General features: G+C 56.1%; 109 protein-coding genes and 2 pseudogenes (2 of these 111 cut by a window edge). 52 read left to right on the forward strand and 59 right to left on the reverse strand.

Features of this window, described 5'->3' with window-relative positions:
- Positions 1–1,675 carry the 3' portion of a serine/threonine protein kinase gene (locus SH668x_RS00210; RefSeq protein WP_437186693.1) on the forward strand. Its footprint begins 770 nt before the window's first position, so the window shows 1,675 of its 2,445 coding nt (coding positions 771–2,445); its start codon lies beyond the left edge, outside the window; the stop codon is at positions 1,673–1,675.
- A gap of 95 nt (positions 1,676–1,770) precedes the next feature.
- On the forward strand, positions 1,771–4,044 hold the full coding sequence (locus SH668x_RS00215) for a DUF4339 domain-containing protein (RefSeq protein ID WP_437186694.1): 2,274 nt from the start codon (positions 1,771–1,773) through the stop codon (positions 4,042–4,044).
- A 321-nt stretch (positions 4,045–4,365) separates the two neighbouring features.
- Here SH668x_RS00215 and SH668x_RS00220 read toward each other — a convergent pair whose 3' ends face one another.
- Entirely contained in the window at positions 4,366–5,664 is a 1,299-nt protein-coding gene (locus SH668x_RS00220; RefSeq protein WP_437186695.1) for a hypothetical protein, read from the reverse strand.
- Positions 5,665–6,349: 685 nt separating this feature from the next.
- Here SH668x_RS00220 and SH668x_RS00225 point away from each other — a divergent pair.
- The 8 genes from SH668x_RS00225 (at position 6,350) to SH668x_RS00260 (ending at position 10,139) form a co-directional block, all read left to right on the forward strand.
- Positions 6,350–6,646 (forward strand): hypothetical protein, encoded by a 297-nt coding sequence (locus SH668x_RS00225; RefSeq protein ID WP_437186696.1) that lies wholly within the window; start codon positions 6,350–6,352, stop codon positions 6,644–6,646.
- A 78-nt stretch (positions 6,647–6,724) separates the two neighbouring features.
- Positions 6,725–7,354, forward strand: a complete 630-nt coding sequence (locus SH668x_RS00230; protein ID WP_437186697.1) for a hypothetical protein — start codon at positions 6,725–6,727, stop codon at positions 7,352–7,354.
- Between the two features lie 19 nt (positions 7,355–7,373).
- Entirely contained in the window at positions 7,374–8,105 is a 732-nt protein-coding gene (locus tag SH668x_RS00235) for a hypothetical protein (protein ID WP_437186698.1), read from the forward strand.
- Positions 8,106–8,108: 3 nt separating this feature from the next.
- Positions 8,109–8,432, forward strand: a complete 324-nt coding sequence (locus SH668x_RS00240) for a hypothetical protein (protein ID WP_437186699.1) — start codon at positions 8,109–8,111, stop codon at positions 8,430–8,432.
- Positions 8,433–8,473: 41 nt separating this feature from the next.
- Positions 8,474–8,695 carry a hypothetical protein gene (locus SH668x_RS00245; RefSeq protein ID WP_437186700.1) on the forward strand — a complete coding sequence of 74 codons (222 nt, stop codon included), beginning with the start codon at positions 8,474–8,476 and terminating at the stop codon, positions 8,693–8,695.
- Between the two features lie 50 nt (positions 8,696–8,745).
- On the forward strand, positions 8,746–9,027 hold the full coding sequence (locus tag SH668x_RS00250; RefSeq protein ID WP_437186701.1) for a hypothetical protein: 282 nt from the start codon (positions 8,746–8,748) through the stop codon (positions 9,025–9,027).
- A 279-nt stretch (positions 9,028–9,306) separates the two neighbouring features.
- Positions 9,307–9,663 carry a hypothetical protein gene (locus SH668x_RS00255; protein WP_437186702.1) on the forward strand — a complete coding sequence of 119 codons (357 nt, stop codon included), beginning with the start codon at positions 9,307–9,309 and terminating at the stop codon, positions 9,661–9,663.
- An 89-nt stretch (positions 9,664–9,752) separates the two neighbouring features.
- Positions 9,753–10,139, forward strand: a complete 387-nt coding sequence (locus tag SH668x_RS00260; protein ID WP_437186703.1) for a DUF6876 family protein — start codon at positions 9,753–9,755, stop codon at positions 10,137–10,139.
- An 8-nt stretch (positions 10,140–10,147) separates the two neighbouring features.
- Here SH668x_RS00260 and SH668x_RS00265 read toward each other — a convergent pair whose 3' ends face one another.
- Positions 10,148–10,321 carry a ribbon-helix-helix domain-containing protein gene (locus tag SH668x_RS00265; protein WP_437186704.1) on the reverse strand — a complete coding sequence of 58 codons (174 nt, stop codon included), beginning with the start codon at positions 10,319–10,321 and terminating at the stop codon, positions 10,148–10,150.
- Between the two features lie 91 nt (positions 10,322–10,412).
- Here SH668x_RS00265 and SH668x_RS00270 point away from each other — a divergent pair, with 91 nt between their 5' ends.
- Positions 10,413–10,598, forward strand: a complete 186-nt coding sequence (locus tag SH668x_RS00270) for a hypothetical protein (RefSeq protein ID WP_437186705.1) — start codon at positions 10,413–10,415, stop codon at positions 10,596–10,598.
- Between the two features lie 55 nt (positions 10,599–10,653).
- Here the strand turns inward: SH668x_RS00270 and SH668x_RS00275 are convergent, their stop codons facing one another.
- Positions 10,654–10,977, reverse strand: a complete 324-nt coding sequence (locus tag SH668x_RS00275; RefSeq protein ID WP_437186706.1) for a hypothetical protein — start codon at positions 10,975–10,977, stop codon at positions 10,654–10,656.
- Positions 10,978–11,381: 404 nt separating this feature from the next.
- Between SH668x_RS00275 and SH668x_RS00280 the strand changes: the two genes are divergently transcribed.
- A complete protein-coding gene (locus SH668x_RS00280; RefSeq protein ID WP_437186707.1) occupies positions 11,382–11,774 on the forward strand; it encodes a plasmid mobilization protein in 393 nt (130 codons plus the stop codon).
- On the forward strand, positions 11,764–13,506 hold the full coding sequence (locus SH668x_RS00285) for a relaxase/mobilization nuclease domain-containing protein (protein ID WP_437186708.1): 1,743 nt from the start codon (positions 11,764–11,766) through the stop codon (positions 13,504–13,506). The genes SH668x_RS00280 and SH668x_RS00285 overlap by 11 nt, the downstream gene beginning before the upstream one ends.
- A 26-nt stretch (positions 13,507–13,532) precedes the next feature.
- Here SH668x_RS00285 and SH668x_RS00290 read toward each other — a convergent pair whose 3' ends face one another.
- Positions 13,533–14,606, reverse strand: coding sequence for a replication initiator protein A (locus SH668x_RS00290; RefSeq protein WP_437186709.1), 1,074 nt, complete (start codon positions 14,604–14,606; stop codon positions 13,533–13,535).
- Between the two features lie 431 nt (positions 14,607–15,037).
- Between SH668x_RS00290 and SH668x_RS00295 the strand changes: the two genes are divergently transcribed.
- The 3 genes from SH668x_RS00295 to SH668x_RS00305 all read left to right on the forward strand — a co-directional run bounded on the left by SH668x_RS00295 (position 15,038) and on the right by SH668x_RS00305 (position 16,804).
- A complete protein-coding gene (locus SH668x_RS00295) occupies positions 15,038–16,024 on the forward strand; it encodes a DUF3991 domain-containing protein (RefSeq protein ID WP_437186710.1) in 987 nt (328 codons plus the stop codon).
- A gap of 94 nt (positions 16,025–16,118) precedes the next feature.
- Entirely contained in the window at positions 16,119–16,358 is a 240-nt protein-coding gene (locus SH668x_RS00300; RefSeq protein WP_437186711.1) for a hypothetical protein, read from the forward strand.
- Entirely contained in the window at positions 16,358–16,804 is a 447-nt protein-coding gene (locus SH668x_RS00305; RefSeq protein ID WP_437186712.1) for a type II toxin-antitoxin system VapC family toxin, read from the forward strand. Before SH668x_RS00300 ends, SH668x_RS00305 begins: the two co-directional genes overlap by 1 nt.
- A 64-nt stretch (positions 16,805–16,868) precedes the next feature.
- On the opposite strand, the gene SH668x_RS00310 is transcribed toward SH668x_RS00305, so the two are convergent.
- The 6 genes from SH668x_RS00310 to mobF form a co-directional block, all read right to left on the reverse strand.
- A complete protein-coding gene (locus SH668x_RS00310) occupies positions 16,869–17,144 on the reverse strand; it encodes a DUF1778 domain-containing protein (RefSeq protein WP_437186713.1) in 276 nt (91 codons plus the stop codon).
- Between the two features lie 473 nt (positions 17,145–17,617).
- Entirely contained in the window at positions 17,618–18,055 is a 438-nt protein-coding gene (locus SH668x_RS00315; protein ID WP_437186714.1) for a hypothetical protein, read from the reverse strand.
- A gap of 310 nt (positions 18,056–18,365) precedes the next feature.
- Entirely contained in the window at positions 18,366–18,656 is a 291-nt protein-coding gene (locus SH668x_RS00320) for a type II toxin-antitoxin system RelE/ParE family toxin (RefSeq protein ID WP_437186715.1), read from the reverse strand.
- Positions 18,649–18,912 (reverse strand): type II toxin-antitoxin system ParD family antitoxin, encoded by a 264-nt coding sequence (locus tag SH668x_RS00325; RefSeq protein WP_437188589.1) that lies wholly within the window; start codon positions 18,910–18,912, stop codon positions 18,649–18,651. Before SH668x_RS00325 ends, SH668x_RS00320 begins: the two co-directional genes overlap by 8 nt.
- A 107-nt stretch (positions 18,913–19,019) precedes the next feature.
- Positions 19,020–19,436: a hypothetical protein gene (locus tag SH668x_RS00330; RefSeq protein WP_437186716.1), complete on the reverse strand. Its 417-nt coding sequence runs from the start codon at positions 19,434–19,436 to the stop codon at positions 19,020–19,022.
- 3 nt (positions 19,437–19,439) lie between these two features.
- Positions 19,440–22,316: a MobF family relaxase gene (mobF, locus tag SH668x_RS00335; RefSeq protein WP_437186717.1), complete on the reverse strand. Its 2,877-nt coding sequence runs from the start codon at positions 22,314–22,316 to the stop codon at positions 19,440–19,442.
- A gap of 450 nt (positions 22,317–22,766) precedes the next feature.
- Here mobF and SH668x_RS00340 point away from each other — a divergent pair, with 450 nt between their 5' ends.
- On the forward strand, positions 22,767–22,985 hold the full coding sequence (locus SH668x_RS00340; RefSeq protein ID WP_437186718.1) for a hypothetical protein: 219 nt from the start codon (positions 22,767–22,769) through the stop codon (positions 22,983–22,985).
- 70 nt (positions 22,986–23,055) lie between these two features.
- Here the strand turns inward: SH668x_RS00340 and SH668x_RS00345 are convergent, their stop codons facing one another.
- The 3 genes from SH668x_RS00345 to SH668x_RS00355 form a co-directional block, all read right to left on the reverse strand.
- Positions 23,056–23,283: a hypothetical protein gene (locus tag SH668x_RS00345; RefSeq protein WP_437186719.1), complete on the reverse strand. Its 228-nt coding sequence runs from the start codon at positions 23,281–23,283 to the stop codon at positions 23,056–23,058.
- Positions 23,280–23,951 carry a ParA family partition ATPase gene (gene parA, locus SH668x_RS00350; RefSeq protein WP_437186720.1) on the reverse strand — a complete coding sequence of 224 codons (672 nt, stop codon included), beginning with the start codon at positions 23,949–23,951 and terminating at the stop codon, positions 23,280–23,282. Before parA (SH668x_RS00350) ends, SH668x_RS00345 begins: the two co-directional genes overlap by 4 nt.
- Positions 23,952–24,087: 136 nt before the next feature.
- Positions 24,088–27,900 (reverse strand): tail fiber domain-containing protein, encoded by a 3,813-nt coding sequence (locus SH668x_RS00355; RefSeq protein ID WP_437186721.1) that lies wholly within the window; start codon positions 27,898–27,900, stop codon positions 24,088–24,090.
- On the opposite strand from SH668x_RS00355, the gene SH668x_RS00360 reads away from it, so the two are divergent.
- Entirely contained in the window at positions 27,890–28,165 is a 276-nt protein-coding gene (locus tag SH668x_RS00360) for a hypothetical protein (RefSeq protein ID WP_437186722.1), read from the forward strand. The genes SH668x_RS00355 and SH668x_RS00360 overlap by 11 nt on opposite strands.
- A gap of 462 nt (positions 28,166–28,627) precedes the next feature.
- Here SH668x_RS00360 and SH668x_RS00365 read toward each other — a convergent pair whose 3' ends face one another.
- Entirely contained in the window at positions 28,628–29,113 is a 486-nt protein-coding gene (locus tag SH668x_RS00365) for a hypothetical protein (protein WP_437186723.1), read from the reverse strand.
- 84 nt (positions 29,114–29,197) lie between these two features.
- Here SH668x_RS00365 and SH668x_RS00370 point away from each other — a divergent pair, with 84 nt between their 5' ends.
- Entirely contained in the window at positions 29,198–34,621 is a 5,424-nt protein-coding gene (locus SH668x_RS00370) for a DEAD/DEAH box helicase family protein (RefSeq protein WP_437186724.1), read from the forward strand.
- A 187-nt stretch (positions 34,622–34,808) separates the two neighbouring features.
- Here SH668x_RS00370 and SH668x_RS00375 read toward each other — a convergent pair whose 3' ends face one another.
- The 4 genes from SH668x_RS00375 to SH668x_RS00390 are packed head-to-tail and all read right to left on the reverse strand — an operon-like array spanning position 34,809 to position 36,843.
- Positions 34,809–35,246, reverse strand: coding sequence for an arsenate reductase ArsC (locus SH668x_RS00375; RefSeq protein WP_437186725.1), 438 nt, complete (start codon positions 35,244–35,246; stop codon positions 34,809–34,811).
- Positions 35,247–35,280: 34 nt separating this feature from the next.
- A complete protein-coding gene (locus SH668x_RS00380; protein ID WP_437186726.1) occupies positions 35,281–35,736 on the reverse strand; it encodes a DUF6428 family protein in 456 nt (151 codons plus the stop codon).
- Entirely contained in the window at positions 35,726–36,433 is a 708-nt protein-coding gene (locus tag SH668x_RS00385; protein ID WP_437186727.1) for an MIP/aquaporin family protein, read from the reverse strand. Before SH668x_RS00385 ends, SH668x_RS00380 begins: the two co-directional genes overlap by 11 nt.
- Positions 36,434–36,438: 5 nt before the next feature.
- The gene (locus SH668x_RS00390; RefSeq protein WP_437186728.1) at positions 36,439–36,843 is read right to left on the reverse strand and encodes an ArsR/SmtB family transcription factor; all 405 of its coding nucleotides are present in this window, start codon (positions 36,841–36,843) and stop codon (positions 36,439–36,441) included.
- 224 nt (positions 36,844–37,067) lie between these two features.
- On the opposite strand from SH668x_RS00390, the gene SH668x_RS00395 reads away from it, so the two are divergent.
- The 6 genes and pseudogenes from SH668x_RS00395 to SH668x_RS00420 form a co-directional block, all read left to right on the forward strand.
- Positions 37,068–37,595: an OB-fold nucleic acid binding domain-containing protein gene (locus SH668x_RS00395; protein ID WP_437186729.1), complete on the forward strand. Its 528-nt coding sequence runs from the start codon at positions 37,068–37,070 to the stop codon at positions 37,593–37,595.
- 987 nt (positions 37,596–38,582) lie between these two features.
- The gene (locus SH668x_RS00400; protein WP_437186730.1) at positions 38,583–40,208 is read left to right on the forward strand and encodes an efflux RND transporter periplasmic adaptor subunit; all 1,626 of its coding nucleotides are present in this window, start codon (positions 38,583–38,585) and stop codon (positions 40,206–40,208) included.
- A 21-nt stretch (positions 40,209–40,229) separates the two neighbouring features.
- Positions 40,230–43,391 carry an efflux RND transporter permease subunit gene (locus tag SH668x_RS00405; RefSeq protein ID WP_437186731.1) on the forward strand — a complete coding sequence of 1,054 codons (3,162 nt, stop codon included), beginning with the start codon at positions 40,230–40,232 and terminating at the stop codon, positions 43,389–43,391.
- Positions 43,388–43,756 carry an RND transporter gene (locus SH668x_RS00410; RefSeq protein ID WP_437186732.1) on the forward strand — a complete coding sequence of 123 codons (369 nt, stop codon included), beginning with the start codon at positions 43,388–43,390 and terminating at the stop codon, positions 43,754–43,756. The genes SH668x_RS00405 and SH668x_RS00410 overlap by 4 nt, the downstream gene beginning before the upstream one ends.
- 68 nt (positions 43,757–43,824) lie before the next feature.
- On the forward strand, positions 43,825–45,972 hold the full coding sequence (locus SH668x_RS00415; protein WP_437186733.1) for a heavy metal translocating P-type ATPase: 2,148 nt from the start codon (positions 43,825–43,827) through the stop codon (positions 45,970–45,972).
- A gap of 112 nt (positions 45,973–46,084) precedes the next feature.
- A pseudogene (locus SH668x_RS00420) lies at positions 46,085–46,219 on the forward strand (integrase core domain-containing protein); the annotation flags it as partial.
- Between the two features lie 84 nt (positions 46,220–46,303).
- Here the strand turns inward: SH668x_RS00420 and SH668x_RS00425 are convergent.
- The 20 genes from SH668x_RS00425 to SH668x_RS00520 form a co-directional block, all read right to left on the reverse strand.
- Positions 46,304–48,793, reverse strand: a complete 2,490-nt coding sequence (locus SH668x_RS00425) for a DEAD/DEAH box helicase (RefSeq protein ID WP_437186734.1) — start codon at positions 48,791–48,793, stop codon at positions 46,304–46,306.
- Between the two features lie 67 nt (positions 48,794–48,860).
- On the reverse strand, positions 48,861–49,820 hold the full coding sequence (locus SH668x_RS00430; protein WP_437186735.1) for a HamA C-terminal domain-containing protein: 960 nt from the start codon (positions 49,818–49,820) through the stop codon (positions 48,861–48,863).
- Positions 49,817–50,689 carry an AbiJ-NTD4 domain-containing protein gene (locus SH668x_RS00435; protein WP_437186736.1) on the reverse strand — a complete coding sequence of 291 codons (873 nt, stop codon included), beginning with the start codon at positions 50,687–50,689 and terminating at the stop codon, positions 49,817–49,819. The genes SH668x_RS00430 and SH668x_RS00435 overlap by 4 nt, the downstream gene beginning before the upstream one ends.
- Positions 50,676–51,026 (reverse strand): DUF2513 domain-containing protein, encoded by a 351-nt coding sequence (locus SH668x_RS00440; protein WP_437186737.1) that lies wholly within the window; start codon positions 51,024–51,026, stop codon positions 50,676–50,678. The genes SH668x_RS00435 and SH668x_RS00440 overlap by 14 nt, the downstream gene beginning before the upstream one ends.
- Before the next feature lie 163 nt (positions 51,027–51,189).
- Positions 51,190–51,723 carry an NUDIX hydrolase gene (locus SH668x_RS00445; RefSeq protein WP_437186738.1) on the reverse strand — a complete coding sequence of 178 codons (534 nt, stop codon included), beginning with the start codon at positions 51,721–51,723 and terminating at the stop codon, positions 51,190–51,192.
- Complete coding sequence (locus SH668x_RS00450) at positions 51,716–52,345, reverse strand: GTP pyrophosphokinase (RefSeq protein ID WP_437186739.1); 630 nt, start codon at positions 52,343–52,345, stop codon at positions 51,716–51,718. The genes SH668x_RS00445 and SH668x_RS00450 overlap by 8 nt, the downstream gene beginning before the upstream one ends.
- Positions 52,342–53,364, reverse strand: coding sequence for a hypothetical protein (locus SH668x_RS00455; protein WP_437186740.1), 1,023 nt, complete (start codon positions 53,362–53,364; stop codon positions 52,342–52,344). The genes SH668x_RS00450 and SH668x_RS00455 overlap by 4 nt, the downstream gene beginning before the upstream one ends.
- A 932-nt stretch (positions 53,365–54,296) precedes the next feature.
- Positions 54,297–54,731 carry a type II toxin-antitoxin system VapC family toxin gene (locus SH668x_RS00460; RefSeq protein WP_437186741.1) on the reverse strand — a complete coding sequence of 145 codons (435 nt, stop codon included), beginning with the start codon at positions 54,729–54,731 and terminating at the stop codon, positions 54,297–54,299.
- On the reverse strand, positions 54,728–54,973 hold the full coding sequence (locus tag SH668x_RS00465; RefSeq protein WP_437186742.1) for a type II toxin-antitoxin system Phd/YefM family antitoxin: 246 nt from the start codon (positions 54,971–54,973) through the stop codon (positions 54,728–54,730). The genes SH668x_RS00460 and SH668x_RS00465 overlap by 4 nt, the downstream gene beginning before the upstream one ends.
- Positions 54,974–55,041: 68 nt before the next feature.
- Positions 55,042–55,467, reverse strand: coding sequence for a DUF6876 family protein (locus SH668x_RS00470; RefSeq protein ID WP_437186743.1), 426 nt, complete (start codon positions 55,465–55,467; stop codon positions 55,042–55,044).
- Positions 55,415–55,732 carry a hypothetical protein gene (locus SH668x_RS00475; RefSeq protein WP_437186744.1) on the reverse strand — a complete coding sequence of 106 codons (318 nt, stop codon included), beginning with the start codon at positions 55,730–55,732 and terminating at the stop codon, positions 55,415–55,417. Before SH668x_RS00475 ends, SH668x_RS00470 begins: the two co-directional genes overlap by 53 nt.
- A gap of 87 nt (positions 55,733–55,819) precedes the next feature.
- A complete protein-coding gene (locus SH668x_RS00480) occupies positions 55,820–56,881 on the reverse strand; it encodes an integrase core domain-containing protein (protein WP_437186745.1) in 1,062 nt (353 codons plus the stop codon).
- A gap of 910 nt (positions 56,882–57,791) precedes the next feature.
- Positions 57,792–58,859 (reverse strand): IS110 family transposase, encoded by a 1,068-nt coding sequence (locus SH668x_RS00485; protein WP_437185134.1) that lies wholly within the window; start codon positions 58,857–58,859, stop codon positions 57,792–57,794.
- Between the two features lie 972 nt (positions 58,860–59,831).
- The gene (locus tag SH668x_RS00490) at positions 59,832–60,710 is read right to left on the reverse strand and encodes a hypothetical protein (protein WP_437186746.1); all 879 of its coding nucleotides are present in this window, start codon (positions 60,708–60,710) and stop codon (positions 59,832–59,834) included.
- Positions 60,711–60,758: 48 nt separating this feature from the next.
- The gene (locus tag SH668x_RS00495; RefSeq protein WP_437186747.1) at positions 60,759–61,721 is read right to left on the reverse strand and encodes a hypothetical protein; all 963 of its coding nucleotides are present in this window, start codon (positions 61,719–61,721) and stop codon (positions 60,759–60,761) included.
- A gap of 206 nt (positions 61,722–61,927) precedes the next feature.
- On the reverse strand, positions 61,928–62,839 hold the full coding sequence (locus SH668x_RS00500; RefSeq protein ID WP_437186748.1) for a replication protein RepA: 912 nt from the start codon (positions 62,837–62,839) through the stop codon (positions 61,928–61,930).
- A 30-nt stretch (positions 62,840–62,869) separates the two neighbouring features.
- Positions 62,870–63,103 (reverse strand): hypothetical protein, encoded by a 234-nt coding sequence (locus SH668x_RS00505; protein WP_437186749.1) that lies wholly within the window; start codon positions 63,101–63,103, stop codon positions 62,870–62,872.
- Positions 63,045–63,734, reverse strand: coding sequence for a ParA family partition ATPase (gene parA, locus SH668x_RS00510; RefSeq protein WP_437186750.1), 690 nt, complete (start codon positions 63,732–63,734; stop codon positions 63,045–63,047). Before parA (SH668x_RS00510) ends, SH668x_RS00505 begins: the two co-directional genes overlap by 59 nt.
- 282 nt (positions 63,735–64,016) lie before the next feature.
- Positions 64,017–64,406 (reverse strand): tail fiber domain-containing protein, encoded by a 390-nt coding sequence (locus SH668x_RS00515; RefSeq protein WP_437186751.1) that lies wholly within the window; start codon positions 64,404–64,406, stop codon positions 64,017–64,019.
- Positions 64,330–66,678, reverse strand: a complete 2,349-nt coding sequence (locus SH668x_RS00520; RefSeq protein WP_437186752.1) for a hypothetical protein — start codon at positions 66,676–66,678, stop codon at positions 64,330–64,332. Before SH668x_RS00520 ends, SH668x_RS00515 begins: the two co-directional genes overlap by 77 nt.
- Before the next feature lie 868 nt (positions 66,679–67,546).
- Here SH668x_RS00520 and SH668x_RS00525 point away from each other — a divergent pair.
- On the forward strand, positions 67,547–72,085 hold the full coding sequence (locus SH668x_RS00525; RefSeq protein ID WP_437186753.1) for a DEAD/DEAH box helicase family protein: 4,539 nt from the start codon (positions 67,547–67,549) through the stop codon (positions 72,083–72,085).
- Here the strand turns inward: SH668x_RS00525 and SH668x_RS00530 are convergent.
- Positions 71,996–72,307, reverse strand: a pseudogene (locus SH668x_RS00530) (hypothetical protein); the annotation flags it as partial. The gene SH668x_RS00525 and the pseudogene SH668x_RS00530 sit on opposite strands and share 90 nt — an antisense overlap.
- A 66-nt stretch (positions 72,308–72,373) precedes the next feature.
- On the opposite strand from SH668x_RS00530, the gene SH668x_RS00535 reads away from it, so the two are divergent.
- Entirely contained in the window at positions 72,374–72,667 is a 294-nt protein-coding gene (locus SH668x_RS00535) for a hypothetical protein (protein WP_437188599.1), read from the forward strand.
- 1,104 nt (positions 72,668–73,771) lie between these two features.
- Here the strand turns inward: SH668x_RS00535 and SH668x_RS00540 are convergent.
- On the reverse strand, positions 73,772–74,839 hold the full coding sequence (locus tag SH668x_RS00540) for an IS110 family transposase (protein ID WP_437185134.1): 1,068 nt from the start codon (positions 74,837–74,839) through the stop codon (positions 73,772–73,774).
- A 127-nt stretch (positions 74,840–74,966) separates the two neighbouring features.
- Here SH668x_RS00540 and SH668x_RS00545 point away from each other — a divergent pair, with 127 nt between their 5' ends.
- The gene (locus tag SH668x_RS00545; RefSeq protein WP_437186754.1) at positions 74,967–77,408 is read left to right on the forward strand and encodes a serine/threonine protein kinase; all 2,442 of its coding nucleotides are present in this window, start codon (positions 74,967–74,969) and stop codon (positions 77,406–77,408) included.
- 10 nt (positions 77,409–77,418) lie between these two features.
- Positions 77,419–79,725 carry a DUF4339 domain-containing protein gene (locus SH668x_RS00550; RefSeq protein ID WP_437186755.1) on the forward strand — a complete coding sequence of 769 codons (2,307 nt, stop codon included), beginning with the start codon at positions 77,419–77,421 and terminating at the stop codon, positions 79,723–79,725.
- 30 nt (positions 79,726–79,755) lie between these two features.
- Here SH668x_RS00550 and SH668x_RS00555 read toward each other — a convergent pair whose 3' ends face one another.
- The 4 genes from SH668x_RS00555 to SH668x_RS00570 all read right to left on the reverse strand — a co-directional run bounded on the left by SH668x_RS00555 (position 79,756) and on the right by SH668x_RS00570 (position 82,559).
- Positions 79,756–80,520, reverse strand: a complete 765-nt coding sequence (locus SH668x_RS00555; RefSeq protein ID WP_437186756.1) for an SDR family oxidoreductase — start codon at positions 80,518–80,520, stop codon at positions 79,756–79,758.
- 75 nt (positions 80,521–80,595) lie between these two features.
- Positions 80,596–81,060, reverse strand: coding sequence for a carboxymuconolactone decarboxylase family protein (locus SH668x_RS00560; protein ID WP_437186757.1), 465 nt, complete (start codon positions 81,058–81,060; stop codon positions 80,596–80,598).
- 75 nt (positions 81,061–81,135) lie between these two features.
- Complete coding sequence (gene sigJ / locus SH668x_RS00565) at positions 81,136–81,987, reverse strand: RNA polymerase sigma factor SigJ (protein ID WP_437186758.1); 852 nt, start codon at positions 81,985–81,987, stop codon at positions 81,136–81,138.
- A 68-nt stretch (positions 81,988–82,055) separates the two neighbouring features.
- Complete coding sequence (locus tag SH668x_RS00570; RefSeq protein ID WP_437186759.1) at positions 82,056–82,559, reverse strand: cupin domain-containing protein; 504 nt, start codon at positions 82,557–82,559, stop codon at positions 82,056–82,058.
- Between the two features lie 363 nt (positions 82,560–82,922).
- On the opposite strand from SH668x_RS00570, the gene SH668x_RS00575 reads away from it, so the two are divergent.
- The 6 genes from SH668x_RS00575 to SH668x_RS00600 all read left to right on the forward strand — a co-directional run bounded on the left by SH668x_RS00575 (position 82,923) and on the right by SH668x_RS00600 (position 85,412).
- A complete protein-coding gene (locus SH668x_RS00575; protein WP_437186760.1) occupies positions 82,923–83,219 on the forward strand; it encodes a hypothetical protein in 297 nt (98 codons plus the stop codon).
- A 79-nt stretch (positions 83,220–83,298) separates the two neighbouring features.
- Complete coding sequence (locus tag SH668x_RS00580; protein WP_437186761.1) at positions 83,299–83,931, forward strand: hypothetical protein; 633 nt, start codon at positions 83,299–83,301, stop codon at positions 83,929–83,931.
- Between the two features lie 19 nt (positions 83,932–83,950).
- Complete coding sequence (locus SH668x_RS00585; protein ID WP_437186762.1) at positions 83,951–84,682, forward strand: hypothetical protein; 732 nt, start codon at positions 83,951–83,953, stop codon at positions 84,680–84,682.
- Positions 84,683–84,685: 3 nt separating this feature from the next.
- Positions 84,686–84,865, forward strand: coding sequence for a hypothetical protein (locus SH668x_RS00590; protein WP_437186763.1), 180 nt, complete (start codon positions 84,686–84,688; stop codon positions 84,863–84,865).
- A complete protein-coding gene (locus SH668x_RS00595; protein WP_437186764.1) occupies positions 84,862–85,077 on the forward strand; it encodes a hypothetical protein in 216 nt (71 codons plus the stop codon). The genes SH668x_RS00590 and SH668x_RS00595 overlap by 4 nt, the downstream gene beginning before the upstream one ends.
- Positions 85,078–85,079: 2 nt before the next feature.
- A complete protein-coding gene (locus tag SH668x_RS00600; protein ID WP_437186765.1) occupies positions 85,080–85,412 on the forward strand; it encodes a hypothetical protein in 333 nt (110 codons plus the stop codon).
- A 160-nt stretch (positions 85,413–85,572) separates the two neighbouring features.
- Here the strand turns inward: SH668x_RS00600 and SH668x_RS00605 are convergent, their stop codons facing one another.
- From SH668x_RS00605 to SH668x_RS00615, 3 genes are read right to left on the reverse strand one after another with little or no spacing between them, the layout of a single operon-like run.
- Positions 85,573–86,046, reverse strand: a complete 474-nt coding sequence (locus SH668x_RS00605) for a type II toxin-antitoxin system VapC family toxin (RefSeq protein ID WP_437188591.1) — start codon at positions 86,044–86,046, stop codon at positions 85,573–85,575.
- Positions 86,047–86,072: 26 nt separating this feature from the next.
- Positions 86,073–86,333, reverse strand: coding sequence for a hypothetical protein (locus SH668x_RS00610; protein ID WP_437186766.1), 261 nt, complete (start codon positions 86,331–86,333; stop codon positions 86,073–86,075).
- Positions 86,327–86,584 (reverse strand): hypothetical protein, encoded by a 258-nt coding sequence (locus SH668x_RS00615; RefSeq protein ID WP_437186767.1) that lies wholly within the window; start codon positions 86,582–86,584, stop codon positions 86,327–86,329. The genes SH668x_RS00610 and SH668x_RS00615 overlap by 7 nt, the downstream gene beginning before the upstream one ends.
- 93 nt (positions 86,585–86,677) lie before the next feature.
- Here SH668x_RS00615 and SH668x_RS00620 point away from each other — a divergent pair, with 93 nt between their 5' ends.
- The 7 genes from SH668x_RS00620 to SH668x_RS00650 all read left to right on the forward strand — a co-directional run bounded on the left by SH668x_RS00620 (position 86,678) and on the right by SH668x_RS00650 (position 91,611).
- Positions 86,678–87,037, forward strand: coding sequence for a hypothetical protein (locus SH668x_RS00620; protein WP_437186768.1), 360 nt, complete (start codon positions 86,678–86,680; stop codon positions 87,035–87,037).
- Complete coding sequence (locus SH668x_RS00625; protein ID WP_437186769.1) at positions 87,009–87,410, forward strand: DUF6876 family protein; 402 nt, start codon at positions 87,009–87,011, stop codon at positions 87,408–87,410. Before SH668x_RS00620 ends, SH668x_RS00625 begins: the two co-directional genes overlap by 29 nt.
- A 286-nt stretch (positions 87,411–87,696) precedes the next feature.
- Positions 87,697–87,882, forward strand: a complete 186-nt coding sequence (locus SH668x_RS00630) for a hypothetical protein (RefSeq protein WP_437186770.1) — start codon at positions 87,697–87,699, stop codon at positions 87,880–87,882.
- A gap of 501 nt (positions 87,883–88,383) precedes the next feature.
- Positions 88,384–88,776 carry a plasmid mobilization protein gene (locus SH668x_RS00635; RefSeq protein ID WP_437186771.1) on the forward strand — a complete coding sequence of 131 codons (393 nt, stop codon included), beginning with the start codon at positions 88,384–88,386 and terminating at the stop codon, positions 88,774–88,776.
- Positions 88,766–90,505, forward strand: a complete 1,740-nt coding sequence (locus tag SH668x_RS00640) for a relaxase/mobilization nuclease domain-containing protein (RefSeq protein WP_437186772.1) — start codon at positions 88,766–88,768, stop codon at positions 90,503–90,505. The genes SH668x_RS00635 and SH668x_RS00640 overlap by 11 nt, the downstream gene beginning before the upstream one ends.
- 103 nt (positions 90,506–90,608) lie before the next feature.
- A complete protein-coding gene (locus tag SH668x_RS00645; RefSeq protein ID WP_437186773.1) occupies positions 90,609–91,184 on the forward strand; it encodes a hypothetical protein in 576 nt (191 codons plus the stop codon).
- Between the two features lies 1 nt (position 91,185).
- On the forward strand, positions 91,186–91,611 hold the full coding sequence (locus SH668x_RS00650; protein WP_437186774.1) for a transcriptional regulator: 426 nt from the start codon (positions 91,186–91,188) through the stop codon (positions 91,609–91,611).
- On the opposite strand, the gene SH668x_RS00655 is transcribed toward SH668x_RS00650, so the two are convergent.
- The 4 genes from SH668x_RS00655 to SH668x_RS00670 all read right to left on the reverse strand — a co-directional run bounded on the left by SH668x_RS00655 (position 91,586) and on the right by SH668x_RS00670 (position 93,398).
- On the reverse strand, positions 91,586–92,362 hold the full coding sequence (locus SH668x_RS00655; RefSeq protein WP_437186775.1) for a hypothetical protein: 777 nt from the start codon (positions 92,360–92,362) through the stop codon (positions 91,586–91,588). The genes SH668x_RS00650 and SH668x_RS00655 overlap by 26 nt on opposite strands.
- A gap of 107 nt (positions 92,363–92,469) precedes the next feature.
- The gene (locus SH668x_RS00660) at positions 92,470–92,775 is read right to left on the reverse strand and encodes a helix-turn-helix domain-containing protein (RefSeq protein ID WP_437186776.1); all 306 of its coding nucleotides are present in this window, start codon (positions 92,773–92,775) and stop codon (positions 92,470–92,472) included.
- On the reverse strand, positions 92,772–93,134 hold the full coding sequence (locus SH668x_RS00665; RefSeq protein ID WP_437186777.1) for a type II toxin-antitoxin system RelE/ParE family toxin: 363 nt from the start codon (positions 93,132–93,134) through the stop codon (positions 92,772–92,774). The genes SH668x_RS00660 and SH668x_RS00665 overlap by 4 nt, the downstream gene beginning before the upstream one ends.
- A gap of 132 nt (positions 93,135–93,266) precedes the next feature.
- Positions 93,267–93,398 (reverse strand): hypothetical protein, encoded by a 132-nt coding sequence (locus SH668x_RS00670; protein WP_437186778.1) that lies wholly within the window; start codon positions 93,396–93,398, stop codon positions 93,267–93,269.
- 76 nt (positions 93,399–93,474) lie between these two features.
- On the opposite strand from SH668x_RS00670, the gene SH668x_RS00675 reads away from it, so the two are divergent.
- Positions 93,475–93,729 (forward strand): helix-turn-helix domain-containing protein, encoded by a 255-nt coding sequence (locus SH668x_RS00675; protein ID WP_437186779.1) that lies wholly within the window; start codon positions 93,475–93,477, stop codon positions 93,727–93,729.
- 66 nt (positions 93,730–93,795) lie between these two features.
- Here the strand turns inward: SH668x_RS00675 and SH668x_RS00680 are convergent, their stop codons facing one another.
- From SH668x_RS00680 to SH668x_RS00705, 6 genes are all read right to left on the reverse strand, one after another.
- A complete protein-coding gene (locus SH668x_RS00680) occupies positions 93,796–94,095 on the reverse strand; it encodes a hypothetical protein (RefSeq protein ID WP_437186780.1) in 300 nt (99 codons plus the stop codon).
- Positions 94,088–94,468, reverse strand: coding sequence for a hypothetical protein (locus SH668x_RS00685; protein WP_437186781.1), 381 nt, complete (start codon positions 94,466–94,468; stop codon positions 94,088–94,090). Before SH668x_RS00685 ends, SH668x_RS00680 begins: the two co-directional genes overlap by 8 nt.
- A gap of 30 nt (positions 94,469–94,498) precedes the next feature.
- The gene (locus tag SH668x_RS00690) at positions 94,499–94,732 is read right to left on the reverse strand and encodes a hypothetical protein (RefSeq protein ID WP_437186749.1); all 234 of its coding nucleotides are present in this window, start codon (positions 94,730–94,732) and stop codon (positions 94,499–94,501) included.
- Positions 94,674–95,363 (reverse strand): ParA family partition ATPase, encoded by a 690-nt coding sequence (gene parA, locus SH668x_RS00695; RefSeq protein WP_437186750.1) that lies wholly within the window; start codon positions 95,361–95,363, stop codon positions 94,674–94,676. The genes SH668x_RS00690 and parA (SH668x_RS00695) overlap by 59 nt, the downstream gene beginning before the upstream one ends.
- A 282-nt stretch (positions 95,364–95,645) precedes the next feature.
- Positions 95,646–97,796 (reverse strand): tail fiber domain-containing protein, encoded by a 2,151-nt coding sequence (locus tag SH668x_RS00700; RefSeq protein ID WP_437186782.1) that lies wholly within the window; start codon positions 97,794–97,796, stop codon positions 95,646–95,648.
- Entirely contained in the window at positions 97,789–98,121 is a 333-nt protein-coding gene (locus SH668x_RS00705; protein ID WP_437186783.1) for a hypothetical protein, read from the reverse strand. The genes SH668x_RS00700 and SH668x_RS00705 overlap by 8 nt, the downstream gene beginning before the upstream one ends.
- 240 nt (positions 98,122–98,361) lie before the next feature.
- Between SH668x_RS00705 and SH668x_RS00710 the strand changes: the two genes are divergently transcribed.
- Positions 98,362–103,815: a DEAD/DEAH box helicase family protein gene (locus SH668x_RS00710; protein WP_437186784.1), complete on the forward strand. Its 5,454-nt coding sequence runs from the start codon at positions 98,362–98,364 to the stop codon at positions 103,813–103,815.
- Here the strand turns inward: SH668x_RS00710 and SH668x_RS00715 are convergent.
- Positions 103,810–104,508, reverse strand: a complete 699-nt coding sequence (locus SH668x_RS00715; protein WP_437186785.1) for an SOS response-associated peptidase — start codon at positions 104,506–104,508, stop codon at positions 103,810–103,812. The genes SH668x_RS00710 and SH668x_RS00715 overlap by 6 nt on opposite strands.
- Positions 104,509–104,529: 21 nt before the next feature.
- Complete coding sequence (locus SH668x_RS00720) at positions 104,530–105,300, reverse strand: hypothetical protein (protein ID WP_437186786.1); 771 nt, start codon at positions 105,298–105,300, stop codon at positions 104,530–104,532.
- 96 nt (positions 105,301–105,396) lie between these two features.
- On the opposite strand from SH668x_RS00720, the gene SH668x_RS00725 reads away from it, so the two are divergent.
- From SH668x_RS00725 to SH668x_RS00760, 8 genes are all read left to right on the forward strand, one after another.
- Complete coding sequence (locus SH668x_RS00725) at positions 105,397–106,098, forward strand: ImuA family protein (RefSeq protein WP_437186787.1); 702 nt, start codon at positions 105,397–105,399, stop codon at positions 106,096–106,098.
- 4 nt (positions 106,099–106,102) lie between these two features.
- Entirely contained in the window at positions 106,103–107,572 is a 1,470-nt protein-coding gene (locus tag SH668x_RS00730; protein WP_437186788.1) for a Y-family DNA polymerase, read from the forward strand.
- 103 nt (positions 107,573–107,675) lie between these two features.
- Positions 107,676–110,876, forward strand: a complete 3,201-nt coding sequence (locus tag SH668x_RS00735; RefSeq protein ID WP_437188593.1) for an error-prone DNA polymerase — start codon at positions 107,676–107,678, stop codon at positions 110,874–110,876.
- Positions 110,877–111,020: 144 nt separating this feature from the next.
- Entirely contained in the window at positions 111,021–112,043 is a 1,023-nt protein-coding gene (locus tag SH668x_RS00740) for an IS30 family transposase (RefSeq protein WP_437186789.1), read from the forward strand.
- A gap of 175 nt (positions 112,044–112,218) precedes the next feature.
- Positions 112,219–112,560, forward strand: coding sequence for a type I restriction-modification system subunit M N-terminal domain-containing protein (locus SH668x_RS00745; RefSeq protein WP_437186790.1), 342 nt, complete (start codon positions 112,219–112,221; stop codon positions 112,558–112,560).
- Positions 112,561–112,571: 11 nt separating this feature from the next.
- Positions 112,572–113,816 carry an SAM-dependent methyltransferase gene (locus SH668x_RS00750; RefSeq protein ID WP_437186791.1) on the forward strand — a complete coding sequence of 415 codons (1,245 nt, stop codon included), beginning with the start codon at positions 112,572–112,574 and terminating at the stop codon, positions 113,814–113,816.
- Positions 113,817–113,884: 68 nt separating this feature from the next.
- Entirely contained in the window at positions 113,885–115,024 is a 1,140-nt protein-coding gene (locus SH668x_RS00755) for a PDDEXK nuclease domain-containing protein (RefSeq protein ID WP_437188595.1), read from the forward strand.
- 92 nt (positions 115,025–115,116) lie between these two features.
- Positions 115,117–115,343, forward strand: the start of a protein-coding gene (locus SH668x_RS00760; RefSeq protein ID WP_437186792.1) for a restriction endonuclease subunit S. The gene runs 1,165 nt beyond the window's last position; 227 of the gene's 1,392 nt are visible here — the first part of the coding sequence; it begins with the start codon at positions 115,117–115,119; its stop codon lies off the right edge, out of view.

Here is a 115,343-nt window from a genome sequence, read left to right on the forward strand (position 1 = left end):
AGGCATGTCTACCCGTGCCGATGTGCAGGAGTTCCACGGCACACCGGCATTCATGTCCCCGGAACAGCGTAACTTCGTCGGCAAAATTGACGGCCGTCTGAGCGACATCTACACCCTCGGCCGCCTCCTGCTGTTCATGACCAATGGAGTTCATGCCGTGCTGGAGACGGCTCCCGATGGCCAATCATTACACGATCCCGGCACGCACCGGATCAGGAACCGGCGGCTCGCCAGAATTTACGCAACGGCGACAGATCCCGATCCCGCCCGGCGATATCAATCAGCGGGCAAGCTGGCGGATGACCTGCGGGCGTACCTTCGTTCCCGGCATCGCATCCGGATGGCGTCGAAATCCCTGATTGTCACCGTACTGTTGTGTTTCGGGGTGGTAATTTTCAACTGGGGAACGAGCCGCAAACCTCCGGTTTCCGCCAGTACTGATCCTCCACCGCAGGTCGCCGTTGCCGTTAGCAGCCATACTCCAGCGGGGCCAAGCTGGATCGAATCCCTCGCAGCTGAACAGGGGCTGGATCTCAAGTCCATCAGTGCCGGAGATTTCAGCCTTCGGTTCGTTGCGGGCGACCCGTTTCATGTCTCGCGATCGGCAATCGGCCCGATGGAAGCTCCCCGCTACGGAGGAAAACTGTTCGTCTCGTTCCCCCCGCGTTTGCAGGATTTTGTGGGAGCGATGCGGGTCCGGTTCGGGAAACGTCCCTGGCAACACCTGCTGAAAGGAATCGCGGAAAATGAATGGTATCTGCTTGTCGAGCGGCAGGATGCCGAGAAAAATCTCCCCGTCCAGTTGATGCTTTATGCCGCAGCCACCCTGACCTCCGGTCAGCAGACCATCGGGCCGTTTCAATACGATCTGGGAATGGAAAAAAAACTCGCCAGCGCCGACCGGGCGGAGCTGGATCACATCCGGAACATGGAATGGTTCGACACACGTGGCGGGGCGTGGACGATCTCCGAAACCATGCTCGGCAGTGAAGTCGTTTCCCGTGTTCCGCTGATTCATATTGGGATTTCCCCGCAGTCGCTCACCCAACAGGTGGCATTGCGTCTTCCCCCGGCGTCGCAGACGACCGCCGAACGCATTCTGCCGATTGGTGAACTTTTCAATCAGCCTGCTCCGGAACCGACCAATCAACGGTTGCGTCGTGAAATGCGTGAGCAGATGTCCGTTCTGGGACATCCGGTGCGGATCTATGCCCAGCTGGAATCGTCATCTGGTGGCCGGTCCGATATCCGGGCATTCTCGCTCGAGAATGATCTGCTGAACGAGGCTCTCTCAGTCCATTGGATTGATGGCAGCGGCGAATGGAGGTTTCGGAAGATTCCAAATCCTTTCTGTGAAACTCTGGAATTCGGACGATCTGCGGATCAGCTCACTGAGAGCCTGAAGCTCACCCCTGATCCAGGCGAGACAACGCCGTGGGTACCTGCTGAAAAACGTGTCGATCTGGGTACCGTCAATACCTACAAGCTTGATCCAGTGATCTGGGAAAAGATCGAGCCTCGGATTCAACGCGATTTCGAAGCCGGGGTCGAACGACTGAAAAATCCGGAGATCCTCTATACCCGCATTCGTCTAAAGGGGGGAGTCCAGACAGAAATCCGGAGCTACCGGAAATGGTCAGCGGACGAGATTCCGTATGGGCGACGTCCCGACTGAACTGCAGGCGAGTGTCATCAAAAGGTTCAGTCTGTTCGTTTCCAGCATTCACGATCCACATTCCCAATGACTACGAGGCCATAAAGGAGGGCATCATGGCAACCCGGTGGTATTTCATGCAGGATGGTTCTCCCCAAGGGCCAGTGCCTGCCAATGTCCTGAAAACCCTCGTTGCTTCCGGCATCATCACTGCGGATTCCCTTGTTCGCCCGGAATCCACCACCCGGTTCGTACCTGCCCGGCAGATCAAGGGGTTGATCAACCCGCCCACCCTCGCTGCAACGCCACAGACGGCCGGTTCAGAATCGACTACTCCTCACCAAACATCAACAGACGATGCGGTCCGGCCTGATTTGGTTCCCCGGCGGCGCGGGCTGGGCCGGATCTTTGATTTCCGGCTGCTGGCGACGGTGGTTCTGGCAGCCGTTCTCGTCTGGCTCCCACTGGGAGCATGGGTTTACTGGATGAACCCCGACCTGATTGGCGTTCTCATTCCAGTCGCACCTGCCGTTGTTGATCAGCCGGTTGCCGTAGTACCGGTCGCAGCTGTTCCTGAAAATGATGAGTCACCACAGCACGAACCTCAGCCCGAAGCCCAAATTGTTCCAGCTGCCAGTCAGGAAGTCGTCGCCGAAACGAAGTCTCCCGCATCAGTACCGAGCGTGGAACTTGATTTCAGCCGGTTCCGGGAACCCAGAATGGTGAAATCGCTTCACAACGGTGACTACGCCCTGCTCCGGTCACAGGAACAGCGGACGTTCACTTACCTGAAAAGGTTCGTCACCGCGTTCAACAGCCAGGAAATTGTGATGGTGCTCCCACCTGAGCATCGGGTGACCCTGCGGGAGATCCAGGACCCGGTCCTGAATTCGCGGATCACTCAGTATTTCGTGCGGAGTTCCCGACTGCAGACGGACATTGTCAATACCCAGATGAACGGGCTGCTGGGTGGATTTGTGGCCATGGCTGAGGTTCGTCGCCGAGGTGGAACCGTGATGGACGAAGTGAATGCCATGGTACAGAGATCTTCAGAGCCGGGACTGGAGTTCGAAGAAGCAGGAGCCAGTGGTGAAGCAGATGGGACCATGCTGGCGTTGCTCACCGTCCAGTCCCCGGATGCGGCCCGGCAGATCTTGAAGGGGATCAACGGATTCATGATGGCAGGGGTGGGAGGCCGCGACCGGCCCCGTCAGGATCTGGAAAACTGGGACGGTCCCCAGTCCATTCAGGATCTGTCGCCTGATGTGCTGCGGAATCTGGAATACGATCTGATCGGCTTTGCTCTGCTCGTCACTGAAGGGGCCCATCAGGTCCTTGAAGACCGGATCGACCGTACCAGACTCCTCCAGTCTGCCCCCTCCCGGAGTTCGCTGACGCTCTACTACGGCAGCCTGCGTGAATACATGCAGCGGTTCGATTCCGAAACCTTGTCGAAGGATGTCCGGCTGTTCGGTCGTGAAATGGAAGACTGGGCAGCGAGATGGGAACCGGCCGACGGTGAAGTCCCTTACGGTCCCATCATGGCTGGGTTCTTCGCGGGGGATTCCGGAGGTTCCTATCTCGATGCCTTTGCGGAATACGACCGGATGATGACCTACATCGCCCAGTCTGGCGTATCGCAGGAACATTCTTCCGAACGGAAGGAAGAAATGGCCATCAATCGCGATAAGGCCAGACAGTATATCGTCGCGATGAACCGGTACCGTCCCGATTTCGTGTTCGACGTCGACTTGAAGGTCCAGCCTCACGAAGTGGCTGCGATGAAACTGCCACACAACATCCTCAATGCGGGACCTGCAACAATAGAGCAGCTTTCTCCAGAACTGCTGGTGGAAGCGGAAGTCGGGCTGACAAAATTTGCCTCACTGGTGGTCGAAGGAGGAAATCTGCTCGTCGAGATGAGTTCCAGTCGCCAGCAGACCGTCAGTCCCGGACAGATGATCGCTTACTACCAGAAACTCGAAGATCACATGCGAACATTCCAGAAAGCAGAAATGTCGCAGGATGTGAAGAAATTCGCGAACAGGATCGAACGCTGGGCGGCCGATGCCTCCACATCGAAACCGAACATGCTCGCTGCCCCGATCCTGACGCACTTCTTCACCGGCAAGCAGGCAACACCGTTCTGTCAGGAGATCTTCTCCGACTACGACCGGTTCATGACAGCCATCAATCAGACCAGCCTCGCCAGCCATTACACAACGGAACAGGCAACAGAACTGACACGCCTGCGGGAAGAAATGCAGACCCCACTGAAAGCGATCAACAAGAAACGGTCCGACTTTGTGTTCAACTTGAAACTGGGCGTCCGAGTGGAACCACCGTCGAACCGAAGGTCTGCCGTCGGTCGTGGTCGGGAATCGAATTGAGACCGTTCGGAGGCAATATGTTTAAAGAACGTCAATGTGCAGACCCGGGATATTGCCGGTATGATGTTGTCGGAGCCGTTCACGGACGACTTCATTCTGACGGAACCCGGCTGGAAAAGCCCCACCCTTTCCGCCCATGTCGTTCTGTCTCCCCACGTCATGCTGGGTAATGTTCTCCGGGCGGTTTCGGAGGAGAATGCCGCGAAGAACCGGCCGGGGATGCAATAATAGTAAAGACCGCCGTTGTGAACACCGATGTCAGATTTCCAACCACAAATATAAGGTTATGACCTGTAATCGACCAGTTGATACACTGCTGCTTTAAATCTTCTCATGCTCGAATAGTTTCCTTATTAAACTAGCTAGTTCTGATGACGGAGGAACGAAAAGCCCAAGAGCATCGTCTTGAGTGGAACGGGCGAACATTGCACCGTTTGGAACCAGTGCCGTATACCGGCGTTGCAGCGGCGGGGCACAGTCAACGTGGAGTTTTTTATCCTGAACGAATGTGCGACATCCGGGCATTGATTCGATCTCAGTTGCGTTGTGGAGGATGTAGACTTCAACGTTCTGATCGACGACATTTTCGGATGATGCACCATTTCGGAAGTCCAATACCTGCTCATTGGACTCTGGTTCAGGGTTCCGCAACTCCTCGGGGACTCGCCACCAACTTCCTCTTCGTTTCCGAGAAGTCCGTTTCAGTACCACTGCATCTGGTGGAAGCGCAGTCAATGAGAGATTGCCTCCTGATTCAGCGATCTCGTCAAGCGTGGGAATCTGATTTTGCCAAAAAGCAACCAGCTCCTTCAACTCCTCCCTAGTCCCTTGTGGAGGAAGACACCCCCCACCGTGTTTCTTCCATAACTCCGTTACCAGATTCTCCACATCAAGTGGAGGGCACGGTGCTATTGTGAATAGCGACTGGCAAAGTTTCGATTCCGGAAGTGCTGAATATCGGTCGTTCAAAATCTTGAGCGCCGCCTTCAATTCTGGCCCCCAAACGACGCTTTGGCCGTCACTAATGAACAGTGGTGCGCAATCTCTGTGTACCCAGTCTGTTGACACAAAAACCTGGCAAAATGGCAGGTACATTAAGTATGTTACATCTAACCGGTGTACCTTGCTGATTCTCGATGCATTTACTCCAATATGATAAAAAAGCTCGATTCGTAATGCGAATGCAACATATGGAGCAAACGTGGACAATGGCGGATTCTTTTCTTGTGCGAAACGGGTCAGGATTGTACTTTTGTCTCTCTCCAGCTGGAATAATTGAATCGCCAAATGCACCTGCTGGTCCGGCCGTAATTTCATCAGCACGGAATCGACAGCATCTATCACATCGGTGAGCGTGCTGCACGTACATTCTTCGAATGCATTTACACGTTTTAAGACGTCAATCACACCTTCGGTTTGATAGGCCACTTCAGCATTCCGCCAATCAACAGCTGCTCGCTGCTCATCTTCGCCGAAGTGTCCTTGTGACCAACGAAGAAACGACTTCGCCTCCAATGTTTCAGGGAAAGCAACCATTACATGACCAGAAACTCTTTCCTTCCCGCCACCGGCCATAACGACCTTCCCATTCAGAAAGACATCCTTTCCCAAGAGATTCATCCGACAGATCGTGGCGTGATGAAGATTTGGCAAGCCTGACCAATCGGGGAATTTGTCTGCGATTTGACGTACAAGCTCTTCTGGTGTTTTCTTCTTCGTCGGCTCTTTGGCTAGGTCAGCTAATGTCTCAAGGTAGAAAATTGGGCAGACATTCGGCCGGAAAAAATGGTCGAAAAGCACGGACTCGTCCACACTAAGGGACTGTAGAAAGGATTTGTCGAAGAGTGCTGTCGGTCCCATAGTGGCTCACCCAAAGTGTACTTTCCAACAGGACAGGCCGGCGAACTGTCAGGTTCGTCAGGAAAGTCGGGATTGTGGCTGAATCTGCATCTGTGAAATCGCCTGATGACCGCTGGTTTCAGCTTGATTGCATTTCGCATGGCAATATGGCGATTGATGCCGATGCGATCCTTAGTCGGTTTCGCCAGCCGGGCAATAATATCGCTGAATGTTTGATGCGGCGAGGTAGCGAAAGCAGTCCATTCGCATGAGATCCTTTACTCGCGAAGAGTTTCACCCCTTTTGGCGGTTGTTCTCCGCTTTCCTACTCTTTGCCGTCCACGTTTGAGCTTCTGGCGGTTTGCATCTAACCGCGCGGTTGCTGGATGTCCTTTCTGTGTTTGAGTGTTTGCCTGTCGTGGCGGGGCGAGACAGGTCAAACACTCAAACGAAAGGACAACTTAACATGGCAACCGCTATCTCCAATAAACCCGTTGCAACGCTTCGTGAACGTGGCGGAATCAAAGCGACCATCTGGAAGAACAGTTCCACCAAAGGGAACTACTACTCCATCGACATCAGTCGCACCTACAAGACCGATGACGGTTATCGCGAGACCCGCAGCTTCTCCGACAGCGATCTGCTCATCGTCGCCCGGCTGGCCCAGAAAGCCTACGACAAGGTCGGTGAACTGATTGGCAAGGATGCCGCCGATCGTCGGGCTGCCGCACAGCAACCTGCTCCCGAGCAGGCCACTGCCTGACGCTGCCCCGGTCGCACTGCCGTTGGCTCCGGTCAACGGCAGTCCCGGCCTCCACGATCGCACAGAAAGGATTTCAACATGACACACTTTACCGTCGGTATTCTGATACCACCACAGGAACTGCCTGATGCTGAAACGCACATCGCCCAACTGATGGCTCCCTACGACGAAGGCAGCAACGTCGAGAACTACATCTGCTATGACCTGAATCAGGCCGATGTCGACCTGAAGATCTGCATCCGTGATCTGGAGCAGCTGATTGCCGAACCCAGACCATGGATCAATGTCGAACGCTGCCAGGCTCGCCTGAACGAGCTGCGGGAGATGACCGCTTTCGATTACTACGAGGAATATCTCCAGTTTCACGACAGTTTCGATGATCAGGGACGTCCGGTTTCCACCCGGAACCCAAAAGCCCGCTGGGACTGGTATGTCGTCGGTGGCCGCTGGGACGGCTGGCTGCACGACCGCAAGTCCACCGGAAACCGCGTCGCCGATAACTCGGCTCCGGTTCCTCATGTGCTGACGAACGAAAAGTTCCCGTTTGTCCTGATTACCCCCGACGGCCAATGGCATGAACGGGGCAAAATGGGCTGGTGGGCCATGGCGACCAACGAGAAAGACGAAGCGATCTGGCACGAGGAACTGCGTCGGTTGCTTCAGCAGTATAGCGATCACCATTTGGTGCTTGTTGATGCCCACATCTGATTAGGAAAGGAGATCAACCATGAATGACATCACTGAAAAACAAACCGATCGTCCGGAAAGCCGGTTCCCTTCCATCTATGCCCGGTTGCCGGATGCTCCCCTGAATACCAGTCCGGTGCCGCACCTGACCAGCCTGTATTCCCGAGTTGGTCGCGGGCCGTATGGCGATGCCCGGTATCGCGGGAACTGCAGCGGGTATCTGATCAAGGACCTGATCAGGTACTTCGACTCCCGATCCGTTCTCGATCTGATGCGGGGTTCCGGCACCTGTGGCGACGTCTGCCGGGAACTCGGACTCCCCTACTCCGAGATGGATCTCCGTCTCGGTCAGGATGCTGCCGATCCGGATGCCTATGCCGGTCTGGAACCGGTGGACTTCATCTGGGCCCATCCTCCCTACTGGCGAATGATCCGGTACAACCGCGATCCCCGTTGCCTGTCCGCATTGCCGACGCTGGAAGCGTTCCTGAACCGGATGCAGTTGATCCTGCACTTGTCGAAACGGGTACTCACCCCGTCCGGCAAGATCGCCATCCTGATCGGGAACTATTCCGACCAGGGCCGCTACATGCCGCTCTCGCACCTGCTCGTGGAACGAGCCATCCGTGAAGGGCTGCACATGGCCTGCACGGAGATCATCCGCTTTCAGCACGGAAACACATCATCCCGCAAGCAGTACCAGAGCAGCTTCATCCCCGGGCTGCACGATACCTGCCTGATCTTTGAAACCACCAACCCTGAAAGGGACTGAACCATGAACTTTGTCTGCACCAATTCTGACTGCGATGAGTCAGCACAATCGACCCATTTCTATTACCGGCTGGACGCCGACGGCTGCGACCGCGTCTTTGACATCATCTCGAAGAAAACCGGCGAGATCGTGGCCCGGATGCCGTTCTGGGACCTGTTTCAGGAAACCCGCTTCGACACGCTGCTGATCATGGCCGCTCTGGACCGGTTCGTAGAACGCGGCGGCTTTCTGCAACGAGCCGCCATCAGCAAGGCCCTGGCGGTCGAATACGACGTGACTTCCGGCAGCGGTGAATATCTGAAAACGGTCGTCCGGGAGGACGACTGATTACCCGATTGATCAACGAACTGACAATGAAAGGAAACACCATGACCAGCTTCAACATCGAAATCAACAAAGACATTCCTGACCATATCTTCGTCGAGGTCGACCGACGGTTCGACGTCGCTATTGAACGCACCCCGGTAGGACTTTCCTTCCGGATCTACCCCCGCACAGGTGGCGAACTCTGGGGTGAACCGTTCACGACTTTTGAAGTGCTCGAAGCAGATGTACTCGCTCTGGAAGCTGCCCTACGGGATACATCGTGATGGTTCCGGCCCGAACCTTCACTCAACTTCAACCAGGAAAGGAACCTGATATGACCAACACGACCAACCTCCCTCCCCGCTCCGGCCGAAAGCTGTCCGAGATTTCCGGGACGCTGCTGTCTCTCGCCAGAGAACTGACCGACTTCGCAAACGAATACACCGAACAGATCAACTTCGAGACCTACGATAGCCTGACGGACATGACCGCCCGGATGCTGGCCTACGCCAATCTGCTGGAAAGCCGTGACCGCCGGGCGTTTCTGCAGGAAGAAATCCACGAAGCGGAAGAACTGCTGGCCCACCTGCGGAAACGGATGTATAGGTCGGATTGACCGAGGGAGGCAGGTTTTCACAACCGATCCTTCGTCCCCTCCTCCGTAGAACTTCATCTGTTCATTTCTGCAGAAGCAGATCTCTGTATCGCACGAAATGGAGGACTGGTCATCGGAGCAGATGCGGAAATGTGGATCGTCATTCATGCAGCCTTCCACGAATGACGCGATGAAGAAACCTCCATTTCTACTCACTCCGGCATCCCGGTCTCCAATCTGTGATTGACCGGGCGGGAAAGCCGTGGCAGTGTCGGACTCAAACTGAAAGGGAGGTCCGTCATGGCCAAGTCACAATCAAATTCAAACTCGAACTCACAGCCACAGCGGAGGGAGAGTGCTCCCAGCCAGACCCGCGCTACTGAATCCCACAACAAACCGGCGGCCACGCTCCGGCACGGCAACCTGAAGTGTGTCCTCTGGAGGAATGAAGGGGAGAAAGGACCGTGGTACGTCGCGGACCTGATCCGCACGTTCCGCACGGAAGCGGGGTTTCAGGAAACCAACAAGGTGAACGCCGAAGACCTGCTACGGGTGGCGTTCCTGGCCCAGCAGGCGTACGGCCAGCTACAGGAACTCAAAGCGGCTGACAAAGCCGCCGCTGATCATGATGGCTTCGATGAACACGCTCCGTACTGATGGAGCATGCTGCTCCTGCCGGTGCCCGCGAGGGCCGTCTCATGAGTGGATGACGTCACCATTCCGCGAGGCAGAAAGCGATCCGGCCCATGGATAAGTCACAACTCAGGCAGTTCACCGGTTCGACGCAGTGGTTCCGCCATAGCTTCAACCGGGCAGTGATCTATACCGAAGGCATCCAGTTTCTGATGGAAGAAGGGAAAGCGTACTGGCTGGTGGACGCCATCGCCTCCCACATCGGGAGCAAGGAGTTCAACAAAGCGGCTGCTCAGGATGATCGCATCGGGCTGATGCACTTCTGGAAGCTGGCTGTCCGGCCAGATCAGACCGCCACGCTCAAAGCGGTGGCGGACAGCGGCGAACAGCCGTTCATCGAACAACAGATCCCGTTCACCGACTTCCCGCTGGAAGAGATCGACATTTGGGCTCAACACAACGGAAACAGCTTTACTCTGATGCTGCCGAGCGAATACTGACAAAGAGATCACGGTTTCCCGGGTACCGCAGCAGATGCTTCCTCATTTGAATGAAGCGGAGTCACCGTGTGGTGAAGGATTTCATGGACAAGTTCATCCAACGTCTGCCCCCGTTTCCGGGCCATTTCCTGCAACCGGTCAATAAGTTCGTCGTCTATTTCAATGGTAATCTCACCCGTCATGAGTGCATGCCTCCATATGTCTGCTCTTCATTTTTCTTGCCATCCCGCTGAAATCGTATTTATGGTGAAAGCATGACACAGGCTTCCATGCATGGCTGATCGCACCTGCAACATTGTGCCCTTTCCAGTTCGGAAAAAGTTTCGCAGCTATGAACCATCTGCGAAAGCAGTCGCGTTGGCTATGAAGGAGGCTCTGCGTCTGGGTGAGCCGATTGACGAACAGACCGCCCGCCGCTTGCTGATCGAACTCTACATCTACGGGTTCGAACCGGAATAGCCGTCGTGAGAAACTCTATCAATCGATTTGCAGAAGTACGATGATACAGAATTCTTCATCGCTGCGCGAAGTTATCATCCTTCTCATCCCCGGCAGGCGTGCTTCCAATTAAACCGAATGGTGGGCCAGACTCTGATGGCATCCACCCCGCCAACCTAGCCTCTTTAATCCAGGCAGCGACATAGCGAGGAGTCAATTGGTCATGGCACCAAAGCCAGCTGATCGTCACAACCAGGGGGGCGCCGTGATTCTCTGCCAATTCAACGATGACGCGATCGCCCATGCCGAGGCCGTTCTGGTAGCGTCGCTTTCCCAGGCACCAACGATAAGTGATGCCATCAACAATGATCTGATGGGAATGCTTTCTTGGAAGTGTCATCTCAAAAGTCCGGTTTCGAGTGTCCGATTGTACCCGCGAGAGAAGATCAGTTTCAATTACGGATATGAGTGATGGATAGCTGATGCCGGATGAGATTGAGTCAAATTGTATGTCATCGGAAAAAGATAATCAGCTTCAATTGTCACAGTCTGGCAAAGGCTGTCTTCGGGAGACATATGGAAGAGGTGAGGCGGAAAAAACAGGGCGTTGACGGCAACCGGGGATGAGCGTTTACTTCAGAGGCTGGGAGTAGCCAGATGTTTTTTCCCGCCGGGAAAAACCGCTGACCAACCTTGCGGTTTGGTTCAGCGGCATCTGGTCAGGAGAGCACTTCGTAGCTCCCCCGACACCCCCATCGAATGACCATTCTTCACACTGCGATGCCATTCTGTCGAGGAGCCCTGATGAACTCCCCCGAAAGTCAATCCCCTGCCCGCTTCCAACGGCATGGCCGGCCTCGGAAGCCTCTTGATGAATTGCGAAACATCGAACTGCGACTGTACCTGACGCTTTCCGAGAAAGAACGGCTCGATACCGAGGCTCATGCTGTTGGTTTGCGTCCTTCCGAGTATGTCCGTCGAGTCGTGCTCGAACAGCGTCTCACCACAATCGAACGCTGTTCCACCGGCAATCCCCGGCTCCTGCTGGAGCTGAACGCCATCGGCAACAACCTCAACCAGGCAGTACGTGATGTTCATGCTGGTTCCACCCGTCAGCATGACTGGGAAGAGCTGCACGGACTGCTGGAGATCGCGCTACAGCGTGTGGCGTACGGAGATGACGACGATGTTCGTTGAGATTACCCGGGGCCGGTCGTTCAAGGGGCTGGCACAATACTGCCTGCATGATGTCGACCGGAAGGGGGACAGCCGGGTGGCGTTCATCGAGACGCAGAACCTCGGCACCGATGATCCCCAGCTGGCATGGCGGATTATGTCGGCCCGGCATTACCTGCAGGACGAACTCAAGGAGAAGGCGGGGATTGGTCGGGGCGGAACAAAGGATGGCAAACCGGTCGGCCATGTCGTCATCAGCTGGAAGAAAGAGGAAGCGGAGGCAGAACAGCTCAACCATCAAGGGATGCTCCATGCTGCTCACGGAGCTTTGCAAGCGATCGGGGCCAGTGACCGGCAGGCGCTCATCATCGGGCATACCGACACTCCCCACCCCCATTGCCATATTATTGTGAACCTGATCGGTGACGACGGTCGTCTGAAGAAAAACTGGAAGGAGCGGGAGAAGCTCAGCAAGTTCGCCCTGCAGCGCGAACGCGAGATCCACGGAGAGGCGCTCGTTCAGCAACGGGAAAAGAACTGGCGCGACCGGGAAGCGGGCGAGAAGCCGGTTCCGGTGAAGAAACAACCCCGGAATCTCTACGAACTGGAAAAGGTCGCCAAACACTGCCCTGACACACAGAAGTTCGCTCGCGACCATAAAAAGCAGTTGGCGGACCTTGCTCAGTCAAAGGAATCCCAGACGGACCGCCACAAACGCCATCAGGAAAGGCTGCGGCAATGCCACGCGGAACGGAAACGTCGCATCATACATCAAGCCGACCAGCAGACCCGCCAGAGTCAATGCGACATCCGCAAAACCTACCAGCAGCCCTGGAAGGAACTTCTCAACAAACAGGAAGCGGCCCGCTTGGCGTTCCAGCAAAACGAACAGACGCTGAAAGGTTCGCTCGCCAATGCGATGCAGCTGATTGACTGGAAGCAGGTGCTCCGCCGAAAACGGGAACCAGACCAGCTTAGACTGGTGGATGCGTTCCAGTTGCTGACGAATGAATCCGTCCGGAAAGAGAAGTTACGGAAACAGCAGCAGGTCGAGCAGGAGAAGCTCCGCGCCCGACAGCGGAAGGAAGAACAGGCCAAGGCCCAGTCCCTCCAGCAGGAGCGGGCGGTCAAGCTTCGCGAAGAACGCAAATCCTACCTGCTCAAAGCGGAAGCCATGAAACAGCGACAGCGAAAAAGCCAGGAGCGTCTGAAAGAACAGCAGCAGGTGCTCACCAAGCGTCGGAACGATGTGATCAAGTCCCACCAGAACCGGGAACGCCAGCGGAAACTCGACTGGGCCCGGAAGATGCTGCTGCGGGAGGAAGAGGAACAGCAACAGGCCAACGACAACCGGGCGAAATCTCCGCAGAAACCCCCAGCACCGCAGAAACCGAAGGTCATCGCTACAGAACAGCATCCGCAACGCGAACCTGAAGCTGTGAAGCAACCTGTTCAGGAGAAAGCTAAGCAGGAACCGGTCGCCAGCCACGACCAGAAACCGACCCGCATCCGCCGCGAACGCAAGGAACGTCAGCCTCGGCAACCCAGAGAACCACGTCGCCCACGCGAAATCGAACAGTCAGCCCCACCGCAGGAGCAGCAGATCCCCAGAACCAACCCCGCAGATCTGCTGCCACAGAATGAAAAGACGGCCGATGCCGCCAAACAGATCGATGATTTCCGGGAACGAATGATGAAAGAATTGAACGAACGGTTTGAACAGGATCATGATCGGGACCACGACCGGAGATAACACCAGATGTCCTGAGACATGACCTTCTATTTGCCAGTTTGTCGTCGTGCGGCCCATTTGCGGCAGAACCCGAGGAATGCGGCGTCGGCGTTGCGGGGTGGTTCGGCTCCGGACATGCTCAGCCAGCTCCGCCACTCCCGTTCCAGCTCGTAAATATCCCAGCCGGGAGCGTCCAGACGGGCTGCATGGTAGGTGTCGGGGTTGAGCGGCGGGATGATGACTTCGGATTCAGGGGCAGTCAGTGAAGGAATAGTTCCCCGGTTTTCGAAGATGACGATGTCTCGTCTCACTCCGTTCTCTTCAGCAAACCGGACGCGGTAGTCAGGCATATGGCTGGTGAGCTGGTCGTCGTGGATCACCTTCCCCACCAGCCTGCGGAACTCCTTGAGCGTGGAACCTGAACCGCACTTCTTGCGAAGCAGATCGAGCGAGATTCGCCATTCGGACTGATGGCCGCAATGTTTACGAGCCAGTTCGTACATCCGGCGTTCAATCGGCTTTCGCAAGCGAAAGTAATCTCTGTGAAGCGTGAGCACTTCCTTGGACTTAATGGCGCTGAACACCCAATCTGAAAGCTTGACTTCAACTTCTTGCATTCGACCGTCCCGGGTTTCCCTGACGATTTTCGCCCGTTCGATGATCCCGAACGTCTCGAATTCCTCCTTTCCGCCGGTCACGATGTTTGTGCTGATGCGGGTTCCCGAAAGGCGTTCCATCGCGGCTTTCAAAGCGGCATACGCCTGCCCGGTTGTCTCCCGGTTGGTGGCTTTCAGCAGATCGTGGGCTTTGAACCGGATCACCTGAGAGTACGGCTTTCCGTCATTGATCGCAGACATCAGGTGCGAGATGCAGTAGATCAGGACGTCGCGGTCATGCACTGTCGCCAGCCCGTCCGAGGATGGTTTGATCTCGATGAATTTTCCGCTGTGCTCGTACCGGCGGACACGGTGATCCGGCTTGGTGGAGAGGCTGAAGATCGGGTGTTCCATGGACGCCACGTCCCCCTTGGGCGTTGCGTCGAACACATCAACGACGAACAGGTCCAACGTCGGGTGACGTTCTGGCAGCAGTGGAGAGCGAAATTCAGCAAGCGTTGACATGGCCCGACCAGTGAGCCAGATTCCGCAGGCCGGGTCAAGCAGTTTCGATGCATCACACACCCGACACGGAAATTCGAAGTTTCAAACACCATGAGTGAATTTCGATGGATCACACACAGGGGCAGGACTTCGTGGGTTTACACACACTCTTTCGATGCTTTGCACACCCGGTATCGAAGGTTTACACACCGACTCCCGAAAAATCATCAGGAAAGCTGCTACGTTCAGAGCCGTTCTGAAAACGTAACACAGATTCTAAACACTGATTTAACACCAGTCGCCTGGCGATCGTGTTGCTGTGGTTCCGTAACGTCGTGTCGGCAGAAGCACAGAAAGCATACGGGCAGTAGGAAAAGGAATGATGGGCAGGCGGCGGCCCCCTGCTCCCGGTGATCCACAAACTTCCTTTCCCATCGCCCCGGTTCTGCTTGGTGAACGGCAGCAAATCGCGCTACGTTGTCGGGATGATGTCCCGGGAACAGGAACTGGAAGAATTCAAGAAGCTGGATCTGTGCCAGTATGCCGCCTCGCGCGGGTTTGTGCTGGATCGTCGGCAAAGTTCCCGATCGTCTGCTGTCCTGAAACATTCCAATGGGGACAAGCTGATCGTGGCCAAGAACCGCAACGGTCAGTTCATGTACTTCAATGCCAAAGGAAACGACAACGGCACGATCATCGATTTCGTGCAGTCCCGGGAACGGTGTTCTCTGGGGGAAGTTCGCAAACTGCTTCGGCCGTGGCTGAATGGAACCGCCTCCCCTCCTCCGACATCCCAGACATTGCCGATTGACCTGCAACCCTCCGAACATGATGCTGCTTTGGTGCTGGGACGCTGGCTGCAGGCCAAGCCGATCGGACAAACGCATCCCTATCTCGAAACAGTCCGTCACATTCCGCGAGCGGTCCTGAAGCATCCGATCTTTGAAGACCGCATCCGGATCGATGCCCGGGGAAATGCCCTTTTTCCGCATTACAATCAGGCGGGACTGTGTGGGTTTGAGACGAAGAACATCGGTTGGACGGGGTTTTCTCCGGGGGGAATTAAGGGGCTCGCGTGTTCCCGACCTCGTTCGGATGACCGGGAAATGGTGATCTGTGAGACGTTCATCGATTTACTGAGCTATGCGACGCTCAGAGGGATCGACGGGAAGCGACTGTTCAGCACCGCTGGTCAGATCAGCCCGCTCCAGGCGGAATGTCTGCGATCGGCAGTCCTGAACATGCCCGCTGGTTCCCGTGTCGTACTGGCACTCGACCACGACGACGGAGGAAAGACCCTCGCCGAGCAGATCCGCGACGCACTGGCCCAGACCGGCTGCGACATCATCGAAGATCTCCCGCTGCAACCAGGTGACGATTGGAATGATGTGTTACGGCAATCCGTACCGCCGCAGGATCGTGTTCCCGGATTGTCGTGACATCGTATTGACGATACTGCAGAAACCCTCAGGAAATCAGATTTTGACGTCCGCCGATGGACTGTGGTATGATGAACGAACAGGAGAAATCGCCATGCAACTTGAATTTCCGAAGGATGTGGAAGCATCCATTCAGGCCAAAGCCGCTGCCGCCGGGTTCAAAACCGTCGAGGAGTTTATTCTCGATCGGCTGGATCTCGACGAGGACAAAACGAACATCCCGACACTTCCCCATGACCAATGGGTGAAGAAACTCGATGCCTTTGTCAAAAGGCAGGTCAGCCGTAATCCGCACTTCGACGACAGCCGTGAGAGCATCTACCCGGTCCGCTGATGACAATTCTTATTGACGCCAATCTCCTATTGCGGCTCGTAGAGACGCAGTCTCCTCGCTCTGCCGAAGCGTTTCAGGCGGTCCGTCTGCTGGGACAGCAGCATTCGCTGATCATTGTTCCGCAGGTTGTCTACGAGTTCTGGGCCGTCGCGACCCGCACTCTTCCCGCGAATGGTCTAGGAATGTCAGTCATTGAGGCGGACCAAGCGCTCCAGGAAATGCTGGAGTTCTTCCCCCTCATTCCCGACGAGCAAGGAATCCTGGACCACTGGCGAAGCCTGGTGCGGCATTACGGAGTCAAAGGTGTCAAATCATATGACACCCGGCTGGTGGCCGCGATGAAACAGCACGGCCTCACGCACTTGTTGACGTTCAATGCGGGGGATTTTACCCGCTATTCCGGGATCACAGTTCTCACGCCGGAAGCCGTCATTCAAGGCCAATAAGCCGCAGAATCGTATTCCCACATAGCTGTAACATCGTGTTCACGTTCCATTCAACACGCCTCCATCAAGTCGGCTCAAGCAATCGGCGATGTGCTTTGATAGCCCGCTTCAGTCCGGGCGTGGGAGATTTCGGATTGAGCATTGCATTCACGAATTGCTGCTGATCATCCGTGGTCAGCGTAATGACCTCGTTCTCCATGATCGTTCGTTGAGCTTCTTTCAGCGATGCCATCACCACGAACTCGGGAACGCTTTGTCCCCGTAAAGCTGCGGCATGCTCAATGACCGAGTAGTTCTGCGACGTCAGTCTGATTTCCATTCGTGCGGTTTTGTTGTCCATGATGACTGTCCTCTCCAGATCTCATCGTACAACAATTCACCGTCCAGATAGCAGGATTTCTTGAAGCCCCTCTTTTCCTCTGCGTCTCCGTGAAATCGTATCGTCGTGTTCACGGCAGTCCGCAGTTCCGGATTGTCGCACCAAATGCTCGCCAGGCGGATCGCGTCCGACTTGTCAGCAATGCAGAAGAGTCATGGCAACATCCCTGCCTGGTACTTCAACGCTGGCCGCAGTCATTCCGTATCCCGTTAGCCATGTTTAGCCAATTCGCCTCGTATCAGGTGAAACTGTTTCAGCTTTGTAGAAGCATCCTGGGGCGTGTTGCTGTAACTCCGCATCATCGTAATGCCGGATTTCCGATCTTACGACGGATCGTGTTCACGGAGTGGGGGCCGAACAACGAATTTCGCTTGTCTTTTCTGGAGCGGGTGGCAGCGTTCCATCAGGTCCGGCGAAATGCGGGAGGAGGGGGCTCACACACGATATCCCGTCAGCGAAGTGTTGTTACGTCGGCGACGCTGAGACACTTCTTTCAGGATAAATCGTAATCCGCAGCGTACCTCCTGCTTTGCCCATGCGTTCAAGTGTCTCAGGCGAGATCGCCTGATTGAATTCCCAAGGTTCCAACCCGCAATCGTAACCGATATTGAAATCCCGTTTGGTGCAGCGGTTCCAGATTGCGAGGAGGGGGCATCCAGAGACTCGATTACAGTGAGTATCGCCGCGATGTTCGAATCCGGCTCAGTATGCTGTTCATCTGTTTCGAATGTCGCGATCCAACTGGAATCATCCCTTTGGGTGACGTGCAAAGAATGCACACCACCAGCCTCCAGTGCTGCAGCAATCGGCGACAGGTCATCCGGTGAAGCAAGGTCCAGATCACAATTCAGATAGTGGATGATTCCGTCCATGAAAAACCTCTTGCCACAATCTTCTGGTTGAACAACAGCCACAGGCACCATATCCCGATGATACGACAACACAGAAACCCGGTGGATCGCATTTCTGTGTTGCTGTATCACATTTCACGATCGGACATTTCTTTTCCCACTGCCCCCGCTGAAATGGGCCGTCCCAAATTTGGGACGATCAGACCTGCGCTACCGGCAGGCCAGCTCAGGTCCATTTGCGGATTGTGGGAGGAGGGGGATTTCTGCCCCAGATCACTCTGTCCCAAATTTGGGACGGCACGCCTGTCGGCGTTTTTCGAAGCGAAACGGATTACAGATGACGGTCGAGATCCATCATCTCGTGGAGCACTCGCCGAATTCGCACCTCGATGTCGTTAAACGTATAGAACGCGATGTGATGCTCAATCCGCACTGACCAATAGTGGGGGAGCAGGTCCGCTCGCTGTTGTCCCGCTTCAGGATGCTGCGAGAGCTTTCGGATTCCTTCTTCCAGTAGATCCAGATAGCGGTCTGTCTGCCGGGAACCCCAAGTCTTGTAGGTATACGTGGCGATCCCGATCAGGTCGCGTTCGGCTGCCCGGTCCTGAACGAGTTTACGCATCGGTCGCGGAGATCCCTGCCTGCTGACGGGCTGCCTGGCGGATCTTGGCGAAGTCCACTTCACCGGCGTCGCCGCTGCGTTCTCCTGCCATCAAGGCCTGAATGAGTGCCTCCCGCTTTTGCTCCTGCTCTTCGAGCAGACGCAATCCTGAGCGGATCAATTCGCTGGCATTACTAAACCGCCCCGAGGCGATCTGCCGATCAATGAAACTCTCAAAATGATCGCCCAAGGTGACGCTGGTGTTTTTGGACATGATGCTCCTCACAGGACTGTAACACCCAACAATACCATTTCTTGGTATCTCTGGGCAATACTTTTATGAGGCAGGGGCTTGTCGAGCCAGCCGTCCCAAATTTGGGACGATTACCTGCCGGTGAGTTTTTCGATTGTGATGGCCGTAATGCAGGGGCTTTCTTCGGGGATGTCGACGTTTCGTTCGTCGGTTTCCTGCAGCCAGCGGAGGAGGCCGCTGCCGATCAGTTCTCCCAGATCGCGAAGATGACGCCCTTCGATTGTGATCAGCAGTTTCGATAACCCCTGAATGCCCAACTGCACCTGACCGGCGTCGCGGACGCGGATTTCGCGGAGGTCGCTGTAGGCGTAGCTGATCGTTTCGCCGGTGCGGAACTGCAGCTGGAACATCAGCGGCGGCATTTCACCAGTGCGGATTGATTGCCAGGGACTGGGAGGAGGGGCAGCAGGCTGCAGCAACGACTGTGGCCGGTTCCCGAAGATCTCTTCACGACGCTGATCCGCAAACGCTCTGGCGGCAGATTTCATGGCTTAACTCCTGCTGAGGCCCATGGACGAGCCATACCCGATGGACCGTCCGATCTCCCGTTCACGCTGTTCGAGAGTGGAAAGACGTTCCCGATGATTCTCCACTCGGTCGCGGAACCACGACACAAACCGTTCTCGCACGGACTGCCGGGAAGTTCGTTCGTACTCCCACGTCCGTTCCGGTTCGTGGGACTGTTCGGTTTCCGGTGCTTTCACCAGTTCCGTGGCGGAAAGCTGTTCGCCGGAGCGTTCGATCGCCCGGCGGATACGGGCTTTGTTGTCGACGTAGATCGCGACGTCTTCGCTTCCGCGTGAGACCGTGACGTAAAACTGTTTGGCATTGATCGCGGGGAGGGAGTCGGAACCCATCGCGGCAATCGCAATGTTGCGGTCTTTCCCCTGACTGGCATGACTGGTGATGACATACCCCAGATCCAGATGCCCATAGTCCCGATGAACCGTCATGCCACTTTTCAGGATCAGATGCCCTTCGGGATCGATTTCCTTGATCTCATCCAGCCGACCGTTCGCAATCCGCCGCTGGCTGTCGTGGGCCGTGCCTCCCAGCGTGAACCGCACCTGATCACCGACGGAGAGGTTCAGTTCTGTTTCGCGGTAGACTTCAAACCGGTCCGCAACATCGGCCGGAAGGAATTTTCGATCCGTGCTGTTGAGTGACGTCAGTTCCACACGGCCATCGAACACCCCAGCCACCCGCCAGCGTTCGCCCCGGTTGAACCCACCGACTACGTTCTGATGAAACTGAACGACGAGATCCTTTTGATCGAGATAGGTGACCGGTTCCCCCTTCTGAGCTTCGGAGAGGTTGAGCGACACCAGTTGCTTCACCGCCTGTTCATCCTCGCTCAACACCCCTCGTTGCCGCAGGCCATCGCGGATCTGGGCGGTCACTTCCCTCCCTTCCTTGTGCGTGGGAGCAACGACCAGCGTCGATTTCCCCTGATCACGGGCGGCCAGAGCCTGTTCAGCAGCCATCGTGGGCAACTGGTCCGGCGATACTTCTTTGATCTTTCCAAGCTGGTCGAGCAGATCGAACCCGGCCAGCAGGCCGGTCTTGCCGGTTTGTTGATCGACTTCATGCCCCTGGCTGATCAGCTTCACCGCCTGCTGATAATCCCCTTTCTGACGCTGAATGGTTTCCACCCGGGCAATGTTCAGTCCCGCTTCTTTCTCCAGCAATCGCAACGCTTCGCCACGACGGGGAGAAGCATGCTGCCGGGTGTCCCCTGAAAGAATCACGCGGGCGTTCTGGTCTTTCGCGATCCGGAACAGCGTACACATCGATCGCAGATCGAGGAGTCCGGCTTCATCGATCCAGAGCACCTGATTTTTCACGAGCTTCTGCAGGTTCTCGTTTCGAAGCAGATGCTCGACCGTCTGGGCATGCTGGAACCCTTTCTCCTGCAGCACGTCCCGGGCGCCTGTGGAGGGAGCGAACACATGCACCACGTTCCCGTTGCTCCAGATCGCATCGACGGCCTCCTGCATCAGGGACGTTTTGCCGGTTCCGGCCCCACCCGTGATCGCGGTGACGGTATCACGGGACGTCAACACATGTCGGACAGCGTCTTTCTGCTGCTCGTTGAGCCAGTCCCGGGAGAACTCGTATTCCCGGTGTCCGATCGCTTTCCGGGTTCCTCTCCCATCCCGAGCAAACCCGATCATCTCCTGCTCAGCGGTGAGAATTTCCTTTGTTGTGACCAGTTCCCGGTCGGCTCCCTCCACGTTCCGCTTCCGCTGGATCACCTGCAACTTGTCGAACGCCTGCTCCATCTGTTCGGGAGAAATGGTCACTCCCTGTTCGAGAGCAGTCCCAATGACCTGATGCCGCTCCACGGTCGATTGCCGGAACAGGTGGTGTTCCAGAGCAAACGTCAACGACTTCTCCGCGAGTTGGTGCTCATTGACCTGCTCTCGGGAAAATCCTTTTCCTACCAGCCCCCCGAATGTCTCCCGCTCCTGATCACTCAGACGGGAGAGCCATTCGTTCCGCAGCTGATCGATCGATGTTCCCGCATCCTTCTTCTCGCGGGTCTTCTTGCCGAGCCGCCCTTTTTCAGCGGCGTTGGTGATCCCGTGCAGCTGGGCATGTTCCTCGATCTGTTCCGTCCGGCGGCTGAACTTTTCGATGGTCTCCCGCGTGATCCCGGAAATCTCCCAGCCCGACTTCAGACGACCACTCTGGCTAAACTGGGTCCGTTCGACGCGATACCCCAGTTCCCGTTCCAGCGTCCGGGCGAGTCTCGCTTCGAACTTCGCCTGTAAACTGGGACGTTGCCGGATGATCTCCTCGAACTCTCCGGCGTAATGTTTGCCATCCTGTTCGGTCCAGTTGATCACGAACGCATGGATATGCAGATGCGGATCGGGTTTCCCTTCGACGGGTCGCGACGTCTTGTGCAGGAAGTCGGCATAGATCAGTTTGCCGGTTTTTGTCCGGTCGCTGGTGTTGGCCCGGCCATTGTCCCGCACCCGCCGCATCATCAGCGGTTCGACGTCGCGCTGCATCGTCTCATGGACGGCCTTCTTCAAAGCACCCACGATCCGTTCATCCTCCAGAATTCCCCAGGCGAGGGAGACCGACTTGGGAACGGAGAACGTCAGATCGACGCCGGGCCTTCGATCGGCCCGGTTGCGTTGTGTCAGATTGACACCAGTGACCGGATGTTTTCCGGCGAGGAGGGAAGCAAACTGTTCCCGCGTGACGGCCGTGCCCTGATCCAGTCCGAGTAGCTTGGCCCCCTGACCATGCCACTGCCCGCCCACTTCCTGACCGAGGTAATAGTCCCCCTGTGTCAGGACGGTTTCGAAGTATTGCCGGGTGGCAGCGACGTTGGTGCCCTGTGTGGCCATCAGCATGAAAGGGGCCTCCCACCGGAAGACGAAGGCGGATACGAATGTCTGATCCGCGATGCAGAAAGAGGAGTCTGAGCAGGCAATCTCATGAACCGTAGGCGCGACCAGGAGTGAGGTCAATTGGGGGTCTGAAAAACAGAAATACTCAGATAGGCTTGTCTCCTATGCAGTGCATAGGCCGGTTCAAGAGTGAACCTATCACAGCCCCCCGGCAACCCGATTCGCAATGGTTGCAACGGTTCATCCACAGGGAATCGGATCGCTGGTTGAGTGCAGGGAATGACGCTCCACGGAGCGAATAACGAGCGTATGCAGCGTCCGTCCCAAATTTGGGACGGTGAAGAATGAAGCCCATCGTGTGGCCACTGAGAGCCACTTTTTTCATTCTTCTTGGCAGCAGGATCGACGCGGTGATATCCTCAAAATGCACGAATAACGATGAGGGAACTGCCCATGATGATCGAATTACAGACCGATCGAGACGTCAAATCCCAGGCCATTGCTGCCGGGTTTGCCACGGTGGAAGACTATTTAATGACGTTACTGGACCGGGACGCTGAGCGCATCGCGATTCAGGCTGGGCTGGATGACATCGCTGCCGGGCGGATGCATCCTTGGGAAGAAGTCAACGCTGAAATCCGCCGCGAATTCGGTTTTGATCCCCGGACGTGAATTTTTGCGTCCTGATCACTCACTCGGAGAAACACGATCTCCCCTGCAGTAAATCGTGGTAATTCGGTTCTCAATTCCTGACAGCTCGCTCAATCAGCTCCCGCAGCAGTTCCGCAATCGGAACATCCTGCTGAAAACAGTGCAGCTTGAGCCGCTTATGCAATTCGGGATCGAGATCGATCGTCAGGCGTTTGAGTCTGACGGGAGGTTGTTCGGCTGGAGGAAGACGGGTTTCGACCCATTGGTCGGCTGCCGGGTTCTGTTTGGGGCGAGCGGTGATGTTGATGCGTTTGCTCATGCGAACCTCTTCTGTGCAGTGCGACGACCGACGGTCCGTCGGCTGGGTGTGCGAATTTTTCGTAATGCAAGCAGTTCATCCACGAAGTTCCGGATCTCCTTGAACCCCTTGCGATCCTGATCGCTCGTCACGGTGTCCCCGGCAGCCAGAGATTCCGCGAACGCCACCCGTTGGGCGATATCGGCTTCCAGCAATGGCACATCCAGTTCCTTGAGCGCCCGCCGCACGTCCCGGCCAATGGCCGTCGCTCCGACCTTCCGGTTCACCATCAGGCAACATGGCAGATCCGGGTTGTACAGCTTCACAAGGTCCACGGTTTCTGCCGCAGCCCAGACATCGAGCGGGCTTGGGAGGAGGGGGATGACGACCATCTCAGCAGCCAGCAGGATCGATCGAGCCAGTTCGGCGATGCGCGGAGGGGCGTCAATGATGATCTCGTCATAATCTCTGGCGAGTAATGGAACTTCCTTGTGGATGGACGCCTTCGGCATCCCGACCACCGTGAAGGTCGGTTCTTCCCGGCAGTTCGCCCAGGCGAGCGCACTCCCCTGCGGATCGGCATCAATCAAGAGCACTCGCTGCCCGCGCCGGGTCAATTCAGCGGCGGTATGGATGGATAACGTGGTCTTACCCACGCCCCCCTTTTGATTGAGAAAAGCTGTAATCATGAATGTCGTGTTTCTGTGTCCCCAGTGATACGGGAACACGACACCACGCTACACCGGTTCGCAGCCGAGCGCAAGCACTGATTTGAGAGGCGATATGGATATCAACGAGGAGCGGAAGTGTGACGAAAGCTGATGGTTATTGTGCGGTCTGCGATTCCAGCTTGCGCAGGCGGGATTCAAGATCCGTATTCTGATCCTGTAATTGATTAATCGTTTTCTGCTGGGACTGGACATCGGTCTCCAGCTGTTCGATGGTCTGCTGCTGTTCCTGCATGGCCCGGATGAGAGGAGGGACCAAGCCGATATAGTTGACAGATTTGGTACGCAACTCATCCGGTGCGGTTTTCACCAGTTCCGGAAAGATCTCTTCAAGTTCCTGCGCCATCACGCCGAACTTCGTCTGGTTGTGCTTGTCGTCGATCATCACGAAGCTGTAGGTCTGCACCCGGCTCAACAGGTCCAGCATGGGACCACGCTCAGACAGGGGATGAATATCCTTCTTCAAACGCCGATCGGAGACGTCGGTGATATCGCCCGTATAAGCAATGTCACCGACCACATCCAGCGCCACGGACGGGGTGGATTTGCCGATGGCCAGAGAACCGGCCGAGGAAAACGCGGCCAGAACGGCTCCGCTGCTGCCCTGCCATTCGGTCAGGTTGGCGGTTTGCGATGCCGCGCCTTTGACGATTTGGCCAATCGGGGCTGCAGAAGTGGCGTTGATTTGCAACATGCCTCCGGGTGTCTCTATTGATCCAATCCCCACTCGTCCTCCATCCGGAGCAAGCTGGATGTGATAGCCTGTATAAGGACGGAGGATCGTGGCCTGATTAAAACCTCCTCTGAACAGTATGGTATTGGCGTTAGAAGACTCCAAAATAATATTCTGTGATCTGCCAATGTTTAACGTGCCTGGCACACTGAGAGAGAGTGACCCTGAAATTCCTTCAATGCGATGGGCAAGCACGGAGTAGCCGGGAAAGAGCACCCGTCCAGAATGAATGTTGAGATCGGCAGGAGTCCCAATGGGATTGGTAAAGTAAAATCTCGTGTGCGCATTGTTTGTTGCATCTCGCAATCTCAGGACGTCATCTCCACCCACCGTGGCATCAATCTGCAGTCTGGCACCAGGCGAAACGGTGTTGATTCCCACTCGTGAAACTGCCGAATTGAAGACAAAACCCGATGCGGCGTTAAGCGATCCGGAATCGTTGAACAGAACTTGTTGATTGCTGCCCGGCGCAGCGAACGCTCCCATTCCACTCGCCGGGTTGAAGCAGTTGTTGCCGTCGCTGTCACAATAGGCCGTCGCGCCAATCGGACCTTCGACATCAAGCTTGAGCACCTGTGCGCCCGTGCTGGCCGGGTTTGCTGTACCGATGCCGACCTGCCCGTAATCGTTGATGATCATTTTCGTGGTCAGGGTCTGCAGCGTCGTGCCGGAAGATTCTGCATCTGAGGTCTGGAAGAAAATCGAACCGCCGCGTGCAATCCCCGTTGCAGCGCCGCCAGCAAACGTGATGCTTCCTCCATTCCGATTACTGTTCGCTGCATTGGGACCTCTGAGGATGCTACCGCCTTTACCCGCGTCAGTTGCTCCTTCATACTCCCCCAGAACGACGCCATGTGTTCCGGGATTCATCTGAATTCTCTGTCCCCAGCCGTTAATAACCATCCCATAGCCGTTTGACGCAAGAAGATTCAATGCAAAGCTGGAGCCGGGCGACAGATAGGTTCGATATTGATCTCCTGCTCCGCCATTGCGGAAATAAAGCGATCCTGTCCCGATCGCCCCCAAGACTTCAAGCTTCACATTCGGCGTCGCTGTTCCAATCCCCACATTTCCCGCGCTCGTGAAAACAAACGTCCCTACGCCCGTCAACGCCGAAGAATTGTTGAACTGAACCGCCCCTTCCGGCCCTGCCGCCGCAACGCCGCTGGCGGGGTTGAAGCAGTGATTTCCATTGACATCACAATAAGCCGCTGCCCCGACTTTGCCATCCTTACCCACACGAGCCAAAGTCGTGCTGTCACTGTCCCACCACTCGGTCAGATGGGCTGATTGGGACGTCGTCCCCTGGATGATCAAGCCTTTTGCTCCGTGACTGGCAGCATTGATGTGCAGCATCCCGTCCGGAGCTGAAGTACGAATTCCCAGCCGACCGCCGTTGGTTAATCGAAGTTTCTCGGTTGCTGGCGTTCCCGTACGAAAAACAATGCTGTAGTCGTCAAATGCACCAATTGTAAACTCGCTGACAGTGGGGGCCGAGTAAAGACGGACGATGTTGTCCCCCGAGCGTCTGAAGGCAATTCCCTGCGTGAAGGCTCCCGAATGGTCGATCAAGATGTTCCCACCGAGATTTGATCCATTATTGCTGATTCTCAAATTTCCTGCACTCACATGCAGCTTTTCAATCGGGGTTGCGGTCCCGATCCCCACCCACCCTGCGCTTGTATAAACAAAACTCGCATTCCCTGCCAGCGCCGACGAATTATTGAACTGGATCGCTCCCTCCGGACCAGCCGCCGCAGCGCCACCGCCCGGAGTGAAGCAGTGATTGCCGTCGCTATCGCAATAGGCCGTCGCGCCAACTGGGCCTTCGACATCGAGCTTGAGCACCTGCGCCCCTGTTGATGACGGGTTGGCTGTGCCAATGCCCACCTGACCATCGGGTGTGATGATCATCTTGGTGCTGAGATCGCGCAGGGTTGTGCCACTAGCGCCAACATCCGATGTCTGAAACACGATCGACCCGCCCCGCGCATTACCAGTGCCGCGCCCACCGGCGATACTCAGGCTGGCTCCGGCGATGTCGGTTCCCTCACCACCAGTCGCGTTGATGATGAAATCTGTCGGCTCCGCCACTGTGACCGGCCCGAAATAGGCGGATCGCAAGCCATGAGGCCTGTGTTTTCCCCCCAGAACCAGCTGATTCGACGCAGTCGCTTCAGCCTGATAGCCAATAACAACTGAACCAGCATAATTAACTTTACTGTTGCGGCCGATTACGATCGCATTATCCGTCAGCGCACTGGTTCCTTGCCCGCCGATCGCAATACTGCCTGTATTCACAGCAGTGCCTTGACCGAGCGCAACCCCACCATAAGCGTTTGCCTTTGCACCGTTACCGATAGCGACATTATTGCCACCGCCTTGATTCAGTGTTAAAGCACCAAAGCCAATCGCGATAGAACTTGATCCTGAAGTCGATGCATTTCGACCAATGGAAACGGAGTTGCCTGAATTCGTAACAGCGCCAATACCCAAGGCGACATTGTTCGACCCGCTGATAAAAAGGAATTTATGCCCACCGACGCGCAAAACATCAGATTCGTTGGCGAAATTGACATGACCGCCGGTATTGATGTTCCCCTCGCTCGTGTAAATGAAATTCGCATCTCCCATCAGCGCCGACGAATTATTGAACTGGATCGCTCCTTCCGGCCCGGCGGCGGCAACGCCGCTGGCGGGGTTGAAACAATTTGAGCCGGAGGTGTCGCAATAGGCGGGAGCCGCAATTCCACCCGACGCATTGACGAACGCCAGGGCTGCGCCGTTGCTGTCCTGCCATTCAGTGAAATTCGCACTCTGCGGCGTTTTCCCCCTGATCACCAGACCGGGCTGCGAACCAGCAGAGGTCATGTTGATCTCCAGTTTTGCTTCCGGTGTCTCCGTCCCGATGCCGACAAAGCCTTCATGATTGATCCGCATCGAAGTCCCACCAGCGCTCTTCACCACAAACGCCAAGCTCCTCGGAGCATGGATGGAAAACGCACCACCTGAAGCGGCCACCAGTGAGGAATAAGACGGATTCGTGCCGACCCGATTAATCTCGACGATCGCATCGGAACTCGAATAGAACTCACTAATCGCTCCTTCCCGACCTTCGACAAATAATGTTTTGGTTGTCGAGTACGGGCCGGCCCTCATCGTAACCGTGCCATTCACTCCAATTGTCACATACTTCACAAACTGGCTGAAGCTGTTTCGGGTGCTGAAAGAGATCTCAGCTCCGTTGCCAGCTCCCGATCGATCGAACGAAATTTCCGCTGCCGGTAACGTTGGATTGTATGCAGTATTTCTGACGGCAATTGAAGCGACCGCAGCCGGTCCTCCCATTAAAATCAGTTTCGCTGCATTCGAAGGAGCTTGGACATGTAAATCACCTTGTGGAGACGCCGTTCCAATTCCGACCCGTCCCATGCTCGAATAGACAAAGCTGGAATTTCCCGATAGTGAACTCGAACTGTTGAACTGGATCGCCCCTTCCGGTCCAGCAGCCACCGCAGAACCAGCAATCCACTTCCATGTGATGCCGTCACACATCTCGATGGTCTGCTGAGTATCGTTCCACCGCAGTCCCCCCTTGCGGTCGGCATCGCAATCCAGACCGGTCGTTTCTCCGACGATCAGCTCACCGCCAACATGCAGTGGGGCTTTGGGGGAATCCTGTTTCACCCCCAGATTGGCGTTGGCGTCGCTTTCATAGATCCGGCTCCAGATGCCGCTCTGACAGGTGAGCAAAAATCCTTTGCCGCCGGTTTCGGTGCCACCGGAACGACCAATTGCATTGTCCGGGGAGCAGGCATCTCCCGGCTGTTCCTGTGCCCATGCTGGCAGGGTGAACGTGAGGGCCGCTGCCAGAACGAGCCATGTCCGCTGGCTGCGTCGTCGATTACTCATCCTGAGGCCCCGAAGAATGAGAAGGATGTTCAAGGCGTGCGCGGGCCAGTTCCTCACCCAGATCAATGCTCAGGCCACCGTACCGGACATTGTTGGCGATGGTGAGACCGTCCCTGTCAATGAGGGCCACTGGCTCGCCGTTGACGATGAACCGGATCGTGCCCGTCTGCGGATCGACATCAATCCGTGTGGTCTCACTTGATCCCGCATTGAATGGTTGTTGTGCGGAGTGTCCGAAGGAGAACAGCCCCCACCCCAATGCGATGCCTCCAATCAAAAAACCTGTCGAGATCAGTAATTGCCGTGTGGTTGCGGTGTTCGCCATGCCATGCCTCTCCTGCCGGATGACCGGCGATTCGCTCCTCTCTGTCTGCCATAGAGCGAGCAGACTGTCAACCGGCATTGGCATCTGAACGATGCGTGGTCCGCAGACTTGCAGGGCTTGCGCCGTGGTGCGGACAGCGGTAACGTGAGCCATGGAGACCGTGCTGGAAATGGGGCGACAGAGAGATGTTGTCGCTGGAGAGCGTCGTTCAGGAACTCTGAACGGACAGTACTGACGATGGCGTCCCGCAAAGGCACATGGTGGGGTCATCCGACACTGTTTTCGCTGTTCGGTGCGGCTGCTGAGCCAGAGCCCGCTTCGAAGCGACTATCGAACGCCGATCAACCAACCCCCAATTCTTCGTCACCGAAGACTTCTGAACGGGTCGCGCATTCCGGTAAGAACAAACAGCTGCGACTGGATTTCACCAGTAGTACGGCTGCCAACCAGAACGGGACGTTACCTCCAAAGCCACTGACCAACGGTACCCCACCGAAATCCCAACTCCCAATATCGAAGCCTCCCCAGCAGCAGAAACGGCTGTTCGACCTGTTCCTGAAACCGCTGATCACTCCGACGCCACACAAACCGGAAGAAGGGGCTTCATCGGGGAATGACACGACGGATTCCGATCAGGTAGCAGAATATTCTTCACCGTCCACCGACCGGAACCAGAAATCACCACCCCTCACAGCAGAGGCCACTCAACCCGGCCTCATCAACCTGCCGCATTCGCCGACCACTTTCACCGGTGAGAAAGGAATCGCCCAGGAACTCATCGCAGCCATTCGGACACTCAAGACCATCGAGACCGAACAGCGCCCGGCCACGGCTGAAGAACAGCAGACCCTTTCGAAATTCTCCGGGTTTGGAATGGTGGCCCTCTCGATCTTCCCCAACCCGGCGACCGGTCAGTACAAGTCTTCCAGCTGGCAGGCACTGGGAGAAGAACTGAAATCGCTGCTCACCCCGGAAGAATACGACAGCGCCAAACGAACGACGTTCAATGCGTTCTATACCTCGCCGGTGGTCATTCAGGCGATGCACCTCGCCCTCGCGCAGCTGGGCATACCGTTGAATGCGACCATTCTCGAACCGGGTTGCGGGATCGGAAGATTTCTGGCATACGGTCAACCGGAGCAGCAGTTCATCGGAATTGAACTCGATTCCATTTCAGGGCGGATGGCTCGTGCGTTGTACCCCCAGCACGACATCCGGATCGAGAGCTTTCGCGACACCAGACTGCCCGAGGGCCAGATTGACGCAGTCATCGGCAACGTCCCGTTCTCTGATCTCAAACTCGATCACCACGGCCAAAAATTCTCCCTACACGATTACTTCTTCGCCAAATCGGTCGATGCCCTCAGACCCGGCGGCGTACTGACACTGGTGACATCCCACTACACGCTCGACAAGCAGAATGCTTCCATCCGGGAGTATCTGGCGGAGCGGGCGGATTTCGTGGGAGCGATCCGATTACCGTCCGATACGTTCCGGCGGGACGGGACAGCGGTGGTCACGGACATCGTGTTCCTCCGCAAACGGCCTGCCGGTGAACCCGCCAACCACATTGATCCCGACTGGCTCGGCGTGGCTCCGCTGTCGATTGAAGGAGCGGAAATCTCGATCAACAACTATTTCCACAACCACCCGGAAATGGTGCTGGGCAACTGGTCCCGCAAAAACCGGCTCTACGGTGACGGCTACAGCATCGTTTGCAACGGGGATCTGCATATCCAGTTGCCCAATGCGCTCAGCCGTCTGCCATCGTTCGTTCCGCTGGCACCGTCCCCGCAATCCGCCCGACCACCACCGGCGTTCATTCCTCCACCGCCGCAGCGGCATATCGATGAAGGGAGTTTCTTTATCGGGGAGGACAAGGTGATTTATCAGTCCCAGGGAGGCGAGGGGGTGCCTGTTGTGTATGGCGGCACCAAGCTCCGCTCCGATGGGACGCTGGTCGGAAGACGGATGGGGGCACTGATCACCCTGCGGGATCATGCCCGACGGGTGCTTCAGTCTCAGAACGAAGACTGGCCTTCCGAACATCGGGATGCAGCCCGGAAGGAACTCAACAAGGTGTACGACCGGTTTGTGATGGTTTACGGACCGATCAACAAGACCACATTCAGCGAGACTTCCAATGGCACCTCCATCCGCAGGATGCCGAACCTCGTCAAGTTCCGGGAAGATCCGGACGCGATGTTGGTGATGTCGCTCGAAGAGTATGATGAACCGACCGGCAAGGCGACGAAGGCGGCCATTCTGCTACGGGACGTCGTCGGTCGCACACCTCCCGTCACCCGGGTACAGACTGCGGAGGAGGGACTGCTGGTGGCTCTCAACCAGCGGGGCAAGGTCGATCTGCCGTTCATTTCCCAGCTCTACGGCAAACCGGAATCCTCCATCATCGACGAACTGGGAGATCTGATCTTTCACGATCCGCAACTAATGGAATGGCAGACATCAGACGTCTATCTCTCCGGCAATGTCCGGGAAAAACTGAAAGCTGCCGAAGCCGCCGGGATGGCTTATTTCCGGAATGTCTCCGCTTTGGCGGACGTTCAGCCACCGGACGTCCTTCCCGGCGACATCGATGCCAACCTCGGTGCTCCCTGGATACCGGAACAGGACATTCAGGCATTTGCTGCCGAGCTGTTCAGTGTCGATCGCTCCGCTGTTCCCATCGCCCATCTGCAGAAAGACGCGGTCTGGTCGCTGGATGCCGGGTATGCTGCCTTACAATCGGTCGCTACCACCATTGATTACGGCACACCCCGGGCCAACGGCACGTGGCTACTCGAACTGGCCCTGAACATGAAATCCCCCACGGTCTACGACACACTCGACCAGGGAGAGCGTGTCATCAACCAGACCGAAACGCTCGCCGCCCGTGAAAAACAGAAGCTCATCAAGGAAAAGTTCCGGAACTGGGTGTTCACTGACCCCGACCGGACCGAACGACTCGTGCGGATCTATAACGATCTCTACAACAACCTGCGGCCGAGAGTGTTCGATGGTTCTCACCTCGATTATCCAGGCATGAATGACACGGTTCAGCTGCGGCCCCATCAGAACGCCGCTGTCTGGCGGGGGATGTCCAGCGGGAACACATTGCTCGCCCACTGCGTGGGAGCGGGGAAGACGTTCACGATGGCCGCGACCGGCATGAAAATGAAACAGGCATCGCTCATCAAGAAGCCGATGTTCGTCGTTCCCAATCACCTGCTGGAACAGTTCTCCCGGGAGTTCCTGCAGCTGTATCCGAATGCGAAACTGCTGATTGCTGCCAAGGAAGATCTCACTCGAGACCGTCGCAAGTTCCTGACGGCGCGGATCGCGTCGGGCGAGTGGGACGGGATCATCGTCACGCATAGCAGCTTCGAGCGGATCGGCATGTCCCGGAGTTATCAGGAACAGTTCCTGCGGGAGCAGATCGCAGAGTATGACACCCTGCTCTGTGAACATGCTGCCGAAAAAGGGAACCGCCGCAACCTGATCAAGACGATCGAGAAGCAGAAAGCGTCCCGTGAGGAGAAACTCAAGCACCTGCTCGCTGAGGAGAAGAAGGATGATGGGCTGGTGTTCGATGAGCTGGGCGTCGATCACCTGTTCATTGATGAGGCGCATTACTTCAAGAACCTCGAAACCCCGACCAAGATGGACCGGGTGGCAGGCATCCAGACGGGCGGGAGCGAACGGGCGTTCGATGTCTACATGAAGGCCCGGTATCTGGACCAGCTGCATGCCGGTCACGGTGTCACGTTTGCGACCGGAACTCCGATCAGCAACACGATGATGGAACTTTATACCCTGCAAAGGTTCCTTGATCCCAGAGGGCTACGCAGCCGGGGGATTGAACATTTCGATGCCTGGGCGGCCACGTTCGGGGAAGTGGTCGATGCCATGGAGATTACACCGGATGGCGCGGGGCTGCGGCCGCGTTCCCGATTTGCGAAGTTCACGAACCTGCCGGAACTCCAGCAGATGTTCCGGGCATTCGCCGATGTCCAGACAGCGGAGATGCTCAATCTGCCACGCCCAACGCTCAAAGGCGACAAACCAGATGTGATCGCCTGCCCGATGTCGGACGAACAGCACGACCTACAGCAGGATCTTGTGAAACGCTACGAACGGATTCGGAATGAGAAGATCGATCCCCGGGAAGACAATGCGCTCGCGATCACGACCGACGGCCGCAAACTGGCGACCGATGCGAGAATGCTTGATCCGGTCGCGGACGACTTCCCGGAATCCAAGATCAATCGGTTGGTCGAAACGGTGACGGAGATCTTCAATCGTTCCGCGTCTCATCGCGGCACACAGATGATCTTCGCCGACATGGGGGTGAACCCGACGGCGTGGGGGTATTCGCCGTATGCCGAGATCATTCGCAAGCTGACGGAATCCGGCATCCCCCGTGATCAGATCGCCTCGATCGGCGATGCCGAAAGCGACGCGAAGAAACAGGCCCTGTTCAAGAAAGTCCGGGAAGGAGCCGTTCGCATTCTGCTGGGCAGTACCCAGAAGATGGGGACCGGGACCAACGTCCAGAAACGTCTGGTGGCCCTGCATCATCTCGATGCCCCCTGGAAACCAGCGGAGGTCGAACAACGGGACGGTCGCATCCTGCGTCAGGGGAACGAGAGCAAGGAAGTGTCGATTTTCCGCTACGTCACTGAAGGTTCGTTCGACGCCTATATGTGGCAGGCTCTGGAGACCAAAGCGAAATTTATCAATCAGGTGATGACCGGTGACAATGCCATCCGGACTGCCGAAGACATCGGTGGACAGGAACTCTCATACGCCGAGGTGAAAGCGATTGCCTCCGGCAACCCGGCAGTCCTCACGCTGGCGGAAGCCGACGCCGAACTGCAACGACTGCACCTGCTGAAGAAAAGCCACATGGATGAACAGTTCCTCGCCCGTCGCAACGTCCGCGACTTGCCCGACCTGATCGACCGCTACGCCGACCGGCTGCAGAAACTGACCGCTGATCAGTCCCGGATGACCCACCACGATGGCGAACCGGTCACGATCGGTGGTAAAGCAGTTCACAGAGACGACCTGATCCCCACGATTACCGACAAACTGGAATCTCTCCCGGCACTGCTCAATCAACCGACCAAGATCCCGTTCGGCACCTACCACGGACTGGAGTTTGGTCTGATCGTTGATCCCGAGTTCTCGCCCGATGTCTACCTACAGGGGCAGCTCATCCGCAAAACACGGCTCTCCAAAGATCATCAGGGACCACGAGCCGTTCTGAATGCCATCGAACGCCTCGCCAGCGGTTACGGAAAAGAATGCGACCAACTCCGACAGGATCTGACCATCGCCCAGACCCAGCTCCGTGACTACCAGTCCCGGCTGGGCAAACCGTTCACGTTGGAAACCTACCTGTCCGAACTGACCACGCTCCGCGACCAGCTGAAAATCAGCCTCTCCGCCACGAACCCGGCTGCCAACGACAACGATGGTCCCAGCACAGGCGATCTCGCTCGACAGATCAATTCCTTGAAGAACTCGTTCCAGACCGAAGCCGCACCTGAACGCCTATCGACAAAATCAATCGCAGCCGAACCACCAGTCACACTTCGCATCCGTCAGCGGGAAACCACACCGGTTCATGAGCTTCAGCACCCTGCCCGGGCCATTTGATTTTCCGGAGTCTTCTAAAATGGATGACGTTTCACGTTTACCAGCGAAACGGGGCTGCTTTCCGATCTTGCGAAGATAGTGGAGCAGGAGCGGGATTGCTGTAGTTTCCATTGCATCCAGTGATGCAATGGAGCCATCGGATGGACCGGTGACTCTGGAAATCAATGGCCCTGTACCGCAAATTCGGTTATGGCAATCTCTTATGCCCAGCCGAGTGGCAGGCCGTGGCAGACAGTGATGTCAGTAGTTCTTTAACCTTCTGTTCGATTAAGTCTCGCACCTCGCGGTACTGTTCGGACTGCATTTCTTTGGGGTCGGGAATCTGCCACTCCTCGCGTCGTTTGGCGAGAACCAGCGGGCACTCGTCGCCGCAACCCATCGTGACGGCGACTTCGACATCCTGACCATTGAATTCATCGAGCGACTTCGATTCATGTGCGGCGAGATCGTAGCCCAGCTCTCGCATGAACTCGACTGCTCGTGGATTCACCTTTCCGGAAGGTCGCGATCCAGCGCTGCGAGCCTCGATTTCGTTGGTGCCGTGAATGCGTGCGAACGCCTCTGCCATTTGGCTGCGGTTCGAGTTTTCGACACATACAAAGAGAATAAGTTTTTTGGGGACCATACAGGGTTCCTGGGTTTGGGAACTTGCGATGTGTTTAACAGCAATTTGAAGTCGTACAGCAATTCGGACCGACAGGGGTGATGCCGCAACGATCCTCGGCCAGACATGCGGTGTGTTTACTGCCCAAGCGAAGAAGGAGGCCGGACGCAGAGTTCTCGACCGATGCAAGTGGATACTGCGACACCACGCCAGCCTCGTATTCGACTTCAACCGGTAAATCGAGCGAACTCAGCAGCGGAGCGGCAAGCCCAATAATTTTCGTCAGCTTGGTCGTGCTAAGCCGATGATCGGTGTCACCCGCTACCCAAACCTGAAGCACGCAAGACGAAACGGAACGAATCGTCCCGCCACAGTCGATGAAATCCTTCTGGACTCGGCCAACCTCGGTGACGTGAAAATGGGCCGGAACAGAATTCCCGTCCGGCAGTATGACTTGAATACCCGTGTTCGGGGTGTCGGCCAGTGCTGCCATGAAATCATCAAGTTTCATTGGTTCCTCCATCGTTGATCTCCTGTTCCTTACGATTGACGCCGCAGCAATTGCCGGGCTCGTGAATGACTCGACAGACGGCAACCCCCGCCAGTGCTCCGATGATTGGTGCCGTGAGATAAATCCAGAGATGCTCCATCCGCGACGAAATCATAGCCGGTGCCAATGATCGAACTGGATTCATCGACGCGCCGCTGACTGGTCCTGCGAACAGAGCCTCCAAAGCGATGACTGCTCCGACTGCAACTCCGGCCAAGAGTCCTTTTTCCTTTGTGCCGGTGGAGACGCTCAAGATTACGACCATGAGCATCAGCGTCAGCACGAGTTCCAGCACCCAGGACCGCATCGTTGAGCCAACCGGGAGCGTGGCTCCCAAAGTCGGATGCAACGGGAAAAGCACGCAAAGCAGGGAACTCGCGAGAATGGCACCGACGAATTGTGCAAGGATGTACGGTAAGACCCGCCCACACCCGAATCGACCAGCAGCGAGAAAACCAAGAGTGACGGCAGGATTCAAATGACAGCCGGATACGCTCCCAATGGAGTAGATCATTGCCAACACGATGAGTCCGAACGTCAGAGCGATGCCAAGGTGTGTCACCGTGCCGCCGCTCGAGTCATTAATGACGATGGCGCCGGTCCCGGCAAAGACCAGGCAGAACGTGCCAAACACTTCCGCTGCAAGTAAACGTCCCATATTCATCACTCCGCGCAACATCGGGCAGAGCGTTCCGTAAGTGATGAGCGTTTACTGGTTTCCTCCATCAAACACCACCCCTGTTCGAGCATCCCGCGAACACATTGATCTTCAACGTGATAGAAGATCGTGGTTCCGTCCCGACGTGACGACAGGATTCCGAGATCGGACAATCTCTGAAGCTGGTTCGACACGGCCTGCGGTTTCATGCCGACTGATGCCGCAAGATCACTAACGCACAACTCGTCAGCCAGCACGAGCGCGTGCAGTAGCCGCAGCCGCGTGTCGTTTGCGAGAACTTTGAAAACCGCAGCCAATCCACCTGCCTGGATCGGTGATAGAAGCGGTCGTTCTTTGAGGGAGAGTGGAGCTGCGCAGGCACCGTGCTTTTTGTCTGGTTTTGGTTTCATTTGCTTCCCCGTACTTATTACATAAGTTAGTGTAATAGTTTTGTAGAGTCAACTGCTCCCTTTTCGGGATGGAAAGGACCCGACTCACTCTCGGTGAGATACCGCGACAATGTGGCTTGAGTCATTGGCGTGAAACCAGATGCTCCGGCTCATGAAGAAATGCCATTCAGGCATGCACAGAACGGATCTTCATCGAAGAGATGTGCTGCGTCTCACCAGGGCCGATGTGTTCGGTTCGCTGGGGCTCAGTCGCCGGAACGCACTCTGGAAACGCACTCACCGGAAAAGAACAGGGGGAACTACTCAGCAATTTCTCACAGTCGGAACAACACTCTCCCTTACCACTGCTGGCTCCTTTTGAAGAAGTGACGACCGACTACCAGACCACCGGCCTGTCGCGGAAAGCTCATCCGATGTCGTTTCTCAGAGAGCAGATTGAAAAACTGGGAGCCGTTCCTGTAGTGGCATTACAGGAAATAGACGACGGAAAGACCGTCAGGATCGCCGGTCTGGTCCTGCTGCGGCAGCGACAAGGTACCGCCAAGGGAGTGAGGTTCATGATCATCGAAGATGAAACCGGTCAGGCCAATCTCGTCGTCTGGCCGAACACCTGGGAAAAACACCGTCGCATCGCCCGCCACGTCGCCGCCCTGCTGGTCACCGGCCAGATCCAGAAAGCCGAAGGGATCATCCATGTGGTGGTCAAACGCCTGCACGGCCTGACAGATCACCTCACCACGATTCGGTCGTGAGACTACCGCCGAACCACCCTGCTCCGGTCCTGTGATTTTCCGTGTTCTCTATTATCACTGCCGTGGAACACGGCAGTGTGGAATCAAAAATGAAGTGAGATTGTTCGTTAAATTCTCCCTCTTCCGGGCACCCACTAATCATGGGAAAGTAGAATTCTGCCAATCCTCGTAATAAAAGCACGCCAGCGACAGATGTGGGGGAATTCAACTTTCATAACGGCACCGGAACTGGTCTTCCTCCTCACTGTTTCAGATGTTACCATCAATCAACATTTCGTGTGATTGCCAAATTTCGGTTTTATTCGGGAACTGTTACTTTAACAATGGCGAAGTTGTTACTCTTCCTGATGCTGATGACGACGCAACTGCTTGCTGGGAGTAGAGGTTCGGTCTATCTGTGCATTAGCAACGATGGCAAATGCTGTTGCTTGGATGCAGGCCCCCAGTCCTGTACCTGCTGCCAAGCGCATGAGCAGGAAGGCGCTCACGAGACCTGTTGTTCGGACACTGGCTGTACCGAGGGAATTGGGGAGCCATCTTGCGGCTATCATGACGAAACATCGCCTTGTCCTGAGCAAAACCGTGTTGTCAAGGACGATGCATGTGGATGCACGCATATCCCGGTTGCAGCTTCCGCTGACCACCCGACTACAGTCATTCGCCCCACAGTCACAGTAGAGTGTGAGCGACTCGCTTTGCTTGTCGCTTGGCTGCCGACGTGGTTGAGCGGTACCGACGCTCCCCCTTTCTTGCCCCATTTTCGGTGGACAGGCCCGCCTGCGGTCCCTGATTTCACATTGACCGTGATCTCTACGGTCGTCATTCGCTGCTAACTAGGCTCTCTCCTCGGCGTTGATTTTGCTGAGTCGATGACCTCCGGGTTGTCCTCGGCCAACATGTTCCGCCCCGCCTTGTCCTCGTTCCACGAGTCAATTCTCGTGTCGCAAGTGGGATAAGGCATCCTCCCTTCTGCTTTTGGAGAGAGTTATGTCGACTTCGATTACGGCCCCGGCATGTCCGGCGGCAGCTCCTCAGGATATTGAAACTGAGACTGTCACGACACCACGCCGATGCTGGTGGAAGAAAGCCCTGAACGCCGTTCCAAATCTTGTGGTATTTTCGCTCCTGGGCGGCGTGATGTATGTCGGCCATCATACCGGCTGGAAGCTGCCGAAGATGTCTGAACTGAGGGGAATAGCCGCTGTCACTGGCGACGACTGGTGTACGGAGCATCTTGTCCCTGAATCGAAATGTATCGAATGTCGCAGCGAGTTGCTGCCAAAGGGAAAGCCGATTGGTTTTTGCGTCGAACATGGGGTTGCCGAGTGTGTCACATGCCACCCGGAACTCGCCCAGGTCAAGGAGCAGGCCCAGCTTCCCAAATACGACACGATCCAGGCGATTTCCCTCGTCTCCCGCCCGGAAAACAATAGCCGGAACACCATGCACACGAGCCGTGTGCAGTTCTCCTCTACTGAAAGCATCACCAAAGCTGGAATTGATGTCGATGTGGTTCAAGAGCGTCCTGTACTTGAGGCGATCGCCGCCAACGGCGAGTTGATATTTGACCCGACTCGCGTCGGGCATCTGTCAGCACGGGTTCCGGGAACGGTTGCTGTTGTCTTCAAAACGGTTGGTGACGAAGTGAGTACAAACGAAATACTTGCGATCGTCGATGCGTCTTTGGTGGGACAAGCGAAGTCACAGCTTCTGCAAGCGGTCGTGCAACTTCAGTTGCGAAAGTCCACAGTCGAAAGGCTGCGACCGATTGCAAATAGTGGAGCAGTGCCTCAAAAGTCAGTGATTGAAGCGGAAGCCGCTTTGCAAGAGGCTGAAGTCGCATTGATTTCTGCCCATCAAGCCCTTGTAAACCTGGGCTTCGATGTCCCCGAAGGTCTTGAAGATCGCACGTCGCAAAAACTTGCCAATGAGTTGAGATTTCTCGATATCCCGACCTCCCTGATCGCAGCGCTGCCAGCCGGAACAAAAACAGCGAACCTGATTCCAGTACGTGCTCCTTATGACGGCGTACTCGTCGCTTCGCAAGTCGTGGCGGGTGAGGTGGTGGATGCGTCCAAGCCATTGTTCACAGTCAGTGACCCTACGCGGATGTGGCTCACACTTAGCGTTCGTCAGGAGGACGTTAAACAGGTACATCGCGGCTTGCCGGTGCGATTCCAGTCCGACAACGGCGATCAAAGGGTGACAGGGGAAGTTGCCTGGATCAGTCCCGCCATTGATGAACAGACCCGCACAATGCAGGTCCGAGTTGCCATTGCCAACGAAGATGGAATGCTTCGAGACAAAACCTTCGGCTCAGGCCAAATTGTCCTGCGAGAAGAGCCGAATGCTATCGTCGTTCCTCACAACGCCGTGCAATCAACTCCGGATGCTTCATTCGTCTTCGTGCGTGACAAGAATTACTTCGACGAACACTCGCCGAAATTCTTCCATGTCCGGCAGGTTCGTCTGGGAGCACGAAACGGTGAATACGTCGAACTCCTGGCGGGCGTTCTTCCGGGAGAGGTCATCGCCTCCCAAGGGAGCAATGTTCTGCTCGCTCAACTCCTTCGCAGCAGCCTCGGTGCGGGTTGCGGCTGCCACGAAAACTAAGCGAAGGAACATAGAGCCGAAATGGACTTTCTCAATCGCATCATTGACTTTTGTCTACACAACCGGGTGCTCGTCATCCTGGGGGTGCTAGCTGCGGGCGTCGCAGGACTTTTCTCGCTCCAGCATCTCGATATTGACGCCTTTCCCGACACCACACCGGTGCAGGTGCAGATCAACACGACTGCTCCTGCCCTAAGTCCGGAGGAGGTTGAACGGCAGATTACGTTCCCCATTGAGCAGGCAATCAGCGGCCTGCCGGGTCTGGAGCAATTGCGGTCGATTTCCAAGTTCGGCCTGTCGCAGGTCGTGGTCGTCTTCGAGGACGGTATCGACATCTACTTTGCCCGCCAACTCATCAACGAGCGGCTCGGCTCGGTTGAAATGCCACAAGGAATCGCTCGTCCGCAGATGGGGCCGGTGGCAACAGGCTTGGGCGAAGTGTTCCACTATGTCGTTACTGGGCAGGGAACAGACGTCACAGAACTGCGGACGATCCATGATTGGGTCATCAAGCCACCGATGCGTACCGTGCCTGGCACAGCCGAAATCAATAGTTGGGGCGGTTACGTCAAGCAGTACCAGATTCGCCTCAGTCCCGACCGACTGATCAAGCATGGCCTGACATTCGATCAGGTTGTTCAGGCCGTTCAGAAGAACAATTTCAACGTCGGCGGCGGTAACATCAGTCAGTCGAGCAGCATGCTACTCGTCCAAGGACTCGGACGCACAACGAGCATCGACCAGATCCAGCAGATCGTCATTGCTGCCAAAGACGGTGTGCCAATCCGGGTTTCCGATGTGGGCGATGTGATGATCGGCCATGAGATTCGCCGAGGCGCCGTCACAGCCAATGGACAAGGAGAAGTCGTCCTCGGTCTGGGCTTCATGCTGATGGGTGAGAACAGCCACGAAGTCACCTGGGCCATGAAGGACAAGCTCAAATCCCTGGAAGCCAGTCTACCGGCCAATATCCAGGTGAAGCCGGTCTATGACCGCACACAACTTGTGGACTATGTGATCGACACTGTACGAAAAAATCTGTTCGAAGGCGGGCTGCTGGTCATTGCCGTGTTGTTTGCCTTTCTAGGCAATGTGCGAGCAGCGATCATTGTCGCTCTCGCCATTCCATTATCGATGCTATTTGCATTCACGGGGATGTACCGTTTCGGCATTGCCGCCAGCCTGTTGAGCTTGGGAGCCATCGACTTCGGCATGATCGTCGATAGCTCGGTCGTTATGGTAGAAAATTGCGTGCGGCATCTTGCTCATGGTTCTAACAGCGGAAAAGACAGGCTGACAATTATTCGGGACGCTGCCGTTGAGGTACGTAAACCGACCATGTTCGGTGAGCTCATTATTATGATCGTTTACCTACCGATCCTGACACTGGAAGGGATCGAAGGCAAGATGTTCCGACCGATGGCCCTGACCGTGATCTTCGCGCTGATGGGATCGATGATCCTATCGATCACGCTGATGCCAGTTCTCGCCAGTTATTTTCTTCCTAAGAAAATTGAGGAACGGGAGCCGTTCCTGATGCGAATCGCCCACGCGATCCATTATCCGATCCTTCAATTCGCCATGCATCACCGTTTGGCCGTCTTAGGCTTTGCTACGAGCGTGATGATCGTGGCATTCGGAATGATTGCTCCGAATCTGGGGTCCGAGTTTGTGCCCAGACTCTCCGAAGGAGCTTTGGTGGTGGGTGTCATTCGCCTTGCCGGTACTGATCTCGACGAATCCATTCGAGCGAACACTTATATTGAAAAAGACATTCTTACTGCCTTTCCTGACGAAGTGGAAAACGTGTGGAGTCGAATCGGGACAGCAGAAATCGCCACAGACCCAATGGGAGTCGAACTCACGGATATCTTCATCACGCTGAAGCCCCGTTCGCAATGGAAGCGAGCCTCCACACAGGCAGAGTTGACAGAGCAGATTGATCGGCAATTACGGGAATCCAAGGGGGTAAAACTGGGATTTTCTCAGCCCATCGAGATGCGGATTAACGAAATGGTCTCAGGCGTGCGGGCGGATCTCGGTGTGAAACTGTTCGGAGACGACTTTGATGTGCTCGTCAGTAAAGGGCAGGAAATCGAACGAATTCTGAACTCAATCGACGGGGCGGCCGATGTCGCCGTCGAACAAGTGACGGGCCAGCCGATGCTACAGATTAAGGTGAAGCAGGATCAGATCGCCCGTTACGGCGTTTCCGCACAGGAAGTTCTCGACCTCGTGGAATCGATCGGCAGCAAGCCGGTCGGAGAAATCATCGAAGGACAGCTTCGCTTTCCACTGATTGTCCGACTCCCGGAAGAATTCCGTGACAGCCCGCTGTCCATTGGCAACATGCTGATTTCGACACCAGTCGGAGAACGAATTCCGCTATCTCGGCTGGCTTCAGTGGAGATCGTCGAAGGACCGTCGACGATCACACGGGAATGGGGCCAGCGGCGGATCACGATCACGGCCAACGTGCGCGGGCGCGACCTAGGCAGTTTCGTGGCCGAGGCTCAACAGAAAATTTCCGAACAAGTCGCACTCCCCTCTGCTCGCTACCGGTTCGAGTATGGTGGGCAGTTCGAGAATCTTCAACGGGCGCAGGCCCGTCTGTTGATTGTCGTACCGCTAGCACTAGGGCTGGTCTTTGTTCTGCTTTACATGACCTATCACAACATCGTGGACAGTTTGCGAGTCTTTACAGGCATTCCGTTCGCATGGGTTGGTGGCATCTTTGCCCTCTGGCTCAGGGACATGCCATTCTCTGTGTCGGCGGCGATCGGTTTCATTGCCATGTCGGGACTGGCAGTGCTAGATGACATGATCCTCGTGTCCTACATCCGCCAACTTCGACAAAAGGGCCAATCTTTAGACGACGCTGTGACGAACGCCGCGATCACTCGGTTGCGGCCGGTGTTAATGACTTCACTGGTCGCCGCTCTCGGGTTCCTGCCGATGGCAATGAGCACAGGTGTTGGGGCCGAAGTGCAGCGGCCGCTGGCCACTGTGGTGATTGGCGGTGTGATCGGATCAACATTTTTGACTCTGTTGGTCTTACGTGTGTTGTACATGGTATTCGCCGCCACTTTCGAACGAGACAAATCTCACGCGAGGCGAGTGGAAGAGCCAGAGTTGGTGTCTTCGCCTCAAGCCCCCCTTTCCTTTTGGAGAAACGACGAATGAAAGCAACAATCCTGACGACCTCCTTGCTGACTCTGACAGCGATCTTCGCTGTCGGGTGCGGCCAGTCAGCGACACCTCAGTTACAGACGGAGAAACACGCTGATGCCCACGATCACACTGCCTCAACCGAGACAGGCAGCCACGACCACTCGGGATGGTGGTGCAATGAGCATGGCATCCCCGAGGAAGTGTGCTCGATGTGTAGCACGAAGGCCGCAGCTGACTTCCAGAAGAAGGGAGACTGGTGCAAAGAGCACGATCGAGCCGATTCGCAGTGCTTTAAGTGCCACCCGGAACTCGAAGCCAAGTTCGCTGCACAGTACGAGGCCAAGTTCGGCAAGCAGCCGCCGACGCCTGAAGGTTGATCAACAGTCAATCAGCGGGTGCTGGGATTGACCCACACCCGCATCTCTGATCGAGAGGAGCATTCTGAGTGACAAGCCCTCATACCATTCAATTCCGTATTACAGGCATGGACTGTATGGAAGAGGTTGCCGTTTTGCGGCACGCCGTGGGTTCGGTGGTGGGTGGTGATGACCGCCTGTCCTTCGACATTCTCAACGGCTGCATGACAGTTCACTCCAACGGTAAGACCGTCACTTCGTCCGCCGTTATGGAAGCGGTCGCCAAAACTGGAATGCGGGCTGAACCGTGGACGGAAGACAAGGACCATGCGAATGCAGCAGGCTCATCTGCCTGGAGCCGAAGTCTCGTCTGGACGAGTCTGAGTGGAAGCTTTCTCGCAGTTGCCTTGCTGCTGCGGGCCGCACTAGCGTGGCAGTGGCTGTCGGGCTTCCTCGTTGAAGCTGTGGAACGGTCCTTACTTGCAGCAGCCATCCTTTGTGGCTTACGACTCGTCGTCCCGAAAGCAATCCGAGCGGCCAGGCGATTACGGCCCGACATGAACCTGCTCATGTCGATCGCAGTCATTGGGGCGATTGTTATCGGAGAGTATCTGGAAGCCGCCTCAGTGGCATTCCTTTTCGCCTTGGCCGAAGCTCTGGAAGCCTGGAGCATCCGCCGTGCTCACAAGGCGATTTCCGCATTGATGGACCTTTCCCCTCCGACGGCTCGGTTTATCAAGTCGGATGGCGGTGAGGAAATTCGCTCGATCGAGGACGTGCCTGTTCGATCCCGAATCATCGTGAAGCCTGGAGAGCGGATTCCGCTCGATGGGAAGGTGGTTGCCGGAATCAGTCACGTCAATCAGGCTCCGATTACCGGCGAAAGCATTCCGGTCGGAAAACAGATCGGTGATGCGGTATTCGCTGGCACGGTCAATTGCAACGGAGCACTGGAGATCGAAACGACCAAGGCGGCGGATGATACCACCGTGGCCCATATCGTCCGCATGGTCGAGGAAGCCCAGACGCGGCGGTCGCCGAGCGAACAGTGGGTCGAGAAATTCGCTCGCTACTACACGCCAACCGTGATGGCGATTGCTCTGTTGATCTTCCTTGTGCCACCTCTCCGTGCGGGGCAGGCATGGGAGGATTGGTTTTATCGCAGCCTTGTGTTGCTGGTCATCGCCTGCCCCTGTGCGTTGGTAATCTCGACACCTGTGAGCATTGTCGCCGCTTTGACTGCTGCGGCCCGGCAGGGTGTCCTGATCAAGGGTGGCGTCTTCATCGAAGCTCCCGCACGGCTCCGCGCCGTCGCCCTCGACAAGACGGGAACGTTGACGGAAGGTCGCCCCAGTGTTCGAGCAATTATCCCTCTAAATGGACACTCGGAATTAGAACTTCTGGAACGGGTTGCTGCGCTGGAAGCTCGGAGTGAACACCCCTTGGCCGTGGCGATCCTTGAATACGCCCGCTCTGCTGGTGTCCATGTTCGACCTGCTGAGGATTATCAGGAAATCCCCGGAAAAGGCGCGTCAGGCCTCTGGGATGACGAGGCTTACTGGCTCGGCTCCGCCCGCCTCTTGCACGAGCGAGGGCAACAGACGCCTGAAATCCAGCACCACATTAGCAATCTCGCCGACCAGGGGCAGACCGTCGTCATAGTCGGAAACGAGCGACACGTCTGCGGCTTACTGGCGCTCTCAGACACAGTGCGACCGACTGCCAAGGCCGCTCTGGACGGACTGAGAGCCGCAGGCATTCAGCATCTCGTCATGCTGACCGGTGACATGGCGACAACGGCTGAATCGATTGGACGCGAGATAGGAGTCGATGAGATTCGGGCCGAGCTTCTCCCTGCCGAGAAAGTGCAAGCCGTTGAGAGACTCGTTCAAGAATACATGCACGTGGCGATGGTGGGTGACGGAGTCAATGATGCACCGGCCTTGGCCACCGCCAGCCTGGGCTTGGCAATGGGCGTGGCCGGAAGTGATGCGGCCATCGAGACGGCGGACATCGCACTTATGTCAAACGATCTTACGAAGCTCCCTTGGGTGGTGAGACTGTCGCGACGAACCTTGCGAATCATTCAGCAAAATATCTGGTTTTCTCTTCTGGTCAAAGCGGCATTCGTCGCACTGACGTTCGTGGGGTACTCGACGCTTTGGGGAGCCATCGTTGCGGATACGGGAGCCTCGTTGCTCGTGACCTTCAATGGGTTGCGATTACTCCGAGACTGATAAAACGAACCACATTCTTCGCCGGATGAGGCCTTCATGCATGGATCGACATCTAATTGGCCTCAGACCGTTCTAGTTCGACTGATCACAGGTTCCTCGGGTTGATGGTGAGCAGACACAGGCGTGGAGAGAAGATTACAATCATCATCGGCCTCACAGCTCGCTGGGCTACGTGACCCCGACGGAGTTCTCGGCCCGCTGTGCTGCTTGCGTTCGGGCTACGTCCTCACTTCAGCGGCACAGCGAAGTTACCCAACCAAAACTCTCATGCCCCTTGGTACAGAATTTGGGAAGAGGTCACTTCAATGCAATCGACATGAAAACTCGTTTTTTAATTTCGGGTTCCAGTGAGTTTTCGAATCTCCTCCTTGCACACTTCCGGGATCTGTAAAACTTTCAACGGCAAATGTTTGAGTTTCGTCCAGCACTCTTGGCGTGAAATATCCTGTTGCGATTTGATTGCTGGTCGTATCAAAATTGCAGTCGATCGAGAAACACCTATTGACATTAGCTGTAAGAGCACGCGATCCCTTGCTCCGAATTCAACGAACAGATCCCATGGTGAAAGTGCCTCTGCTTGTTCCGTCTTCTTCTGACTTAAGAGAAATTCCCTCAAGACGTCAAGATAGGCTTTCAAGTAACGGACATATGTGAAGTGAAGAGCTTTCTCAATGTCATCCAAGAGTTCCCTGATGTGCTTGTTTACTTTCTTTCTGTCGGATGTATCTACGTTGAAATAAGCCAGACGGTTATCAATCAACTCTCTCAAGCTTTTCCCCATGACCCAGTGATATGCAAGGGTTGCAAAATACTTCCAACTATTTTTTCCCGATCTAATAAAAACTTCCTCAATGATCTGAAATACGGTTCTGAAATTGTCGATTGCCTTCGGCCGAAAAGGATCGACTGGTATCATTTTCGAGGTAACGCCTGTAGAGAATCGATCCCACAGATCATTCAGAAGCGTGGGAGCGATTACTGCGTTGAGTGAACACACCTCCTCAGGAACCTTCAGCTTTTTTCTCAGTTCACTCAAAAGGTTGTCTATGGGGACCAAGTTCTCTTTGAGGTTCTCGGGAACTCGACTGGAGGAAGACAAATTCCCATCGTGAAGAGTGAACTCTGCGAATGTTTTTCCAATGAACTGCTCGACCCGGTTTCGATTCTTGACCATGGACACTGGGGCCTTTTCCTCAAGCACCGCGACTGCTGCCTCCCTGATCTCGTCGTCCTCAAGAGATGCCTGGAACGCCGACTTAATCTCTGAAAGGCGTTCTCCTTCCAGTGGCTTCGTCTCCCAGCGGGAAGGGGCAATACACCACACTATCCCTCGAAAATTCTCCCGCAGTCGCCCTGCCCTTCCTACGAGATTCCAAAAATCCGGAGTTTCCATTGGCGTCTTGTTCCCCTTCTTCGGGTTCAATACCACGATATGACGGGCGGGTAGATTTACGCCTTGCAGCAGGGTACTTGTTGAAACGACGTAATTCAGCTTTCTGTTTCGGAGGAGCTCCTCAACTTGATTTCTGATTACATGAGGCATGCGGCCATAGTGAAATGCAACTCCTTTAACAAGCACATCTGCCAATGAATACTTGGGATGCACATGTGCCTTGACAAAATTTATGAGTTCTACAACTTCGGTATCAACTGGATTGTCGGTGATGCTCGCCGCGACCTTGTCAGCGATTTCCATCGCATCATGAGGCCGGTTTGCGTAAATGATGACTGACTCTCCATCCGAACGCACTTGCATTGCGGTTCCGGCAAGGGGGTCATATGTGCCTCTCAACTTGAACGAGAGTTTGGCTTCGCCTACTTCTTCAACTCCCCTTGGAGAGATGACCGATACCTTAGCTGCTTTGGGTTCCCCTGAAACAGGCTCAATGTTGACTAACACCTGAGAAACCGGGGCAAAAGTTTCTCTGAAAAACTCTCCCTGCTCTCTGATCTCGAACTCTTCGAACAGATATCCCGGATTCTTCGTCAGGGGGCTAGCGAAGCAGATATGGACTTTCGGGAATCTTTGAATCACTTGCCGCACCGCTGAATCAAGAATTAGCCCTCTCTCCGAGTCGCTGATTTCTTGAGCTTCATCCACATAGATTTTTGCGATGTCCAATTTGAGTTGGCGGATTCCTAAAAGACTGATCAACCTTTCCTGCGTGAGGACGTAGACGACTCCAGGCTTGGCCTCCTCCTCCGAGAACTCAATCGGAGCTGCGGATACGATGACTTCAGGTAGCTTCGCTTTACGGAACAATTGCAGAAGATCGCCGGTGACCTGTTGGATCAGAGCTCTCGTTGGGACCACGTAGACAACAACTTGGCCTGAGGACGACGAAACTGTTGCTACGATGTCGTGGGCAAGGATGAACGACTTTCCAGCCGATGTTGGAGCTGAAACGCTCACGGCCTTAGATCGATTCAAAGCCTCGTTCAGCCGATGTTGAAAGTCTGTCAACAACCGTGTTCCCAGATGCGGATACTCGATCGAGTTTTCAGCCTCTCTTACCAATGCTTCAAGCCGGAGAGCCGGTGACCTGAGAATTGACTGGTCCCAATTTGTTGCAAATTTTTCACGAAGTAGATCTCGTCCAGGAAAATTTCCGAGCCTGCATAGGATGTATTCTGCCGCTCCAGCCACAGTTGGGATGCTCTGGCCAAATGCTTCCAATAATCTCGTAGAAACATCATAGGCCCACACACGAGGATCTTCGAGATAACTTTCATCATCACTGGGGACCTCAAACGTTAGAATTGAGGCCGTCTGCAAAAGAAAGCGAATCTCGTCCAAACTTAAGGTTTCTGCTTCAGACATTCCCATTCGGGAACGCAGTTCTGATTTGACGAGTCGACTGTAGCAGTCGAGAAATCTGTCACGAGTATTATTGTCCAATGTCTATCCCCAGTAGCTCCCGGTAGAACGCTTTTCTGAAGTCTCCCACCGAGACAAATGGTATGAACAGGAAGTGGAATGAAAGATGTCTATGCGAATATGCTTGGAAACGTGAGTTCAAAAGGTCTCGGATATTCTTACAGTACCCTCGATACTCTCGTTCGAAGTCATCGAATAATCCGTTTCTATCGGTTGCGAGTCGCTTGTACTGACTCCAATCCCAACCGATCAGGCACGAATGAATGATGTGGCATTCATCAATCGCTGTTTCTCGATTCACCCATGCCGTTACACGTCGCTGGAAGTCCGCGTCGAGGTGTTTGAAGTGAGCTGTAACTAAGTTAAGCTCTTCATCTAATCTGTTGAGTTCATAGATGTCCTTGACGCTTTCCATGGCATTGGTCATGGCAGATCCAATATCCTGATAGAGCTTTGCTTCTCCCAGGAAGACGTCAAGGTGTTCGTCTTTGTGGTCCCATTTGACATGAATGCCATCGGCACCTTTGATTTCATCCTTTGGGTTTGTTTTCAACTCCATCTTGCATACGACCTGAGGTGCCCCAAGAGCGGCTTCGAGGAGGAAAAATAGCAGCAGTTCTCCCACTTCTCCGGAATCTTTTAACTTGCGGAAGTAATCTCGTGCAATCATGAAGAGCTCCCCCTCATCTTCATCATAGTCCGACCGAGACTTTACAAGTGCTCTTCTTCTGGCGGAGAGGCAGAAGCTGACGACATGTTTTGCAAGGGCTTTTGCGAGCAAGTTGAATCGGGGCTCCTTGGTCGTCTGATCAAATCTCACGAAATGCAATGTTACATCGATATTGCTACCATCAATCGTGATCTTCTCGTCTAGCGGTGCAAGGCATTTGGTAAATCGCTTCTCGCATACCTCAAGATAGTCCTGAAGGGGAGGAAGGAGATTGGGAATCGGAACGGTTCCAGAAGTCATTGGCCAGCAACTCCTGATTTGTGGATCAAGTAGTTCACAAGAGTGGCAGAAATGCCGACGACTAGCATCGCCTCTTCACGTGTTGGATCGTTTCCCTCTTTGCCGTGCCGGGCATTCTCCGAAGCATATCCCCAGAGCTTCTCGACAGCGGAATCGATCGGTTTCGGAAACAATTCTGGGTGTTTCTTGATCAGTTGCCCCAAAGTAGGCTTGGAATCGCCTGCCGCGTCACGTACCACGCACTCAAGAGCAGCCATTCCATGTTGAATGGCACCTGATGTATCAGGAGAAGGTCGGCGAGAGAGATCTCGAATGGCTTCTCTCAACTCCGTAATAGCAGTTGGCTTCTCGGTTTGCGTTAGGTTTTCTTCGGAGAATTTTAAATACGCTTCGTAGCTATCTTCTCCACGAGCAACAACCAGCCCATTGTCTAATTTCCAACCAATACCGAACTCAGCCATCACTTTACTGATCTGGATTTCAAATTCTCTTTGTTTGGGCGATTGTTTGTCGATGGAACATGCGGTTGGCGAGGAAAGATGACGGTAGATTGCCTCGACGATGTCATAGACACGATACCAATGGCTATTTTCAACAAGCCATTCTACTTCTCCCCACACGTTGGGGTAAGGAGACCAATTGTTGGGGTCTGGCCGCTTACGCAACACGCTGCAAACGATTTCCCTCAGATCGTAGGGTTCGATAGCGCCTTCGCTTTTTGCTATCATCAAAACGGCATGACGGAAGTCCTCTGGAGCGTCTTCCCAGATTGTGATCGGAGGATTGCTGACATGAAATCCATGTCTGCTTGAAAAGGAGTCGCTTGGCACCTCTGGGCCCTTTATAGTTGTGGCATTACCTAATGCCAAACATGTCTTTGCAGGTCTGGATCAAAACAGCTTTGACCACTTCAAACGGAACCGAAGCCGCTTGTCCTTTAAGTTTTGCCATAGTCTTGTTCCAAATCGTGCCGTTCCGGGCAGCGTCAAGAAATTCATGACCGGACCAGGTAAGAGATCTGGCAGCCCAGCAAAAACCTGAACTGGAAGAGAGATTGTTTCCTTCAAGCAAACCAGCTTCGTGAAGAAGCTTCACGTGATAACTCACCTCGACTGGGTCGTGCTGCGGAATGCTCAAGTTGACCCAGCCGCGAGGATCGTCCCCACTTGCTTCAACCGCCAGGAGGATATCTCTGACCAATTCCATGTCCCGCTTCATCGTTTGCCCATCTTTCTTTTTAACGACGCTTGATCCAAGACGAAGCAGTAATTGCCCCTTGTTCCTTCCCGGTCTCCTCAGCCAAGCCCACTGCTCGATTCGTCAATCTAAACAGAAAAAACGTAGATGGTCAGCCGCCCTGGAGAAGCAATCAGATTTTATTTATCTTGAGAAGTCGATCGAAGATCAGGCGAATGAGTTCCTGCTTTCGGTGAGAGTTTGTTTGCAATCGATCTCGAATTTGGTCGATCGTGAGCCACTCGTGATTAAACAGTTCGGCATGGTTCAAAATCACTGGAGTCGATATAGGCAATTTGATCAAAGCCCCATAATAGGACTTGCCTCTCATGCCGAGAATCGAGTGTTGTATGTCTCGCTCTCCTTTTTGTTCCGGTATCACTTTTCGACCTATCCATGTGGAACGACGATAATGGACCTTTTCCTCGGCCAATCCAAGTTCAGCGTTTAAACCGCGTAATGCAGCTACCTCAACGGACTCTCCTGGCTCAATACCTTCCTGCAGGAACATCCAGGCCTGCGGCTTTGAAGAAGGGCAAACCAAGAGGAACTTGTCCGCGTCGGTTGCCTCAATGAGACACATGACTACCGGTCGGAACCCCATCACACGGTCTCGCATGCGACGGTCGTAAACGGCCCGAGCTGCGATTTTAATCCAGTCAAGCATCGGCTTCTCCATCTTCTGGCTTCTTGAGCAGTTTCTCGTATAGCTCATTCACAGCACGATCGGCCCCCCATGCCTGGGCCGCGATGTACGCAGTCAATTTCTTCTCCTCAATGTCGAGCCGGGATAACTGCTTATAGCCGATCTTGTGATTGGTTTCCGACCATGCGTACTGGAAAAGCGTCTTAATCTGCAGCTCAAAGAACCGTATCGGCGGGTCTTGAGTGAGAGGACTCCATACGTCCGTTGGAATGAACAGTATGAAGTGTCGTCCGATATAGCCAAACTCGTAATTCGATTCTGGCTGGAGCAACTTCTTCTCAATGGAGGAGAAACTGTCCTGTATGATAGATTCGATAACAGCCACATCTGCAAGAAATCGAGTAGTGACCAAGGCACCGATCTGATCTTGAATCTGGTTGAGGGGATCAGAGTATCTCGGAGTTTCACCATTCTTGCGACCTGCCTTTTCCAGAAAGCTCTCCATTCCTTTCGGGCGGGTCTTGACGCTGCATACCCCGGAATGCTGTCCAAGGACTTCTTCAAGGAATTCTTCGATTCCCTTCGCAGCAGGGGTCAAGAAGTTGCGAAACCGTTGCGTGTACTCTTCCTGTAAGGTAGTCATGGCCTACCTTTCTTGAATCTCATGTCCGCTATGACACTCTGAGTCTTAAACAAGATTTCCCCGGTCATTGCGTCCATGACCTTTTCTTCGAATACTTTCTCGAATTCTGTCGACGGAGCCGAAAGGATTGCCCCATTTTTCAGTTCGACGGATTTAAATGACAACACTTCCGAGAAAGAGGTTTTGTCGAAGAGGAATTCCTCATTGAAGAGGTGATCAGTCTTTGCCTTTTCTTTTAGGGCTCCGGTCGCTTCAACCGAAAGTGCGTACTTTTTTGCGATCGAACGGGGGCTGACCTTTTTGCCCGACAAGTTCGGTAACAAGCGTGCCAGAGATCCAAGCTCACTTTTGACGGCTGGGCTAGTCGCCCCTTTAACCGCTTCCTTGATCATCTTCGCAAGTCGTGTCGATCCGACTCTCGGAGTTGTCAGGCAATTCGAGAGCAGGAACTCGATCACCCAGTAATCCGAAGCAGAGCGAATCATGTCTGCATTGAGTTGATGATCGACGACATGCCCATCCCAGTAACCTGACTCGGGGGCGGCATGCTCATAGAGAGCGGCTTTGTACTTCTTGGAATTCTTCATGAACACCTTCTCCAGGTATTCGACGTTGAGGCCTGTTTCGTTTTCTTCGGCCAGAATCCCGACATCAGCAGGAAAGCGAGAGACAACGGTCCGAATGCTTCCTCCTTCTTCACCCCGTACCAAGAAAAGCAATCCCATGCCAGAGGTTCCGTCCGTGACACCCTGAAGCCGTTGTGCGAGCTTAAGGCCCTTGTGCTGGTGGGGTTGCGTCGCATAACTGGTAATTAGCTCACGAGCCTCGTTCGTTTGGTCTGCCGAAGTGAAGGAAATTGCCGTCGTACATTCTCTTTGTGCCTTTTGGTAGACGCCGGCAAGCATATCATAGAGCTTGCCCGACAATGGCACCGTCGTTCCGCGAATCACAGAACGATCCTTCTCTGGAACATTCTTTCCATGGTGGACCAAGTAACTATGTAGATGGGTTATTGACATGGATATAGATCCCATTTAAATAGACGCTGGACGGGGAAGTGAAACCGTCGTTCGAAGTTTGCCAAAGCCATACTCTGGCATCGATGAGCTTTAAGGATTGATTCAATAGCTCGGTTAATCGCGATTCGTTGATAGTACCTGGGAATCTTCCTCAAGTTTCGGAAGTCTGAGACCAGTGGTGTATCTGCTATGGTTTCTGAGAGAGCCTGACCCTGTCGGTATCGGAGCCACAACTCATTCGGGCCGGGGAACTTTTCACCATCTTTCTCTCGAGCCGTGAAAAGGTCGTACTCTATGATGTTGGCGGCGTACGCGAACCTCAGGCCCATGATGGCTGTACCGTCATTGGCCTGTTCCAGTCCGTCCTCGCCTGATCGTATGTTCGATTTGGCCTCAACCACTGCCAGTGTGATGTCCCTGGCGCATCGGAGTAAGAAGTCTGAGAACTTCCTGATGAACCGCCTGGGTTTTCTGGCGGAGACGATTATGCGTCCATCCGTAAAAGCGGATTGTTCGCTGTAGAAATGCTGACCGCCGTCCCAGCCGGATGATTCCAGCTTGGGGCGAACGAGAACACGGCAGGTGTCAGCTACGATCATGGCCCGACTTTAAGATGAGCTCGAACGATGATGCCCTACTCCTTTTACAGAACCATAGGTAGTCGCATCCAGCCCGATCCATCTTTTTATATATGATAAGGTTACGGATCACAATTGTTCCAATCGACGATGGGAGTGGGAGAAATTGGGATGAAAGAAGCCTTACAATTGCGGTAATTGCATGAATAGTACTTAGATTTCATCTCCTGCAATCTTGGTGAGTTCTATCAGGAACAGGTTGAAACAGAGACGCTTGTACCACTCTTCTTTGAACCAAGTACCTTCCACCTCCCCAGCCAAAGATGAGAACATTCTCACTTCCTACGGTTCGGCTTATACCGTGCCAAAGCGGTCGTCCCAGGGATTGACGAGCATCACGCCGGTGGCTTCAAAGTCCGCAACGTTGCGGGTCATCAGGTGCAGGCCGTGCCGCAACGCGGTGGCAGCAATCAGGCCATCGACTGCTGGGATCTGCTTTCCTTTTCGCTCCGCCTTGGCTGTCACCTCCCCCCAGATGACGGCCGTCTCTGTATCGATAGGCAGGATGCGTTCGTGCGCGGTCAGAACGAGTTGTTCCAGCCAAACTGACAGCGATCGCTTTTTCGCACTCGCATTGAGCTTGTCAATTCCCTTGCGTAGCTCGCCAATAGTCAGCACGCTGAGATAGATCTCTTCCACCAGCAGTGTCTCAAACCGCTCTCTTACCAGAGGATTCCCTTGGCGACGCTGGACCTCGGAGAGAATACACGTGTCCACCAGAGTTCTCACAGCTCCAGCTCCCGGCTGCTGGACGTGTCACGCTTCAGATCGAGCCCTTCCAGGCTGGGGCCACTCAGGATCAGTTCCTTGAGGCTGGGGCGGGTTCCGATCAGTCGCAGGTACTCGTCGCCGTCCAGAACAACATACTGGCGATTGCGACGGGTAATGATCTGGGCTTCCTGCTCAGCACGATTGAGCACTTCGCTCAACCGGCTTTTGGCCTCCGCGATGCTCCACTCAGAATGAGACATGTGCACTCCCCCCTAAACTAGTCCAACTAGTCAAATTGTCTCACGAAACCGACCGGGTGTCAAGAACTTCAGTATACGCTGGGCAACAGCAACGTCCAATGCCTGCCATCGTTCTGAGCCCAGACGTCGATTTCATCGAGCGGGAAGTCAGTGAACGGGATCGCTTGCTGGATGAATTCCGGTTCGCCCGTGTCCGGGATGGCTGTGAGCAACGCGGAATGGTCTGGTTTAACGGCCAGCTTCCAGAAGTGCATGAGGCTGATTCGGTCATCCTTCCGGGCCGCCTTTCGAAACTCGTCGCTGGCCAGATGCGAAGCAATGGCATCGATCAGCCAGTACGCTCCACCATTCTCTGCCAGATATTGAATTCCTTCGGTGTAGATGACAGCCCGATTGAAGCTATGCCGGAACCACTGTGCCGATCCGGTAAACTGGGCCAGTTCAGTACGGAGCGGGTTCATCTGGACCATCGGAGTGGGTAGCTTCGCGGTCACCTGCTCTCAGTTCCTGAACCTTGCCAAACGCCTGTTGAGCGAGAAATGCGACCCGCAGTAGATCGTCGGCCGGGATCTTGTTCGTGTCGTGATAACCGCTCTCATCCTTGAACGTGCGGACGAGTTCAGCGTTGTACCACGCTCCGCGTTCTCCCTGATTTCGCCAGATGACACATTTGAGGTTTCCCTGACGCAGTGTGGCAGCAGGGCCGTTGTGATGGGCAGGCGTGGATTCTTTTGCTTGAGGTTGCGATCGTTTGGGCATGGCTGTTCTCCTTGTTCCCGAATCCCATGCCACGATTCCCCTGCAACTGTCAAGAAGTCACTCCTGACGAACTCTGACGGTCAATCCTTAAGCCGCCTTCCTCTCAAATCCCTGCACCAATCCGCCGACGTAGGACTTCACCCGAATCTGGTCGAGTTGGACTGTTTCGACCTGTTCCGGCTCGTTGCGGACTGGCGGAAGGTGATCCCGGACCATACTGGAACGGGTCGTGTTGTAATACTCGGTAAATTCTGTCAGCAGATGGTCCAGATGCCGTTTGCCGAAAATAATGAACTTACGAAGACACTCATTTTTTAGCGTGAAAATCGCCCTCTCACAGCGTCCGTTTAAATTCGGGCTGGCCTTGGGCAATTTGTTGGTCCGCACACCGTGCTGCTTGAGTTTTTCCACGAATTCCTTCGTGAACTTCGTGTCCTGATCGTGCATCACGATCGATGGCGTTTCGTCACGGCTGAACGTTTGATCGATGAACCGACCGGTCTGCTCTGTCACCCAGGCCGAATTCGGATATTGCGTGGATTCCGAAACGATGATTTCCCGGGTGGTCATACACAGCCAGACCAGAACATACATCTCCTGGAAACCGCGTGTGGTGACCGTTTTCACGCTAAAGAAGTCAACGGCCCACAATGTCTTCGCATGCCTCTCGATGAAGTTGTCCCAGCTGTCGGATGTCCGATCTGGACCGGGGACAATGCCCTCCTCCTTCAGAATGTTGCGGACCGTTTGACGGCTGATTTTCTTGATACCGAGCTTTCGGAGTTCGCCGATGATCCGCGTATAGCCAAAACCGGTCGCCTTGGCGATCTGGATCACCAGCTCACGCAGTTCTCTCGGCTTCCGCTGACCGCCTTTGGGGTTCTTCTTTCGCTTGGGCTCCCCCTCCTCCCGCAGCCAACGGTAAAACGTCGATGGGCTGACGATCGTCAGCAGCGATTCGATGGCCCGTCCCAGTTGCTTCCCCAGTGCCAGCAGCCGTTCCCGCTCATGCGGCTTTGTATGCACCTGTCCGGGAATGCGTGCCCGCAGGATCTTGTTTTCTTCCTTGAGGAACTCAACATACCGGGCCAACTCACGGTCCGTCACAGAGGCAATGAGGGCCAGCAAGGGGTGGAAAATCGCCGTCATTTCGGTATTGTCTCAATCTGTAATCTGGACTGGATTTGCAGTTTGTTTGTACAGCGCCTCGTTCCTGAAAACAGCAGCTACGAATCGCTTAAACACGTTGATTTGAAGACCCCGGAAACAGGTGTCGTTACAAACAGAAAAAGCCGTCAGAGACGGCTTGTGGCAAGAGGAAGATTTGATGCGGGGAGCGGCTAAAGGCCGCATGCTCCGGCTCATGCAGAAATGCCATTCAGGCAAGTGAGAACATCCGCTCTGTCACAGATGTTGTCACTAAATCCTTGCTAAAGGATGGAATCCTTAGCAAAATATGGAAATTCTGGAAACGCCGAGATGCGTTTCGTAGCGAGCGGAAACTCTTGTGGATTAAGCCTTTTAGCGGAATTTCAGCACCCTGCCCCCGAAGACCTACGGAACCGTTCCTGAAAGAGATTGTCAAGCGGGAGAGAGTTTTCCTGGTGTGAGTCTGTAAATCGAGCGGCAAAGTTCTGGGCTTTGTTTCGAAGTTCATGTTCTGTGGGCTGGATTGCGTTTTGTCTTGAGTGATCATCTCACCGGTTGTCGTTGCTACGGGATGTTGCAATCGTTCTTGTCGGATGCGATTGCTCCACACACATTCCTTCGCGAGGCACGATCCATGAGAATCATGGATCGCTCTGCTGCATTGAGCAGACGCAAAATTATCGAGATGCGAATTCCTCTCCGAAAAGCCTACTCCATTCAAAGGGACGTGCCTGCCTGCTGGACCTGTTCGTGATCAGCAGCGACATCCACGGTTCCGTACGAGTTGGACTGATCGGGAGGGATCTCAGGCGATGTCACTCACCTGGATCGAACAACCGGGGTGGACCTGGAAGTAATTGGTCTCCTTTGATTCAGGTTGGAAGGATGATGACGCATCGATTCTGTCTGCTCAGGCTGTGGCAATGGCTCGACACTCAAAGTAACTTTGCTGCTTGCTGAGGATGTGCCAGATCACCGTGGCCAGCTTCCGCATCACCGCCACCCGGGCCACGCCACTTCCCCGTCGTCTCTTGAGCTTCTTGTACCATTCCCGAAGACGTCCGTCTTTGCGGAGCACCTGATACGTCACCTGGGCCAGCAGCCAGCGGGCTGTGTTGTTGCCCGCTTTGGTGATTCTCCCCAGCCGCTGGTTGTTCTCTCCGCTGTTGCGGCAGCCCGGAGTCAGCCCCCAGTAGTTCGCCAGACTTCTGGCTCGCGGAAATCGCTGCACATCGCCGATCCCAGCGGCGAGCGAAATGGCTGTGAACGCTCCGATCCCCGGCATGGTCTTCAGGAGTTGGGCATTGGGGTTGTCGCGGCCTCGCTGGGCGATGAGCTGCTCCAGTTCCAGCAACCTCTCCTGGATCTGCCTCAGGTCCGCCAGCAGAAAGTTCATCTCCAGTCGATCAATCTCTGGTAAACAAATCTCTCGCAGCCAGGCGATGGCCTTCATGGTCGGAAAGGTTTTTGTAGGAAGTTCCCATTGCAGATTGTGTCGCCGCAGGATGTGCTTGATCTTGTTGACCAGCTGCGTCTGAGCCTGACCGGCCTCCTTCCGCAACGTGCTGAGCTTGCGGTTCTCCTGCTCAGAAGTGCTGCAGATGTTGACCTGCCGCAACCCGCGAACGGGCTTGCCCTCCAGAAACCGATCACGGTTGACCCACAGCAGTTCACTTAGCGATGCAGCATCGCGTCGATCGGTCTTACAGCGTTTGCGTTCCTCCGGCTGAATGAGGATCACCTTGTGACAGCGGTAATCCCGCAGCATCCGGATCAGCCAGTCGTTGAAGCCACAGACTTCCACGACTGCGATGAACTGTTCTTCAAGCTGCGCACACCGCCGGGTGAGCTGATCAAAGAACTCGAGGACCTTCTCTGGCTGCGTGGACACCTGCCGTGCGAGAAGAACATCACCCGCCTGGTCACGGAGTGAGACAGTCAGCTGACGGGCATGTTGATCGATTCCAAGAAAGAGCATGCGAGGATCTCCTGTGAGAAAAGGATTGGAACACCCCCACACTGGAAAATCCCACCCCCAATAGCAACTCTTTCATCGATATCAAAGGGAAATGCCCACTCAATAACCGCGGTCGATTTCAACGAAATGTTAAAGTGAGAGCATAGATTTTTTTGGGGCCGTCAATCTCAATGGCAATAAACATTTTGGAACGATATCGCTCGACTTAAACAATTATTTCCGATATGCACCGCCAGTCGTACAACAATTATTCTATGGCCCGTCATATCCCGGTCCCCAGAACCAAAGCTCTCCTGAATTTCGATCCAATTGACCCAGCTCACTTGGTTTCAGAGAAGAATGACGAGGGGAGACGCTGAAGTCTTCGCAACCATTCAGCCATGAAGAAAAGGCATCGATCAAGACTGGAAGGCCGATATTCGTCATTTGTACGCTCGCAATACCACCCTCACACTGAATGTGCATTACCCTCAATTCCTCGCTTTGAGGGACGAACCTCAACTTCAGCGTATTAATAGATTTTTTTCGGCAACACGCAGCGAAAGTGAGAGTCAGACTGGAGGGGCAGGCAGTGCCTTTCAGTTCTCGCAGCGCATCAAGAAGTTGACCACCGATGCTAGGCACCTCGTGAAACATGCAAAGTGATGGTTGCGTGAGACCAAGCTTCCGCTCATGGACCCAGATATCAACTTCGAGGTTTTCATATACGGATTTCACCATGCGGCTAACCAAAGAAGTGTTGACAAATGCTGTAGTTTCTTACCTCTGGGCATGTGTTCACTGTTTAAGAAGTGGACAGCTTCGGTGAGGCACCTGCACACTCAAGGGGCATTGCTCAAAACAATTCAAATTCACATATATTGCAATGAGGCTATGCCAAACTCTCCCCTGCATGAATTGCGGATGCGTAAAATGCCGCCCCGCATGCTTCCTATTGTTTCTATAGGTTTTGACGCAACTTCATGTATCCTTTTACTTTGAACTGCCGAAGAACTCCTCTTCTGAATACGTCTCAATAATCTCTCCATCTTGCCAAAGTGCAATCGAAAGTACAGTGCCATCGGCATCAAATGAAATCGACAATGCAGGAACTCCGTTCTTGTCTCGAATTGTAACAACGTATCCGATGAGTTCTTTTTCTATCTGACGGCTAATCTCACGGCCGACGTCCCCTCCCATCGCGAGTAGTTCTCCAGGGTTGACCCAATCTGCCAGTGCAAGCCAACTATCTTCGCCACACCAGTAGCTGAATGTGCATGCATTGGCGATACTTGGACCTGGATAAGGATTTGTATACGTTTCAGTTACTGATACCGAAAAATCCGAATCGATTGCGGCGTCTGCACCAGACGACAGCAACAAAGTAGCGAGGCCACCGTAGAAAATATGTCGATTCGGAATCTTGTCAAATTGAATGTGTCGTGTTCCGGTTCCAATTACTTCGCCGAGTAAATTGCGTATTTGATGCCCAAGATGTGTTCCGCCTTTTAAAATCTCGCCTGTGGCCTTCGGTCCGCCGAGGTTGTTTTGAATTATATTGCCCACCTTCAGAGCAGCTTGACGGCCTCCAGTAACAAGCACATCGAGCCCTTCACGTGCGCATTTTCCGGCAAAAAGTTTGGCAGCTTGCTGTTCCGTGAGAATGACTTCGACTCGGACTAACTTACCGCCAACTCGCCGAACAACCCATCCGATAGCCTTTGCCTTGCCTAACCCGCTTGGGTCGATGTCGTTCACTGGATTGTTCGCGACGTATCGCAATGAGTTGACTAATTCGATTTCGATTCCAGGGAGGATCGATTCGGCAGTTTCGGTTGATTGGCTCGAGAAAGCAGGTTTTCCACTGATCATTTTGAAGCTCCCTGATTAATGATGTGATTTCTGCGATGAGAAATGGTTTCAGTCAATCATTCGAGCAGTAGATGGCTCAGGCTTTTTGTTCATCTTTTGCGTGAGAATCCCCGTCAACCGGTTACAGGCTGCCTGGTAAAGTTGGGCATTCGATTCTTTGCACCACTCGGGGATTTGCCACAGTCGGGGATCAGGATCGTGTATGCCATACCGATTCGCTGCGTCTTGCTTCGCATGTTCGAACATCGAGGCAATGATCCACTCGTTGTGGAAGAAATAGTCCAGCGGGTCCAGCTGACAGGCATGATAAAGTGCATTGACTGCGTCTGAGGGGCGGAGATTCCACAACAGACAGATTCCCCGGAGATGCAGAAATAGGGCAAGTTCCTGACGCGGCGTCAAATCTGTGAGAAAAAGACCACCTTGAAGTGCCCTCGGATAGATCGGTAACGGCCAAGTGTGATAGTGCTGATCGGGTGTTCGATAATAGCCCTGATTGGTGGCTTCAATGTTGAACCGTTCGCCATCAGATCCCACCCAGCGACAGAAAAGATGGGCTCTGGTCTTCACCAGCCGGATTGGATAGCCGAGCCGTCTGCCGATTGCAGTAAAGATGACCGGCGCAGTACAACACGTCGCCGGATCTCCAGTCAATAAGACTCCATGTATGAAATGAAGACTTGAGTTGCTGCCGTCATAGATATTATCGGGATCGAGGCACTCCGTGTTCAACGTCAAGCCAACATGGCGGTAAAGTACCGAAAACATTGTAAGAATTCGGTATTCTGCTTCTGAGAGGTCATCGCACATCGGAAACTTGGAGCGATCTCTCAGGGCGTTGTTTATTCCTCGTTGAACGAGAGCGGTCCACGACTCAAGCACTCGCAAACATGCCGGAATGTCCACAATTTCGGACCCCGGAAGTTCAACGGCACTGTCCAGAGAGATCTCAGCGATGTCTCGGTGTGAGAGTTGTTCGTTACTGAGCGAACACAAATTCGCGTAGTCCATGAGATTGCCCCAATCAACACGGAACCTGACCAGCATGATTGTACAGTTGCAGCCACTCAAGATCAAACGCTTAATCTAACATCATGAGATGAAGTGCATTCTTTCCATTTCTACCGAGGCACCACGTGGTGGTGAGGAAAGTGGTTTCGATGTCCACAACCATGCGAAATTCCGGGATTCTTCGACTGAGTTGGGATTGAGGAATGTCATTCAACCAGCTTGCGTTTTGATGCCCCAACAGCTGTCCTCCCCGGGCGGATCACGATTCCGCCGTTTACGTCTTCCAGATCCAGTCCCGGGAACACGGCCTGCACTTTGCGGAGGGCGGTTTTGGCGCGGCGTTTGAAGTCCTTGACGTCGGAATAGTCGCCGCCGAACTGTTTCATCAGCCCGCGCCAGGGGATGAACGTTTCTCTTCCGTCCTGATTGATCCGGAACGTGCGGTAGGTGCTCCACGCATACAGATCGAGGGCGAGGGGGGATTTCTTGAGGGCATAGAGCGCCCGTAAATCCACCGGAACGGGGGCAGCGGTGATGGCATCGAAGAAGCTTTCTCCCAGTTCGATCCAGCTGCCAAACAGGCTTCCCTGCTCTGGCATGCGGTGGCTCCACCAGAGTTCCCCTTTGGGGGCAACCGGCATGTCGAGCCATTGCTGGCCGAAGCGGTCGCCATCTTCAAGCTTGAGTTCAAAGCTGATCTTGGCCCGGAACAGCCGTTCCATCTGGTTCTTGAGGCGGCCGATGTTTCCCTGTCGTCCACCGGTGGGGGAAAGATCCAGCTGCCGCATGAACGAACTGAGCGAATCCCCCAGCAGGATCTTGCGGTCCTGTTTGCGGACTGCTTCGGTCGTGATCCAGAACAGGAGCAGGCGGGGGATGGTGCCATACGGCAGTCCCAGGCAACGGGTCTTTCCGGTGTCGGGATCGAGCACCCAGTCCGGTTTGATGGTCAGCGTCAGGTTCCCATTGGAACGGCCCCAGACGGGAATGTCGCCGGGATTGCTGTGCGGAAGCGTCACCTGCACCAGATCCCGGGCCATGAACGCCTTGTCCCGGTCGTCGGGGTTTGGATCGAGATGGATCAGCTCCGCTGCCCGGACGATCCGCCGGGTTTCCATGCCTGATTTTCCGGAATCGAGGAGCATGGCTCAGACCGGGAAATCGGGATCGCTGTACTTGTCCAGATACTCGGTGGCGGCCCGGATGATGATCGACGTCAGCGTGACATGGCGCCCTTCGGCAATCGCCTGCAGCTTGAGCTGGCGGTGCAGGCTCTCCGGGATCAGCAGGTTGAGCCGGGCCGACTCTTCGCGGACCGCTTCATCAATGGCGGCCTGCTTTCGCTCGTCGGTGCGGCGGGATGCTTTGACTTTGAGACTCATTGAGGACCTCCAATAACTCCTTCTTGATTTTGATGATTTCCTTGGCGGCCGGTCCGTGCGGTTCGGACTGGAACACCGTTTTTCCTCCGGCAGCCGAGGTGGGATAGACCACCCGCTGGGAGGTGCCTGTGTCGAGCACCGGGATCTGGTATTCGGACAGGGCTTTGACGACGTCCGTGGAGAGCCGTGTTTTCTTGATGAGGCGACTGATGACGAACGCTGCTGCCGGTTGGCCGTTGGTCACTTCCCGGCGGGCCAGGATGATGTCCACCAGATCGGCGCAGGCCCAGATGTCGTACGGCGATGGCTGCACGGGGATCAGCACCAGATCTGCCGCTTTCACGGCAGCGGCAGACAACCGGGCAATCTGCGGAGCCCCATCGATGACGACATAATCGTATCCCTTCGAGACTGCCTGCAGATCTTTGGCGAGTGTTTCCCGATCCAGTCCAATCACCGGGATCAGTTCGCCCCCGTTGACTTCGTTCCAGTCCCGCAGCGATCCCTGCGGATCGGCATCCACCAGCAGCACCTTGCAGCCATCCAGCACGAGGGCATGGGCCAAGTTCGTGGCAATTGTGGTTTTGCCGGCTCCGCCTTTCTGATTGAGAACTGCAATCGTTCTGGTCATGTTCCCCCGATGAAGTGGTACAGCGATGCACGCTGCGTCATTTCTTCATCGGTAGCACGGCAAAAGCAGGAACCCAATGGTGAACTTCGGGACGAGGGGAGTTGTCCACAGGACGTTGAATGGTCGGTCCTGCATGTCGATCAATCAGGACCAGGCGCAAGCCTTCGGCTCGGGCTCAGCAAACGGGGTGTGCCCCTGTGTTCGCTCGACCGCGATCGGCCTCAGCTGTGGTGCAGGCCGATGCGACGGCGAGGCGAACGGGGCCAGCCGGGATGCTGAACTTCAGGGAGAGGAACTGCCGGTGCGTTCTTCCAGACGGCGAAGGCGGGTTTCCAGCGTGTCGATCTGGTTCTCCAGCCGTTCGATCGTCTGCTGCTGGGATTGGATTTCCGTCTGCTGTTCCTGAACAGCCCGGATCAGCGGAGCAATCAGGCCGATGTAGTTGATGGATTTCGTGCCGATCTCATCGCTAGCCGTCCGCACCAGATCGGGGAACAGCGGTTCAACATCCTGGGCGATCAGGCCGAGTTCGGTTTTGGTCTCCCCCTGCATCACAAACGAGACCGGTTGCAACGCCGTGATCTTCACCAGCTGATCAGCGAGGGGAACGATGTTCTCCTTCAGCCTGCGATCCGAAATGTCCTGAATCTCCCCCGTAATACTGAATGTCACCCACGACGTCGAGAGCCGTCTGAGGCGTGGATTTGCCGATGGCAAGGTGCCCCGCAGAAGAAAACACGGCCAATGCGGTTCCATTGTCATTCTGCCATTCGGTCAGGTTGGCGGTTTGGGAGATATATCCGCGGAAAATCGCTCCTTTGGCTGCCGCAGAAGACGCATTCGCATGCAGCATGGCTTCAGGGGCTTGCGAACCAATGCCGACCTGCCCACCCGCAGCCATCCGGACTTTTTCCACGCCTTCGACCGAAAAACCGATTGAATCGGATGTCGGGAAAAACATTCCTTCTGTATGGGGTGAGGAAACCGTAGAGTTTGCGCGAAATATCGGGACAGCCGCAGAACCTCCGTTAGAGGGGCCGACAAACTGAGATCCATAAACGGTATTGCTTACTCGCACTACGCCGGATACATCAAGATTGAACTGAGGCGCCGCCACGCCGATACCAACATACCCTGCGCTGCTATAGACAAACCCAGCCGTACCTGCCGAATTCTGGATTTCCATCAAATTCGCCGTTTGCGATGCTGCCCCCTGGACGATGAGCCCCTTTGCACCCGCCGAGGCGGCGTTGATATGCAACATCGATAGAGGCGACGATGTGCCAATGCCAGTTTGCCCATTCTCCTGGATCCTGAACAATTCGACGAGATTGAGCGATGTTTGCGTCGCGGCATTCTTGTTGACGGCAAAATACTCTTGCGTTGATGTGTTCGTGGCATCGATGTTGATGAGAACTTTATTTTGCGCTGCAAGCAGGCCAGTGGCGGAAAAGAGGATATCTGGAGAGAAAGAGGTGTTGTTTGTACCGTAGAGCTTCATCGCCCAAGAAGAATCTGCGGCGCTATTTTTTATTTCCATATCCCCAACGACATCCAGTGTGGATTTCGGTGTCGCCGTCCCAATCCCCACTTTGCCGTCTGCCGTGATGCGCATCCTTTCAAGAACCGACGAACCGGCATTGAACGTGATTGATCCGTCGGTATTTTTCAGGGAAAGATTGTTCGCCTGATTCGGATAGGATGAACCGTAATGGGCCAGATACCCGCCGTAGCCTCCCTGATCACCCATCAGGCGCACCGTCGTATGAGTCGCGGGATTGTTCGAATCCAGCAAGACACCAGTATCAGAACCATCCTGCTTGACATGAATCTTCGCCGTGGGATTTTGCGTGCCGATTCCAAGCCTTCCCATGCTGCTCCAGACAAAATTAGATATTCCCGCCAGAGCAGAGTTGTTGTTGAAAATGATCGCACGGTCCGGCCCCTGCGCGAAATTTCCGCTCCTCACCGAGGCCGCCGTAAAGCAGTTCAGGCCGTTTTCGTCGCAATATTGCGACGCGCCCGCGGCCCCCTCGACATCAACCTTGAGCGAGGACGATGGATTGGGTGTGCCGATGCCGACAGAGGCATCAACGATGAAACTGCCGGGTGTACGGATGACATTGGCGGCATTTCGATAGAGATACGTCTCTACAACGCTTGAAGAGATGTCGGTGGTCGTATTGGCCCAACCAATACGCATATCGGATTGTACCTGCAAGACGCCGGAACTTGTAAACAGGAAATTATCGCTTCCCGTATTCGTGCCCACAAAGAAGTCCGTTCCTACAGTAGTGGAGTTTCCGAAAGTCATCGCCGCTCCCGAGGCATCGACAAAGGTTGCGCCGCTGCCGCCACCGGCGCCTGTCGTTCTTTTGAAATACAACTGGTTAAAGCTGTCGCTCTCAATATGCAAAGGATATGATGGCGACGCTGTGCCGATCCCCACCTTCCCCGTGCTGGTGTAGACAAAGGTGCCCACCCCCGCCAGCGCGGAGGAACTGTTAAACTGAATCGCTCTTTCCGGTCCGGCGACTGTTGTGGAGCCCGTCATCCCCTGCCAGGTCGATCCATTACAGATCTGCATCCCACTGGATGTACTGTTCCATCTCAGCCCCCCCTTGCGATCAGCATCGCAATTCAAACCGGTCGTTTCCCCGACGATCACTTCTCCGCCAATGTGCAGAGGTGCCTTGGGAGACGCCTGTTTGACACCGACGTTGGCAGTCGCATCAAACTCCAGCACCCGTGTCCAGGCGGAGCCGTTGCAGATGAGGGTATAAGCAGTTCCGGAGGTCTCGGGCCCCCCCGTGCGGCGGAACTGATGTTGTTCCGCAGGGCTGCAGGGATCACCAGCGATGATCTCCGCGAAAGCCAGTTGAGGAATGGCTACAAACGCGAGACCCCAGAGCCACCGGCGTAATTTGTCTGATTTCCCTGTCATGACGAACCTTCCTGCCGGACCGGTGCCAGCGAATCGTTCTACCTGTCTGCCATGGTCAGCGGGATGTGTCAACCTGCGAGTGGCATGACAGGCCCGTTCCCCCTCGTCTTTCGGTGCTTGCGCCACAATTCTGGCAGCAGTATCGTGATCACATGAATTTCCGGACGGAGAACGGACAGCCACAAGAGGTCGGTGATTTCGCAATGGTCACCCGCAGGCGAAGCTGACGATGGGGGCTCGCAAGAATAAGTGGTGGGGCCAGCAGTCGCTGTTTTCGCTGTTCGGAGCGGCGGCAGAGCCGGAAGCTGTTTCAAAGCCACCTTCGAAAGCCAATCGATCAACTTCCGAACCGTCCAATCCGGCACCTTCCGAACCAGGCACCCATTCCGGGAAGAACAAACAGCTGCGGCTGGATTTCAAAGCCAGTGCTGCCGCCAACCAGAACTCTGCTTCAAAACAGAGATCACAAAGCAACGGCTCAGTTCCGAAACCTCACACTCCAGTTGCCAAACCACCTCAGCAGCAGAAGCGGCTGTTCGACCTGTTTTTCAAGCCGCTCGCCGGTCCGAAGCCAAACAACCTGGATCAGGAGATCGTATCCGAGAATGTCACTGCTGTTCCCGATCCGGTGACAGAACCCCCAGCACCTTCAGTCCATTGGAACCGGACAGCGTCACCCCGATCAGCAGAGACCCCACAGCCGGGCCCAGTCAGTCTGCCTCATTTCCCGACGACCTTCACCGGTGAGAAAGCGAAGGCCCATGAACTCATCGCTGCCATCCGGACGCTGAAAGCGATTGAAGCCGAACAGCGACCAGCCACAGCGGAAGAGCGTCAGACGCTCTCGAAATTCGCGGGATTCGGCGCGTTGGCGCTCTCCATCTTCCCCAACCCGGCCACCGGCCAATACAAACAACCCAGCTGGCAGAAGCTGGGTGAAGAACTGCAATCGCTGCTCACGCCCGAAGAATACGACAGCGCCAAACGAACGACATTTAACGCGTTCTATACCTCTCCGGTGGTGATTCAGGCCATGCACCTGGCTCTGGCCCGCATGGGCATCCCCGAGACCGCGACCCTTCTCGAACCGGGGTGCGGCACCGGACGATTTCTGGGCTATGGCCGTCCGGATCAGTATTTTATCGGGATCGAGCTGGATTCCATTTCCGGGCGCATTGCCCAGGCGATCCATCCCCAACACGACATCCGGATCGAATCGTTTCGTGATACCCGCCTGCCGGAAGACCACATCGATGCGGTCATCGGAAACGTTCCGTTCTCCGATCTGAAGCTGGATCATCACGGGCAAAAATTCTCGCTGCACGATTACTTCTTTGCCAAATCGGTCGATCTGCTCAGACCCGTCGGCGTGCTGGCCCTGGTGACGTCGCACTACACGCTCGACAAACAGAACGCCGCGATCCGGGAGTATCTGGCGGAGAGAGCGGACTTCGTGGGTGCGATCCGGTTGCCGTCCGATACGTTCCGGCGGGATGGGACAGCGGTGGTCACGGATATCCTGTTCCTCCGCAAACGGCCAGCAGGAGAGTCCGTCCATCACATTGATCCCGACTGGCTCGGCGTGTCTCCCCTGTCGATTGAAGGAGCCGACATCTCCATCAACAGGTATTTCCACAATCATCCGGAGATGGTCCTTGGCAACTGGTCCCGGAAGAACCGGCTGTATGGCGACGGTTACAGCGTCGTCTGCAACGGAGATCTGCACATCCAGTTGCCACGGGCCATCGGACAGTTGCCCCAGTTCGCGCCGCTGGCTTCGTCACCGCAATCGGCCCGGCCACCACCACCGGCATTCATTCCACCACACCAGCAGCGGCACATTGATCAAGGGAGTTTCTTCATAGGGGAGGACAAAGTCATTTACCAGTCTCAGGGAGGCGAGGGGGTTCCGGTTGTGTACGGCGGAACCAAACTCCGCGCCGACGGCACACTGGTCGGCAAACGGATGGGAGCACTGATCACGCTCCGGGATCAGGCCCGGCGGGTGCTTCAGTCGCAGAACGAGGACTGGCCCGCTGAACATCAGGAGGCCGCCCGCAAGGAACTCAACAAAGTCTATGACCGATTCGTGCTAACTTACGGCCCGATCAACAAGACGACGTTCAGCGAGACCACCAATGGTACGTCCATCCGCCGAATGCCGAACCTGGTCAAGTTCCGCGAAGATCCCGATGCAATGCTCGTCATGTCGCTCGAAGAGTATGACGAGCCGACCGGCAAAGCGACGAAAGCCGCCATTCTCCAGCGGGACGTCGTCGGCCGCACACCGCCGGTCACGAGGGTACAGTCAGCGGAAGAGGGGCTTCTAGTGGCGCTCAATCAGCGGGGGAAGGTCGATCTGGAGTTTATTGCCCAGCTTTACGGCAAGGCCGAACCATCGATCATCGAGGAACTGGGGGATCTGATCTTCCACGATCCCCACCTTCAGGAATGGCAGACCAGTGATGTCTATCTCTCCGGGAACGTTCGTGAGAAACTGAAATTCGCGGAAGCCGCTGGGATGTCCTATTTCCGCAACGTGTCGGCTCTTTCCGAAATCCAGCCCCCCGACGTGCTCCCCGGCGACATCGACGCCAATCTCGGGGCTCCCTGGATACCGGAGGAGTACATCCAGACGTTTGCATCAGAGCTGTTCAGCGTCGATCGTTCTGCCGTTCCCATTGCCCATCTGCAGAAAGATGCCGTCTGGTCGCTGGATGCCGGTTATGCCGCCCTGCAATCGGTGGCAGCCACGATTGATTACGGAACACCCCGCGCGAACGGAACGTGGCTGCTGGAGCTGGCCCTGAACATGAAATCCCCTACTGTCTACGACACGCTCGATCAGGGAGAACGGGTCGTCAACCAGACCGAAACCCTCGCCGCCCGGGAGAAGCAGAAGCAGATCAAGGAGAAGTTCCGCCAATGGATCTTCACTGATCCCGACCGCACTGAACGGCTCGTGCGGATTTATAACGATCTGTACAACAATCTCCGCCCACGCGTGTTCGACGGCTCTCATCTCGATTATCCCGGCATGAACGACACGGTCCAGTTACGGCCCCATCAGAATGCCGCCGTCTGGCGAGGGATGAGCAGCGGCAACACGTTACTGGCCCATTGCGTGGGGGCCGGGAAGACGTTCACGATGGCCGCCACCGGGATGAAGATGAAGCAGGCGTCTCTCATCAAGAAGCCGATGTTCGTCGTTCCCAATCACCTGCTGGAACAGTTCTCCAGGGAGTTCCTGCAGTTGTATCCCAATGCCAAGCTCCTGATCGCCGCCAAAGAAGACCTGACACGCGACAAACGCAAGTTCCTGACGGCACGGATTGCCTCCGGGGAATGGGACGGAATCATCGTCACGCACTCCAGTTTCGAGCGGATCGGGATGTCCCGGAGTTATCAGGAGCAGTTCCTGCGGGAACAGATCGCGGAATACGATATCCTGCTCTGCGAACACGCTGCTGAGAAAGGAAACCGTCGCAATCTGATCAAGACGATCGAAAAGCAGAAAGCCTCTCGCGAGGAAAAACTGAAAAACCTGCTGGCGGAAGACAAGAAGGACGACGGGCTGGTGTTCGATGAACTGGGCGTCGATCACTTATTCATCGATGAAGCCCATTACTTCAAGAACCTCGAGACTCCGACCAAGATGGACCGGGTGGCCGGAATCCAAACCGGAGGGAGCGAACGGGCGTTCGATGTCTACATGAAAGCCCGGTATCTGGACCAGCTCCACGCTGGTCACGGGGTGACATTTGCCACCGGAACGCCGATCAGCAACACGATGATGGAGCTGTACACGCTGCAGCGGTTCCTCGACCCTGCGGGCCTGCGGAGCCGGGGGATTGAACATTTTGATGCCTGGGCGGCGACGTTCGGGGAAGTCGTCGATTCCATGGAAATCACTCCCGATGGTTCCGGGCTGCGGCCACGGTCGCGGTTTGCGAAGTTCACCAACCTGCCGGAACTGCAACAGATGTTCCGGGCGTTCGCCGATGTGCAGACCGCCGAGATGCTCAATCTTCCCCGTCCCACACTCAAGGGCAACAAACCCGAAGTCATTGCTTGCCCGATGTCGGACGAACAACACGAGTTCCAGCAGGAACTGGTGCAGCGTTATGAACGCATCCGCAACGAAAAGATCGATCCACGGGAGGACAATGCCCTCGCGATCACCACCGACGGCCGGAAACTGGCGATCGATGCCCGGATGCTCGATCCTGTGGCGGACGACTTTCCGGAATCCAAGATCAACCGGCTGGTGGAAACGGTCACCGAAATCTTCAACCGGACCGCCAGCCATCGCGGCACGCAGATGATTTTCGCGGACATGGGAGTCAACCCGACGGCGTGGGGGTATTCGCCATATTCCGAGATCATCCGTAAGCTGACAGCGTCCGGCATCCCGCGTGAGCAGATTGCCTCCATTGGCGACGCGGAGAGCGATGCCAAGAAACAGGCCCTGTTCAAGAAGGTCCGGGAAGGAGCGGTTCGTATATTACTCGGGAGTACCCAGAAGATGGGAACCGGGACCAACGTCCAGAAATGCTTGGCAGCCCTGCATCATCTGGACGCCCCCTGGAAACCCGCCGAAGTCGAACAGCGGGACGGGCGGATTCTCAGACAAGGGAACGAGAACAAAGAAGTCTCGATCTACCGTTATGTGACTGAAGGAAGCTTTGACGCCTACATGTGGCAGGCACTGGAAAACAAGGCCCGGTTCATCAATCAGGTGATGACCGGTGACAATGCCCTCCGCGCAGCGGAAGACATCGGCGGTCAGGAGTTGTCATACGCCGAAGTGAAGGCGATCGCCTCCGGCAACCCGGCCGTGCTGACGCTCGCGGAAGCAGACGCCGAGTTACAACGGCTGCACCTGCTGAAGAAGAGCCACCTCGACGAACAGTTCCTCGCCCGCAGGAACGTCCGCGATCTTCCCGATCTGATCGACCGCTACGCCGACCGGCTGGAGAAACTGACCGCTGACCGTTCCCGGATGGCACACCACGACGGCGAACCGGTCACGATCAACGGCAAAGCCATCCCTCACAATGATCTCATCCCGGCGCTGACCGCCAGACTGAAGTCACTTCCAGCGTTGATCGCTCACCCGATGAACATCACGCCGTCTCTCAAACCCCTGCACCAGACCGCCGACATACGACTTCACCCGGATCTGATCGAGATTGACCGTTTCCGTCGGTTCGGGTTCGCTGCGGACCGGTGGCAGATGATCCCGGACCATGCTGGAACGGGTCGTGTTGTAGTACTCCGTGAACTCCATCAGCAAATGATCCAGATGCCGTTTTCCAAAGATAATGAACTTCCGAAGACACTCATTCTTCAGAGTGAAAATCGCGCGCTCGCACCTGCCGTTCAAGTTCGGGGAAGCCTTGGGTAATTTGTTGGTCCGCACACCATGCTGTTTGAGTTTTCCCACGAATTCCTTCGTGAACTTCGTGTCCTGATCGTGCATCACGATGCTGGGTTTGTCATCGCGGGACAGCGTCTGTTCCAGAAACCGGCCCGTCTGTTCTGTCACCCAGGCAGAATTGGGATGCAGCGTCGATTCCGACACGATGATCTCTCGTGTCGTCATGCACAGCCAGACCAGGACATACATCTCCTGGAAACCCCGTGTGGTGACAGTCTTCACGGAGAAAAAGTCCACCGCCCACAATGTCTTTGCATGTCTCTCGATGAAGTTGTCCCACCTGTCGGATGTCCGGTCCGGACCGGGGACAATGCCCTCCTCTTTGAGGATGTTCCGGACCGTCTGGCGGCTGATCTTCTTGATGCCGAGTTTCCGGAGTTCGCCGATAATCCGGGTGTATCCGAATCCCGTCGCTTTGGCGATCTGGATCACCAGCTCACGCAGTTCTCGGGGCTTCCGCTGGCCTCCCTTGGGGTTCTTCTTTCGGTTCGGCTCTCCCTCCTCTCGCAGCCAACGGTAGAACGTCGATGGGCTGACGATCGTCAGTAGTGACTCGATGGCTCGTCCCAGTTTCTTCCCCAGTGCCAGCAGCCGTTCCCGCTCATGCGGCTTTGTATGCACCTGCCCGGGAATCCGCGTCCGCAAAATCTTGTTCTCTTCCTTCAGGAACTCGACATATCGGGCCAGCTCACGATCAGTGACAGAGGCAATCAGGGCCAGGAGTGGGTGGAAAATCGCCGTCATTTCGGTATTGTCGCAATCTGTAATCTGGAACTGTGTTGCAGTCCCTTTGTACAGCGCCTCGTCACTGAAAACAGCGTCTACGGATGGCGTAAAGACGTTGGTTTCGGAGACCCAAAATCGGGTGTCGCTACAAACAGAAAAAGCCGTCAGAGACGGCTTGTAGCATCAGGAAGATTTGGTGAGGGGAACGGGCGGAAATCAAATGCTCCGGATCATAAAGAAAAGCCATTCAGGCAGACGAGAACTTCTGTTCTGTCACAGATGATGTCACTAAATCCTTGCTAAAGGATGGAATCCTTAGCAAAATATGGAAATTCTGGAAACGCCGAGATGCGTTTCGTGGCGAGCGGAAACTCTTGTGAGTTAGCCTTTTAGCGGATTTCGAGCACCCTGCTTCGGACGGCCTACGGAACCGTTCCTGAAAGAGATTGTCAAGCGGGAGAGAGTTTTCCTGGTGTGAGTCTGTAAATCGAGCGGCAAAGTTCTGGGCTTTGTTTCGAAGTTCATGTTCTGTGGGCTGGATTGCGTTTTGTCTTGAGTGATCATCTCACCGGTTGTCGTTGCTACGGGATGTTGCAATCGTTCTTGTCGGATGCGATTGCTCCACACACATTCCTTCGCGAGGCACGATCCATGAGAATCATGGATCGCTCTGCTGCATTGAGCAGACGCAAAATTATCGAGATGCGAATTCCTCTCCGAAAAGCCTACTCCATTCAAAGGGACGTGCCTGCCTGCTGGACCTGTTCGTGATCAGCAGCGACATCCACGGTTCCGTACGAGTTGGACTGATCGGGAGGGATCTCAGGCGATGTCACTCACCTGGATCGAACAACCGGGGTGGACCTGGAAGTAATTGGTCTCCTTTGATTCAGGTTGGAAGGATGATGACGCATCGATTCTGTCTGCTCAGGCTGTGGCAATGGCTCGACACTCAAAGTAACTTTGCTGCTTGCTGAGGATGTGCCAGATCACCGTGGCCAGCTTCCGCATCACCGCCACCCGGGCCACGCCACTTCCCCGTCGTCTCTTGAGCTTCTTGTACCATTCCCGAAGACGTCCGTCTTTGCGGAGCACCTGATACGTCACCTGGGCCAGCAGCCAGCGGGCTGTGTTGTTGCCCGCTTTGGTGATTCTCCCCAGCCGCTGGTTGTTCTCTCCGCTGTTGCGGCAGCCCGGAGTCAGCCCCCAGTAGTTCGCCAGACTTCTGGCTCGCGGAAATCGCTGCACATCGCCGATCCCAGCGGCGAGCGAAATGGCTGTGAACGCTCCGATCCCCGGCATGGTCTTCAGGAGTTGGGCATTGGGGTTGTCGCGGCCTCGCTGGGCGATGAGCTGCTCCAGTTCCAGCAACCTCTCCTGGATCTGCCTCAGGTCCGCCAGCAGAAAGTTCATCTCCAGTCGATCAATCTCTGGTAAACAAATCTCTCGCAGCCAGGCGATGGCCTTCATGGTCGGAAAGGTTTTTGTAGGAAGTTCCCATTGCAGATTGTGTCGCCGCAGGATGTGCTTGATCTTGTTGACCAGCTGCGTCTGAGCCTGACCGGCCTCCTTCCGCAACGTGCTGAGCTTGCGGTTCTCCTGCTCAGAAGTGCTGCAGATGTTGACCTGCCGCAACCCGCGAACGGGCTTGCCCTCCAGAAACCGATCACGGTTGACCCACAGCAGTTCACTTAGCGATGCAGCATCGCGTCGATCGGTCTTACAGCGTTTGCGTTCCTCCGGCTGAATGAGGATCACCTTGTGACAGCGGTAATCCCGCAGCATCCGGATCAGCCAGTCGTTGAAGCCACAGACTTCCACGACTGCGATGAACTGTTCTTCAAGCTGCGCACACCGCCGGGTGAGCTGATCAAAGAACTCGAGGACCTTCTCTGGCTGCGTGGACACCTGCCGTGCGAGAAGAACATCACCCGCCTGGTCACGGAGTGAGACAGTCAGCTGACGGGCATGTTGATCGATTCCAAGAAAGAGCATGCGAGGATCTCCTGTGAGAAAAGGATTGGAACACCCCCACACTGGAAAATCCCACCCCCAATAGCAACTCTTTCATCGATATCAAAGGCTTGACGACATGGAGTAAACGGATCGGGCGGGCAGACTGTTGGCAGCGGGCAATGAGGGGACACATCGGGCACCGACGGATGCAGCAGCGTCTCCGCCCCCGCTCTATTCACAACTGAATTCCGCCGATCGTCGGGAAATCAGCGATCTGTGCACTCGTTACGAAGGATCATTGCAGAACGGATCGGTTCCGCAGCTGGAACAGACCATTCTGGCCGTGGAAACCCGATTGCAGCTGGCGTTGCTTGAACAGCTCCTTCCGATTGAAGTGGATGCCCTCCAGCGGAACCGGGGAAACGCGCCGACACTGCATGAACTGTGCATTCTGTATCCCAATCTGGAAGAACTGCTTCCCCTCGCTTACCGTCAACTTCCCCTCAACGTCCAGCTGCCGGATGTCCTGGGGGTGTACCGGTTGGTGCGGATGGTCGGCAGCGGCACTCAAGCGACGATTGCGATCGGCCGTCACCGCAGGCTGATGCAGTCAGTGGCAATCAAGTTCAGCCGGGATGACGAGTCGGCCCGACGGCTGATGCAGGAAGCGGCGTTCCTTTCCCGGCTCAGTGGATTGCAGGTTCCTCAAGTCCTCGACGACGGCCGTACTCCCGATGGCGTAGCGTTCATCGTGATGGAGTATCTGGAGGGCCGGAACCTGTTCGATCTGGTGCAGGATCAGGGAACAATCGCTGATCCGGTGCAGTGTGCTCGATACGCTTTGCAAATTGCGGAAACGGTCGAGCAGATGCACCAGCGGGGGATCATCCATCGCGATCTCTCTCCCAGAAACATCCATGTCGGCGATGACGGCATCCTGCGGATCGTCGATTTCGGACTGGCGATCGACGTCTCCACCGGCATGACCACCCGTTCGGACATTCAGGAGTTCCACGGAACCCCCGCGTTCATGGCTCCGGAGCAGCGGGACTGTCTGGGGAATATCAACGGGCAGCTGAGCGATATTTACTCGATCGGGCGCTTGCTGCTGTTCATGACGAACGGCATCCAGGCGGTGCTGGAAACCGTTCCGGGGTCGAGGGAAACGTCACCGGAAATCAGGTTTCCGGTGACGTCCCTTGGCAGAATCCACGAGCGGGCGACGGCGCCTGATCCGGCCCAACGCTTTCGGTCAGCGGAAGAGTTCTGTCAGGCTCTCCGGCAGTTCGTCAGACATCGTCAATCCGTTCGCCGCACTCGTACACTGGCGGTGCGAACACTGCTTGTCACCATGGTGGCCACCGCTGGAATTCTGCTATGGGGCCGGTTCAAGCCGCTCCCTCAAGTTGCCTCATTGCCTCAGGAACAGACGGCTGTACTCCCACGGATCTCCCAGAGCCTGAAACAATCGCTGGAACTGGAAAGCATTGTTCGGGGAATCGCGACGGCGGATAGTGAAGTCCTGCGGCAGATCTCCGCTGCCACAATCAGCCCTGAACAGGTTCTGCAGGCGTTCCGTGAGCGATTGCCGGGGAGCAGCGAAACAGCTGCCGCACAGTTTTTCAGGGCATCCAAAGAGAACCCAGAGGCAATCGCCTGGTTTCGCGAAATGCTCCAGAACGGTCTCGATCCGAATGGCGTCATGCCCGGCCTGTCTTATCCACAGGAAGCACTGCTTCGTAACGCCTGGAGCCAGGGGAATATCGAAGCCATGCTGGCATTACTGGCAGCTGGAGCGTCGCCGCACCCCTACGAGGAACTGGCTGGCGATTTCCATGCCCGACCAAGGATGCTGTACCCCTACTGGAACCTGATGGAAAGCACGCTGTTCACCGCCGATGAAAAACAGCGGCTGGCAACCGCCTTTGGGGAACACGGAGCAATCGTTCCCGATCGTCTGGACGGGGGATCAACGTATCAGTCCGAGGCGATCGAGATCACGATCGATCGCAGCATGGAAATTTTCGGATTTCAATTGGAATCCACTCCACGTCTGTTCATTCGTCCGCAGTCGCCCCTTGCGGAACAGGCGACACAGCGGACCGGAACCGACTGGAATGCGTTTCTTCGGGAGATGCCCAAAGCGTGGCAGCATGATGATGTCTCACCCCCCTATGCGAATGGCTGGCTGCAGGTCGTCGTACTCCAGCAGTTGATCTGCATCGCGGACGGGAAAGCCTGTTTCATTGGAGAGACACCCTATTTGAGCAGATCACTGCAGGTGCTGGTCACAACCGACATCCGTGGAGAACACTGGAGAATGTTTGTCTTTGGGGGACCGGGGCTGTGGGCTGAAGGGGAACCCCGTCCTGATCCCCATGATCGCGACCCGCAGAGCGCCACCACACGAAATTTCTGGAAGTGGATCGATTTCGTCTATGACAGGAAACAACAGGTGATGACTGTGGGAGAAAGTCGGTTCCCTGCGTTCGGGAACGCGGACGATCTCTCGGCGAAAGGAACTGCAGAACGAAATCCCGGAGTTGATGCCCTTCCCGTCACGGTTCCGACTCCTCACAGCCAATTCATGGTCAGTACCAGCCGATAAGGAGAATTTCATGGCAACCCGGTGGTTCTTCATGCAGGACGGTTCTCCCCAGGGGCCGATCACGGCCAGTGTGCTGAAAACGCTGGTACAATCCGGAGTGATTACAGGCGAGAGTCTCGTACGTCCGGAGACCAGCACCCGGTTCGTTCCCGCCCGCCAGATCAAAGGGTTGATCACCCCCGTGACTCCCCCGGCAGCAGGAATCCACTCTCCACCGAACACGGCTCCTGCGTCCCAGCCCGTCGAAACGACACCAACGGAGGCATGTCCACGGCGTCGGGGACTGGGTCGGATCTTCGATTTCCGGCTGCTGGCAACGGTGGTGCTGGCAGCCATTCTGGTCTGGATTCCGCTCGGTGCCTGGGTTTACTGGATGAACCCTCAACTGATGAGCGCCTTCCTTCCGGGTGCGCCAGAGGCCGCTGAACAACAGGTGGCGGCCGTACCGGAGGTGGTTGCTCCTGAAAATGACGAAGATCCAATTCTGGAACCTCAGCCGGAAGCCCCGGTTGTTCCAGTTGCTGTTCCAGAAGTGATGGCTGAGACGAAGCCGCCGATGCCGGTCCCGAGCGTGGATCTCGATTTCAACCGGTTCCGCGAGCCCCGGATCGTGCGGTCTCTTCATGACGGAAATTATGCCTTGCTCAGGAATCAGGAGCAGCGGAACTTTACTTACCTGAAACGGTTCGTCACCGCATTCAACAGCCAGGAAATCGTGATGGTGGTCCCTCCGGAGCACCGGGTGACACTGCGTGAGATTCAGGACCCGGTCCTCAGTACGAAAATAACACAGTATTTCGTGCGAAGTCCCCGGCTGCAGACGGACATTGTCAACACTCAGCTGGACGGACTTCTGGGCGGGTTCATGGAGATTGCAGATGTCCGCCGCCGGGGTGGAACGGTCATGGATGAGGTCAATGCTCTGGTCCAGCGATCGTCTGAACCGGGACTGGAATTTGAAGAAGCCGGAGCCAGCGGAGAGGCAGATGGGACCATGCTGGCACTCCTCACAGGCCAATCCCCGGATTCAGCCCGGCAGATCCTGAAAGGGATCAACGGCTTCATGATGTCCGGCGTGGGTGGCCCGAACCGGGTCCGTCAGGACCTGGAAAACTGGAACGGTCCGCAGTCCATTCAGGAGCTGCCACCTGATGTGCTGCGGAATCTGGAATACGATCTGGTCGGCTTTGCCCTGCTGGTGACGGAAGGGGCCCATCAGGTGCTGGAACACCGGATTGACCGCACCAAACTCCTCAAGTCCGCCCCCTCCCGCAGTTCCCTGACGCTCTATTACGGGAGCCTGCGGCATTACATGCAACGCTTTGATGCAGAGAGCCTGTCCAAGGATGTCCGGGTGTTCGGTCGGGAAATGGAGGACTGGGCTGCCAGATGGGAGCCCGCTGATGGTGAAGTTCCCTATGGCCCCATCATTGCCGGATTCTTCGCCGGAGATTCTGGTGGTTCCTATCTGGACGCCTTCGCGGAATACGACCGGATGATGGCTTTCATCGCACAGTCGGGTGTCTCACAGGACCATTCTCCGGACAGGAGGGAAGAAATGGCCCGCAACCGGGCCAGGGCTCGGGAGTACGTCGTCGCAATGAACCGCTTCCGGCCGGATTTTGTATTCGAGGTCGATTTGAAAGTGCAGCCGCACGAAGTCGCTGCCATGAAGCTACCCCACAATATCCTCAAAGCAGGCCCGGCGACAATCGAACAGCTCTCTCCGGAATTGATGGTAGAGGCCGAAGTCGGACTGACGAAGTTCGCGGCATTGGTGGTCGAGGGAGGGAATCTCCTCGTTGAAATGAGTTCCAGCCGCCAGCAGTCCGTCACCCCCGGACAGATGATTGCCTATTACCAGAAGCTGGAAGACCATCTGCGGACGTTCCAGACACCGGAAATGTCGCAGGATGTGAAGAAATTCGCGAACAGTCTGGCAGGCTGGGCTGCGGAAGCGTCCACGTCGAAGCCGAACATGCTCGCTGCTCCGATCCTGACGCACTTCTTCACCGGGAAACAGCCGACGCCATTCTGCCAGCAGGTCTTTTCCGATTACGACCGGTTCATGAAAGTCATCAGTCAGCAAAGTCTGGCCAGCAGCTACACGGCAGAGCAGGCAACGGAGCTGGCCCGCTTGCAGGAAGACATGCAGACCCCGCTGAAAGCAATCAACAAAAAGCGGTCCGACTTCGTGTTCAATCTGAAGCTGGGCGTCCGGGTTGAACCACCGTCAACGGGCAGACGCTCCACCGGACGGGGAGATCAGAATTCGCCGCAAAGCTCGCCTTCGGGACGTGGGAGGGAATCAGGGTGAGAACAATCACAATTGACTTTACGCATCCGGTCAGACCAGTTCAGGTTTGGGGACATTCCGGGCGAGCCAGTCGGCGAATGTTGTCTTTCCTGTGACAGGAGAGTTGTCGGGCATCAGGCTGTGATCGTCCACGGGCGTGCTGAAATACGGAGCGTGCGGATCAGCGATGACCTCACGGGTATCTCCGCCTGCTGAGAGGAACTGCCGCACGAGGGTATCCATGCGGATCGGTTCAGGCCCTGCGACTTCCACCAGACCGTTTTTCGGCCCGGCTGTTGCGATCTCTGCCAGGGCACTGGCGACATCGCCAGAGGCAATCGGTTGCATCAGGACCGGGGGGAGACGGATGCCCGTTTCATCGGTCCCCGATTGGGCAATGGCTCCGACAAACTCGAAGAACTGCGTCGCCCGGACAATCGTGTACGGGATTCCGGCGGCCTTGATAAGTTCTTCCTGCTTCAGCTTCGCCCGGAAGTATCCCATTGTCAGCAGACGTTGTGTACCCACGACGGAAAGCGCCACATGGTGTCGCACTCCGGCTGTATGTTCGGCTGCTTTGAGATGCCGTCCCGATGTTTCAAAGAAGTCCATCGCCGCCTGATCCTCAAATGAAGGCGAGTTGGCCACGTCGATCACGACTTCCGCATTCGTCAGTGCGTCGCCCAATCCTTCGCCGGTAACGGCATTGACCCCGGTGGACGGTGAGGCCGCGACGACGTCGTGTCCCTGCTCCCGGAGCCTGTTGACGACCTGCGAACCGATCAGACCACTCCCTCCAATAACGACGATCTTCATGGAGATCCCTTTCATATGAAACCCGGATTGGCACATGGACAACGGCACCCGCCGTTGCCTGCGGATTGCCGTTCATCAGGCCGTGGTGGACGGCGGATTGCTGGCAGGCACCGTTCCCAACCCGACGTTGACGCGGTTCCATGCATTGATGGCAGCAATGACCCAGATCAGATCCCCCATCTCCGCATCGTTGAATTCGCTGCGGACCTGCTCGAAGATCTCTTCGGGGATGGACCGGTTGGCAATCTTTGTGAGTTCTTCCGCCAGCAGCAATGCGGCCCGTTCTCTCTTGCTGTAGTACGGGGATTCACGCCAGGCGGGGAGACTGTAGAGACGCTGTTCCGTTTCTCCGGAGGACCGGGCTTCCTTCCAGTGCATATCCATGCAGAAGGCACAACCGTTCATTTGCGAGACCCGTTGTTTCACCAGCTCTCGCGTTGGTTTCTCGATGCTGCACTGTGACAGGATCTTTTCGACCCCCAGCATGGCCCGGTAAGCATCCATGCTGGTTTTTTCCACTTTAATGCGGGTTTCTGTCATGTTGTTCTCCCTGAATGGTGTGACGGTCCGGAATGCCGACAGGTGACGTTCCGGAACCTGTTTCCTCAATTCTTCTCAATCAATTTGTGCGATCGACCAGCGGGCCAGCTTGTCCGGATTTCTGGTCATGTAAACGGCCCGCACTCCCTCCCCGATCTGGAAGGATGTCACGAGAACCACCGTCCCCTGATGGGACACAACCACGCCCGGTTCTCCATTCACTTTTGCAAAGACCACGTCACAATCCCGCAGCTTCCTGCTGAAAACACCTGACAGGAATCGGGCTGCGTGAGGACGTCCACGAACGATGACGCGGGCGGCCGTGGCTTTTCCGCCGCCGTCGGAGTGGATTTCGATTTCGTCAGTGAACATCTGCTCGATCGTCCCGATGTCCCCCGAGCGGCAGGCCGCGATGAAGCGTTCCGCCAACGCATCGGCCTGTTCCGGCTCCGGATGAAATCGGGGCCGTTCCTGCTCCAACCGGGATCTGGCCCGGCTGACGATCTGCCGGACATGTGTTTCGGATTTTCCGACGATCTCCGCGATTTCGGCGTACTCGTAATCGAAAACGCTTCGCAGCAGGAACGCCGCCCTCTCGACCGGAGACAGACGTTCCAGCATCAACAGAAACGCCTGTGTCAACGATTCGGACAACGCAGCGATGGACGCACTCTCCTTCGTGGCAATCGGCTCGGGAACCCAGGGACCGATATACTTCGCTCGTCGTCGCTCTGCCCGGAGCCGATCAATACACCGGAGCGTTGTGGCCTTCACCAGAAATCCTTCCGGCGACGTCACGTTCCCAGCAGTCTGCAGCCCCAGAAAGGCATCCTGCACCGCATCTTCGGCGTCAGCCACCGTCCCCAGCATCCGGTAGGCAACCGACATCATTCGCGGCCGAAGTCGCTGAAGGTCTGAATTGGTCATGGAACGACTCCCTCAACATGGCAACCCGGTGCGGGTGGCCTCTTCCCGGGCCTGCCGCCCCCTGCCACTTATTTCTGATGTTCCCCTTTTGATGTTTCCGGGATCGCGATCTCTTTACTTTCACGCGGATGCAGCACAAAAGCAATCAGGCGGGTCCGTCCCGTTGCTGACGGATTTCTGGAAACCCGATGCAGGCAACCGGTCGGCTCGTAGAACGTCTCCCCGGCTTTGAACCGCCGCACCGGCTGATCATCGATCCCAAGTTCGTAGGTTCCCTCCAGCACATAGACCAGCCCCGGTCCCGGATGCCGATGAGCGACTCCCTGCTGTCCCGCTTCAATCGTCACTTCAACCGCCGTCACCGCCGCATCGTGGCCATCCAGCTTTTCCTGAATGTCGTGTGCGGAAATCACCCGGACGGATTCCCCATCCCGATCATCATGAACGTGGGCAAACGTCATCCCGGCAACGCCAATCAGGAGGCATCCCAACAGGGTGGGAAGAACCATGTTTTTCATCGCAATCTCCAATGAGTTGGCAGTTCTTGGGGCACCTGTTTGTGTGCCAGGCATTCCGGTCTCTGCATCAAGGACGTCCGTCCCGGGCGATTTGTGACAGCCGATCAGAAAAAAATCGCCACTCGCCGAAACGAATTCCTCCCGGATTGTCGACGCCTCTGCCAAACGGCAACGAATCATACGCCCTGCGGGTCCTGTCAGCCCCATCTGCTCCGCGATCGGATGTCCTGTCTGATCATCAGTGATTGGCCGAAGTCCCCGTGGAGAACCTGCCGTCTTGTTCCCAGCCGCTTTCCCGGTTCGCGGATGGCCTACGGCTGAAACGTCCGGTTGCTGAACGTCCTTTCTCTGTTTGAGTGTTTGCCTGTCGTGGCGGGGCGAGACAGGTCAAACACTCAAACGAAAGGACAACAGATCATGGCAACCGCAATCACCAACAAACCCGTCGCAACGCTTCGTGAACGGGGCGGTCTGAAAGCGACGCTCTGGAAGAACAGTTCCACCAAAGGAACCTTCTATTCCATCGAGATCAGCCGCACGTACAAGACCGATGACGGCTATCGCGACACCCGCAGCTTCTCCGACAGCGATTTGCTGATCGTCGCCCGTCTGGCCCAGAAAGCCTACGACAAGGTCGGCGAACTGATTGGCAAGGATGCCGCTGATCGTCGGGCTGCCGAACAGCAATCTGCCCCTGAACAGGTCGCTGTCTGACGCCGCCCCCGGTGGCACTGCCGTTGGCTTCGGTCAACGGCAGTCCCGTCCCGAACGATCTCACAGAAAGGATTTGAACATGACACACTTCACCGTTGGCATCCTGATTCCACCGCAGGAACTCCCTGATGCCGAAACCCACATCGCCAGACTAATGGCTCCCTACGATGAAAACAGCAACGTCGAAAGTTACGTCTGCTACGACCTCGATCAGGCGGAACTCGATCGCCAACTGAAGATCCGTCATCTGGAGCAACTGCTGGCCGGTCCGAACAGGCAGATCATCAACGCCGAATACTGCCGATCCCGGCTGCAACAGCTGCAGGAGATGACCCCATTCGACTGTTACGAGGAGTTTCTGCAGGGACATGACATCTTCGATGATCAGGGGCGGCCGGTTTCTACCAGAAATCCAAAAGCCCGCTGGGACTGGTATGTCGTCGGTGGACGCTGGGGTGGATGGCTGCACGACCACAAAGCGTCCGGAAGGAGTATCAGCAACAACTCGGCCCCGGTTCCCCATGTACTGGCAAACGAGAAGTTTCCGTTCGTTCTGATCACCCCGGACGGTGAGTGGCACGAGCGAGGCAAAATGGGCTGGTGGGACATGGTTACCAACGAGAAAGACGAAGCAGTCTGGCATGACGAACTGCGACAGCTGCTTCAGCAATACAGCGATCACCATCTGGTGCTCATCGATGCCCACATCTGATCAGGAAAGGAGATCCATCATGAATCACATCACCGAAAAACAAACCGATCGTCCCGAAGCCCGGTTACCGTCGATCTATGCCCGGCTGCCGGATGCTCCGCTCAACACCAGTCCGGTTCCGGAGCTGACCAGCCTGTATTCCCGGGTCGGTCGTGGACCGTATGGCGATGCCCGGTATCGCGGTAATTGCAGCGGGTATCTGATCAAAGACCTGCTGCGATACTTCGGCTCGAAATCAGTTCTCGATCTGATGCGAGGCTCCGGCACCTGCGGCGACGTTTGCCGGGAACTCGGGCTCCCCTACTCCGAAATGGATCTCCGTCTCGGTCAGGATGCGGCTGATGCAGATTCCTATGTCGGTCTGGAACCGGTCGATTTCATCTGGGCCCATCCCCCCTACTGGCGAATGATCCGGTACAACCGCGATCCGCGTTGCCTGTCCTGCCTACCGACGCTGGAAGCGTTCCTGAACCGGATGCAGCTGATCCTGCGGCTGTCGAAGTCGGTTCTCACCCCGTCCGGCAAGATTGCCATTCTGATCGGCAACTACTCCGATCACGGCCGCTACATGCCACTCTCGCACCTGCTGGTGGAACGGGCGATCCGTGAAGATCTGCACATGGCTTGCACGGAAATCATCCGCTTCCAGCATGGCAACACATCGTCCCGCAAGCAGTATCAAACCAGCTTCATCCCCGGGCTGCATGATACCTGCCTGATCTTTGAAACCCTCAACCCTGAATGGAACTGAACCATGAAGCATTACCGCCTCAACATCGAAGTCGACATCCTCGCCCGCGATCAGGACCACGCACTGCGACGAATGCTGCTGCTCTGCAGCGATCTTCATCGCTATCGGACGTGGGTGAAAGACACCCGGCCTGACACGCTGAACGAACGCAATCCCCTCGAACCCAGAAAGGAAACTCCATGACCAGCTACAACATCGAGATCAACAAAGACGTCCCTGATCACATCTTCGTCGAAGTGGACCGCCGGTTCGACATCGCCATTGAACGGACGCCGAAAGGACTGTCGTTCTGGATTTACCCGCGTACCGACGGCGAACTCTGGAGCGAACCGTTCACGAGGTTCGACATTCTGGAAAGCGAAGTCGTTGCACTGGAAGCGGCAATGAGGGACTGACCATGACGGAAACCCTGATCACCCTCACCGAAGACGAGTTCGATGCCCGCTATCCGCTCATCGAGAACCACCTGAACCCGTATGCGACCTGGGCATTCGTCGCCGGTCGTGGCTGCCTGTTTGAAACCCACGGCGAAGAATTCGAGTTCGTCCGACAGCAGAACCCGGTCACCGTCTGGACACTGGTCGATGGTGATAACGGCGACTGGTACCTCCTCAGCGGGCTGCACTACGTCAATCGCGTCGGCTACCTGATCAGCCGGGTACCGGTGCCGGAAGGTGTCGCGGTTCAGGTCCATATCCCGCTGTCTGTCGACGATCCTGATCCCGACTGATCGTCAGACAGAATCCGACGGACATCCCCCGCTCCTGGCCATCATGACACGATGCAGAAATCGTCATCGCGTCATTTCCGTGTTTGCAGATCAACGTCGGTGTAGAAGTGAGAATGCACTTCGATGCTCTGTCGGCTGCCGCAGATGTCTCGAGCTACACTCAGGTTGCGGGATCGAATTCCGCGCCGGTCAGGACCTGCTGCGGAGTGTGGACTTTGATCCCCTCCGCCTGCAGGTGATTGAAATGCCTGTCGTTGAACGTCAACAGCAACGGAATGCCGTGTGCCAGCATTGAAGCCACGATATTGAGATCATGGACAGTCTTCCCGCCTCCATATTTCTGATGCAGCTGGTCGAACTGTTCATCGACAGCTGGCGATTCTTCGACATAGCTGAAAACCGCCCGAAATTCTTCCACCAGTCGACGGGCCTGCTGATTTGAAAGCCCCAGCCCGTTCTTTCCCGGCCCTGCTCCCTGCGGTCGCTCGGCGATGTCGAGGAATTCCCGTTTGATCTGCGGATTGATCACCAGATCGTGTCCGGCAGCCTGCAAACGGCGGAGTGCCCCCTTGGCGTCCGGGTGCTGGGTACTCTGCTGGTCGGAATAACGGGCCAGCACATTGGTGTCGATCATGAACCGCACAGCCCTCTCCCCTGCTCCTACAGTCCGCGATCCTGATAGATCGTCTCGCGGCTGTCATCCAGCGTTCCGCCGGACTGAACATCCATTTCTTCCAACAGCTGGCTCAGGGCATCAAAGCGGTCGAGGCGTTCCTGTACCGGCAGATCGGCTGAACGGCGGTATTCTCCAGAAAGAGACGGAACCGCCTTTCGCAGCCAGTCTTCGACCGTCAGCCCACGGGCAGCGGCCTGTTCACGCAAGGTGGTGAAGGTCTTTTCGTCGATGTTCAGTGTCACCATGATCGTACTCCTGAAGCAATCATAGCATGGTTGAACGGCTTACGGAAAGAACTGATTTGCATCCCGGCGGCAGCATTCTTCAGATGAAGTGATGCAGATAACGTCATCGCTGTATCGGCAGAAGTACGGTGAAATGGCGATGAAGCCATGATGCATTCAGGAATTTTGCGGAAGGTCATCGACGGATTTGAAGCCCTGACGATTTCCGTAGGGATGGTTTTCTGCAAATGACGCAATGCAGAAATCCGCATTGCTACCAAGCCGACGATGCGGCTCCGCAATCAGTGATTGACCGGGCGGGAAAGGCGTGGCAGGCTCGGACGGAACAGAAAAGGAGGTCCGTCATGGCCAAATCACAATCGAACTCGAATTCGCAGTCACAACCACAACGCAGGGAACCGGAAGCCAGTCAGCCCCGTCCCGCTGAAGCCCACAATAAACCGGCTGCCACGATCCGGCAGGGGAACCTGAAGTGTGTTCTATGGCGGAATGAAGGGGAGAAAGGCCCGTGGTACGTCGCCGACCTGATCCGCACGTTCCGGACGGAAGCTGGTTTTCAGGAGACGAACAAGGTGAACGCTGAAGACCTGCTGCGGGTCGCGTTCCTGGCCCAACAGGCCTATGGCCAGCTGCAGGAACTCAAAGCGGCCGACAAAGCCGCCGCTGCCGAACATCATGACTACGATGAACACGCTCCGTACTGACCTGAAGCAGTTCACCGGTTCGACCCAGTGGTTCCGCCATGCGTTCAACCGGGCTGTCATTTATACCGAGGGCATCCAGTTCCTGATGGAAGAGGGACAGGCGTACTGGCTCATTGACGCCATCGCGTCACACATCGGGAGCAAGGAGTTTCAGAAAGCCGCTTCACAGGACGACCGTATCAGCCTGATGCACTTCTGGAAGCTGGCTGTCCAACCGGATCACACCGCCACGCTCAAAGCGGTGGCCGACAGCGGCGAACAGCCGTTCATCGAACAGACGATCCCGTTCACTGACTTTCCACTCGACGAAATCGACATCTGGGCAAAGAACGACGACGGCCGGTGGACACTGCTGCTGCCCAGTGAATACTGACCGCTTTCTATTGTTGCGATCGGAAGAGGGGGCTCGAACTGTCGCCTTCCGATAACCCCAGATCGGCAACATACCGGAGAATCTCGTGGACATGTTCGTCCAACGTCTGGCCCCGTTGCCGAGCCATTTCCCACAGCCTTTCAATAACTTCGTCTTCCAGATCAATCGTGATTTCGCCAGTCATCATCGTCCGCGCACAGGATGAAATCCGTTAGCCACTGTTGTCAGGATACCGGAAGCGGCCCGACATGGGGACGCTGAACCTGAACCGGATGTTCGGCCCGACATGACGAACCGGCCATCGAATGTTGTGCCGTTTCCGGTTCCCAAACGGCATCGTGGCTACGAACCGTCTGCTGATGAAATTGCCTGGGCGATGGCCGAGTCCGTCCGCCTGGGTGAACCAATCAACGAACAAACCGCCCGCCAACTATTGATCGAACTGTACCTCTACGGGTTCGAACCGGAATAGCCTTTCTAACTCTTCATTGACATGAATGACGAAAGACAGTGATGCAGATTTCTTCATCGCTGCTGATCTGTATTGATCGCTTCCCGAAATGGGGAGTGATGCTGTTTGTCTGACTGTGAATGCGGGATTGTTGTGGGATGTCGTCCGAAACGAATGTCATCTGAAAAAGATAATTGACGGTTGCTGGCTCATGGTGGCACGGGATGGCGTGGGGCGGCATGGGTCAGGGGTGAGGCGGCGAAAACGGGTCATTGACTTCAACCTTGAATTGGCGTTTAGTTCAGAGGCGGGGAGGAGCCAGATGTTTTTTCCCTCCGGGAAAAACCGCTGACCACGCTGGCGCATGGTTCAGCTGCATCTGGTCAGAGGAGCACTTCGTAGCTCCCCCGAACCCCCATCGAATGGCACCGCGATCTGCCACTGGTGCAACGGTGTGTCACTGATCCCTGTTGAACTGTGTTCCGATTGTCCCTGCTGCGTCAACCGACTTCCGGAGGACCGATGCCCACCGCTGAGTTCAACCCGTCGGCCCGCCGTCAGCGTCACGGCCGTCCCCGCAAGCATCCGGATGAACTGCGGAACGTCGAGCTGCGGCTGTACCTGACGCTCCCGGAGAAAGAACGCATCGAAGAGGATGCCCGTACTGCCGGTCTGCGTCCTGCTGAATACATCCGCCGACTGATCGCTGGTCACCGTCCTGCATCGATCGAAAGCCGTTCGTCCGGCAATCCCCGGCTGCTGCTGGAACTGAATGCCATCGGCAACAACCTGAACCAGGCGGTCCGGGACATTCACGCCGGTTCCACCAGACAGCACGACTGGGAAAACCTCCAGGGGTTGCTGGAGATTGCACTCCAACGTGTTGCTTACGGAGATGAAGACGATGTTCGTTGAGATCACCCGAGGCCGGTCATTTCGAGGACTGGCCCAATACTGCCTGCACGATGTCGACCGGAAAGGGGACAGCCGGGTGGCATTCGTCGAGACGAAGAACCTCGGAACTGACGATCCCCAACTGGCGTGGCGGATCATGTCCGCCACGCATTACCTGCAGGAGGAACTCAAGGAGAAAGCGGGCGTCGGCCGGGGAGGGGCCAAGGACGGCAAACCGGTCGGGCATGTGGTGCTCAGCTGGAAGCGGGAGGAGGCGGACGCCGAACAGCTCAACCATCAGGGAATGCTCAATGCCGCGCATGGCGCGTTACGGGCGATCGGCGCCAGTGACCGGCAGGCGTTGATCATCGGGCATACCGATACCCCGCATCCTCATTGCCATATTATTGTCAATCTGATCGGCGATGACGGTCGTCTCAAGAAAAACTGGAAGGAGCGGGAGAAGCTCAGCAAATTCGCCCTGCAGCGGGAACGTGAGATCCACGGCGAAGCGATCATCAAGCAGCGGGAAAAGAACTGGCTCGACCGGGAAGCGGGAGAAACACCGGCTCCCGTGAAGAAGCAGCCCCGGCATCTCTACGATCTGGAGAAGGCGGCAAAGAACTGCCCCGAGACAAAACAGTTCGCCCGGGAGCATCGGAAACAACTGGCCGACATCGCCAGAGACCGTGATGTCCAGAAAGAGCGGCATAAACGCCATCAGGAACGGTTGCTCGCCTGCCACAAGGAACGGAACCGTCGGATTGAAACTGGCACCGAGCAGCAGATCCGCAACAGCCGGACGGATCTCCGCAAAGCCTACCAGCAGAACTGGCACGAACTTCTCAATGAACAGGAAGCGGCCCGGTGGGCGTTCCGGAAGAACGAACAATCCCTGAAAGGCTCGCTCGCCAATGCGATGCAGCTGATCGACTGGAAGCAGGTTCTCCGGAGAAAGCGGAAACCGGACCAGCTGCGATTGTCGGATGCGTTCCAGCTGCTGACCAATGAGTCCGCCCGTCGGGAGAAGTTACGGAAACAGCAGCAGGCTGAGCAGGACAAGCTGCGGACGAAGCAACGCCGGGATGAGGAGGCCCAAGCCCAGTCCCTCCAGCAGGAGCGGGTCGTCAAACTCCGTGAAGAACGGAAAGCCTACCTCCGCAAAGCAGACGAGATGAAGCAACGGCAGCGGAAAAGCCATGAGAAACTAAAAGAGCAGCAACAGATTCTCACCCGCCAACGCAACGACGTCATCAAAGCCCATCAGACCAAAGAACGCCAGCGGAAACTCGACTGGGCCAGAAAGATGCTGCTCCGGGAAGAAAAAGAACAGCACCAGGCGAACGACAATCCTCTGAAGGCACAACAGAAGCTGGTCCTGCCGGAGCGGCCCAAGCCCATCGTCACTGAGCAAGGCCCCAAGCTCCCGAAACAACCGGAACTGGAAGCAAAGAAGCCACAGGTCGCCCAACAATCCATTACATCGGACCAGAAACAGGCCCGTATTCGTCGTGAACGCAAAGAACGCCAGCCTCGGCAACCAAGAGAACCACGCCTCCCGCGCGACTTCGAAGCATCAGTCCCGCTGCAGGAGCAGCAAACACCTCGAACCCGTGCGGCCGATCTCCTCCCGCAGAACGAGAAAACCCCCGAAGCGGCCCGGCAGATCGACGATTTCAAAGAACGGATGCTGAAACAACTGAAAGAACGGTTCGATCAGGAACACGACCGGGAAGACCGGGACCGGTAGCCGTCAAAGCAGACAGGGCTGGTTTCGTGCGATCGGTTCAGAGAGAATCCGGTATACAGACACCCCATGGCTGCTGTGACAGACATTCTTTGGTGACAGAACAATGCCCGACTGGCTCTACACAATTCGTGAACGCTTTTCACCAGAAATGAACGTGCGCCCACCGCTGGATTGGACAGGCTATCTGGAGTTTTCAGGTTTCAGTCACATTTCTGAATTGGTGACGTTGGATTCCATGATGTGCCCCGAGGTAATCACCGAGCTGCTGGACGAGGACTGGAACCACAACGTACACGAAGATTTTAGATGCTCTCTCTTCCGTGATCCGGAGTACCTGCTGGTTCGCCAACCATGGGATGCCGAACGGCATCAACTGCTTGCAATCCTTGAATCTCCCAATGGTTCAGAGGCTGTCCCGGCGGGTTTTGTCCGAAGTGGTTTCGATATCATGGACTCTTATTTCGGAAACAGCACCCTGACCAATTGTGGCCAGCTTCCCGGGATCTTCGAGCCGTCGATCGTGAACCAGTTCGGGCTGCTCTCCGATTTCAATACTGCGATCTCGGTTCGTGACACGATGCGGCAACGGGAGCCAGAAGATCCGCATCTCGGAACCTGCGAAGTCTGGTGCATTGCCCGAATGCTGCTGACAGATCGACAATCAAACCTGCAGGACTGACATGGCACTCACACGCAGCTTCAAGGAACTCGTGAAATCCCGTGCGGATTGCGATCCGGTGTTTCGGGTCGCACTACTGCAGGAAGCAGTGGAACTGTTCGTCCATGGTCAGACGGATGACGGCAAAGCGGCCCTGCGTGCCTACATCAATGCCACGATCGGTTTTCAGGAACTGGGCAGCGCCCTGGAAAAGAAGCCGCACAGCCTGATGCGGATGCTCGGCCCCGCCGGAAACCCGACCGCCGACAATCTGTTCGCTCTCATTGCGTTTCTGCAGGAGCATGAAGGTGTGACGCTGAACATCGCCACGCAGCCGATGGCGGTGAATTCAATTGCTCCCGGTGGCTGCCGCTCGCGCAAGCGGGATGAGCGAGTTTGGCAGATCAACCAATCCGTTTTCGTTATGACTGGCTGCACTCACAGATGATGAAATCTAATTGGGGCGTTGAGATCCAGTGGCCGTAATATGGCGAGTGAAAGAACCCGCCATCTTCAAGTAACGATTGCCGAAAGTATCGTCCCCAAAGAATTCGGCAATGACGTTCATCGGCGAAGCTTGCTGCAGCGGCTCTCCATCGTTGCGCGTATGATTCGAAAATAGTGTTGCCTCGCTTCTGCTGCTTGTGGTGGATGCGAGGGACAGCGAAAATCATCCCCAAGCAGCGAATAGAATTCTGGACATTGTTTGTCGCTACTCCAGTCGACAATCCGTGCATCTTGTAAATTTCGAAAGTCTGCAACCAATCAGGATGCACCGCGTCACACATCGCGCGTTGTGCCTCTTGGTATGCGGATTCTATATTGGCAGTAGCCTTGGCAACGGTGAATCGATTCGCAGCTGGCCAGCAGTATTTCGGCAGTTTGACTTCGGCACAGCAACTCTGCCCTTCAATTCGGAACCAGGCGTCGCGTCGACCTCTGTACTTCCTCTCGACCTCACCTTTTGTACAACTGTATTCCTCAAGTGCATAATTCCCGGGATCTGCTCGCCAAATGCCACCGATGAACTGGCTCAGCATGGCCCGCTCATTGGACCAGTAGGGAATCCGAATACGATCACTGCAGCATTCTTGGTCTATGAACTCGTCAATGATGCTAAACATCGCTTCGACCGACGGTTTCAGGAAATCAAATTCCGTGTGGCCAGCCGGGAAAATTTCGATGCTGTGTCCAAGCATGGTGGCACCATTCAAAAATCCGGGTCAAGAAAACGCAACATGCCTGATCGACAATTCCATCACCTTTGGAACTGCCCTGAACTACCGCAGCCGTTCTGGAACGCGAATTACCTCAATTCCAGCTGCAGTTCCCGTCCGACGGCCCGGGCAGCCCGGCTGAGGGTGTCGAGGGTCACCTTGGTGTTTTCCGGATCGAGGAGGCGGTCCAGCTGGGAGCGGCTGGTTTTTAGCTGCCGGGCCAAAGCGGCCTTCGTCAGATGCTGTTCTTCCATGGCAGCAGCCAGCTGATAGGCAATCACCCGTTTGATCGCCTGGTTCGTGCTTTCCTCCAATCGGCCTTCTTCTTTGAGGAAGTCGTCGAAGTTCTGGCCGATCCAGCCTTTCTCCACTTGTGTTTTCGGTTTGGCTTTCATATCAGTCCTTTCTGCCGGGAGACCGCGAGATCCAGCTCCCGGTCCGGCGTCTTCTGTGTCTTTTTGATGAAGCCGTGCAACAGTACCATCTTCCCGTCATGCACGCAGAACAGCACCCGGCTGATCCGTCCGCTGCTCAGGTCGCTCCGGATTTCCCAGAGCCCCTTGCGACCGGCAATTGACCGACAGAGGGGCATTCCCACCGGCCAGCCGAATTCGGCAGCCCGGATATCGTCACCAATGACCTTCCGGTCTTCTTCCGACAACAATAGCAGCCACTCCCGCACCGGCATCTTCCCGGTACTGTTTTCAAAGAACGCTGCGGGAAGCCGCTTCTCGGGTGTTGCTTTCCTCACCATACAAACAAGTGTACCACAAATAGTACGCCTCTTCAAGATGTCTCTTGAAGCCATGAATACTCAACCTACCAGAAACACAAAACCCCGCCGGGTCGTCTTGATCGGGCGGGGCTGGTCGGGCTTCTCACTGTGTTACTTCTTCCCGGACTTCGTCTCCTTCTTGGTTTCGGACTTGGGGGGCTTGGCCGGGCCGTGGGATTTGCCGTTCGTCATCTCGGTCTCCTGAAGGTGGGAAGAGGGGAGGGGAACTGCCGAAGAGTCCATTTTGGACTATTCCAATTCGGAATCTACGCTCCGCCGAACATGGATTCAAGAACGATTCCCGGATTCAGGGCGGATTGTGGAAAAATCGATTTACACCGACGAATACAGCGTGTTGCTGGAATTGCTGGCGGCGCTCCGGCAGAAGAGCGGCATCACGCAGGTGGAACTGGCTCAGCTGCTCGGGCAAAGCCAGTCGTTCATCAGCAAGGTGGAGCGGGGAGACCGGCGTCTGGACGTCATTCAGCTGCGAACGATCGTCCAGACCCTGGGATCGACGCTGCCGGAGTTTGTTTCCGCTCTGGAGAAGCAGCTGCGGGGACCGAAGAAGTAACGCTGTCTGTTTTCCAGATCGCATGCGAAGAATTGCAGCGACCGGGAGAGCTCCTACACTCTGGTTTCAGGCAGCTTTCAGCATTCCTTCCACCTGCCGGTAGTATTTCGAGAGCGTATCCCGCGACCCGGCAAAGAAGAGTAGAACCAGAAAGCTGACCGGCAGCAGTTCCCACGGACGGAACCCGGCGGTCAGCCAGTGCATGGCAGCAGCAAAGAGGATGGCAATCAGACAATTGGCATAGAACTGGTAGTAGCGGTAATGGGCCTCGATCAACACCTGCAACCCGGCTGTCCGGGCATGAAAATCCCGCATTCTCCAGGCGGGTTGCCGGATTCCGGTCCAGTGATGCAGCGGATCAATCACCAGCCACCGCACCGTACTGGCGGGAGAGGTCCAGCTGCCGCATGAACGAGCTGAGCGAGTCCCCCAGCAGGATCTTGCGCTCCTGTTTGCGAACCGCTTCGGTGGTGATCCAGAACAGCAGCAGGCGGGGAATGGTGCCATACGGCAGCCCGAGGCAACGGGTCTTGCCGGTGTCGGGATCGAGCACCCAGTCCGGTTTGATGGTCAGCGTCAGGTTCCCATTGGAACGGCCCCAGACGGGAATGTCGCCGGGATTGCTGTGCGGAAGCGTCACCTGCACCAGATCCCGGGCCATGAACGCCTTGTCCCGGTCGTCGGGGTTTGGATCGAGATGGATCAGCTCCGCTGCCCGGACGATCCGCCGGGTTTCCATGCCTGATTTTCCGGAATCGAGGAGCATGGCTCAGACCGGGAAATCGGGATCGCTGTACTTGTCCAGATACTCGGTGGCGGCCCGGATGATGATCGACGTCAGCGTGACATGGCGCCCTTCGGCAATCGCCTGCAGCTTGAGCTGGCGGTGCAGGCTCTCCGGGATCAGCAGGTTGAGCCGGGCCGACTCTTCGCGGACCGCTTCATCAATGGCGGCCTGCTTTCGCTCGTCGGTGCGGCGGGATGCTTTGACTTTGAGACTCATTGAGGACCTCCAATAACTCCTTCTTGATTTTGATGATTTCCTTGGCGGCCGGTCCGTGCGGTTCGGACTGGAACACCGTTTTTCCTCCGGCAGCCGAGGTGGGATAGACCACCCGCTGGGAGGTGCCTGTGTCGAGCACCGGGATCTGGTATTCGGACAGGGCTTTGACGACGTCCGTGGAGAGCCGTGTTTTCTTGATGAGGCGACTGATGACGAACGCTGCTGCCGGTTGGCCGTTGGTCACTTCCCGGCGGGCCAGGATGATGTCCACCAGATCGGCGCAGGCCCAGATGTCGTACGGCGATGGCTGCACGGGGATCAGCACCAGATCTGCCGCTTTCACGGCAGCGGCAGACAACCGGGCAATCTGCGGAGCCCCATCGATGACGACATAATCGTATCCCTTCGAGACTGCCTGCAGATCTTTGGCGAGTGTTTCCCGATCCAGTCCAATCACCGGGATCAGTTCGCCCCCGTTGACTTCGTTCCAGTCCCGCAGCGATCCCTGCGGATCGGCATCCACCAGCAGCACCTTGCAGCCATCCAGCACGAGGGCATGGGCCAAGTTCGTGGCAATTGTGGTTTTGCCGGCTCCGCCTTTCTGATTGAGAACTGCAATCGTTCTGGTCATGTTCCCCCGATGAAGTGGTACAGCGATGCACGCTGCGTCATTTCTTCATCGGTAGCACGGCAAAAGCAGGAACCCAATGGTGAACTTCGGGACGAGGGGAGTTGTCCACAGGACGTTGAATGGTCGGTCCTGCATGTCGATCAATCAGGACCAGGCGCAAGCCTTCGGCTCGGGCTCAGCAAACGGGGTGTGCCCCTGTGTTCGCTCGACCGCGATCGGCCTCAGCTGTGGTGCAGGCCGATGCGACGGCGAGGCGAACGGGGCCAGCCGGGATGCTGAACTTCAGGGAGAGGAACTGCCGGTGCGTTCTTCCAGACGGCGAAGGCGGGTTTCCAGCGTGTCGATCTGGTTCTCCAGCCGTTCGATCGTCTGCTGCTGGGATTGGATTTCCGTCTGCTGTTCCTGAACAGCCCGGATCAGCGGAGCAATCAGGCCGATGTAGTTGATGGATTTCGTGCCGATCTCATCGCTAGCCGTCCGCACCAGATCGGGGAACAGCGGTTCAACATCCTGGGCGATCAGGCCGAGTTCGGTTTTGGTCTCCCCCTGCATCACAAACGAGACCGGTTGCAACGCCGTGATCTTCACCAGCTGATCAGCGAGGGGAACGATGTTCTCCTTCAGCCTGCGATCCGAAACATCCTGAATTTCACCGGTGTACTGAATGTCCCCCACGACATCCAGAGCCGTCTGAGGAGTGGATTTGCCGATCGCCAGAAAACCAGCCGACGAGAATGTGGCCAGGATTGTCCCGCTGCTGTTCTGCCATTCCGTCAGATTCGCAATCTGGGATTCTCCGCCCTGAATAATGACGCCTTTTACAGAACCTGAGGAATTCGCATTTATGTGAAGCTGCGCCGCAGGTGATGTCGTATTAATTCCCACCAATCCCAGAGCATTAATATGAAACCTATCTACCGCACTCGAATTGACACGCAGAGAGAGAGTTGAATTCGGAGTGTTAAAAAACATTCCTGTCGTATCGGCTGAATTGACACCCTGAAAGTTAGATGCCCTCAATCGTGTACTGACCGTGATTTGATTCGTACCCGACTTGTACATCCTCACAAGATTGTTATCTGGCCCAAATGTGATCCCCAATTGATTGTTGTTGATCCTGATTTCTCCGTTGATCTCAAGTTTGTAGGTTGGATTCTGCACGCCAATGCCAACGTTCCCCGTACTGGTGAAAACAAACGAGGAAGTCCCCGTCAGAGCCGACGAACTGTTGAACTGTACCGCTCCTTCCGGACCAGCTGCAATCGCACCGCTGGCGGGGTTGAAGCAGTTGTTGCCGTCGCTGTCACAGTAGGCCGTCGCGCCGACCGGTCCTTCGACATCCAGCTTGAGCACCTGTGCGCCTGTCGAAGCCGGGTTCGCTGTGCCGATACCGACCGCCGCGCCGATCAGTGCGATATCGCGTACACTGCCCGTTCCGGTTTTTTCCGTTTCGATGGTAAAGACATTGGCATTCTTGCGGAAACCCATGGTGGCGAATTCGCTGTCTGTCCCTGTAAAATTAAAAAGGCGGAAGGCGGTAGAGTACGAGCCAGCCTGATAAGACAATGTTCTACCGCTGCCAGCACTCAGGGATCCACCACCGGCATTGGTAAAAGGATTAGAAACATCAGACCAGGTAATCGAAGATCCGCTACGCATGTTAATACGGTTGTTGCCAAAACCTGCCAGAAGAGTTCCACCGGTAACAACCCCAAGCAGATTATCCTGATAAGAATAAAATCCCGTATTCGAGTCATTCGCGAACGAAAGCGACGGTGCGGCCGCCGAACCATCCCCCGCCAGAATGCTCCCCGACCGCGTCACGAACGCCAGCGGGGAGTCTGCTGCATCCCGCCACTCGGTCAGGTTGCCGGATTGTGAGGGGGAACTCCGAACGATCAGCCCTTGACCAGAGGCAGAAGTCGTCGTGATCGAAACCGCGCCGCCACTGGTGTAAACGAACGAGGATGTCCCCGCCAACGCCGACGAACTGTTGAACTGGATCGCCCCATCCGGCCCTGCGGCCAGGGCAGAACCGGTAATCCATTTCCAGGTCGCTCCGTCGCACATTTCAATGGTGTGCTGAGTGTCGTTCCAGCGGAGACCGCCTTTGCGATCAGCATCGCAGTCCAGACCGGTCGTTTCCCCGACGATCAGTTCACCGCCGATGTGCAGCGGGGCTTTGGGGGATGCCTGTCTAACACCCAGATTGGCATTTGCATCACTTTCGTAGATCCGGCTCCAGACTCCGCTCTGGCAGGTGAGCAAAAAACCTTTGCCGCTGGTTTCTGTCCCACCGGAACGGCCGATCGCATTGTCCGGGGAGCAGGTATCCCCCGGCTGCTCCTGCGACCACGCAGGTGTGGTGAACGTGAGAGCGAGAACGCTCGCCAGAGTGAGCCGTGTTCGTCGTTCGCTTCGCCGTTTACTCATCCCGCACACTTGGTGGTGATGCGGGACGCTCCAATCGGGAGCGGGCGAGTTCTTCGCCGAGATCAATGCTCAACCCGCCATACTGGACATCGTTGGCGATCGTCAATCCGTCACGATCAAGCAGGGCCACCGGTTGGCCGTCGATCAGGAACCGGATCGTGCCGGAGTGATCATCGACTTCGATCCGCGTGTTCACAGTCGGTTCCGCATGGACAGGTGATTGCCCGGATTCCCCGAGAGAAAACAGTCCCCAGCCCAAGGTGATCCCTCCGAGCAGAAAGCCCAAGGACGTCAATAGTTGCTGCGTGGTTGCCGTTTCCGCCATGTCGAGCCTTTCCTTGCCGGATCACCCGGCGATTCGCTTCCTTCCTGTCTGCCATAGGCCAAAGCAAGTGTCAACCAGTGACCGCTGGGTGTTCACAGGCTGCTCCGTTGATTTCACCGCTTGCGCGACACTTTCCCCAGCGATATCGTGAAGCATGAATTCAACACGGAAGTGGAACCAGTAGAGCATGGCTGAAGAGAGTATTCGTCATTCCAGAACGCTGAGCGGGTGCTGCTGACGATGGCCCGGAAGAGCAAATGGTGGGGCCAGCCGACGCTGTTTTCGTTGTTTGGAGCGGCAGCGGAGCCTGAGCCTGTTTCTAAGCCACCATCCAAAGCCAATCGACCTGCTTTCTCAAACTTCCCGCCATTAACATCGGAGCAAGGCGCGCATTCCGGGAAGAACAAACAGTTGCGGCTGGATTTCACTGCCAGTGCTGCTGCCAACCAGAACTCTGCTTCAACACAGAGAACACAAAGGTCACAGAGCAACGGGACGCCGACGAAACCTCACGTCCCTATTTCGAAGCCACCGCAGCAGCAGAAGCGGCTGTTCGACCTGTTTCTCAAACCGCTTGTTACTCCGAAGCCAAACAACTCGGAACAGGAGATTTTCTCAGAGAATTTCACTGCTGTTCCCGATCAGATCGCTGAACAGCCAGCACCTTCTGCCCATCAGAACCGGACAGCGCCACCCCGATCCGCAGAGATCCCGCAGCCGGGCCCAGCCAGTCTCCCTCATTCCCCGACCACCTTCACCAGTGAGAAAGCGAAGGCCCATGAACTGATCGCCGCCATCCGCACTCTGAAAACGATTGAGACAGAACAGCGACCGGCCACTGAGGAAGAACGTCACACGCTCTCAAAATTCTCCGGGTTCGGAGCGTTGGCACTCTCCATCTTCCCCAACCCGGCGACTGGCCAATACAAACACCCCAGCTGGCAGGGACTGGGCGAGGAACTGCAATCGCTGCTCACGCCCGAAGAATACGACAGCGCCAAACGGACGACGTTCAATGCGTTCTATACGTCTCCGGTGGTGATTCAGGCCATGCACCTGGCTCTGGAGCGCATGGGCATCCCCGGGAAGGCGACCATTCTGGAACCAGGGTGCGGGACCGGACGATTTCTGGAATACGGTCAGACGGATCAACATTTTGTCGGGATCGAACTCGATTCCATTTCCGGACGCATTGCCCAGGCGATCCACCCCCAACACGACATCCGGATCGAATCTTTTCGGAACACCAAATTCCCGGAAGGCCAGATCGATGCCGTCATCGGCAATGTTCCGTTCTCGGATCTCAAGCTGGATCATCACGGCCAAAAGTTCTCACTGCACGATTACTTCTTCGCCAAATCGGTGGATCTGCTCAAACCTGGGGGTGTCTTGGCCCTGGTGACATCCCACTACTCGCTCGACAAACAGAACGCGGCGATCCGGGAGTACCTGGCCGATCGGGCCGATTTCGTAGGAGCCATCCGGCTCCCGTCCGATACGTTCCGGCGGGACGGGACAGCAGTGGTCACGGATATCGTGTTCCTCCGCAAACGACCTCCCGGGGAACCCGCCAACCATATTGATCCCGACTGGCTCAGCGTGGCTCCCCTGTCGATTGAAGGAGCCGACATCTCCATCAACCGGTATTTTCACAATCACCCGGACATGGTGCTGGGGTGCTGGTCCCGGAAGAACCGGCTATATGGCGACGGTTACAGCGTCGTCTGCAACGGAGACCTGCATATTCAATTACCACGGGCGATCGGACAGCTACCCCAGTTCACTCCACTGGCTCCGTCACCGCAATCGGCCCGACCACCACCGGCGTTCATTCCGCCGCCCCAGCAACGGCATATTGATGAAGGGAGTTTCTTCATCGGTGAGAACAGGGTGATTTACCAGTCGCAGGGAGGTGAGGGGGTGCCGGTCGTCTATGGCGGCACCAGACTCTGCAGTGATGGCACACTCGTTGGCAGACGGGTGGGAGCGTTGATCAATCTCCGCGATCAGGCCCGCCGCGTGCTGCAATCCCAGAACGAGGATTGGCCGACCGAACATCGGGACGCTGCCCGGAAGGAACTCAACAAGGTCTACGACCGGTTCGTGCAGGTCTATGGCCCGATCAACAAAACGACGTTCAGCGAGACTTCGAACGGTACCTCCATCCGCCGGATGCCCAATCTCGTCAAGTTCCGCGAAGATCCGGATGCGATGCTGGTCATGTCATTGGAGGAATATGACGAACCGACCGGCAAAGCGACGAAAGCCGCCATTCTCCAGCGGGACGTCGTCGGCCGCACACCGCCGGTCACGAGGGTACAGTCAGCGGAAGAGGGCCTGTTGGTGGCGCTCAATCAACGAGGGAAAGTCGATCTGGAGTTCATCGCTTCGCTCTATGGTAAATCGGAACCGCAGATCATCGAGGAACTCGGTGACCTGATCTTTCATGATCCGGAATTGAATGAATGGCAGACATCCGATGTTTATCTCTCCGGCAACGTCCGCGAGAAGCTGAAAACCGCCGAAGCTGCCGGGATGGCCTACTTCCGTAATGTCTCCGCTCTTTCCGAAGTCCAACCCCCGGACGTTCTTCCCGGTGACATCGATGCCAACCTCGGTGCTCCCTGGATACCGGAGGAGGATCTTCAGACGTTTGCATCAGAACTGTTCAATGTCGATCCTTCCGCCGTTCCGGTTGCCCACCTGCAGAAAGACGCGGTCTGGTCGCTCGATGCCGGGTACACCGCCCTGCAGTCAGTCTCTGCCACGATTGATTTCGGAACACCCCGCGCGAACGGAACGTGGCTGCTGGAGCTGGCCCTGAACATGAAATCTCCCACGGTCTACGACACGCTGGATCAGGGAGAACGGGTCGTCAACCAGACTGAAACCCTCGCCGCCCGGGAAAAGCAGAAGCTGATCAAGGAAAAATTCCGGCAGTGGATCTTTACCGATCCCGACCGGACCGAACGCCTCGTGCGGATCTATAACGATCTCTACAACAACCTCCGCCCGCGCGTGTTCGACGGCTCCCATCTCGACTACCCCGGCATGAACGATACGGTTCAACTCCGTCCGCATCAGAACGCCGCCGTCTGGCGGGGAATGTCCAGCGGGAACACACTGCTGGCCCACTGCGTCGGAGCCGGGAAGACGTTCACCATGGCGGCCACCGGCATGAAGATGAAACAGGCCGGGTTGATCAAGAAGCCGATGTTCGTGGTCCCCAACCATCTGCTGGAGCAGTTTTCCCGGGAGTTCCTGCAGCTGTACCCGAACGCCAAGCTGCTGATCGCGGCCAAGGAGGATCTCACACGGGACAAACGCAAGTTCCTCACCGCCAGGATTGCTTCGGGCGAGTGGGACGGGATCATCGTCACGCATTCCAGCTTCGAGCGGATCGGGATGTCGCGAAACTATCAGGAGCAGTTCCTGCGGGAGCAGATCGCCGAGTACGACGCCCTGCTTTGTGAACATGCCTCTGAAAAAGGAAACCGTCGCAATCTGATCAAGACGATCGAAAAGCAGAAAGCCCAGAGGGAAGAACGCCTCAAGAACCTGCTGGCGGAAGACAAAAAGGACGATGGTCTGGTGTTTGATGAACTGGGTGTCGATCACCTGTTCATTGATGAAGCCCATTACTTCAAGAACCTCGAAACTCCCACCAAGATGGACCGCGTGGCGGGAATTCAAACGGGCGGGAGCGAACGGGCATTCGATGTCTACATGAAAGCCCGGTATCTGGATCAGTTGCATACCGGACACGGGGTGACGTTTGCCACCGGAACCCCGATCAGCAATACGATGGTCGAACTGTACACGCTCCAGAGGTTCCTTGATCCAGCCGGGCTGCGCAGCCGGGGGATCGAACATTTCGATGCCTGGGCGGCGACATTCGGGGAAGTGATTGACTCCATGGAGATCACGCCTGATGGTGCTGGCCTGCGACCACGATCAAGGTTCGCCAGGTTCACGAACCTGCCGGAACTCCAGCAGATGTTCCGGGCGTTCGCCGACGTCCAAACGGATGCGATGTTGAACCTTCCCCGTCCCACACTCAAAGGCAACAAACCCAAAGTGATCGCTTGCCCGATGTCGGACGAACAGCACGATCTGCAACAGGAACTGGTGCAGCGTTACGAACGCATCCGCAACGAGAAGATCGATCCCCGGGAGGACAACGCCCTCGCGATCACGACCGACGGCCGGAAACTGGCCACCGATGCCAGGATGCTCGATCCGGTGGCGGACGACTTCCCGGAATCCAAGATCAATCGCCTCGTGGAAACAGTCACCGAGATCTTCAACCGGACCGCCAGTTCTCGTGGGACACAGATGATCTTCGCGGACATGGGGGTCAACCCGACGGCATGGGGGTATTCGCCATACTCTGAGATCATTCGCAAGCTGACAGCATCCGGCATCCCGCGCGAGCAGATCGCCTCCATTGGTGATGCGGAATCTGATGCGAAGAAACAGGCCCTGTTCAAGAAGGTCCGGGAAGGCGCCGTTCGCGTCCTGCTGGGCAGCACCCAGAAAATGGGAACCGGCACCAACGTCCAGAAACGGCTGGCAGCCCTGCATCATCTGGACGCCCCCTGGAAACCAGCCGAGGTCGAACAGCGGGACGGTCGGATTTTGCGTCAGGGGAACGAGAACAAAGAAGTGTCGATCTACCGTTATGTGACCGAACAGAGCTTTGATGCCTACATGTGGCAGGCTCTGGAAACGAAGGCCCGGTTCATCAATCAGGTGATGACCGGCGACAATGCGATCCGCACTGCGGAAGATATTGGAGGTCAGGAACTCAGCTATGCCGAAGTGAAAGCCATCGCTTCCGGCAACCCGGCTGTGCTCACTCTGGCCGAAGCCGAGGCCGAACTGCAACGGCTGCACCTGCTCAAGAAAAGCCATCTCGATGAACAGTTCCTCGCCCGCAGGAACGTCCGCGATCTCCCCGACCTGATCAACCGCTACGCCGACCGGTTGGAGAAACTGACCGCAGACAGTTCCCGGATGAGCCACCACGACGGCGAACCGGTTACAATCAACGGAAGAACCGTTCACAAAGACGATCTGATCCCGGCGATCGCTGCCAGACTGGATACGATCCCCGCCCTGATTGCTCATCCGACAAAAATCCCGTTCGGGACTTATCACGGACTGGCGTTCGGCCTGGTCGTCGATCCCCAATTCCCGGCAGAAGCCTACCTGCAGGGAGCCATCACCCGCAAAACCCGGCTCTCCAAAGACCATCAGGGACCACGGGCCGTGCTGAACGCGGTGGAACGCCTCGCCAGCGGCTACGGAGAAGAATGCGACCAGCTGCGCCAAGACTTGACGATTGCCCAGTCCCAGCTCAAGGACTACCAGTCCCGCCTCGGCAAACCGTTCACGCTGGAAAGCTACCTGACCGAACTGACCACCCTCCGCGACCAACTCAAAACCAGCCTCTCCGCCACCAATCAGCAACTGACTGACAACGACACCGGTCCATCCTCACACGAACTCGCCCGGCAGATCAACGACCTGAAATCCTCGTTCCAGACCGAAGCCGCTCCCGAACGTCCACGTCCCACGATCATCGCCGCCGAACCCCCCGTCACAATCCGCATCCAGAAGCGCTCGACCGACCGTGGTGTTCTGTTCGCCAGTGGAGAGTTAGTTAGCCTCGCATCGTATTCTCCACTATGAAAGCCCCGGCAGCGGCGGTGTCGAGCCAGATCCCATCAGGGCGAGGCACTCAGGGCCGGTGTTCCGGACGTTGTTCACTGCCGTGGAAACCGGTTCGGCGACGAGATCGTCATCAGTCCAGGGAGTGAGCAGTTGCAGAAGTTCCCGGGGGTCCACGTCCGGATCGAGCCAGACATTCCACAGTTCTGCTGGCAGGATCACCGGCATCCGGTTGTGGAGGGGCTGCATGAGGCGGTTGGCGTCGGTGGTGATGATACCGCAGGAGTCGATTGACGGGTCGTTCTTTTCCCAGTGATCCCAGAGCCCGGCGAACGCCATCAGTTGGCCATCACGGGAATGAATATGAAACGGCTGCTTTGTTTTGCCGGGGCCGGGTTGCCATTCGTAGAACCCGGTGGTCGGGATCAGGCAGCGGCGGCGTTTCAGGTTGGCTTTGAATGTTGGTTTCTCCGCGAGCGTGTCGCTGCGGATGTTGATCATCTTTGCTCCCTGCTTGATGTCTTTCGCCCAGCCGGGGATCAGTCCCCAGCGGAACGGGGAAGCGATGCGTTCCCCGTCCTCATTGCGGATTGCCAGCACCTGTTGCGTGGGAGCAATGTTATACCGGGGCGGAAACGGCTCCGGCGCCCGGAACAGGCTGAAGAACTCCTGCAGTTCATTGGGGGTGACCCGCAGGTTGTATCTACCGCACATGGGATTGTCCGTGATGAGTGATCAGAATGGGTCGAGCAGCAGGGCACACAATTGCAGCTTCTCCCGGAGAGTTGCAGGATAATCACATTGTGAAGCCGCCTGAAGTTTGTCCCGCATTGGTTGCCAGGCTCCCCGCTGCACGCTGAACGGAAGTGGGCGCGGTTCTTTCCAGCCGTCTTCACGAAGCTGTTCCTGAAACTCGGCATCGGTCGAGAGTACCCAGTCGGCAAGCGGTTCCAGAAAGGGGCCAGCCCCTTTGGGTGGTTGTGACAGCGCCAGCACGAGGATTCCGAGTGCCATCAACACCGGTTCGTCTGATCCGACAGTGGAGACCCGCCAGCTGAGAAGCCGTCCCAGGGCCAGCATCGCTTCGGCCCCCATAGCTTCAGCGCTCGTTAAGGCACTGGCCAGTGTGGAATCGGTACTGTCATCTTCAAATGAAATGGCGGGATCGGTGTCGGCCAGCATTTTGACGGTACATGCAAACAGCCGGGTCTGATGTCCCGTCCTTCCCGAGGGGCCGGGACGATGCGGCGGCGGATTGGGGTTCTCGGGGTTGGAGTACATCGTCAGCTGCAGGACTTCCCGCAGCGGAAACGGCATGTCGGCGGGGAAGATTCCTCGTCCGGCGATGGTCTGCAGCAGCGGGAGAACTTCCTCCGCCCCCCAGCCGTAGTCGGCCATCGCAATCTCCCGCAGCTGGATGCTATCCACATGACAGCGGACGTAGTTGAACAGTTCCTGCCGTGCAGGAGGAAAGAGGGACAGCAGTTCGGCGGGTACGAAGGACATGAACAACCTGACGGCGAAGGGAATTTCCTGATTTTCCGGAACTGGGCTGGACACGTGAGTGTACGGGTGTTCATATTCTGCAAAGGAGCACTCATCATGAGCAACACTACACTGGATCAGCTGCGACACCTGCTGCAACGGGCAGGATCGCGTTGTTCTCCCAGAAAAACTGCCTCCCGGAGCGGTTCTTCAGGAACGGACTGGCTTCCCGGGCCGGAGCTGGCTCCCGGTGATGTCAGCGAGTGGATTGCCCGTGATGACGGATCGGGAGCATTGCAACTGGCACTGGCCGCTGCACAAAAAGCGGTTTCGACACCGGCCCGCTGGCTGGTGGTCGATTTCATCGGTGACCTGTTTCCGGGCGGTTGGGAGGAGGCGGGGATCAATCTGTCCCGTACGGTTTTTGTGCGAAACGTCGATACTGCTGCGGCTCTCTGGGCTGTGGAACAGGGGCTGCGTTCGCGCGGGGTGGATGTCGTCTGCTGCCGGATCGATCGGCTGACTTCTGTGATGGGACGGCGCCTGAAAATTGCAGCAGAGACCGGGAATTCGCTGTGTCTCCTGCTGCGCGGTACGGAAGCCCTGCGTGAGACCAGCAGTGCCGATCTGCGGGTGCTGGTGTCCCCAGTGCCTTCAGAAAATTGGTTTGTGCGGAGGATGGAGATGGAAGTGCTGAAGATCCGGAACGGATTCCCGGGGATGGTCGCTCAGTTGGAACTGGATGATGAGACAGGTGCTGTGCGTATGGTTTCCGAACTGGGCGATTCAGCGGCAGTATGCCGCGCGGCCGGAGCTTAGGAGAATGCCCGTAATCCTACATTCATCGCTCAGGACCCGTACCCCGCAGGTCACTGCCTGCTGTGAGCGGGCGATGAAGAGGCACGTTCGTATTGGAATGCCAGTGGCGGAAGCCCAGACGCTCGTGCGGCATTCCCTGCTGGAAGAGCATGATCCGGCAGCGGATCGGGAACAGTTGCGAACGCTCGCCTGGCAATGTCAGCGGTTCACTCCCTGTGCCGGACTGGAACCAGCCGAGCAACCGGAGTCGCTGTTTCTGGATGTGACCGGTTACGCCGCGCACTTCGGCGGGATTGAGTCACTCTGCCAGCAGGTTGCTGACGGTTTTCATCAACAGGATTATCAGGTGCGGATCGCAGTGGCGCCGACATTCGGAGCAGCATGGGGATTGGTTCACTTTCCACTCGACCAAAGAGCAAACCGCAGAAGTTCTCCCCCGGTGACGGCGATGATTGTGAATACAGGCGAACTGCAGGAACAACTGGTCCCGTTACCGGTGCAGGCTCTACGTTTACCGGCATCTGTCGTTTCTCTGCTGAAAGAATGTGGGCTCACTACAATCGGTCAGTTTCGGAACATCCCGCGTACCAGTCTGCCGTCGCGGTTCGGTCCGGAACTGTTGCAGCGGCTGGATCAGGCATTCGGTCATCTGGAAGAACTGCTGGAGCCCGATTTCCCGCCGGTCCCGGTTCGCAGTGAATTCCGGTTCGAATTTCCGCTCACCCAGCCGGGCGACGTCGAGCAAGCCCTGTGGGAACTGCTGAAGAACATCCTCAGCCAGCTGATCCAGCGGCAACGGGAAACCCTGCAGATCACTTGTGGCTGGAAGACTGAAGCCGGTGAGACGGGGACGTTCGAGATCCGTGTCTTGCGTCCGACCAGCCAGTTCGACCGGCTCCGGGAACTGCTCTTCCTGAAACTGGATACGCTGCTACTCTCAGCGGGAATTGTTGCCGTCTGGCTGGAAGCCGTTCCCTGTTCTTCCCAGGCACCAAAGCGAAAGACACTGTTCGACGACGAAGGGCCGGGGTATGCCGAGTTTCTGCAACTGATCGAACGGCTCAGCAGCCGACTGGGGGAACAGGCGGTTGTTCGTTATCAACAGATTGCCGAACCATTGCCGGAACGCTCCTGCATCGCCGAGCCGTGGCTGACGACCTCACAGGAACCTGCCGACAACACTGCAACACCTGTTCAGAGAATTCCCAGGTGTCCCCTTCGCCTGCTGCCCGAGCCGGTTCGGCTAAGGGTGGTCATTCAATCAACTGGTGGCGGTTTGCTGCGGTTCCGCTGGCAGGGGGAAGAACAGATTGTCTCACAGCTGCATGGCCCGGAACGGCTCATTACCGGCTGGTGGCGATCGGAAATGGTCCGCCGCGATTACTACCGGATCGAAACCACAACCGGGACGAGGTTCTGGCTGTTCCGCGAGCAACCCACGGGACACTGGTTTTTACAGGGAGTGTTTGAGTGACAGGGAAGCTGATTCTTTATTCGAAACCTGCAGCCAATTCATGCCTGATCCCCCTCCATTTCTGAAACCGGTCCGCCCGTTGCCGCATGCTCCGCCCTCGCTGATGACGGTCACGGGTTCTTCTTATGCCGAGATCCACTGTAAATCGAATTTCTCGTTTCTGGAGGGAGCCTCCCATCCGGATGAACTGGTTCAGCGGGCTGTGGAGCTCGGCTATACCGCACTCGCCGTGACAGACCGGAACACGCTGGCGGGAGTTGTCCGCGCGCATGTCGCAGCCAAAGCGGTCGGACTGAAGCTGCTGATCGGGGCCGAGATCACCCCTGTCGACGGTCTGCCGGTTGTCCTGCTGGCAATGGACCGGTCCGGTTATGGAGGGTTGTCGACACTCATCACCCACGGCCGCCGGAATGCTCCCAAAGGAGAATGCCGACTGACTCTGGAGGACATTGCCCATCATGGCGAGGGGTTGATTGCCGCTGTTGTTCCAAAGCAGGAACACCTGCCGTCGCTGCATCTCTATCGTGACGCCTTTGGTGATCGGGCCTCCCTGCTGGCTGAGCTGCACTGCGGGCGGGATGATGACCGCCAGTTGAACGATCTGAAACAATTGTCCCGGCAGTCCGGGCTCCCACTGGTGGCCGCCAATGACGTCCATTATCACACTCCGGCACGACAGCCACTGCAGGATGTGCTGACCGCCATCCGGCATCGCTGTACGGTTGCCGAACTGGGAGAGCGGCGGTTCGTCAACGCCGAACGGCATCTCAAGTCACCGGCGCAGATGCGATTGCTGTTTCAGAGTTGCCCGGAGTCGATAGAACGGACACTCGAGATCGCCTCCCGTTGTTCGTTCTCGCTGGATGAGCTGAAATACGAATACCCGCACGAACTCTGTCCGGATGGGACAACCCCACTGGAGCATCTGCATCAGCTCACCTGGGCAGGTGCGAGTAATCGCTATCCTGGCGGCATTCCCGCGAAGATTCACCAGACGATCGAGCATGAACTGAACCTCATCAGCGAACTGCGGTATGAAGCCTATTTCCTGACTGTCTGGGATCTGGTGCGGTTTGCACGCAGCAAAGGGATTCTCTGTCAGGGACGGGGTTCCGCTGCCAACTCGGCGGTCTGTTACTGTCTGGGAGTGACATCCGTCGACCCGAAGGAAATCGATCTGCTCTTCGAGCGGTTCATCTCAAAGGAACGGGGAGAAGCTCCGGATATCGATATCGACTTCGAACACGAACGCCGGGAAGAAGTTATTCAGTATGTCTATGACAAATACGGCCGTGACCGGGCCGGGATGACCGCCACGCTGATCACCTATCGTCCCCGATCCGCCATTCGGGATGTTGGCAAGGCACTGGGGCTGTCACTCGACAAGGTCGACCGGCTGGCGAAGAACCTTGACCATTTCGGCAGCAGCGAACAACTGGCTGGACGGCTGCGGGAAGCAGGGCTGGATGTGCAGTCCCGTCTTGGTCGGCAACTCTTGTATCTCACCACGGAACTGCTGGGGTTCCCCCGGCATCTCTCCCAGCATGTGGGCGGGATGGTGATGACACAGGGGCCGCTGCATGAACTGGTCCCGATTGAGAATGCCTCCATGCCGGGACGCACGGTGATCGAATGGGACAAGGACGATCTTGATGCCCTCGGACTCCTGAAGGTCGATTGCCTGTCGCTGGGAATGCTGACCGCCATCCGGAAAACCTTTGATTTGGTGGAAAGACATTATGGAAGCACGTTAACACTGGCCACAATTCCCCAGGATGACCCGCTTGTATACAGGATGATTCAGCGGGCCGACACGGTCGGAGTGTTCCAGATCGAGAGCCGGGCCCAGATGAGCATGCTTCCCCGGCTCAAACCGGAGAAGTTCTACGATCTGGTCATCGAAGTGGCGATCGTCCGTCCCGGTCCCATTCAGGGGGATATGGTTCATCCGTATTTACGACGACGGCGGGGCGAGGAGGAAGAGACTTATCCTGATGACAAGATCAAAGCGGTTCTCCACAAAACGCTCGGTGTTCCATTGTTTCAGGAACAGGCGATGAAGCTGGCGATTGTCGCGGCCGGGTTCACCCCGGGGGAAGCGGACCAGCTACGACGGGCCATGGCTGCCTGGAAACGGAAAGGGGGTCTGGAACCGTTCCGGATCAAGCTGATCGAAGGGATGAAACAGAACGGCTATGACCCAGAGTTTGCGGAGCGGCTCTACAAGCAGATCTGCGGGTTCGGAGAGTACGGGTTCCCGGAATCGCACTCCGCCAGCTTTGCCCTGCTGGCGTATGTCTCCGCCTGGTTGAAATATCACTATCCGGCCGCATTCACAGCCTCTTTAATCAACAGCCAGCCAATGGGGTTCTACGGCCCCGCCCAGCTTGTTGAAGACGCCCGCAAACACCATGTCCCCGTTCTGCCGGTCGACATCAACCATAGCGACTGGGACTGCACACTGGAATCTGTCGGTTTGAACAAATTCCCTTCATCCTCTCTCCGTGATCTCTGTGCCTCTGTGTTTGCAGACTCTTCACCAGATGGAGTGAAACACAGAGAAACGGAGGGCACAGGGGGCGAAAATGATGAGCAACGATTTTCGTTACGACTGGGTTTGCGGATGGTGGCCGGGATCTCCGAAGCCGCTGCCCGAAAGATCATGCTGGCGCGGCAGCAGGGACGATTCCGGTCGATGGAGGATTTCGTTCAACGAACGGGGTTGCCGCGTAGCGTTATCATCAAGCTGTCGCGGGCGGATGCATTCGGTTCACTGTCCCTCAGTCGCCGGGCTGCGCTATGGAATGCCCTGCCGCAACAGGAATCTGGCGATCTCCTGCATGCCGCCGATCCGACAGAACCGCCAGTCATCCTGCCGACATTGGCGCCGTTCGAGGAGGTGACCGCCGATTACCAGACCACTGGCCTGTCACTGAAAGCCCATCCGATCAGCTTCCTGCGGGAACAGATCGGGAACCGGGGAGCGGTCCGGGCTGTGGATCTGCAGGAGATTGCTGACGGGATGCTCGTCAAAATCGCCGGACTGGTCCTGCTGCGCCAGCGACCGGGAACAGCGAAGGGGGTGACGTTCATGACCATCGAAGATGAAACCGATCAGGCCAACCTCGTCGTCTGGCAGAACACCTGGGAACGGTTCCGCCGCATCGCCCGCCACTCCGCAGCCCTGCTGGTCACCGGAAAAATCCAGAAGGCGGAAGGAGTGATCCACGTGGTCGTCACCCGCATGCAGGACCTGACCGAACAACTCGCCGCCATCCCCAATCACTCCCGCGACTTCCGGTGAGATATCAAACCCCTGCCCCGGCGGTCTGATTTTTCAGAATCTTTATTATCACTTTATATGGAAATTGAGTGTGGAATCAAAAATGAAGTGCGACTTTCGTTGATTTATGCCCTTCTTGGAGGGGTTTAGAAAGGAGAAAGCTGTATGAAAAAAAGTTACTGTCATTTGAGTCTGGACGAGCGCCGAACCATCTTCAAGTTGCTGGAAGCCGGCAAGAGCAAGGCCGAGATCGCGGATATCCTAGGCCGTCACCGTTCGACACTGTTTCGCGAGATCCGCCGCAACAGTTTTTACCATGAGGATCATTTCAACAACGGATATTTCCATGTCAATGCGCACGACATGGCTGCCGCGCGCCGTGAAAAGCAGCGCAAGCTGCTTCGGCATCCGCAGCTCAGGGCGTACGTTATTCAAAGACTGCGGGATTTGTGGTCGCCCGACCAGATTTCGGGCCATCTCCGGCGTCTGGGCGTCCGTGATTTTTACGCATCTCATGAGACGATCTACGCCTTCATCTACAGTGCCGACGGTCGCTCCCTGAATCTGTACCGATATCTGAAGCGATGCTTCAAGAACCGCCGCAAGAGGTTTCGCAGGCAGCCTCGCTGGCATCGGGGCATTCCCGAGCACATGGGCATCTCGCACAGGCCCTCCATCGTCAAGGATCGAAACGACTTCGGGCACTGGGAAGGTGACCTGATGATCTTCCGGAAAGACTATGGCGAGGCCAATGTCACGTGTCTGGTCGAGCGCAAGAGCCGGTATTGCGTGATCATCAAAAATCCGCACCGCAAATCGGTGACTGTGATGGGCCAGATCAGGGACTATCTGAGCGCCCTTCCCCGCCATTCACGACAATCTGTCACATTCGATCGTGGGCCGGAGTTCAGCGCATGGGGCATGCTGGAGGGTCATGTCAGGCATGGCAGCTACTATTGCGATCCGCAGGCACCGTGGCAGAAAGGAACGAACGAGAACACCAACGGAAGGCTTCGCCGCTACCTGCCGGGTGACACGAACATCAACGAGCTGAGTACGCACGATCTGCGTGCGATCAGCCAGCACGTCAACCACATGCCGCGCAAATGCCTCGATTATAGAACACCTCATGAGGTGTTCTATAATCATGTACATCAGAGCCAGGAGCTGGCATCATGCTTGCAATAAACCGTCGCACTTCAATCTGATCCCAGAGAGGGCGCTTTCGATTTCCAGGCCGGATCTTCAAATCATCTCAGCGAACAGACATTTCAGTCTCCTGAACTGGGAATGCTTGATCTTTTTTCATATCCTGTTCGCTTGAACACATCCTCTTGGAATTCAGCGATCTCACTCGGGCGACATGGCGAAAAAGCGTTCATCCCAGCAGAGCAATGGGGCCAATCTCGGATTTGAAGAAAAGCTGTGGGCTGCTGCCGACAAACTTCGTGGGCATATGGATGCTGCGGAGTACAAGCACGTCGTCCTCGGGCTGGTCTTCCTGAAGTACATTTCAGATGCTTTTCAGGAACTGCACGACAAACTGAAAGACGACGAATACTCCGATGCCGAGGACCGGGATGAATACGTCGCTGAAAACGTCTTCTGGGTGCCCAAGGATGCCCGCTGGTCGTTCATTCAACAGCACGCCAAATCCGGTTACGTCGCAAGAAATCCGGCAAGCGGCGCGACGTCGGCCAGTTGATCGACGATGCGATGACGTCAATTGAGAAAGACAACCCCACCCTCAAGGGGGTGCTTCCCAAGGATTACGGCCGCGCCTCACTCGACAAGCAGCGTCTCGGCGAATTGATCGATCTGGTCGGAACGATTGGATTGGGAGATGCCGAAAGCCGTAGCCAGGACGTTCTTGGCCGTGTCTATGAATACTTTCTCGGCAAGTTCGCCAATGCGGAAGGCAAAGGGGGCGGCGAGTTCTATACCCCGCAGTCGGTCGTGAAGCTGCTGGTCGAGATGATCGAGCCGTACAAAGGCCGGATCTACGACCCCTGCTGCGGTTCCGGCGGGATGTTCGTGCAGAGTGAAAAGTTCGTGCTGGCACACGGCGGTCGGATTGGCGACCTCTCCATCTACGGCCAGGAGAGCAACAACACGACATGGCGGCTGTGCAAGATGAACCTCGCCATTCGCGGGATCGACAGCAATATCGGGCCGCACAATGCCGACACCTTTCACAACGATCTGCATAAGGATCTCAAGGCGGACTTCATTCTCGCCAATCCCCCGTTCAACATCAGCGACTGGGGCGGCGACCGGCTTCGTGAGGATGCCCGGTGGAAGTACGGCATTCCTCCGGTGGGCAATGCCAACTATGGCTGGGTCCAGCACATGGTCTACAAGCTCGCTCCCAGCGGAATTGCGGGTTTTGTGCTGGCCAATGGTTCCATGAGCAGTAATCAGTCCGGCGAAGGGGAAATCCGCCGCCAGTTGATCGAAGCGGACCTTGTCGATTGCATGATCGCCCTCCCCGGCCAGCTCTTTTACACCACTCAGATTCCTGTTTGTCTCTGGTTTCTGGCCCGGAACAAGAAGAACGGAAAATTCCGGGACCGTCGGGGCGAGACCCTGTTCATCGATGCCCGTAAGCTCGGTGCATTGGTCGACCGCACCCATCGCGAGCTTTCTGAAGAAGACATCAGCCGCATTGCCCAGACGTACCATGCCTGGCGCGGCGAGAAAGGAGCTGGCAAGTACGCGGACATCGCTGGGTTCAGCAAAAGTGCGACCCGCGAAGAAATCGAATCCCACGGACATGTCCTCACTCCCGGCCGATACGTTGGGGCTGCCGAAACCGAAGACGATGACGACATGCCGTTCGATCAGCGGATGGAACAACTCACCGCCACTTTAAAGTCACAGTTCGCGGAATCAGCGAAGCTGGAGAAGAAGATCCTCAAAAATCTGGCCAGCCTCGGATTCACCGGCAAGGAGTTGCCGTGACCAAGAAGCGGGCCACCAAGACACGCAACGACTCCCGGCGATCGCTCGGCAAAGCGAAGCCGCAGGCGATGATTCCTGTTCCCCCTCCGCGCAGTGAGCTGTCCGGGTACTATGGGCATCTGCTTGAAGAGTTGAAGCAGCGGATCGCCACCGAGCGGGTGCGTGTGGTTCTCGCTGCCAATTCCGCGATGGTGCTGCTGTATTGGGACATCGGTCAAACGATCCTGCAGCGACAGGCCCACGAAGGCTGGGGAGCCAAGGTCATCGACCGGCTCTCTGCTGATCTCCGGGAGGCATTTCCCGACATGTCCGGCCTCTCTTCGCGAAACCTCAAATACATGCGGGCATTCGCCGAAGCCTGGCACGACAGGGCAATTGTGCAGCAGGTTGCTGCACAAATTCCATGGTTTCACAACTGCATCCTGCTCGACAAACTTCCAGATACCGAAACTCGACTCTGGTACGCTCGAAAGACTATCGAAAATGGCTGGTCGCGGAACATTCTTGCGATGCAGATCAGCAGCCAGCTGCATCGACGGTCTGGCAAGGCGATCAACAATTTCAACGCCGTTCTCCCCTTGCCTGACAGCGATCTGGCGACTCAGGTCTTCAAAGATCCCTATCTGTTCGACTTTCTGGGAACGGCCGATCCCCACCGGGAACGTGAAGTTGAACAGGCTCTGATCGATCATCTGGAAAAGTTCCTGTTAGAACTTGGCCAAGGGTTCGCCTTTGTTGGTCGACAGGTTCCGTTGGAAGTCGGCGGTCAGGATTTTCTGATCGATCTACTGTTCTACCACCTGCGGCTGCGGTGCTTCGTCGTCGTAGAACTCAAGGCGGTACCGTTCGATCCTGCGTTTGTTGGCCAGTTGAATCTGTACCTGTCCGCTGTCGATGATCTGCTCCGCCACCCGGACGACAACCCAACGATCGGCCTGTTGTTGTGCCAGGGGAAAGACCGGCTGGTGGTCGAATACGCCCTGCGCGGCCTGCAGCAACCGCTGGGAGTCGCTGACTGGGAAGCCCAGGTCGTTGATCACCTGCCGGAAAAACTCCGGGGGACACTCCCGACTGTCGAACAAATCGAAGCCGAACTCGGCACCCCGGAAACCACAACCCCGCCCTCAATTCGAAAATCACGTGGCGGCCGGGGGGCGAAGAAAAAGACTGTGAAGAAGCTGAAAGGAAAGAATCACAAGGATGACTGACGGTCGCTTTCATCAAGGGGAGGAGCGAATCTCCACGGCAAGCAGCCGTCGGAGCGTGGCAGTGCGTTGCCTCAGTTCGATGGAGGTGATGCATGGCAAATAACCGCGAGGCAACATTTCAGGAATTGATTGACGAAGGATGTCTCGAAATCGGAGATGGGTATCGAGCGAAGAATAACGAACTCGGCGGAACTGGGCCGATTTTTCTCCGGGCGGGACACGTCAGCGATACTCACATTGACTTCGCGGGCGTCGAACGATTCCATGAAACGCTACGCAATCGGCTTGGCCCAAAGTTCGCCATACCCGGTGATACGAT

This window comes from Planctomicrobium mucosum (assembly GCF_051466335.1).
GTDB lineage: Bacteria > Planctomycetota > Planctomycetia > Planctomycetales > Planctomycetaceae > Planctomicrobium.

What these genes read in the sequence shown, in the direction of transcription:
- SH668x_RS00260 (WP_437186703.1), top strand. Translation starts at nt 9,753, where the DNA reads ATGGATAAGTCACAACTCAGGCAGTTCACCGGTTCGACGCAGTGGTTC.
- SH668x_RS00725 (WP_437186787.1), top strand. Translation starts at nt 105,397, where the DNA reads ATGAGCAACACTACACTGGATCAGCTGCGACACCTGCTGCAACGGGCA.
- SH668x_RS00500 (WP_437186748.1), bottom strand. Translation starts at nt 62,839, where the DNA reads ATGGAAACCCGGCGGATCGTCCGGGCAGCGGAGCTGATCCATCTCGAT.
- SH668x_RS00410 (WP_437186732.1), top strand. Translation starts at nt 43,388, where the DNA reads ATGAAAGCAACAATCCTGACGACCTCCTTGCTGACTCTGACAGCGATC.
- SH668x_RS00395 (WP_437186729.1), top strand. Translation starts at nt 37,068, where the DNA reads ATGTGTTCGGTTCGCTGGGGCTCAGTCGCCGGAACGCACTCTGGAAAC.
- SH668x_RS00740 (WP_437186789.1), top strand. Translation starts at nt 111,021, where the DNA reads ATGAAAAAAAGTTACTGTCATTTGAGTCTGGACGAGCGCCGAACCATC.
- SH668x_RS00465 (WP_437186742.1), bottom strand. Translation starts at nt 54,973, where the DNA reads ATGTCTCATTCTGAGTGGAGCATCGCGGAGGCCAAAAGCCGGTTGAGC.
- SH668x_RS00690 (WP_437186749.1), bottom strand. Translation starts at nt 94,732, where the DNA reads ATGAGTCTCAAAGTCAAAGCATCCCGCCGCACCGACGAGCGAAAGCAG.
- SH668x_RS00705 (WP_437186783.1), bottom strand. Translation starts at nt 98,121, where the DNA reads ATGGCGGAAACGGCAACCACGCAGCAACTATTGACGTCCTTGGGCTTT.
- SH668x_RS00630 (WP_437186770.1), top strand. Translation starts at nt 87,697, where the DNA reads ATGACGAACCGGCCATCGAATGTTGTGCCGTTTCCGGTTCCCAAACGG.
- SH668x_RS00715 (WP_437186785.1), bottom strand. Translation starts at nt 104,508, where the DNA reads ATGTGCGGTAGATACAACCTGCGGGTCACCCCCAATGAACTGCAGGAG.
- SH668x_RS00215 (WP_437186694.1), top strand. Translation starts at nt 1,771, where the DNA reads ATGGCAACCCGGTGGTATTTCATGCAGGATGGTTCTCCCCAAGGGCCA.
- SH668x_RS00625 (WP_437186769.1), top strand. Translation starts at nt 87,009, where the DNA reads ATGACTACGATGAACACGCTCCGTACTGACCTGAAGCAGTTCACCGGT.
- SH668x_RS00505 (WP_437186749.1), bottom strand. Translation starts at nt 63,103, where the DNA reads ATGAGTCTCAAAGTCAAAGCATCCCGCCGCACCGACGAGCGAAAGCAG.
- SH668x_RS00645 (WP_437186773.1), top strand. Translation starts at nt 90,609, where the DNA reads ATGCCCGACTGGCTCTACACAATTCGTGAACGCTTTTCACCAGAAATG.
- SH668x_RS00610 (WP_437186766.1), bottom strand. Translation starts at nt 86,333, where the DNA reads ATGGTGACACTGAACATCGACGAAAAGACCTTCACCACCTTGCGTGAA.
- SH668x_RS00755 (WP_437188595.1), top strand. Translation starts at nt 113,885, where the DNA reads ATGATTCCTGTTCCCCCTCCGCGCAGTGAGCTGTCCGGGTACTATGGG.
- SH668x_RS00660 (WP_437186776.1), bottom strand. Translation starts at nt 92,775, where the DNA reads ATGAAAGCCAAACCGAAAACACAAGTGGAGAAAGGCTGGATCGGCCAG.
- SH668x_RS00710 (WP_437186784.1), top strand. Translation starts at nt 98,362, where the DNA reads ATGGCCCGGAAGAGCAAATGGTGGGGCCAGCCGACGCTGTTTTCGTTG.
- SH668x_RS00560 (WP_437186757.1), bottom strand. Translation starts at nt 81,060, where the DNA reads ATGACAGAAACCCGCATTAAAGTGGAAAAAACCAGCATGGATGCTTAC.
- SH668x_RS00700 (WP_437186782.1), bottom strand. Translation starts at nt 97,796, where the DNA reads ATGAGTAAACGGCGAAGCGAACGACGAACACGGCTCACTCTGGCGAGC.
- SH668x_RS00575 (WP_437186760.1), top strand. Translation starts at nt 82,923, where the DNA reads ATGGCAACCGCAATCACCAACAAACCCGTCGCAACGCTTCGTGAACGG.
- SH668x_RS00730 (WP_437186788.1), top strand. Translation starts at nt 106,103, where the DNA reads ATGCCCGTAATCCTACATTCATCGCTCAGGACCCGTACCCCGCAGGTC.
- SH668x_RS00650 (WP_437186774.1), top strand. Translation starts at nt 91,186, where the DNA reads ATGGCACTCACACGCAGCTTCAAGGAACTCGTGAAATCCCGTGCGGAT.
- SH668x_RS00310 (WP_437186713.1), bottom strand. Translation starts at nt 17,144, where the DNA reads ATGGACAACAAAACCGCACGAATGGAAATCAGACTGACGTCGCAGAAC.
- SH668x_RS00245 (WP_437186700.1), top strand. Translation starts at nt 8,474, where the DNA reads ATGACCAGCTTCAACATCGAAATCAACAAAGACATTCCTGACCATATC.
- SH668x_RS00450 (WP_437186739.1), bottom strand. Translation starts at nt 52,345, where the DNA reads ATGACTACCTTACAGGAAGAGTACACGCAACGGTTTCGCAACTTCTTG.
- SH668x_RS00670 (WP_437186778.1), bottom strand. Translation starts at nt 93,398, where the DNA reads ATGGACTCTTCGGCAGTTCCCCTCCCCTCTTCCCACCTTCAGGAGACC.
- SH668x_RS00535 (WP_437188599.1), top strand. Translation starts at nt 72,374, where the DNA reads ATGTCTCTCGATGAAGTTGTCCCACCTGTCGGATGTCCGGTCCGGACC.
- SH668x_RS00280 (WP_437186707.1), top strand. Translation starts at nt 11,382, where the DNA reads ATGAACTCCCCCGAAAGTCAATCCCCTGCCCGCTTCCAACGGCATGGC.
- SH668x_RS00290 (WP_437186709.1), bottom strand. Translation starts at nt 14,606, where the DNA reads ATGTCAACGCTTGCTGAATTTCGCTCTCCACTGCTGCCAGAACGTCAC.
- SH668x_RS00265 (WP_437186704.1), bottom strand. Translation starts at nt 10,321, where the DNA reads ATGACGGGTGAGATTACCATTGAAATAGACGACGAACTTATTGACCGG.
- SH668x_RS00380 (WP_437186726.1), bottom strand. Translation starts at nt 35,736, where the DNA reads ATGAAACTTGATGATTTCATGGCAGCACTGGCCGACACCCCGAACACG.
- SH668x_RS00230 (WP_437186697.1), top strand. Translation starts at nt 6,725, where the DNA reads ATGACACACTTTACCGTCGGTATTCTGATACCACCACAGGAACTGCCT.
- SH668x_RS00620 (WP_437186768.1), top strand. Translation starts at nt 86,678, where the DNA reads ATGGCCAAATCACAATCGAACTCGAATTCGCAGTCACAACCACAACGC.
- SH668x_RS00665 (WP_437186777.1), bottom strand. Translation starts at nt 93,134, where the DNA reads ATGGTGAGGAAAGCAACACCCGAGAAGCGGCTTCCCGCAGCGTTCTTT.
- SH668x_RS00440 (WP_437186737.1), bottom strand. Translation starts at nt 51,026, where the DNA reads ATGGAATTGGTCAGAGATATCCTCCTGGCGGTTGAAGCAAGTGGGGAC.
- SH668x_RS00275 (WP_437186706.1), bottom strand. Translation starts at nt 10,977, where the DNA reads ATGACACTTCCAAGAAAGCATTCCCATCAGATCATTGTTGATGGCATC.
- SH668x_RS00595 (WP_437186764.1), top strand. Translation starts at nt 84,862, where the DNA reads ATGACCAGCTACAACATCGAGATCAACAAAGACGTCCCTGATCACATC.
- SH668x_RS00445 (WP_437186738.1), bottom strand. Translation starts at nt 51,723, where the DNA reads ATGCTTGACTGGATTAAAATCGCAGCTCGGGCCGTTTACGACCGTCGC.
- SH668x_RS00580 (WP_437186761.1), top strand. Translation starts at nt 83,299, where the DNA reads ATGACACACTTCACCGTTGGCATCCTGATTCCACCGCAGGAACTCCCT.
- SH668x_RS00655 (WP_437186775.1), bottom strand. Translation starts at nt 92,362, where the DNA reads ATGCTTGGACACAGCATCGAAATTTTCCCGGCTGGCCACACGGAATTT.
- SH668x_RS00495 (WP_437186747.1), bottom strand. Translation starts at nt 61,721, where the DNA reads ATGGACTACGCGAATTTGTGTTCGCTCAGTAACGAACAACTCTCACAC.
- SH668x_RS00490 (WP_437186746.1), bottom strand. Translation starts at nt 60,710, where the DNA reads ATGATCAGTGGAAAACCTGCTTTCTCGAGCCAATCAACCGAAACTGCC.
- SH668x_RS00300 (WP_437186711.1), top strand. Translation starts at nt 16,119, where the DNA reads ATGCAACTTGAATTTCCGAAGGATGTGGAAGCATCCATTCAGGCCAAA.
- SH668x_RS00400 (WP_437186730.1), top strand. Translation starts at nt 38,583, where the DNA reads ATGTCGACTTCGATTACGGCCCCGGCATGTCCGGCGGCAGCTCCTCAG.
- SH668x_RS00235 (WP_437186698.1), top strand. Translation starts at nt 7,374, where the DNA reads ATGAATGACATCACTGAAAAACAAACCGATCGTCCGGAAAGCCGGTTC.
- SH668x_RS00255 (WP_437186702.1), top strand. Translation starts at nt 9,307, where the DNA reads ATGGCCAAGTCACAATCAAATTCAAACTCGAACTCACAGCCACAGCGG.
- SH668x_RS00385 (WP_437186727.1), bottom strand. Translation starts at nt 36,433, where the DNA reads ATGGGACGTTTACTTGCAGCGGAAGTGTTTGGCACGTTCTGCCTGGTC.
- SH668x_RS00405 (WP_437186731.1), top strand. Translation starts at nt 40,230, where the DNA reads ATGGACTTTCTCAATCGCATCATTGACTTTTGTCTACACAACCGGGTG.
- SH668x_RS00615 (WP_437186767.1), bottom strand. Translation starts at nt 86,584, where the DNA reads ATGCGGATTTCTGCATTGCGTCATTTGCAGAAAACCATCCCTACGGAA.
- SH668x_RS00585 (WP_437186762.1), top strand. Translation starts at nt 83,951, where the DNA reads ATGAATCACATCACCGAAAAACAAACCGATCGTCCCGAAGCCCGGTTA.
- SH668x_RS00605 (WP_437188591.1), bottom strand. Translation starts at nt 86,046, where the DNA reads ATGATCGACACCAATGTGCTGGCCCGTTATTCCGACCAGCAGAGTACC.
- parA (WP_437186720.1), bottom strand. Translation starts at nt 23,951, where the DNA reads ATGATTACAGCTTTTCTCAATCAAAAGGGGGGCGTGGGTAAGACCACG.
- SH668x_RS00520 (WP_437186752.1), bottom strand. Translation starts at nt 66,678, where the DNA reads ATGACAGGGAAATCAGACAAATTACGCCGGTGGCTCTGGGGTCTCGCG.
- SH668x_RS00390 (WP_437186728.1), bottom strand. Translation starts at nt 36,843, where the DNA reads ATGAAACCAAAACCAGACAAAAAGCACGGTGCCTGCGCAGCTCCACTC.
- SH668x_RS00345 (WP_437186719.1), bottom strand. Translation starts at nt 23,283, where the DNA reads ATGAGCAAACGCATCAACATCACCGCTCGCCCCAAACAGAACCCGGCA.
- SH668x_RS00370 (WP_437186724.1), top strand. Translation starts at nt 29,198, where the DNA reads ATGGCGTCCCGCAAAGGCACATGGTGGGGTCATCCGACACTGTTTTCG.
- SH668x_RS00320 (WP_437186715.1), bottom strand. Translation starts at nt 18,656, where the DNA reads ATGCGTAAACTCGTTCAGGACCGGGCAGCCGAACGCGACCTGATCGGG.
- SH668x_RS00375 (WP_437186725.1), bottom strand. Translation starts at nt 35,246, where the DNA reads ATGGTCCCCAAAAAACTTATTCTCTTTGTATGTGTCGAAAACTCGAAC.
- SH668x_RS00305 (WP_437186712.1), top strand. Translation starts at nt 16,358, where the DNA reads ATGACAATTCTTATTGACGCCAATCTCCTATTGCGGCTCGTAGAGACG.
- SH668x_RS00550 (WP_437186755.1), top strand. Translation starts at nt 77,419, where the DNA reads ATGGCAACCCGGTGGTTCTTCATGCAGGACGGTTCTCCCCAGGGGCCG.
- SH668x_RS00750 (WP_437186791.1), top strand. Translation starts at nt 112,572, where the DNA reads ATGACGTCAATTGAGAAAGACAACCCCACCCTCAAGGGGGTGCTTCCC.
- SH668x_RS00455 (WP_437186740.1), bottom strand. Translation starts at nt 53,364, where the DNA reads ATGTCAATAACCCATCTACATAGTTACTTGGTCCACCATGGAAAGAAT.
- SH668x_RS00540 (WP_437185134.1), bottom strand. Translation starts at nt 74,839, where the DNA reads ATGCTCTTTCTTGGAATCGATCAACATGCCCGTCAGCTGACTGTCTCA.
- parA (WP_437186750.1), bottom strand. Translation starts at nt 95,363, where the DNA reads ATGACCAGAACGATTGCAGTTCTCAATCAGAAAGGCGGAGCCGGCAAA.
- parA (WP_437186750.1), bottom strand. Translation starts at nt 63,734, where the DNA reads ATGACCAGAACGATTGCAGTTCTCAATCAGAAAGGCGGAGCCGGCAAA.
- SH668x_RS00485 (WP_437185134.1), bottom strand. Translation starts at nt 58,859, where the DNA reads ATGCTCTTTCTTGGAATCGATCAACATGCCCGTCAGCTGACTGTCTCA.
- SH668x_RS00225 (WP_437186696.1), top strand. Translation starts at nt 6,350, where the DNA reads ATGGCAACCGCTATCTCCAATAAACCCGTTGCAACGCTTCGTGAACGT.
- SH668x_RS00640 (WP_437186772.1), top strand. Translation starts at nt 88,766, where the DNA reads ATGTTCGTTGAGATCACCCGAGGCCGGTCATTTCGAGGACTGGCCCAA.
- SH668x_RS00745 (WP_437186790.1), top strand. Translation starts at nt 112,219, where the DNA reads ATGGCGAAAAAGCGTTCATCCCAGCAGAGCAATGGGGCCAATCTCGGA.
- SH668x_RS00330 (WP_437186716.1), bottom strand. Translation starts at nt 19,436, where the DNA reads ATGAAATCTGCCGCCAGAGCGTTTGCGGATCAGCGTCGTGAAGAGATC.
- SH668x_RS00365 (WP_437186723.1), bottom strand. Translation starts at nt 29,113, where the DNA reads ATGGCTCACGTTACCGCTGTCCGCACCACGGCGCAAGCCCTGCAAGTC.
- SH668x_RS00600 (WP_437186765.1), top strand. Translation starts at nt 85,080, where the DNA reads ATGACGGAAACCCTGATCACCCTCACCGAAGACGAGTTCGATGCCCGC.
- SH668x_RS00570 (WP_437186759.1), bottom strand. Translation starts at nt 82,559, where the DNA reads ATGCCTGGCACACAAACAGGTGCCCCAAGAACTGCCAACTCATTGGAG.
- SH668x_RS00590 (WP_437186763.1), top strand. Translation starts at nt 84,686, where the DNA reads ATGAAGCATTACCGCCTCAACATCGAAGTCGACATCCTCGCCCGCGAT.
- SH668x_RS00240 (WP_437186699.1), top strand. Translation starts at nt 8,109, where the DNA reads ATGAACTTTGTCTGCACCAATTCTGACTGCGATGAGTCAGCACAATCG.
- SH668x_RS00315 (WP_437186714.1), bottom strand. Translation starts at nt 18,055, where the DNA reads ATGGACGGAATCATCCACTATCTGAATTGTGATCTGGACCTTGCTTCA.
- SH668x_RS00480 (WP_437186745.1), bottom strand. Translation starts at nt 56,881, where the DNA reads ATGACGGCGATTTTCCACCCCTTGCTGGCCCTCATTGCCTCTGTGACG.
- SH668x_RS00720 (WP_437186786.1), bottom strand. Translation starts at nt 105,300, where the DNA reads ATGTCCTTCGTACCCGCCGAACTGCTGTCCCTCTTTCCTCCTGCACGG.
- SH668x_RS00250 (WP_437186701.1), top strand. Translation starts at nt 8,746, where the DNA reads ATGACCAACACGACCAACCTCCCTCCCCGCTCCGGCCGAAAGCTGTCC.
- SH668x_RS00635 (WP_437186771.1), top strand. Translation starts at nt 88,384, where the DNA reads ATGCCCACCGCTGAGTTCAACCCGTCGGCCCGCCGTCAGCGTCACGGC.
- SH668x_RS00555 (WP_437186756.1), bottom strand. Translation starts at nt 80,520, where the DNA reads ATGAAGATCGTCGTTATTGGAGGGAGTGGTCTGATCGGTTCGCAGGTC.
- SH668x_RS00220 (WP_437186695.1), bottom strand. Translation starts at nt 5,664, where the DNA reads ATGAATCTCTTGGGAAAGGATGTCTTTCTGAATGGGAAGGTCGTTATG.
- sigJ (WP_437186758.1), bottom strand. Translation starts at nt 81,987, where the DNA reads ATGACCAATTCAGACCTTCAGCGACTTCGGCCGCGAATGATGTCGGTT.
- SH668x_RS00425 (WP_437186734.1), bottom strand. Translation starts at nt 48,793, where the DNA reads ATGTCTGAAGCAGAAACCTTAAGTTTGGACGAGATTCGCTTTCTTTTG.
- SH668x_RS00475 (WP_437186744.1), bottom strand. Translation starts at nt 55,732, where the DNA reads ATGCCCAAACGATCGCAACCTCAAGCAAAAGAATCCACGCCTGCCCAT.
- SH668x_RS00735 (WP_437188593.1), top strand. Translation starts at nt 107,676, where the DNA reads ATGACGGTCACGGGTTCTTCTTATGCCGAGATCCACTGTAAATCGAAT.
- SH668x_RS00340 (WP_437186718.1), top strand. Translation starts at nt 22,767, where the DNA reads ATGATGATCGAATTACAGACCGATCGAGACGTCAAATCCCAGGCCATT.
- SH668x_RS00685 (WP_437186781.1), bottom strand. Translation starts at nt 94,468, where the DNA reads ATGGAAACCCGGCGGATCGTCCGGGCAGCGGAGCTGATCCATCTCGAT.
- SH668x_RS00285 (WP_437186708.1), top strand. Translation starts at nt 11,764, where the DNA reads ATGTTCGTTGAGATTACCCGGGGCCGGTCGTTCAAGGGGCTGGCACAA.
- SH668x_RS00270 (WP_437186705.1), top strand. Translation starts at nt 10,413, where the DNA reads ATGGCTGATCGCACCTGCAACATTGTGCCCTTTCCAGTTCGGAAAAAG.
- SH668x_RS00430 (WP_437186735.1), bottom strand. Translation starts at nt 49,820, where the DNA reads ATGACTTCTGGAACCGTTCCGATTCCCAATCTCCTTCCTCCCCTTCAG.
- mobF (WP_437186717.1), bottom strand. Translation starts at nt 22,316, where the DNA reads ATGCTGATGGCCACACAGGGCACCAACGTCGCTGCCACCCGGCAATAC.